The following is a 114,275-nucleotide window of genomic DNA, read 5'->3' on the forward strand; positions in this document are numbered from 1 at the left end:
TTCATCCAGCTTCGGCAGAATGAAGTCGACAGCGGCCTGGGCGACGGCCTGTTTGAGTTGGTCCTGGGTCATGCGGGCTCCGGAAAGGGGCAGGGCGGTAATGAAAGGGGCTAGTATAACGGCTCGGGCGGCTTTGCTGTGGTCGCCCGACGTAGCGCTGGGGTAGACTCGCAGCCCTTGTCCCGCGGCCAGTGATGCTTTCCCGATGCTCGAACAGTACGTCAAGAAGATCCTCACCTCGCGCGTCTACGACGTCGCTGTCGAAACCCCGTTGCAGAGCGCCGGGCAGCTGAGCAAGCGCCTGGGCAACCAGATTCTGCTCAAGCGCGAAGACCTGCAGCCGGTGTTCTCGTTCAAGATCCGTGGGGCATACAACAAGCTGGCGCAGCTGACCCAGGAAGAGCTGGCTCGCGGCGTGGTGACCGCCTCGGCTGGCAACCATGCCCAGGGCGTGGCCCTGGCGGCCCGCGAGCTGGGTATCAAGGCCACCATCGTGATGCCCAAGACCACCCCGGAGATCAAGGTCGAAGGTGTGCGCTCGCGCGGTGGCAAGGTGGTGCTGCATGGCGACTCGTTCCCTGAAGCGCTGGCCTATTCGCTGAAACTGGTCGACGAGAAGGGCTTCGTCTATATCCACCCCTATGATGACCCGCACACCATTGCTGGCCAGGGCACCGTGGCGATGGAAATCCTCCGTCAGCACCCGGGGCAACTGGACGCGATCTTCGTCCCGGTTGGCGGCGGAGGCCTGATTGCCGGTATCGCGGCCTATGTGAAATACCTGCGCCCGGAAATCAAGGTAATCGGCGTCGAGCCAGATGACTCCAACTGCCTGCAGGCCGCAATGGCGGCTGGCGAGCGCGTGGTATTGCCGCAGGTCGGGCTGTTCGCCGACGGCGTGGCGGTGGCGCAGATCGGCCAGCACACCTTCGACATCTGTCGCCACCATGTGGATGAAGTGGTGACGGTCAGCACCGATGAGATCTGTGCGGCAATCAAGGATATCTACGATGATACCCGCTCGATCACCGAACCTGCTGGCGCCTTGGGCGTGGCGGGCATCAAGAAGTATGTCGAGCTCAAGGGCGTGACCGGGCAGACCCTGGTTGCCATCGACTCGGGCGCCAACGTCAACTTCGACCGCCTGCGCCATGTGGCCGAGCGTGCCGAACTGGGCGAAAAGCGCGAAGCCATCATCGCCGTGACCATCCCCGAGCGCCCAGGCAGCTTCAAAGCCTTCTGCGAGGCCATCGGCAAGCGCCAGATCACCGAATTCAACTACCGCAAGCACACCTCCGATGAGGCGCACATCTTCGTCGGCGTGCAGACCCACCCGGAAAACGACCCACGTGCAGCGCTGGTGCAGCACCTGATCGAACAGGGCTTCCCGGTGACCGACCTGACCGACAACGAACTGGCCAAGCTGCACATCCGCCACATGGTCGGTGGTCATTCGGCCGGTGCCAGCGACGAGATCGTCCTGCGCTTCGAGTTCCCCGAGCGGCCGGGGGCGTTGTTCAACTTCCTCACCAAGCTGGGCGGGCGCTGGAATATCTCGATGTTCCACTACCGCAACCACGGCGCGGCTGACGGGCGCGTGGTGGCCGGCTTGCAGGTACCGGAGGACGAGCGCCACCTGGTGCCGGCGGCGCTGGCCAAGATCGGTTACCCGTACTGGGACGAGACAGACAACCCGGCGTACAAGCTGTTCCTGGGTTGAGCGGCTAAGCTTGGCTTATCGTTCAAGGATGTGACGCCATGGAACACCTGACTACCCTCAAAGCCCTGCACATCATCGCCACCGCGCTGTTGCTGCTGGGCGCCCTGGGCCTGACGGCCTGGACCGTGCGGGCTCGCCGCCAGGGCGATGGCGATGCTTATGGCAAGCTGCTGCGTCGGCCGCTGGTGTTTGTCTGGCTGGTGATGGGGGTGTGCCTGGTGAGTATGCCGGTCACCGGCTGGTGGCTGGTGCATCTGGTGGGTTGGCCGCTGGGGCAGACCTGGGTGCTGGCTTCCAGCGTCATCTATACGTTGGGCGGGTTTGCCGCCTGGTGGCTGCTGGTGCGGCTGAACCGGCTGCGCAAGGCTGAAGCGGTGGGCTTGCGGTTCACCCTGGCCCTGGCGGTGTTCAGTGGGGTGTGCTTCCTGTCCATCGCCGGGCTGATGGGCGCCAAGCCCATCTGACAGCCGATGGGCTGCAAAGCAGCCCCGGCACGCTCAATCCCTCAGCGAAACCACCGGCCACCCGCGCTTCTCGGCCTCGGCCCGCAAGTTGGGATCGGGGTCTACCGCCACCGCATGGGTCACGCGCTCCAGCAACGGCAGGTCATTCATCGAGTCGCTGTAGAAATAGCTGTCTTCCAGGTCGAACCCGTTCTCCAGCATCCAGCGCTCCAGCCGCGTCACCTTGCCTTCACGGAAACACGCTATATCGGTACTACGCCCGGTATAGCGGCCTTCGTGCGTCTCGCACTCGGTTGCCAGCAGCACGCGTACACCCAGGCGGCGGGCAATCGGTGCGGTGACGAAGCGGTTGGTGGCCGTGATGATCACCAGCTGGTCGCCGGCTTCGCGGTGTTGCTGCAGCAAGGCCAGGGACTTGGGCAGGATGATCGGCTCGATGCAGTCGCGCATGAAGTCGTGGTGCCATTGGTCGAGTTGGGCCGGCTCGGTGGCGGCCAGGATCTCCATGGAAAAGGCCAGGTAGGCCTGCAGGTCCAGGGTGCCGTTCAGGTAGTCCTGGTAGAAAGCGTCGTTGCGTTTCTTGTACGCGACCGGGTCGAGAATGCCCCGCTCGCACAGGTAGTCACCCCAGGCGTGGTCGCTGTCGCCACCGAGGAGAGTATTGTCCAGGTCGAATAAAGCCAGGCGCATCGCGGTCACTCGTATCAGCCACAGGGTAGGCCCGCAGAATACGGAGTTTTCACCGTACTGCACATAAGCTTGGCGGGCGCGTTGCTGCGCTCGCAGGCTTTGTGGAACAATGCGGTGACATGCGTTTGCGAGGTTGCTGCCGTGATCGACCCGGATGGTTTTCGCCCCAATGTCGGGATCATTCTGACGAATGATGCCGGGCAGGTGCTATGGGCTCGGCGGATCAACCAGGATGCCTGGCAATTCCCCCAGGGTGGTATCAACCCTGATGAGACGCCAGAAGATGCCCTGTACCGCGAGCTGAACGAAGAAGTTGGCCTTGAACGCGATGATGTGGAAATTCTTGCCTGCACCCGCGGCTGGTTGCGTTATCGTTTACCCCAGCGGCTGGTCCGCACCCACAGCCAACCGCTGTGCATCGGCCAGAAGCAAAAGTGGTTTCTGCTGCGCCTGGTGAGCAATGAACAACGGGTGCGGATGGACCTGACCGGCAAGCCGGAATTCGACGGCTGGCGTTGGGTCAGCTATTGGTATCCGCTGGGCCAGGTGGTGACATTCAAGCGTGAAGTCTACCGCCGTGCCCTGAAAGAGCTTGCACCGCGTCTGCTGACGCGCGACTGACGACGGAGTTCGACCCCGAGCCATGCTCAATACGCTGCGCAAGATCGTCCAGGAAGTGAACTCCGCCAAAGATCTCAAGACGGCGTTGGGGATCATTGTCTTGCGCGTCAAGGAGGCCATGGGCAGCCAGGTTTGCTCGGTATACCTGCTCGACCCGGAAACCAACCGCTTCGTGCTGATGGCCACCGAGGGCCTGAACAAGCGTTCCATCGGCAAGGTCAGCATGGCCCCCAACGAGGGCCTGGTCGGCCTGGTCGGTACCCGGGAAGAGCCGCTGAACCTGGAAAACGCCGCTGATCACCCGCGTTATCGCTACTTTGCCGAAACCGGCGAAGAAAAATTCGCCTCATTCCTGGGCGCGCCGATCATCCACCACCGCCGTGTGGTCGGTGTTCTGGTCATCCAGCAGAAGGAGCGCCGCCAGTTCGACGAAGGCGAAGAAGCCTTCCTTGTCACCATGAGCGCCCAGCTCGCCGGGGTTATCGCCCACGCCGAAGCCACGGGCTCGATCCGGGGCCTGGGCCGCCAAGGCAAAGGCATCCAGGAAGCGCGCTTCGTCGGCGTGCCGGGTTCGCCGGGTGCCGCTGTCGGGCGTGCCGTGGTCATGCTGCCACCGGCCGACCTGGAAGTGGTGCCGGACAAGACCGTCGATGACATCGACGCCGAGCTGAAACTGTTCCAGAACGCTCTCGAAGGCGTGCGCGAAGACATGCGCAAGCTGTCGGCCAAGCTGGCGACCCAGCTGCGCCCGGAAGAGCGCGCGTTGTTCGATGTATACCTGATGATGCTCGAAGACGCCGCCCTCGGTGGCGAAGTGATCGAAGTCATCAAGACCGGCCAGTGGGCCCAGGGCGCCTTGCGCCAGGTGGTTGGCGAGCACGTCAACCGCTTCGAGTTGATGGACGACGACTACCTGCGCGAACGCGCTTCCGATGTGAAGGACCTTGGCCGGCGTCTGCTGGCCTACCTGCAGGAAGCTCGCGCGCAGTCGCTGGTGTATGCCGACAACACCATCCTGGTTAGCGAAGAGCTGACCCCGGCAATGCTCGGCGAAGTGCCGGAAGGCAAGCTGGTGGGCCTGGTCTCGGTACTGGGGTCGGGCAACTCCCATGTCGCCATCCTCGCCCGCGCCATGGGCATCCCGACGGTGATGGGCCTGGTCGACCTGCCGTATTCCAAGGTCGATGGCATCGAGATGATCGTCGACGGCTACAAGGGCGAGGTGTTCACCAACCCCAGCGAGGTGCTGCGCAAGCAGTACAGCGAAGTGGTCGAGGAAGAACGCCAACTGGCCCAGGGCCTCGACGCCTTGCGCGAGCTGCCATGCGTCACCCCCGACGGCCACCGCATGCCGTTGTGGGTCAACACCGGCCTGCTCGCCGATGTGGCCCGTGCCCAGCAGCGTGGCGCCGAAGGTGTGGGCCTGTACCGCACCGAAGTGCCGTTCATGATTCAGCAGCGCTTCCCGAGCGAGAAAGAGCAGCTGGCCATTTACCGTGAGCAGTTGGCGTCGTTCCACCCACTGCCGGTGACCATGCGCACCCTCGACATCGGGGGTGACAAGGCGCTGTCGTACTTCCCGATCAAGGAAGAAAACCCGTTCCTTGGCTGGCGCGGCATCCGCGTCACCCTCGACCACCCGGAAATCTTCCTGGTGCAGACCCGCGCCATGCTCAAGGCCAGCGAAGGCCTGAACAACCTGCGCATCCTGCTGCCGATGATTTCCGGCATTCACGAACTGGAAGAGGCGTTGCACCTGATCCACCGTGCCTGGGGCGAGGTGCGCGACGAAGGCACCGACGTACCGATGCCGCCGGTGGGCGTGATGGTTGAAATCCCTGCGGCGGTGTACCAGACCAAGGAGCTGGCGCGGCAGGTGGACTTCCTCTCGGTCGGTTCCAACGACCTGACGCAGTACCTGTTGGCGGTGGACCGTAACAATCCGCGGGTCGCCGACCTTTACGACTACCTGCACCCGGCGGTGCTGCAGGCGCTCAATACCGTGGTGCGTGACGCCCATGGCGAAGGCAAACCGGTGAGCATCTGCGGCGAGATGGCAGGCGACCCGGCAGCGGCGATCCTGTTGATGGCCATGGGCTTCGACAGCCTGTCGATGAACGCCACCAACCTGCCGAAGGTGAAGTGGATGCTGCGCCAGGTGAACATGAGCAAGGCCAAGGAGCTGCTGGTCGAAGCCTTGAGCCATGACAACCCGCAAGTTATCCACAGCTCGCTGCAACTGGCCCTGAAGAACCTCGGGCTAGCACGGATGATCGGGCCTGGGGCTAACAAGACCCTTTGAGATTTTTGGGGCTGCGGCGCAGCCCCATGGCCTTCAAACTAAAAGCTCGACTTCGCCCAAGTGCCCACCAAAGGGGCCGAAACTGCGCTCAACCAGCCGCCTTCTCCCCTGATCATCGACAATCAGCACGGTACTCGCCCGAGTGCCATAGTTCTGGCTGGCAATAAACACACTCGACAGCAACTTCTCGGTCGCCACCCCCACGCCGGTCTCCGGTAACTCACCGTCGGCTGCCGGCTCGTTATCCGCCAGCAACGCCAGCAATCGCTGCGGATCTGCCGTCTCAAGCAGCGCTTCCAGCCCAGTGCGCGCCTTCACCAGCTTTGGCCATGGCGTATCGAGCCCGGCATTGGAAAGCCCGTACACCCCGGCCTCCAGCACGCGCGGCGCCGCGTCCCGGGCATGCAGGTAGCCCAATTGACGGCCATCACCCACCAGCAGATTGAACCCTGAGTACTGCCCGCTGCGGCTGGCCACTTGGTCGAGGTAGGCCTCCACCCCCAGTTCACCCTGCAGATAAGCCGCCACCAGTTCACCCCGCGAGCGCGGCCCCAGTACCTGCCTTGGGTCACGAATATTGGTCAGTGCCGCAAAGCGCCCCTGCGGGCCGACGCCAAGCCAGGTGCCGCCAGCTTCAAGGTCGCGCCCGGCATGCACCCCGGGCGCATCGTCCCAGGCTGCCAGGGCCTGGGTCGGGCGGGCGTAGAACTCGTCACGGTTGGCCGCGACGATCAGCGGCAGGGCATGCCCTGGCCGCCAGGCGAATACGATCAGGCACATAGGTTGGGCCTCTGTGTTTTTGCCCACTGTACCTACTGCACGGGTGTCGATCCATCCTGTCACAGAGTTCACTAGAGCCACGAGCCCGGCTTCCGTTACCATGCCGGATTGTTTGTTCGGGGAAGACGAATGGAATTCGTGCTCTATCTGCTGTTGGGCGCCTGTGCCGGTGTACTGGCCGGGCTGTTCGGCGTGGGCGGCGGCATCATCATCGTGCCGGTGCTGGTGTTCAGCTTCACCCTGCAAGGCTTCGACGCGTCGGTGCTGACTCACCTGGCGGTCGGTACCTCGCTGGCGACCATCGTCTTCACCTCGATCAACGCCGTGCTCGAGCACCACCGCAAGGGCGCGGTGCAATGGCCGGTCTTCGCCTGGATGACCCTGGGTATCCTCATCGGTGCCGGTATCGGCGCCAAGACTGCTTCGCTGATCCAGGGCCCGCAGTTGCAGAAGATCATCGGCGTGTTCGCCCTGATCATCGCCGCGCAGATGGCTCTGGACCTCAAGCCCAAGGCCAGCCATGGCATCCCCGGCAAGCCGGCATTGATCGGCGCCGGCGGGGTGATCGGCTGGGCTTCGGCGATCTTCGGCATCGGCGGCGGCTCGCTGACCGTGCCGTTCCTGACCTGGCGCGGCCTGCCGATGCAAAAGGCCGTGGCGACCTCGTCGGCCTGCGGCCTGCCGATCGCCCTGGCCAGTGCCCTGAGCTTCATGTTGCTGGGCTGGCACGAGCAACACTTGCCGCCCCACAGCCTGGGTTTCGTCTACTTGCCGGCGCTGGTCGGCATTGCCGTGACCAGCATGTTTTTCGCGCGCTTCGGCGCGCGCCTGGCGCACAAGCTGTCGCCACGCCTGTTGAAACGCCTGTTCGCAGCCTTGCTGTTCTGCGTCGGCCTCAGCTTTCTGATTTGAATCGAGAGGAAGTTCCATGCTGCCTTACCCGCAGATAGACCCCGTGGCCGTAGCCCTCGGGCCACTGAAAATCCATTGGTACGGCCTGATGTACCTGGTTGGCATCGGTGGCGCCTGGCTGTTGGCTTCGCGCCGTCTCAACCGCTTCGACCCTACCTGGTCGCGGGAAAAGCTCTCCGACCTGGTGTTCTGGCTGTCGATGGGGGTGATCGTCGGCGGGCGCCTGGGCTACGTGCTGTTCTACGACCTGCACGCCTACCTGGCCAACCCGACGCTGATCTTCGAGGTGTGGAAAGGCGGCATGTCGTTCCACGGTGGCTTCATCGGCGTGATGCTGGCCGCGCTGTGGTTCGGCAAGCGCAACAACAAGTCGTTCTTCGAGCTGATGGACTTCGTCGCGCCGCTGGTGCCGATTGGCCTGGGCGCAGGGCGTATCGGCAACTTCATCAACGCCGAACTGTGGGGCAAACCCACCGACGTGCCATGGGCGATGATCTTCCCGCCGTTCAGCGACCCGGCCCAGCTGCCGCGCCACCCGTCGCAGCTGTACCAGTTTGCCCTGGAAGGCGTGGCACTGTTCGTCATCCTCTGGCTGTACTCACGCAAGCCGCGGCCAACCATGGCGGTTTCCGGTATGTTTGCGCTGTTCTACGGGATCTTCCGCTTCATCGTGGAATTCGTCCGTGTGCCGGACGCGCAGCTCGGTTACATCGCCTGGGGCTGGCTGACCATGGGTCAGATTCTCTGCGTGCCGATGATCCTGGCTGGCCTTGGCCTGATCTGGTGGGCTTATAATCGCAAACCCACGGCGAAACCCGCCTGATTATTCCCACGGCAGGGGTGATCCCCCTGCCGTTTTTGTTACAGGTAAGCCATGAAACAGTATCTGGACCTGGTCCGCGACGTCATCGAGAACGGCACGCTGCAGGGCAACCGCACCGGCATCCGCACCATCAGCCTGCCGGGCGCCATGCTGCGTTTCGACCTGCAGAAGGGCTTCCCGGCCATCACCACGCGCAAGCTGGCGTTCAAGTCGGCGATCGGCGAGATGGTCGGCTTTTTGCGTGGCGTGAAGAACGCCGGTGAGTTCCGCGAGCTGGGCTGCAAGGTCTGGGACCAGAACGCCAACGAAAACGCCCAGTGGCTGGCCAACCCGTTCCGCCAGGGCCATGACGACCTCGGCGAGATCTACGGCGTGCAATGGCGCCAGTGGCCAGGCTACAAGCGCATCCCGCTGAGCAACCCGGCGGCCATCGAAATGGCCGAGCAGGCGGGCTTCCGCCGTATCGCCCAGGACGAAGAGGACGGCGTGGCGTTCGTCATCCTGTACAAGGCCATCGACCAGGTGCGCCAGTGCCTGGATACCATCGCCAACGACCCGGGTAGCCGGCGCATCCTGTTCCATGGTTGGAACTGCGCCCAGCTCGATGAAATGGCCCTGCCACCGTGCCACCTGCTGTACCAGTTCCACCCGAATGTCGAGACCAGGGAGATTTCCCTGACCCTCTACATCCGTTCCAACGACCTGGGGCTGGGCACGCCGTTCAACCTCACCGAAGGCGCGGCGCTGCTGTCGCTGTTCGGCCGCCTGACCGGCTACACCCCGCGCTGGTTCACCTACTTCATCGGCGATGCCCATGTGTATGAGAACCACCTGGACATGCTCAACGAGCAGCTCAAGCGCGAGCCGCTGCAAGCGCCGAAGCTGGTGATCAGTGACCGTGTGCCGGAGTTCTCCAAGACTGGCAAGTACGAGCCGGAGTGGCTGGAGAAGATCGAACCGAGCGACTTCAGCCTGGATGGGTATGAGCACCATGCGCCGATGACGGCGCCGATGGCGGTGTGATTTTCCAGATTGCCGGGGGCTGCAAGGCAGCCCCGGCAATTTCAATGCCCGTGGCTTCGCCCCACATGCGAATGCTCGGTATCCGGCACCGATACCGCCCCGTTCGTCTCCAGTTGCTGCAAGATCGCACATTCAGCCCCCTGTGCATTGCAGCGCCGCCGCAGCTCCACCAGCTGCTCCTGCAACGCCACCAAGCCATCGATCCTTGCCTGCAAATGCTCGATATGTTCGTCGATCAGCGCATTGACGCTGCCACATGAGTCGTCGGGGCTGTCGCGCAGGCGTAGCAGGCTGCGGATTTCGTCCAGGGTCATGTCCAGCGTTCGGCAGTTGCGGATGAAGGTCAGCCGCTCGACATGGGCCTGGGTGTACTGCCGGTAGTTGCCCTCGGTGCGCGCTGGTTTCGGCAGCAATTGTTCACGCTCGTAATAGCGGATGGTTTCCACGGCGCAATCGGTGGCTTTGGCCAGTTCTCCGATCTTCATGACGAAATCTCCAGCAAGTGGCTTGACCCTATAGTGGCTACAGGGTGTTCACTTGGCAACAGGCTCAATTTAAGGATGACTCCATGAACCCGCCTGTCAGCCACGAACACAAGCATTCCCACGATCATGCCCATGGCGATGATGACCATGGCCATGCCGCTCACGCTCACAGCTGCTGTGGCGCCAGCGCCGCGCCCGCTTTGCTGCAATTGAGCGAGAAGGCCAGCAGCCACGCGCAGCTCAGCCGCTTTCGCATCGACGCCATGGACTGCCCTACCGAGCAGACCCTGATCCAGGACAAGCTGAGCAAGCTGGCGGGCATCGAGCAGCTGGAATTCAACCTGATCAACCGCGTGCTCGGTGTGCGCCATACCTTGAACGGCACCAGCGAGATCGAGCGTGCCATCGACAGCCTGGGCATGAAGGCCGAGCCGTTGACTGCTGAAAACGACGGCAGCGGCGCCGCAGCTCAGCCGCACAAGCCCCGTTGGTGGCCGCTGGCCCTGTCGGGTATTGCCGCGATCGCCGCCGAAATCGTGCACTTCGCCAACCTCGCGCCGGAATGGCTGGTTGCTGGGCTCGCGCTGGCGGCAATCCTTGGCTGCGGCCTGGGCACCTACAAGAAGGGCTGGATCGCCCTGAAGAACCGCAACCTCAACATCAACGCGCTGATGAGCATCGCCGTGACCGGCGCCGTGCTGATTGGCCAGTGGCCGGAAGCGGCTATGGTCATGGTGCTGTTCACCGTCGCCGAGCTGATCGAGGCGCGCTCGCTGGACCGTGCGCGCAATGCCATCGGCGGGCTGATGCAGCTGGCTCCGGACATGGCCACGGTGCAGCAGGCCGATGGCCAGTGGCGTGAGGTGGAGGTGCGTGAGGTGGCTATCGGTGCCTTGGTGCGGGTGCGCCCGGGCGAACGCATCGGCCTGGACGGCGAAGTGGTCAGCGGGCAATCCAGCGTCGATCAGGCACCGATCACCGGCGAAAGCCTGCCTGTGGAAAAGGCAGCGGGCGACAAACTGTTCGCCGGCACCATCAACCAGGCCGGTGCCTTGGAATACCGCGTGACGGCCGCCGCAGGGCAGTCGACCCTGGCGCGCATCATCAAGGCCGTCGAAGAAGCACAAGGTGCGCGTGCGCCAACCCAGCGTTTCGTCGACCAGTTCTCGCGCATCTACACCCCGGTGGTGTTCGCCGTGGCCTTGGCGGTGGCAGTGATTCCGCCGCTGTTCATGGCCGGTGCCTGGTTCGACTGGGTGTACCGTGCGCTGGTACTGCTGGTGGTGGCTTGCCCGTGCGCGCTGGTCATTTCTACCCCGGTGACCATTGTCAGTGGCTTGGCCGCTGCAGCGCGCAAAGGCATCCTGATCAAGGGCGGGGTGTACCTGGAAGGCGGCCGCAAGCTGGACTTCCTGGCCCTGGACAAGACCGGCACCATCACCCACGGCAAACCGGTGCAAACCGATGCCAAGGTGCTTTCACCCCTGTTCGAGGGCCGTGCCCAGGCGTTGGCGGCGAGCCTGGCCGACCGTTCCGACCACCCGGTGTCGGGCGCCATCGCCCAGTTTGCCAGGGCGCAGAACCTGCCGCTGAGCGAGGTCAGCGAATTCGCTGCCCTGGCCGGCCGTGGCGTGCGCGGTGATATTGACGGCGAAACCTATCACTTGGGCAACCATCGCTTGGTCGAGGAGCTGGGCCTGTGCTCACCTGAGCTGGAAGCCCAACTGGATACGCTGGAGCGCCAGGGCAAGACTGTAGTCCTGCTGCTCGACCGTTCCGGGCCGTTGGCCTTGTTCGCCGTGGCCGACACGGTCAAGGACAGCAGCCGCCAGGCCATCGCCGAACTGCATGCGCTGGGTATCAAGACCGTCATGCTGACCGGCGACAATCCACACACCGCTCAGGCCATCGCCGCCGAGGTGGGTATCGACCGGGCCGAGGGCAACCTGCTGCCGGCCGACAAACTGCACAGCATCGAGCAGCTGTACGCCGAAGGGCACCGGGTGGGCATGGTCGGTGATGGCATCAACGACGCGCCGGCCCTGGCTCGTGCCGAAATCGGCTTCGCCATGGCGGCGGCCGGCACCGACACGGCGATCGAGACCGCCGACGTGGCGCTGATGGATGACGACTTGCGCAAAATCCCGGCGTTCGTCAGGCTGTCGCGCCAAAGTGCGGCGATCCTGACGCAGAACATTGTTCTGGCGTTGGGCATCAAGGCGATATTCCTGGCGATCACCTTTGCCGGCATGGCCACCATGTGGATGGCGGTGTTCGCCGACATGGGCGTCAGCCTGCTGGTGGTGTTCAACGGTCTGCGCCTGCTGCGCAAATGAGGTCCTGCAATGCTGAGTGCCGAGCTCAAAGCCTTCTACATGGTGGCCCGCCTGGGCAGCATCACCCTGGCGGCGAAAAAGCTCGGGCTCAGCCAGCCGACGGTGACCACGCAGATCCGCAACCTGGAAAGCCACTATGCGGTGGAACTGTTCTACCGCGGTGGCCGGCGCCTGGTGCTGAGCGAGCAGGGCTTGCGCCTGCTGCCGATGGTCAAGGCGCTGCTGCAGCAGGAGGCCGACATCGAGTTCGAGCTGCGCAACAGTGGCCAGGCCCAGGGCAGCTTGCGCATTGCCGCCACCGCGCCGTACTACATCCTCGACCTGGTGAAGATCTTCCGCGAGCGCCTGCCCCAGGTCGAGGTGACGGTGGAGATCGGCAACTCGCAGCAGGTGCTGGAGATGCTCGAAGACTACCGGGTGGATATGGCTGCTTCGTCGCAGTTGGTAGAGGATGCGCGGCTGGTGCGACGGGTGCTGGGCATCGATCCGCTGGTGGTGGCGGTGCACCGCAATCATCCGTTGGCTCATCGGCAGGCGGTGTCCATCGATGTGCTGGCGGGGCATTGCCTGCTGATGCGCGAGAAGGGCTCGACCACGCGCAAGCTGACCGAGCAGATGATGCTGGAGGCCGGGGTCAAGGCCGGGGCGTTGCTGGAGATCGGCAGCCGCGAGTCGATCCGCGAGGCGGTGCTGCGCAATATCGGCATCAGCGTGATTGCCCGGCACGAGGTGCCGCACAACCCCGAGCTGCGGGTACTGGCGCTGGACAATGCGCCGGTGATGCATGAATACCTGTATTGCCTGAAGGAGCGGCGCCAGGCCCGGTTGCCAGCGGCCTTCCTTGGCGTGGCGCAGGAAGTGGTGGGTTCGCACCTGTAGGTCGGGCTATTACAAAATCTGCCTATACCACTATCACCGGCTTTTGCCCAAAAGCCACAGAACCTTCCCACAGCCTTCCTAGCATGGCCCTCACTTGTTCGATGAGGCCTTGCCATGAACCACGCCACCCCAGGCGCACAGATGAAAGTGCGCGGTATCCACAAGCGTTTCGGTGCCTTCACGGCGCTCAACGACGTGTCTCTGGACATCGCTGCTGGCGAGCTGGTTTGCCTGCTCGGCCCGTCTGGTTGCGGCAAGACCACCCTGCTGCGCTGCATCGCCGGCCTCGAACGCCAGGACCGCGGCGCGCTGTACATCGGTGAGCGCGACATCTCCGAACTGCCTCCCCAGGCCCGGGACTACGGCATCCTGTTCCAGTCCTACGCACTGTTCCCCAACCTCACCGTCGAAGCCAACATCGCCTACGGCCTGACCGGCAGCAGCCGCGACGAAAGCCGCCAGCGTGTGGCCGAAATGCTCGAACTGGTTGGCCTGTCCGGTAGCGAAAAGAAATACCCCGGCCAACTGTCCGGCGGCCAGCAGCAGCGTGTGGCGCTGGCCCGCGCGTTGGCGCCGTCGCCATCGCTGCTGCTGCTCGACGAACCGATGTCGGCGCTGGATGCCCGGGTGCGAGAGCACCTGTGCACCGAGCTGCGTCAACTGCAGCGCCAGCTGGGCATCACCACGCTGATGGTCACCCACAACCAGGACGAAGCCATGCTCATGGCCGACCGCATCGCGGTGATGAACAACGGCCAGGTCGAGCAATATGCGACCCCGCAGGAAATCTACGACCAGCCGGCCACGCCGTTCGTCGCCGAGTTCGTCGGCCAGGGCAACTGGCTGCCGTTCCAGTGCAGTGGCGACAGCCATGCCCAGGTCGGCGCCATGAGCATGCGCCTGGCGGCCAACGCCGGCTCCGCCCGCAGCGGTCGGCTGTTCTGCCGCCCGGAGGCGATCACGGTGAACCCGGCGGTGCATGAGGAAAACCTGTTCCCGGCCAAGGTTCGCGAAATCACCTTCCTCGGCAACCGCTGCCGCATGAGCTTCGAGCTCAAGGCCCTGCCGGGCCATGCGCTGCTCGCTGAACTGGCGCCGGAAGCCATGCCGCGCCTGGGCTCGCAGGATATCTGGGTGGCCTTGCCGCCGCAGAGCCTGCAGGTGTTTGCCTGAGATGGCCGCGCCAATGTCCCTGCCGGTGACCCAGGCCAAGGATGCGCGACGCGGTGACGTCGCCCTGGGTGACCGCCTGTTCGTCATCGGTGGCAAGAGCCTGCTGCTGGTCCTGCTGTTGCTGGCCGTGGTGATGCCGCTGCTGGCCATTTTCTGGAAAGGTTTCAGCGGTGAAGCCGGCCAGGGCGGTGGCTTGCTGGCCGCCCGTGAACTGTTCGCCAGCGCAAACTTCCACTGGCTGCTCGGCAACAGCCTGTCGGTGGCCTTCAGCGTTGCGGCAATCGTGGTGCCGCTGGCCTATCTATTCGCCTACGCCCTGCAACGCACGCTGATTCCGGGCAAGGGCCTGTGGCGCGGCATCTCGCTGCTGCCGCTGCTGGCGCCGTCGATGCTGCCGGCGATTGCCCTGGTCTACCTGTTCGGCAATCAGGGCCTGCTGCGTAGCCTGCTCAACGACAACATCTACGGCTTCTGGGGCATCGTCCTCGGCGAGGCCATCTACACCTTCCCCCATGCGCTTATGATCCTGCTTTCTGCCTTGTCGCTAGCCGATGCGCGTCTGTTCGACGCGGCGTCGAGCATGGGCGCCGGGCCGTGGCGGGCATTCAGCAGCATCACCTGGCCTGCCACGCGTCAGGCGGTGTTCGCTGCGTTCTGCCTGGTGTTCACTTTGACCATCACCGACTTCGGCGTGCCGGTCGTGGTGGGGGGCGACTATCAGGTGCTGGCGCTGGAAGCCTACAAGGCGGTGGTCGGCCAGCAGCAGTTCGGCCGTGGTGCGTTGATCGGCATGGTGCTGCTGCTGCCGGCGCTGCTCAGCTTCGGCGTCGATGCCTGGCTGCGTCGGCGCCAGGGCGAGGCCATGAGCGGCCGCGCCCAGGTGTTCGAGCCCAAGCGGTCGCGCTGGCGTGACGCCTGCTTCCTGGCCATCGTGCTGCTGGTCAGCGCGGCGCTGCTGGTGGTGATCGGCATGGCGGTGTACTCGTCGCTGGTGACGTTCTGGCCGTACAACCTGACCCTGTCATTCAAGCACTACAGGTTCGACGACACGGCCGGTGGTGGCTGGCTGGCCTATCGCAACAGCGTGACCATGGCCCTGTGCAGCGCATTGATCGGCAGCCTGGTGATTTTCACCGGCGCCTACCTGATGGAGAAAACCCAGGGCCAGCGCTTGCTCAACCAGGCCCTGCGCCTGCTCAGCTTCATCCCCATGGCGGTGCCCGGGTTGGTACTGGGCCTGGGCTACGTGTTCTTCTTCAACCTCGATGGCAACCCGCTGCACGTGTTCTATGGCGGTATGGCGCTGCTGGTGCTGTGCACCATCGCCCACTACCTGACCACCGCGCAGATGACCGCCGCCACCGCGCTGCGCCAGCTCGACGGCGAGTTCGAGGCCGCCGCACTGTCGCTCAAGGCGCCGCTGTACAGGCACTTCGTGCGGGTCACCGTGCCGATCTGCCTGCCGGCGCTGCTGGACATCATCCGTTACCTGTTCGTCTCGGCAATGACCACCGTGTCGGCGGCAATCTTCCTCTACAGCCCCGACACCCTCCTCGCCGCCGTCGCCGTTTTGAACATGGACGATGCCGGCAACGTCGGCGGTGCTGCCGCCATGTCGACCCTGATCCTGCTGACCAGCGCCGCGGCTTCCCTGCTGCTGGCCGCTGCTTCCCGCGGCCTGTTGCGCCGCTCCCAGGCCTGGCGCCAGCGCGCCCCCGGCCATTGACCGACTGCCCACTCTGATAGGAAACGCATCATGTTCAAGCCCCTTGTACTTGCCGTTGCCGTATCCGCCGTCTTCAGCCTGCAGGCTACGGCCGCAGCCACCCAGCTGACTGTCTACACCGCCCTGGAAGCCGAGCAGCTCAAAAGCTACAAGCAGGCCTTCGAAAAGGCCAACCCGGACATCGAGATCAAGTGGGTGCGTGACTCCACCGGCATCATCACGGCCAAGCTGCTGGCCGAGAAAGACCGCCCGCAAGCCGACGCGGTCTGGGGCCTGGCCGCCTCCAGCCTGGCCATCCTTGACCAGAACGGCATGCTCGAAGCTTATGCGCCGAAAGACCTGGGCAAGATCTCCGCGAACTACCGCGACGCCGCCAACCCGCCAGCCTGGGTCGGCATGGACGTGTGGGCCGCGACCATCTGCTTCAACACCGTCGAAGCCGAAAAGCAGGGCCTGAGCAAGCCGGTGAGCTGGCAGGACCTGACCAAGCCTGAATACAAGGGCAAGATCGTCATGCCCAACCCGGCTTCGTCCGGCACCGGCTTCCTTGACGTGAGTGCCTGGCTGCAGACCTTCGGCGAGCCGCAGGGCTGGGCCTACATGGACGCCTTGCACCAGAATATCGGCCAGTACGTGCACTCCGGTTCCAAGCCGTGCAAGCTGGCGGCGGCGGGTGAATTCCCGATCGGGATTTCGTTCGAGTACCCCGCCGTGCAGCTCAATCGCCAGGGCGCGCCGCTGGATATCGTGCTGCCGAAGGAAGGCCTGGGCTGGGAGATCGAGGCGACCGCTGTGATCAAGGGCTCGCCGAAGGCTGACGCTGCCAAGCGCCTGGCTGACTTCTCGGCAAGCCCGGCGGCCATGGCGCTGTACAAGGACAACTTTGCCGTACTGGCCGCGCCGGGCATTGCCAAGCCGCAGACCGAGCTGCCGGCCGACTATGAACAGCGCCTGATCAAGAACGACTTTGCCTGGGCCTCGAAAAACCGCGACCAGATCCTCGGTGAATGGCGCAAGCGCTATGACGGCAAGTCGGAGAAAGTGGCACAACAATAAGCCCCAGCAGTGAAGCCTCTTCGTGGGCATGCCCGCGAAGAGGCCTGGCCTGCACAATCAGATCTGTGAAACCAACGCCTCCAGCTGCTCCTGCCGCTCAGCTTGATTCAGCTTCGCCCCGGGATTGAGCGTCGACCACTGCGGATGCGCCCGCGCCTTGCTCAAGGCTTCGGGCAGCTTGCCCTCGCGCCAGGCCTTTTCATCCAGCTCGCCCAGCCGAATGCTGTCCTGCGCCGCATGCCCGCGCCCCTCCAGCGCCACCATCAACTGCTGTTGACGCAACGCGAGCAGCCGCAGCACGGTGTCGTCGACTGTCAGCTCGCGCTGCCCCTTCAACTTGCCCATCAACCGCGATCCATAGTTACGTGCGGTCTGCAGTGCGCCACCGGCAATCGCGCCTGCCAACGCTGCGGCGCCTAAAGTCAGCCCGCCCACCAGCAGATCGACCCCGGCACCGGCAGCCGCACCGGCCGCGACGCCGCTACCCAGGCGCACACCCAGCAATTTCAGGGTCTCGGGATTGAACAGGTCATCGCCCCAGCGCCCATCCAGCAGTGGCAGATCACCGGCATTGGCATCCTCACGGCGGAAGGCATACAGCTTGAGCAGGGCTTCCACGCATCGCTGCTCGCGCTGGCGCACATCCTGGCGCAAGGCCTCGATGGCCTTGGCTTCAGCCGCTGGCTCGGCCTCGACGCTGCGTCGGCAGGCCGCGCAATCGAGCAGCAATTCGGCGATCAGCCGCTTGCCGCTGCGCTGGCGTGCCAGGCGCTGGGCTTGCTGGTCGTCGATCAGCCGTTGCAGGGCCGGGCGGGCGTCTTCCAGCAGCAGCGCCAGGCTTTCGTACAGCCGGCGTTCACCATCTTCCGGCGGGGCCACGCTGTCGAACCGCACCAATGCGTGAAGCCCAAGCCGGGCAAGGGCTTCACGCCATTGCGGTTCGCGGTGCTGGGTGCTGGCGACGAAGTTGAGCACTGGCAGCAAAGGCTTGCCGCAGCTGGCCAGCACTTCCAGTTCGTCGCGGTATTTGGCCAGCACCGGCTCGCGGGCGTCGATCACATACAGGCCGGCATTGCTCGCCAGCAACTGGCGCAGCACCTTGGCTTCCTGCTCGAAGCGCTGGCGTGCCTCGCTGCCCTGCAGGAAACGTTCGAGGCGGGCCGGGCCGTCCAGGCGTTCGCCGGGGCGCTCCAGACGTTCGAGGTAGTCGAGCAGGCTGATAGCGTCTTCCAGGCCAGGGGTGTCGTAGAGTTCCAGCAGTGGTTCGCCGTCCACCGACAGCCGCGCACCCTCGACATGGCGGGTGGTGCTGGGGCGGTGCGAAACTTCGCCGAAGCTGACATCGCGGGTGAGCGTGCGTAGCAGCGAGGTCTTGCCGACGTTGGTGTGGCCGACCACGGCCAGTTTCAGCGGCTCAGTCATGGCCATGCTCCAGCCAGGTCAGGGGCGAAGTGTCGGCATGGGGCAGGCCGAGGCGGTCGAGGGCGTCATGCCAGTCGCCCAGGCGTTCGGCATCCAGGGCCTGGCCGGGGTCTGCCTGAAGCAGCCAGATACGTGTGGCCCCGGCATTGCGCGCCAGCTCTGCGAGCAGCGCCAGGCTGCCGCGATCGGGTGAGCGACGTGGGTCGCAAGCGATGGCCAGGCGTGCCGGCGGGAAGCGGCTGAGCTGTTCGAGCAGCTTGTTACGCGATTCGCGGCTATCGAGCACACCCGCGTCGGTCACCGTTTTGGGCAGGGCAGGCGGCCAGGGGCGTTGGTCGTCGAGTTCCAGGCCGACCAGCAAGGCGCCGCTGCTGCCGCCTTCCAGTTGGCCGGCCTGGAACTGTGGCAGGGCATCGGGAGCGGCATCCTGCACACCGATGCGTTCGCTGCGTGGCATCAGTGCATCGCGCAGTTGCGCGAAGCCGGGCAGGCTGAGGTCCAACGCAAGATGGGCACGGCCCTGGCGCCAGCGCCACAGGCACAGCCCGGCCAGCAGCAGGCGCGGCAGCAGGCCGTACACCAGCACCACGCCGAGCAGCCAGCTGGCCCAGGCCTGGCGGGCGGCATCCAGGGCGGGGAAGGTATCGCCACTGGCACGGATCATGGCCTCGTCCGGCACGGCGAAACCGAGCAGCGAGGGCAGGGCGCCGAGGGCCTGGGTCAGGTGGATGAACGGGTCGGCGGCCAGCAGCGTGGTTTCCCAGACGAAGCCGTATCGGCGGGTAGCCAGCAAGGCCAGCAGCATGCCCAGGGCGGCGACCATCGCCAGCAGCCATAGGCCGTGCACCAGCACCCCGAGCAGCCAGCGGTTCAGGCGTTGGCGTTGCAGCAGCACCAGCAGCGCCGGCGCCAGGTGTGCGGCCTTGGCGTCGCGGGCGAAGCGTTCGCTCATCCACAACCACAGGCGGCCGAGGCTGGCGCCGTGTTCGCCGCTCAAGGCAAAGCCCACGGCCCAGCCCAGCAGCATCAGCAGGTTCAGCCCGAGCAGACTGCCCAGGGCCCAGAACACATTGACCGGGCGCTGGCCGTCGCCCAAGGCGGCGAAGGCCAGGCCTGCGCCGCTGAATACGGCCAGCAGCATCAGGGCCAGCAGCGCCAGGCGGGCGCCCTGCTTCCAGTGGCGCAGGGCCGTGGTCATGCCATCGCGTTCGGCGAGGAACAGCGCGCGGGTTTCGATGCGCGCTGCCAGGTCACCGCCCACTTGGCGGGCGTGGCGGTTTGCCTCCTGATCGTCCAGGAGGCCTGCGTGTTCCTCGCGCAGGCGCACCGCTTCGGTGAGCCAGCGCTTGTCCAGTGGAGTCGGTGCAGTCACAAGGTCTTCCATTGCGTGGTTCAGGGCAGAAGCATAACCCACACACCCGGTGCTATCCTCGCTGGCATGAATACATCACTCCCCCTCAGCCTGATCGCGGCTCACGCCGAAAACCGCGTGATCGGCATCGACAACACCATGCCCTGGCACCTGCCGGGGGACTTCAAGTACTTCAAGGCCACCACCCTGGGCAAGCCGATCATCATGGGGCGCAAGACCTGGGATTCACTGGGCCGGCCGTTGCCGGGGCGGTTGAATATCGTGGTCAGCCGGCAGGCGGGCCTGCAACTGGCCGGGGCCGAGGTGTTTGCCTCGCTGGAGGCCGCAGTGGCGCGGGCCGAGCAGTGGGCGCGTGAGCAGGGCGTTGGCGAGCTGATGCTGATTGGCGGGGCGCAGCTGTATGGGCAGGCGCTGGAGAAGGGGCTGGTGAGCCGGATGTACCTGACGCGGGTGGAGTTGAAGCCGCAAGGAGATGCCTGGTTCCCGGCGTTCGATGAGGGCCAGTGGAAGTTGGTGTCGAGCGAGGCTCAGGCTGAAGAAGGCAAGCCTGCGTACCACTTCGAGGTCTGGGACAAGGTTTGAGATAGCCGGGGCCGCACAGCGGCCCCAATCATTGTCAGGTATGACTCAGCTCGGCATGTTCATCGCCGGCCAGCACTGCCTTGTCGGTCTCTTTCAGCAACTGGCTGGTCACCACACCCGCGGTCATCGAGCCATTCACGTTCAATGCCGTGCGGCCCATATCGATCAGTGGCTCCACCGAAATCAGCAGCGCCACCAGTTCGACCGGCAAACCCATGGCCGGCAGCACGATCAACGCGGCGAAAGTGGCACCACCGCCGACGCCAGCCACACCCGCCGAACTCAGCGTCACGATCGCCACCAGGGTCGCGATCCACAGCGGGTCGAAGGTATTGATGCCCACCGCCGGCGCCACCATCACGGCCAACATGGCTGGATAGAGGCCCGCGCAGCCGTTCTGGCCAATGGTGGTGCCGAACGATGCACTGAAGCTGGCAATCGACTGCGGCACGCCAAGGCGACGGGTCTGCGCTTCGATGTTCAGCGGGATGCTCGCAGCGCTGGAGCGGCTGGTGAAGGCGAAGGTGAGCACTGGCCAGACCTTGCGGAAGAAGCGCAGCGGGCTCACGCCGGTGGTGGCGAGGATGATGCCGTGGACCACGAACATCAGCGCCAGGCCCAGGTACGACACCACCACGAAGCTGCCCAGCTTGAGGATGTCTTCCAGGTTCGAGCTGGCCACCACCTTGGTCATCAGCGCCAGTACGCCGTAAGGGGTGAGCTTCATCACCACGCGTACCAGGCGCATCACCCAGGCCTGCAGGGTATCGATGGCCGACAGGGCGCGCGCGCCCTTCTCGGCGTCGTCCTTGATCAGTTGCAGCGCGGCCAGGCCGACGAACACGGCGAAGATCACCACGCTGATGATCGAGGTCGGTTTGGCTCGCGCCAGGTCGCCTACCGGGTTGCTGGGGATGAACGACAGCAGCAGCTGGGGCACATTCAGGTCGGCAACCTTGCCCACGTAATCGCTGTGGATAACCTGCATGCGCGCGCTTTCCTGGGCGCCGGCCACCAGGCCTTCGGCGCTCAGGCCGAACAGGTTGGTCAGCACAATGCCGATCAGTGCGGCAATGGCGGTGGTCAACAGCAGCGTGCCGATGCTCAGCACGCTGATGCGGCCGAGCGACGAAGCGTTGTGCAGGCGGGCCACGGCGCTGAGGATGGAGGCGAAGATCAACGGCATGACGATCATCTGCAGCAGGCCGACATAGCCGTTGCCGACCAGGTCCAGCCAGCTGATGGTGGCCTTGAGCACCGGGTGGCCGGCGCCGTAAATGCTGTGCAGGGCCAGGCCGAACGCGACGCCCAGCGCCAGGCCCAGGAGGACCTTCTTGGCCAGGCTCCAATCGGTACGGCCGGTTTGTGCCAGGCCTAGCAGCAGGGCCAGGAACGCCAGCAGGTTGAGGGACAACGGCAGGTTCATTGAAGCTCCAGGAAAAAGCAGAAGAAGCATCGCCTCTGGTGAGCGATTGCGAACGGAAATGCTAACAGCATGAAAACAAACGAATTTATACCCAAAAGTAATTTACTTAGTCGTTTATGGAATAACTGGCGGTCGCGGATAGCAATGCACGCGACGTTTACAGTTTTGTGAAGGTCGTTGTGAGGGGCCGGAATCGGCGAATGATGCACTAGTTTTTCCGGGTCATTTCAGGAGATTCGCACATGAAGTTCGCTCCGAAAGCCCTCGTCCTGGGTTTATCCCTGCTGTTTAGTGTCGAAAGCTTCGCCACCGAGCTCAAGCACTGGCCCGCCGATGCAGCCAAGCAGCTCGACGCCATGATTGCCGCCAATGCCCACAAAGGTAACTACGCGGTCTTTGACATGGACAACACCAGCTACCGCTACGACCTCGAAGAAGCGCTGCTGCCGTTCATGGAAAACAAGGGCCTGCTGACCCGCGACAAGCTCGACCCGTCGCTCAAGCTGATCCCGTTCAAGGACACTGCCGAGCACAAGGAAAGCCTGTTCAGCTACTACTACCGCCTGTGCGAGATCGACGACATGGTCTGCTACCCGTGGGTGGCGCAGGTGTTTGCCGGCTTCACCCTCAAGGAACTCAAGGCTCAGGTCGATGAGCTGATGGCCTCGGGCAAGCCGATCCCCAGCACCTATTTCGAAGGCGACCAGGTCAAGGCCATCGAGGTACAACCGCCGAAGGTCTTCACTGGCCAGGCCGAGCTGTACAACAAGCTGATGGAGAATGGTATCGAGGTGTACGTGATTTCGGCGGCCTCCGAGGAACTGGTGCGCATGGTCGCTTCCGATCCCAAGTACGGCTACAACGTCAAACCGCAGAACGTGATTGGTGTCAGCCTGTTACTGAAGGATCGCGCGAACGGCCAGCTGACCACGGCGCGCAAGCAGATAAGCGCCGGGCAGTATGAGGCCAAGGCCAACGAAGGGCTGGAGCTGACGCCTTATCTGTGGACCCCCGCCACCTGGATGGCGGGCAAGCAGGCGGCGATCCTGACTTACATCGATGAATGGAAGAAGCCGGTACTGGTGGGAGGCGATACGCCAACCAGCGATGGCTACATGCAGTTCCATGGCGTAGATGTGAACAAGGGCGGCATCCACCTGTGGATAAACCGCAAGGCCAAGTACATGGACCAGTTGAACGGCATGATCGCGAAGAACGCGGCGGCGCAGGCCAAGGAAGGGTTGCCGGTGACGGCAGACAAGAACTGGGTGATCGTGACGCCGGAGCAGATCCAGTAGGCCTCGTATTGCCTGCACTGGTCTCTTCGCGGGTACAGGCATAAAAAAACCGGCGCTCAGGGCGCCGGTTTCTCATTCACGCAGTCAGAGCCTCACAGCCCTTCGAGCATCGCCTTGTTACGCACAGCACCCTTGTCGGCACTGGTCGCCAGCAGGGCGTAGGCCTTCAGCGCGGTGGTTACCTTGCGTGGGCGCACTTCAGCCGGTTTCCAGCCTTTCTTGTCCTGCTCGATGCGACGGTGAGCCAGCTCTTCGTCGCTGACCAGCAGGTTGATCGAACGGTTGGGAATGTCGATCAGCACCTTGTCGCCGTCGCGCACCAGGCCGATGGCGCCGCCAGCAGCGGCCTCCGGCGAGGCGTGGCCGATCGACAGGCCCGAAGTACCGCCCGAGAAACGGCCGTCGGTGAGCAGGGCGCAGGCCTTGCCCAGGCCCTTGGACTTCAGGTACGAGGTCGGGTAGAGCATCTCTTGCATGCCCGGGCCGCCTTTCGGGCCTTCGTAACGGATGATCACGATGTCGCCGGCCTTCACTTCGTCGGCGAGGATGCCGCGCACGGCGCTGTCCTGGCTCTCGAAGATCTTCGCGTTGCCTTCGAACACGTGGATCGATTCGTCGACGCCGGCGGTCTTCACCACACAACCGTCGACCGCGATGTTGCCGTACAGCACGGCCAGGCCGCCTTCTTGCGAGTAGGCGTGCTCGAAGCTGCGGATACAGCCGTTTTCACGGTCGTCGTCGAGGGTTTCCCAACGGGTCGACTGGCTGAACGCGGTCTGGGTCGGGATGCCGGCCGGGCCTGCCTTGAAGAAGGTGTGCACGGCTTCGTCATCGGTCTGGGTGATGTCCCACTTGGCGATGGCTTCTTCCATGCTGCGGCTGTGCACGGTCGGCAGGTCGGTGTGCAGCAGGCCGCCACGGGCGAGCGAACCGAGGATGCTGAAGATGCCGCCAGCGCGGTGCACGTCTTCCATGTGGTACTTCTGGATGTTCGGCGCCACCTTGCACAGCTGCGGCACCTTGCGCGACAGGCGGTCGATGTCGCGCAGGTCGAACTCGACTTCACCTTCCTGGGCAGCAGCGAGCAGGTGCAGGATGGTGTTGGTCGAACCGCCCATGGCGATGTCGAGCATCATGGCGTTCTCGAACGCCTTGAAGTTGGCGATGCTGCGCGGCAGCACCGACTCGTCGTTTTCCTGGTAGTAGCGCTTGCACAGCTCGACGATGGTGCGGCCAGCGGTGAGGAACAGCTGCTCGCGGTCGGCGTGAGTGGCCAGGGTCGAACCGTTGCCCGGCAGGGCGAGACCTAAGGCTTCGGTCAGGCAGTTCATCGAGTTGGCGGTGAACATGCCGGAGCACGAACCGCAGGTCGGGCAGGCACTGCGCTCGTACTCGGCGACTTTCTCGTCGCTGGCGGTGGAGTCAGCGGCGATGACCATGGCGTCGACCAGGTCCAGGCCGTGGCTGGCCAGCTTGGTCTTGCCGGCTTCCATCGGGCCGCCGGAAACGAAGATCACCGGGATGTTCAGGCGCAGGGCGGCCATCAGCATGCCGGGGGTGATCTTGTCGCAGTTGGAGATGCAGACGATGGCGTCGGCGCAGTGGGCGTTGACCATGTACTCGACGGCGTCGGCAATGATCTCGCGGCTTGGCAGCGAGTACAGCATGCCGTCGTGGCCCATGGCGATGCCGTCATCGACGGCGATGGTGTTGAATTCCTTGGCCACGCCACCGGCGCGTTCGATTTCGCGGGCAACCAGCTGGCCCAGGTCCTTCAGGTGCACGTGGCCCGGGACGAACTGGGTGAACGAGTTGGCGATGGCGATGATCGGTTTCTTGAAGTCTTCGTCCTTCATCCCGGTGGCACGCCACAGGGCGCGGGCGCCGGCCATGTTGCGGCCTTGGGTGGAAGTCTTGGAACGATAATCAGGCATGAAACACTCCTGGCGGCTTAATCAGGTCACAAAAAGGGGAGTGAGCTTCTCTTGTCCTTTGTACCGCAGGCCGGTTGCCACAGGCACGGATGGGGCCGAAGACCGCGCGGGATCGCCGCGTGCTTGGGCAGAGCTCATAAACCCGCCGGGGATGACTGGCGATGAATAGGCCGATTCTACACCGCTGGCGCGGAGAGGGAATGAAGATGTGTCTGGACGGTGGTTCGGGAAGGGCTCCCGACTGCTCGTAGGACGCTTCTGAAACGACGTGTGCGGGGCTGACCTTGCCGCCTGTGCTGGCTATCATCCGCCGCGCCGCATGTGCGGCTTCACGAGAAATTACCTCAATGGACCTTCCCAGTTTCAGTTCACCACGAACTTGCAAATTGGCACTGAGTGCGTCAGCGCCAGGGCTTGCGAAGGCTTGAACCTCTGAGGTCTAGGCTCGCAGGTGCCTGCGCTGGCGCCTGGAGACTCGTATGTATTCTGTCTGCGCAAACTGCATCCGCTGCAAAGAACCGCTCTCGCATGGCCAGACCAGCGAAGCGCTGGAAAAGCTTCGCCAGGAGGTGACCGAAGACTTCCACAAAGGTGCATCGATCACCAATCACGTCGGTAACCTGCGCAATGCCACAGTCGGTCTGCTGTATCGCAAGCGAGTGCTATGGCTGGTGCTGCTGGTATTTGGCAACCTGTTTTCCGGTGCCGGTATTGCTGCCTTTGAAGAAACCATCGCCGCGCACATCGTGCTGGTGTTCTTCCTGCCTCTGTTGGTGGACAGCGGGGGGAACGCGGGAGCGCAGTCGGCCACCTTGATGGTACGGGCGCTGGCGACGGGGGAAGTGGTCATGCGCGACTGGATGCGCATGCTAGGTCGCGAATGTGGGGTGGCGTTGGCGCTCGGCGGCACCATGGCCTTGGCGGTGGCATCGCTGGGGGCTCTGCGAGGTGGCGCTGACGTCGCTTTGATAGTGGCCAGCAGCATGCTGGTTATCGTATTGATCGGTAGCCTGATCGGCATGAGCCTGCCGTTCCTGTTTACTCGCGTGAAGCTCGACCCGGCTACCGCCAGTGGTCCGTTGGTGACCTCGATCGCCGATGCGGCGGGGGTGCTGGTGTACTTCGGGATTGCGTCGCAGGTGCTGGAAATCTGATACCGGTCCGGGGCGCGTCGCGCCCCGGACCTTGCGGATCAGCTGTTCGGCAGCAACCGACAGGTGATGCTCTTGATGTAGCGGGTTTCGGCGATGGCTGGATGCACCGGGTGATCCGGGCCCTGACCGCCGCGTTCGAGCAGCTGCAGGTTGCGGTCCAGGTGGCGGGCGCTGGTCAGCAGGATGTTGTGCAGGTCGTCCTCGGGCAGGTGCATCGAGCACGAGGCGCTGACCAGGATGCCGTCCTTGCTCAGCATGCGCATGGCCTGCTCGTTGAGGCGGCGGTAGGCCGCTTCGCCGTTTTTCAGGTCTTTCTTGCGCTTGATGAAGGCGGGTGGGTCGGCAATGATTACGTCGAAGCGCTCTTCGGCGGCCTTCAGCTCACGCAGGGCCTCGAACACGTCACCTTCGATGCAGGTCAGCTTCTCGCTGATGCCGTTCAGCGCGGCGTTGCGCTCGACACCATCCAGGGCAAAGCCCGAAGCATCCACGCAGAACACTTCGCTGGCGCCGAACGCGCCGGCCTGCACGCCCCAGCCACCGATGTAGCTGAACAGGTCGAGCACGCGCTTGCCTTTGACATACGGTGCCAGGCGCGCGCGGTTCATGCGGTGGTCGTAGAACCAGCCGGTCTTCTGGCCTTCGCGTACCGGGGCTTCGAACTTGACGCCGTTCTCTTCCAGCGGGACCCAGTCCGGCACTTCGCCGTAGACGGTTTCGACGTAGCGCTGCAGGCCTTCGGCGTCGCGGGCGGCGGAGTCGTTCTTGAACAGGATGCCGCTAGGCTTGAGCACCTGGATCAGCGCCGCGATCACGTCGTCCTTGTGCGCTTCCATGGTGGCCGAGGCCAGCTGCACCACGAGGATGTCGTAGAAGCGATCGACCACCAGGCCCGGCAGCAAGTCAGAGTCGCCGTATACCAGGCGGTAGCACGGCTGGTCGAACAGGCGCTCGCGCAGCGACAGGGCGACGTTCAGGCGGTGTACCAGCAGCGACTTGTCCAGCGGCAGCTTGATGTCACGCGACAGCAGGCGGGCGCAGATCAGGTTGTTCGGGCTCAGCGCGACGATGCCCAGCGGCTTGCCGTTGGCAGCTTCGAGTACTGCCTGCTGGCCGGCCTGGAAGCCTTGCAGCGGGGTCGCGGAAACGTCGACTTCGTTGCTGTAGACCCACAGGTGGCCGGCGCGCAGGCGGCGGTCGGCATTGGCTTTGAGGCGAAGGCTGGGCAGGGACATGACGTCGCTCCGGGAAAAAAGAGCGGGATTATAGCCTGTTGGCCCCTTGCCTGCTGCAGGCCAGTGCCGCGAGGAGCCCGGAACAGACACCAATTGTCTGAATTTTTACCGCGCCGCCCACCTTTGGCGATTGGTGTGGTGCCGGAGTACGGGGTTAGAATCCGTCGTCCTTCACGAGTGTGTACGCATGTCCCAAGAACTCAGCGCCGAACAGATCCAGCAAGCCTTGCAAGGCATCACCATTCCGCCGCAACCGCAGATCATGGTCGACCTGCAGTTCGAGCAGTACATGCCTGACCCGGACCTGGAAACCATCGCCAAGCTGATTTCCCAGGACCCAGGGCTTGCCGGTGCCTTGCTCAAGCTGGTCAATTCGCCGCATTTCGGCCTGTCGAACAAGATCGGCTCGATCCAGCGCGCGGTAAACCTGCTGGGCAGCCGCTCGATCATCAACCTGATCAACGCACAGTCGATCAAGGGCGAGATGAGCGACGAGACCATCGTCACCCTCAACCGCTTCTGGGACACCGCCCAGGACGTGGCCATGACCTGCCTGACCCTGGCCAAGCGCACCGGCATCCAGGCTGCCGACGAGGCCTATACCCTTGGGTTGTTCCACGACTGCGGCGTACCACTGATGCTCAAGCGCTTCCCCGAGTACATGCAGGTGCTGGAAGAAGCCTACGCCAAGGCCGGTGAGGAAACTCGCGTAGTCGATACCGAGAACCGCGTCTTCAATACCAACCATTCTGTGGTTGGCTACTTCACGGCCAAATCCTGGCGCCTGCCGGAGCACATCAGCGCGGCCATCGCCAACCACCATAATGCCCTGGCGATCTTCCGCGAAGATTCGTCGAGCAATACCCAAAGCCAGTTGAAGAACCTGCTGGCCGTGCTGAAGATGGCCGAGCACATCTGCGCCTCTTACCGCGTGCTGGGCAACCAGAGCATCGACCATGAGTGGAATGCGGTCGGCCCGCTGGTGCTGGACTATATCGGTTTGTCGGAGTACGACTTCGAGACCCTGAAACAGAACATTCGCGAGTTGGGTGGGCGCTGATCCATGCCGGAATTACCTGAAGTCGAAACCACCCGGCGTGGGATTGCTCCCCATCTGGTGGGCCAACGTGTCAGCCGCGTGGTGGTGCGAGACGGGCGTCTGCGCTGGCCGATCCCTGAAGACCTCGATGTGCGCCTGTCCGGGCAGCGCATCGTCAGCGTCGAGCGGCGGGCCAAGTACCTGTTGATCAACGCCGAGGTGGGCACCTTGATCAGCCACTTGGGCATGTCGGGCAACCTGCGCCTGGTGGAGCTGGGCTTGCCTGCAGCCAAGCATGAACATGTCGATATCGAGCTGGAATCGGGGCTGATGCTGCGTTACACCGACCCGCGACGGTTCGGTGCCATGCTCTGGAGCCTCGACCCGCTCAACCATGAGCTGCTGCTGCGCCTGGGGCCAGAGCCGTTGACCGACCTGTTTGACGGCGAGCGCCTGTTCCAGCTGTCGCGCGGGCGCTCGATGGCGGTCAAGCCCTTCATCATGGACAACGCGGTGGTGGTGGGGGTGGGCAACATCTACGCGACCGAGGCGCTGTTTGCCGCTGGCATCGACCCACGCCGTGAGGCGGGCGGGATTTCCAGGGCTCGTTACCTGAAGCTGGCGATCGAAATCAAACGGGTATTGGCCGCGGCCATCGAGCAGGGCGGCACAACCTTGCGCGATTTCATTGGCGGCGACGGGCAGCCGGGGTACTTCCAGCAGGAATTGTTCGTCTACGGGCGGGGCGGTCAGCCGTGCAAGCTGTGCGGCACGACCTTGCGCGAGGTGAAGCTCGGGCAGCGGGCGAGCGTGTTCTGCCCGCGCTGCCAGCGCTAGCCGTCTGCGTTCAGGCCTTGCCGGTGATCCGGCGGTACTTGGCCATCAGCTCGTCTTCGGTTTCCGGGTGCGCTTCATCCAGCGGGATGCAATCGACCGGGCAGACCTGCTGGCACTGCGGCTCGTCGTAGTGACCTACGCACTGGGTGCACAGGTTAGGGTCGATCACGTAGATCTCTTCGCCTTGGGAGATGGCCTCGTTCGGGCACTCGGGTTCGCAGACGTCGCAGTTGATGCAATCGTCGGTGATGATCAGGGACATGGGGACTCCGGCCGGGGCGCATCGCCCGGGCATGTTCAACGCTTTGGGCACAATTGTGCCGCATTCGCGCCCGCAGTGCACGCGGGCGCGATGATCAGGCGCGCAAGGTTACTTCTTGAAGCGTTCGGTCAGCGCCTCGGCCACCACAGGGTGGACGAACTTGCTGATATCTCCGCCCAACGCGGCTATTTCCCGCACCAGCGTCGAGGAAATGAACGAATAGCGTTCCGAAGGCGTGAGGAACAGGCTCTCGACGTCGGGCGCCAGTTGCCGGTTCATGTTCGCCAGCTGGAACTCGTATTCGAAGTCCGATACTGCGCGCAGGCCGCGCAGGAACACGTTCGCGCCCTGTTCCTTGGCGAAGTGCGCCAACAGTGACGAGAAGCCGATGACTTCGACATTGGGCAGGTGCTTGGTGACCTCACGGGCAAGCTCGACCCGTTGTTCCAGCGGGAACAGGGGGTTTTTCTTCGGGCTGGCCGCCACCGCGATGATCACGTGGTCGAACAGGCGCGAAGCGCGCTCGACCAGGTCGCCATGGCCTTTGGTAATGGGGTCGAAAGTACCCGGGTACAACACTCGGTTCATCGCGTCATCCTGGCTGGAGTGCGTTGGGGAGTCGGATGGTAGCGCAGCGATTGCGCCCGGCCAAGTCATGCGGCCGGCTGATGGCACTATAGACAGGGCGTGTATTCGTTGTCATGCACTCTGTGCCAGGCGGGTGGCCAAGGCCTCGGTCAGCCGGGCACTGATGGCATAAACCGACAGCTGCGGGTTGGCGCCGATGCTGGTCGGGAACAGCGAACCGTCATGGATCGACAGGTTTTCCAGCTGATGATGGCGGCCCAGGCTGTCGCAGACTGCCTGGCGCGGGTCGTCGCCCATTGCACAGCCGCCCATGACATGGGCGCTGCCCAGCCGGGTGCGGAACGGTTCCAGGCGCAAGGCGTCGATCACCCGCTGAACCTCGCCCAGGCTGGCAGCGGCGCGGGCGTCGCTGTGGACCGGCGTGACCTGCGTGGCGCCGGCAGCGAACTGGATCTGCGCCATGCTGTGATAGGCGCGGCGCAGGCCGTCGCGCAGATAGTCGGTGAGCGGGTAATCCAGCACTGGTGAGCCGTCGCCGCGCAATTCCACCGCGCCTCCCGTGCTTTCGGGGTGAAAGCCGTCGCGCAGCAGGGCCAGCATTACGTGAGTGTGCGGCAAGTCGGCCATGCGCCGGGCATTGTCGCTGCCGTATCCACCGAGCAGGGTGCTGGCCAGGGCCGGGTGCAAGGGCGGCACTTCCAGCTTGTAGCCCACCGGCCCGTCGACGCCGTCTTGCCATTGAAAGTGATCGCTGTAGATCGATTGCGGGGCGCCGTAGTACGGGTCGATGCGCGCGTCAAAACGCGCAGCGCTGAAGTTGACCAGGTGCAGGAAGGTCCGTTTGCCCAGGCGGCCATGCGGGTCGGGGGCCTTGGAGCGCAGCAGCAGGGCCGGGCTGTTGATACCGCCCCCGGCCACGATGTAATGGCGGGCGCGCACGCTGATCTGCCGGCCGGTGGGGTGCACGCCTTGAGCATCCAGCGCCTGGCACTGCAGCCCGGCGATACGCTCGCCATTGTGTTCGAAGCGTTCAGCGCGTGCGAGGTAGAGCAGTTCACCACCATTATCGAGGGTCGCCGGGATGCGCGTGACCAGCATCGATTGCTTGGCATTCACCGGGCAGCCCATGCCGCAATAGCCGAGGTTCCAGCAGCCACGCACGTTTCGCGGGATCACCGCCCAACGATAGCCAAGCTGTTCACAGCCGCGCCGCAGTACGTCGTTGTTGGCGTTCGCTGGCATCGCCCACGGCGTGATGCCCAGATCGTGCTCGATACGCTCGAACCAGGGCTGCATTTCTTGTTGCCCCAGGCCCGTGACGCCATGGGCGGTGGCCCAGTGTGCCAGCGTCTGTGGCGGCGTGCGAAAGCTCGAGGTCCAGTTGATCAGGGTGGTTCCACCGACAGCGCGGCCCTGCAGAATGGTGATGGCGCCATCCTTGCTCATCCGCCCCAGGCCTTCCTGATAGAGGCTGGCGTAGGCCTCGTCTTCCAGTAGATGGAAGTCGCTGCTGGTCTTCAGTGGGCCCTCCTCGATCAGCAGTACCTTGAAGCCGGCGGCGCTGAGCATCTGCGCACTGGTGGCACCGCCGGCACCGCTGCCGATCACAGCGATATCGGCCTCCAGCGTCAGGTCGTGCTCCATGCGTGAGCCGTCATGGGTGGTCCAGCCGCGTTCGAGGCCTTGGCGAAACGGGTCGGTTACAGGCATTGAAGATGCTCTTTTTGTCAGATCTTGGGTGGGCCGGGGTAGCCGCATGCGGCCCAGGCTTCCGGGCGTTCGTACCAGGCCATTTGCAGCAGTTGCAGCAGCGAGGCATGGCCCATGCGCAGCAGGTTCAGCGAGCTGTCCTGCCAGCGCTGCAGAAAGGCCGTTACCTGCGCACCGCTGGCCTGGTCCCAAGCCCCCCAGACGCCGGTCAAAGGGCCGCGGGTCAGCGGCAGGTTGAGCACATCGAACAGTTGCCGGGTGAGCTTGAGCATTTCCGGTGACAGCGCTGCCAGCTTGTGGTCGAGGCTGTGCAGCACCAGCTCGCCGTTTGCCGAGGTGCCGGCGAGTACCACCGGGACAAGTGCGAGCAGGGCCGGCAGGTCATCCTCACGCAGCACCTGGTAACCGGTTGCAGGCGTCTTGGCGCTGCAGCCGACCAGGCTGGCAGTACTCAGGAAAAGGCTGGCGCCCAGGCTGAAGCGCAGCAGGTCACGGCGCTGCATCAGCGGATGAACAACTTGTAGACCAGGCGCTGCAAGGCCTTGCCATAGGGCGGGTAGATCAGCCGCGCGGCATTCAGGCGCTGCTTGGCCAGCACTGCCTTGGCCTTGCTGAAGGTCAGGAAGCCTTCATGGCCATGGTAATGGCCCATGCCGGAGGGGCCGATACCGCCGAACGGCAAGTCGTCCTGGGCCACGTGCAGCAAGGTGTCGTTCAGGCACACGCCGCCGGAATGGCTGTGCTGCAGCACGTGCTGCTGCTCGCTGCGGTCGTAGCCGAAGTAGTACAGCGCCAAGGGGCGAGGGCGTTGATTGATGTAGGCCAGGGCCTCGTCGAGGTGGTCGTAAGGCACCAGCGGCAGCAGCGGGCCGAAGATCTCGTCCTGCATCACTTGCATGCTGTCGTTGACCCGGGTCAGCAGGTGCGGCGGCAGGCGTCGGCCCTGGCGGGTCTCGTCGGGGTACAGGTCGAGCACCTGGGCGCCCTTGCCGCGGGCGTCGTCCAGCAGGTGCTGCAGGCGCTGCAACTGCCGTGGGTTGATGATGGCACTGTAGTCGGGGTTGTCAGCGATGCGTGGGTACATGCGCTTCACCACGTTGCGGTAGGCATCGGCGAAGTCGTTCAGGCGGTCACGGGGCACCAGCACATAGTCGGGCGCGACGCAGGTCTGGCCGGCGTTGAGGGCCTTGCCGAAGGCGATACGCTCGGCAGCCGTGTTCAGCGGCACGCTGGCCGACACGATGGCCGGGGACTTGCCGCCCAACTCCAGGGTCACCGGGGTCAGGTTTTGCGCGGCCGCCAGCATGACCTGGCGGCCGATGCTTGTGGCGCCGGTAAACAGCAGGTGGTCGAAGGGCAGGCGAGCGAACGCCTGGCCGACTTCGACCTCGCCAAGTACCACGCTGACCAGATCTTCGGGGAAAACCCGCTCAATGAGCGCTTTGAGGGCTGCTCCACTGGCCGGTGTGGCTTCGCTCAACTTGAGCATGACCCGGTTGCCGGCAGCAAGGGCACAGGTCAACGGGCCGATGGCGAGGAACAGCGGGTAGTTCCACGGCACGATGATGCCAACCACTCCCAATGGCTGGTACAGCACCCGTGCGCTGGCCGGCTGGAAAGCCAGGCCCACTGCGCGCCGGGCCGGGCGCATCCAGCGTTGCAGGTGGCGCTCGGCATGGCGAATGCCTTGCACCGACGGTAGCAGCTCGGCCAGCAGCGTTTCGTCGGCACTGCGGCCGCTGAAGTCGGCATCGATGGCTTCGATAAGCGCTTGCTGGTCCGCCAGCAATGCCTCGCGCAGGCTTTTAAGCCACTGCCGCCGCTGTGCCGCAGGCGGCATGGGGTTGCCGGCAAAGGCCTGGCGCTGAGCGGCGAACGTCGCGTCAAGGTCGGTGTCGGAATGCACAGGAGGCAAGGCGATGGGCGAGGTCACGGCGGTCTCTCGTCTGGGCTTGAAGTCCCTAGAGCCTATACTCTAATTCGTACCATGGTGCGACTTTTTTAACCGGGAGAACGGTGCCCCCGTGGTGTGATTGACCGTAAGATGACCCATTATCGAAAGCCCGCAAACTGGGAGCTGAGCATGGCCCCGCGCATGAAGACCCGAGAGCGCATCGTGCAGAACAGCCTGGAGCTGTTCAACCTGCAGGGCGAACGCAGCGTCAGTACCAATCACATTGCCGCGCACATGGAAATTTCGCCCGGCAATCTGTACTACCACTTCCCCAACAAGCAGGCGATCATCGCCCTGCTGTTCAGCCAGTACGAAGAACTGGTGGACAGCTTCCTGCGCCCGCCGCAGGGCCGTATGGCCACGGTCGAGGACAAGCGCTTCTACCTCAAGGCGCTGCTCGCGGCGATGTGGAACTATCGCTTCCTGCACCGTGACCTGGAACACCTGCTGGAAAGCGACCCTGAACTGGCCGCCCGCTATCGGCGCTTTTCCGAGCGCTGCCTGCGCCAGGGCCAGGCGATCTACCGTGGCTTCGTCGACGCCGGGATCCTGGCCATGGAACCTGCGCAGATCGAGTCACTGACCATCAATGCCTGGATCGTGCTGACCTCATGGGTACGTTTTCTCAGCACCACGCGCGAACATTCCGCGCATCTGGGTGAAGAAGCCTTCAAACGTGGCGTCTATCAGGTGCTGGTGCTGGAGCTGGGCTTTGTCACCGGCAATGCCCGTGGCGCGGTGGACGCCCTGTGCCAGGAATTCCACGTTCCGTTCAATCAGGCCCTGGAACAGTAGCCAGGGCCTTCGTGCCATCGATCAGGAGATTGTCATGCCCCTTGCGCAATTGATCACCCCGCAACAGCTGGCCGAGCGTCTGGACTCGCCCAAGCTGGTGATCCTCGATTGTCGATTTGCCCTGGAGGATGTGGATTACGGCCAACGCAGCTATGCCGAGGGGCATATCGCCGGGGCGCATTTTGCCGACCTGGAGCGTGACCTGAGCGGGCCGGTGAGCAAGGGCCGTACCGGCCGCCATCCGCTGCCGGACCCGCACCGGCTGGTCGAGCGCTTGCGCGAGTGGGGCCTGGACGATGACAGCGAAGTGGTGCTGTACGACGATGGCCCTGGCGCGTTTGCTGCCCGCGCCTGGTGGTTGCTGGTCTGGTTGGGCAAGCGCAGCAACGTGGCCATCCTCGATGGCGGCCTCAAGGCCTGGCATGCGGCGCATTTGCCGCTGAGCCTGGATGCGCCAGCCAAGCGCGAGGGGACGTTCAGTGGCGAGGCGGACGCCAAGCTGCTGATCGACGCCGAGCACCTGGCCAAGCGCCTGGGCAGCCCTGACCTGACCCTGATCGATGCCCGTGCGCTGCCGCGCTTCCGGGGCGAAGTCGAGCCGATCGACCCTGTGGCAGGGCATATTCCGGGCGCCCAGTGCGCCGCCTTCAACGAGAACCTCGATGCCGATGGGCGTTTCCTGGCGCCGGAGCAGCTCAAGCTGCGCTTTGCAGAAAAGCTGGCAGGGCGCTCGCCAGAGCAACTGGTGGCCTATTGCGGGTCAGGGGTGACGGCATGCCATAACCTGTTTGCCCTGGCGCTGGCGGGGTATCCGCTGGGCAAGTTGTACGCAGGCTCCTGGAGCGAGTGGATCAATGATCCCAAGCATGGCGTGGCGACTGGGGAATAATCACTGACCGTCGACCAGCCACTGTGGAATCCGCCGCTCCAGGTAATAACCCGGGTTCCGCAGGCTGCCGTCGACAAACCCCACATGCCCACCCCGCGCGTGCAGCTCGAACTGTGTCTGCGCTGCCAGTTCACTGGCCGTGGGCAAGCTGTGGCCGAACACGAAAGGGTCATCGGTGGAATGGATGATCAGCGTCGGCGTGCGGTTTTCCCCCAGATAGAATCGGCTCGATGAGCGGCGATAGTAGTCGTGGGCATCGCTGAAGCCGTTCAGCGGCGCGGTGACCTTGCCATCGAAATCCCAGAACGTCTTCAGTCTGCCCAGAGGCCCCAACCGGTCGAGCGCGGCCAGGCCCTCATGGTGCCCGCGGTCACGGAAGTGTCGTTGTTTCAACTGCACATAGGCCATCATCTCGCGCATGAAATGCGCTTGGTACACCTTGGAAAAACCCAGGCCGATGCGGTCGGCGCACTGGTCCAGGCGAAACGGCACCGAGACGGCGACTGCGGCTTGCAATTGGCTGGCAGCGCCAGTTTCGCCCAGGTACTTGAGCAGTACATTGCCGCCCAGTGAGTAGCCAACGGCATACAACGGTGCCGATGGACGTTGAGCGTGCAGGTGAGCGACCACCTCGGCGAGGTCCTCGCTGGCCCCGGAGTGGTAGCTTCGCGGCAACAGGTTGGGTTCGCCCGAACAACCGCGCCAGTTCACCGCCACACTGGCCCAGCCCCGGGCTTGCAGCGATTGTTGCAAGCCCTTGACGTAGGGCGAATGGGACGAGCCGGTCAGGCCATGCAACACTAGCACTAGCGGCGCGTCCGGGCTGTGTGGCCCATGCCAGTCGAGGTCGAGAAAATCGCCATCGGCCAGCCACAGGCGTTCGCGGCTTCGTTCCAGCTCTGGCAGCTTGCGCCACAGTGGCCCCCACAGGGTTTGCAGGTGGGGGTTGGACAGGCCGATGGCCGGGCGGAACGTGGCGGAGAGACTGGGCATGCTGGGCGACTCGTGATGTGCCTGCGTAGACTGCCATGAAACCTCGCCACTGTACCTGCGCTATTGGTCGGGGGCTGGCAGAGGTTGTTGTTCGACGCTTGGGCCGACACTGACCTTTACGATGTAGCTTAGGTCGAGATGACGCTGCATGGCGGCGCGGACATCGGCCGGCGTCAAACGGTTGATGCGCTCGATGTAGGTGTTGAGATGATCGTCAGGTTGATGTTGATGGGTCAGATCCGCGAGCAATGCTGCCAGGCCTTTGTTCTGCGCGACACCGCGCAGCAACTGCCCTTCCTGCTGTTTGCGAGCCACTTGCAGCTCTGCTTGGGTTGGCCCTTGCTCAATGAAATCGCGCAGCAGGTTCACTACCAGTTGCTGGGAGCCTTCCACATGCGCGGGGGCGACCTCCCATTCGACGCTGAACAACCCGCCTGCCCGTAATGGCGATACACGGGTGTGCACGCCGTAAGTGAGGCCGCGGCGTTGGCGCAGTTCGACCATCAAGCGCGATTCGAGCCCTTCTCCCAGTACATCGCTGGCCAGTACCAGGGCCGGGAACTGCGGATCATTGGCGGGCACGTTCAAGGGAAGTGCCAGCAGGACAGCGCTGCTCGCGCCAGGCTGTTCGACTTTTATGGTCGTGCCGGTGGCGGCTGGGACAGTTGGCAGATCTGTTGCCGACCAATGCTGTGGCAGCGCTTGGCTGATCTGCTGTGAGAGTGCTTGGGCTTCTGCGAAAGAAAGGTCGCCGACCACGACCATCTCCAGGTTGCTGGCGGAGTAGGCGCGTTGGTGGAATTTCCGCAAATCGTCGGTGGTAACCGCCGCTACACCTTGTTCGGAGCTGCCTAGTGGGCTGCCATAAGGATGGCCACTGAACAGGTGGCGGAAGGCTTCGCTACGCGCCCTCGATACAGGACGCCACTCGCGTGACGCGTTGCTCCGCAGCAACTGCTGCTTGATCTTGTCCAGAGCGGGGGAGAGGAATGCAGGTCGTGCCACAAGGTCGGTGAAAAGCGCCAGGGACGGCTTCAGCACGGCCGGGGTGCTCAGGCTGCGCAGGCTCAACGTCGCATGTTCCAGACGTATCTGCTTTTCTCTAATCGCCCCCAGGCGTTCCAGCTGAACGGCCTGCTGGATGGCCGTGTACTGCTGGCTACCCTCATCAAGCATGTACAGCGTCAAGGCTGCCAGGCCGGAGTGCTCAGTGTCCTGAACCGTACCGGCCTTGAACCTCAGTACTACGTCAACGATAGGTAACCCACGGGCTTCGACGAATTTCACGCCTGTGCCCGCTGCCGTCGTCCAGGCTTGCACCTGCGTCTGGATGGGCTCGAACTGATCCAGGTCGAGCCCTTGGGCGCAGAGCAGGCTGCCGTAAATGCTGTTGGTTTCGGTAGGCTTTGGAGCCGTAGTCAAGTCATGCATGGGCGCTTTCCTTGTTGTGCATGAAAGTAATGGCAGCGCGGGAATCGGTCAGGAACTCAAGGGCGACTTGGCCGACCTGTTCGGCCGTCACGGCTTCGATGGCATGTCGCTCATTCTCCAGCTCAATGGGGTCCAGGCCACAGGCGGCCTGTTTGCCAATGGCTTGAGCTTGCTTGTCGATGTCGTCCTTTTCGAACACCTGCCTGGCCAGTAAGCGAGCCTTGGCGCGATGAAGGTCTTCCCTGGAAGGTGCCGAATGGCTAAAGGCTTCGATTTCCAGCAACAGCCTTTCGGCTGCGATCTCCGGCGTTACCTGGGGACTGCAAAATGCGTAGAGCTCGAGCAAACTGTCACCCCGCTGCCAGGGTTCGTAGGCTGAGCTCAGGGCCTGCAGAATCGGGTCATCCAGCACCAGTCGTTGTTGCAGGGTGCTGCTCTGCCCGTCGGCAAGCAGGTCGGGCAGAAGCCGCAATGCATAAGCCTGCTCGTCGGACTGGGCCGTACATTGGCTGGGGATATTGAAACTGAGCATCGTGCCTGTGTACTGGCCCGGTAGCCTCAGCGTCTGATGACGGCGATTCTGCAGCGGGGGCGCGGAGGGTGCTTCTCGCGCAGGCAGGCGGTTGGCGGGGATCGTTGCAAAGTGCCGCATTACCAGGCTTTGCAACTGTGCCAGGGTGATATCGCCCGATACTGCAAGCGTGGCGTTGTTGGGTCGGTACCAGGTCTGGTACCACGTACGGGCCGCAGCAGGCGTGAGGTGCTCGAGATCAGCCTTGTGGCCAATGATGGGCGTGCCATAGCCACCGGTGCCGTAAGCCAGTAACCGGTGATGTTCCAATGCCAGTGCCAACGGGCTGTTGTCGACCTGCTCTCGGCGCTCGGCCATGACTACGTTCAGTTCGCGAGCGAAAGGTGTATCGCTGAGTGTGGCGCTCGCCATGACGTCGGCCATGGCTTCCAGGGCAACCTCCAGGCGGCTGGCTGGCAGTGTCAGCGGAAATACCGTGGCGTCGGTCAAGGTGAAGGCATTCGGTTCACCGCCAAGACGAGTCATGACGGCCGAATATTGGCCACCTGCCAGTTTGCTGCTGCCCTCGAACAGCAAGTGTTCCAGGGCATGGGAAAGGCCGGAATGGCCTGCTGGCTCGTAGCTCGACCCGACGTGATACCACAGCTGCACACTGACCAGCGGCGCACGATGGTCTTCGCGCAGGTAGATGCGCAGGCCGTTGGCGAGGGTGAATGATTGAACGTTGCTGCCCAGGATGGGCGCCGAAGTGCGATCGGTCATGGTTGAAGTACTCCTGCAAGAATGCAGGAGCAGCTTCAACCATGGCTGCGGCGGGTTTGCGGTAACTAAGTACGGCTAGCCAGCGTTAGGGGTTCAGCCGCGTTGCCAGAGCGCGTAGTGCACCTGGCCAGTCTTTTTCTCGCGGTGCAGGCGCCAGTTGCCGGGCATCGGCAGCGTCGAAGGTGCGGCCTCGCTTTCGGTGTAGATCCACGCCTGTTCACGCAGCCACTGGTTCTGTTCCAGCAGGTTGCAGGTGTTGGCCAGCAGGTCCTGGTGGAACGGCGGGTCGAGGAACACCACGTCGAACTGCTGCTTGGCCGGGTTCTGCAGGTAGCGCAGTGCGTCGGTCTGCAGGATTTGCCCGCGTGGGCAGCGCAGGATCTCGAGGTTGTTCTTCAGGTTGCTGATGGCAGCCGGGTTGCTGTCCAGCGCCACGGCATCCTCGGCGCCACGGGACAGCGCCTCCAGCACCAGGGCGCCACTGCCGGTGAAGGCATCCAGCACCTGTGCGCCTTCGATGTAGGGCGCCAACCAATTGAACACGGTTTCGCGCACGCGGTCAGGCGTTGGGCGCAGGCCTTCGCCTTCCGGTACCGCCAGGCGGCGGCTGCGCCACTCGCCGGCGATGATGCGCAGGTGACCCTGGCCCTTGCTTTGGCCCTGCTGCGGGCGGGCGGGAGGGGTGGATCTAGGCATTAGTGCTCCGGTACGCCGAGCGGCTGCTCGGACGGTTTGTCAGTGGGGGCGGGCAGCGGCTGCTGTGGCACTTTCGGGCCAACGGTAACAATCACCAGTTTATCGGCTGCCAGGTGCTTGTTCATCGCCGCTTTGACCTGATCGACGGTCAGTGCCTGGGACTGCTGCATGAAGTCTTCCAGCCAGGTCAGTGGCAGGTTGTAGAAACCGATCGCGCCGAGTTGGCCGACGATGCTGGCATTACTGGCATTGGACAGCGGGAAGCTGCCGGCCAGTTCGCGTTTGGCGTCGTCCAGTTCCTGCTGGGTCGGGCCGCTCTTGAGGTAATCGGCGAGGATATCCCGCACCAGCTTGAGCGTGCCTTCACTGAGTTCGGCACGGGTCTGCAGGTTGATCATGAACGGGCCACGCACCTGCATCGGGCTGAACACCGAATACACGCCGTAGGTCAGGCCGCGTTTTTCGCGGACTTCGCTCATCAGGCGGGTGCCGAAGGCGCCGCCGCCGAGGATCTGGTTGCCCAGCGAGAGGGCCGGCCAGTCCGGGTCCTGGCGGTCGATACCGAGCTCGGCGAGCATCAGGTGAGTCTGCTTGCTCGGAAAGTCGATATGGGTGACGCCAGCCTTGGGTTCAACCGGCTGGGCTGGAGCGGCCAATGCCGGGCCTTTGGGCAGGGCGGCGGATACCTGGGCGGCGACCGCCTCGGCTTCCTCGCGGCTGAGGTCGCCGACCAGGGCGATCACTGCGTTGCCAGCGGTATAGGCTTTGGCGTGGAAGGCGCGTAGCTGCTCAAGGGTGATGCCCGGCACGCTCTCGGCACTGCCATCGCTTGGCTGAGCGTAAGGGTGGTCGCCGTAGAGCTTGCTGAACAGGGCCTTGCCGGCAATCTTGCCAGGGTTCTGCTTCTCATACTCGAAACCGGCCAGCAGCTGGTTCTTGATGCGTTTCAGTGCATCTTCCGGGAAGGTCGGCTTGCCGGTCACTTCGGCGAACAGCTTGAGGGCTGGCTCGCGCTTGTCCTTGGCGCTCAGGCTGCGCAGCGAAGCCACGGCCATGTCGCGGTAGGAGCCGTTGCCAAAGTCGGCACCCAGGCCCTCGAAGCCTTCGGCGATGGCGGTCACGTCCTTGCCTGCCACACCCTCGTTAAGCATGGCGTTGGTCAGGGTGGCCAACCCTGGGGTGTTGCCATCCTGGCTGCTGCCAGCGGCAAAGGTCACGCGCAGGTCGAACATCGGCAGCTCGCGGGCTTCGACGAACAGCACCCGGGCGCCTTCGGCGGTGGTCCAGTTCTGGATGTTCAGCTGGCGCCGGCTGGGCGCCTTGCCATCAAGCTCGGCCAGCGATTGCAGGGTGTTGGCCGGGCGTGCGGCGCTGCCTTCGGCTTCTGAATGGGCCGGCCGGGCGAGTACTGCAGCCATCGCCACCACCAGCGCGATGATGCCCGTGCCGATCAGGGTGTAGCGTGGTGCGCTGCGATCACTCATGAGCGGACTCCTCGGGCAGTACGTGGGCAACGCTCAGGCGTTCGCGGGTGAAATAGGTGCGTGCAGCGTTTTGCACGTCTTCCGGGGTGACGCGCTTGAGCTCGTCCAGTTCGCTGTCGATCAGCTTCCAGGACAGGCCGACGGTTTCCAGCTGGCCGATGGTGGTGGCCTGGCTGCTGATGGAATCGCGGTCGTAGACCAGGCCGGCGATGACCTGGGCACGCACGCGCTCCAGCTCTTCGGCGCTTGGCGGGGTGGTCTTGAGCTCGTCGAGCAGCTGCCAGACGCCTTTTTCGACGTCGGCCAGGGTTTTTTGCTTCTGCACGTTCGGCGTGGCCGAGATCAGGAACAGGCTGTCGCCACGGGTGAAGGCGTTGTAGCTGGACGAGGCGCCGGCCACCAGCTCCTGGCCACGTTCCAGGCGTGCCGGCATGCGCGCGCTGTAGCCGCCATCGAGCAGGGCCGAGATCAGCCGCAGGGCGTGCACCGTGCGTGGGTCTTTGGCGGTGGCCAGGCCCGGTACGTTGAAACCGTAGATCAGGCTCGGCAACTGGGTGCGCACGTGCAACGTCAGCTGGCGCTGGCCCGGTTCGGCCAGTTCCAGGGGCAGTTTGGCGGGGGGCACGGCGCGCTTGGGAATGCTGGCGAAGTATTTCTGCGCGAGGCCTTTGACCTCGTCGGCGGTGACATCGCCAACCACCACCAGGGTGGCATTGTTCGGTGCGTACCAGGATTCGTACCAGTGGCGCAGCTCCTCGACCTTCATGCGTTCGAGGTCGGCCATCCAGCCGATGGTCGGGGTGTGGTAGCCGCTGGCCGGGAAGGCCATGGCACGGAACAGCTCGAAAGCCTTGGAACTTGGCTGGTCATCGGTACGCAGGCGGCGCTCTTCCTTGATTACCTCGATTTCGCGGGCGAACTCGTCGGCAGGCAGGCGCAGGCTGGCCAGGCGGTCGGCTTCCAGTTCAAAGGCCACCGGCAGGCGGTCGCGGGCCAGCACCTGGTAGTAGGCGGTGTAGTCGTCGCTGGTAAAGGCGTTCTCCTCCGCGCCGAGGTCCCGCAGAATGCGCGAGGCCTCGCCGGGGCCGATCTTGGCGCTGCCCTTGAACATCATGTGCTCCAGGGCATGGGACAAGCCGGTCTGGCCCGGGGTCTCGTAGCTGGAGCCGACCTTGTACCAGATCTGCGAGACGACCACGGGGGCTCGGTGGTCTTCGCGCACGACCACTTTCAGGCCGTTGTCGAGGATGAATTCGTGGGTCGGCTGCACGTCGGCGGCCAATGCCGCGAGCGGCAGGCAGAGCGTGCTGAGCAACAGGCCAGCGGCGCGGCGGGCTAGAGCATTCATACGGTGATTAACCTGTTCGGCGGCCCGCTGGTTTAGCGTCGGCGGGCCAGGAGGTGCTAGGATACTGATCCGGTTGCCTGGCGACCATGCCTGTCGCCGTTCTGGCCCGCAGGCCCATTAAGACAAAACATTGCGCATGAACCAGTCGGATTCAAAATAGTCTGTTCTGCGTTTAGAGAATTCCCGATGTGCCAGTTGCTGGCCCATCGCTACCCTGAGATAGCCGTCTTCCATGTTTGGTTCCAACGACGACAAAAAAGCGCCGGCCGAGGCTGGCGAGAAAAAAGGCCTGTTCAGCTGGTTTCGCAAGAAGCCGCAGCAACCTGTCGCCGAACAGCCTCAAACGCCTGAGCCGCCAGCGCCCGAGGTGCAGCCAGCCGAGCCGGTAGCAGCACAGCCCGCCGTTGAGCAGCCGCTTGTCGAGGCGCAGCAACCGGCGCCGGTCGAGCCTGTGCCGGTCGAGCCCCTGCCCCCGGTGGTCGAAGCGCCTGTGCCAGAGCTGGTCGCTTCCCAGCCATTGCAGGCGCCCGAGCCTGAGCCGATTGCGTCTGCACCGCTGATCGCACCGACCCCTGAACCTGTCGCCTCCATGCCGCTGCAAGCGGCGCCGGTCGAGCCTGCCCCGGTGGTCGAGCATGCCGCCCCTGTCAGCAACCTGGTGCTTCCGGTAGCCGAAGAGCCGGTGGCGCTGGTGCCGGACCTGGAGCCGAAGGCGCCACCGGTGATACCGGAACGTCCCGCGCCAGAGCCGGTGGTCGTGGCCTCTGCGCCTGCCCCTATCGAGCCTGAGCCCGCCCCGGTGGTTGCTGCTCCGGTTGCCACCGAGCAGTCCAAGCCCGGTTTCTTCGCCCGCCTCAAGCAGGGCCTGTCGAAGACCAGCGCCAGCATCGGCGAAGGCATGGCCAGCCTGTTCCTGGGCAAGAAGGTCATCGATGACGACCTGCTCGACGAGATCGAGACCCGCCTGTTGACCGCCGACGTCGGTGTCGAAGCCACTTCGACCATCGTCCAGAACCTGACCCAGAAGGTTGCCCGCAAGCAGCTGGCTGACGCTGATGCGCTGTACAAGTCGCTGCAGGAAGAGCTGGCCGCACTGCTGCGCCCGGTCGAGCAGCCGCTGAAGGTCCAGGCGCAGAACAAGCCCTACGTGATCCTCGTGGTCGGCGTGAATGGTGCCGGCAAGACCACCACCATCGGCAAGCTGGCCAAGAAGCTGCAGCTGGAAGGCAAGAAGGTCATGCTGGCTGCCGGTGACACCTTCCGTGCCGCTGCCGTGGAGCAGCTGCAGGTCTGGGGCGAGCGCAACCAGATCCCGGTGATCGCCCAGCACACTGGCGCCGACTCCGCCTCGGTGATCTTCGACGCCGTGCAGGCCGCCAAGGCCCGTGGTGTCGATGTGCTGATCGCCGACACCGCCGGCCGCCTGCACACCAAAGACAACCTGATGGAAGAGCTGAAGAAGGTCCGCCGGGTAATCGGCAAGCTCGACGCCGAAGCACCGCACGAGGTGCTGCTGGTGCTCGACGCCGGTACCGGGCAGAACGCCATCAGCCAGGCCAAGTACTTCAACCAGAGCGTCGAACTGACCGGCCTGGCCCTGACCAAGCTGGACGGCACTGCCAAAGGTGGGGTGATCTTCGCCCTGGCCAAGCAGTTCAAGCTGCCGATCCGCTTCATCGGTGTCGGTGAAGGCATCGACGACCTGCGCACCTTCGAAGCCGAGCCGTTCGTCAAGGCTCTGTTCGCCGAGCGAGACTGACCATGATCCGATTCGAACAGGTTGCCAAGCGCTACCCAAATGGCCATGTCGGCTTGCATGAGCTGAGTTTCCGGGCGCGCCGGGGCGAGTTCCTGTTCGTCACCGGGCACTCGGGTGCGGGCAAGAGCACCTTGCTGCGCCTGTTGCTGGCCATGGAGCGCCCGACCAGTGGCAAGCTGATGCTGGCCGGGCAGGACCTGGGCCAGATCAGCAATGCCCAGATCCCGTTCCTGCGTCGGCAGATTGGCGTGGTGTTCCAGAACCACCAGCTGCTGTTCGACCGCACGGTGTTCAACAACATCGCCCTGCCGCTGCAGATTCTCGGCTTGTCCAAGGCCGAGATTGCCAAGCGCGTGGATTCGGCGCTGGAGCGGGTGTCGCTGTCCGACAAGGGCGAGCTATTCCCGGCTGACTTATCCACCGGCCAGCAGCAGCGGGTTGGTATTGCCCGCGCCATTGTTCACCAGCCGGCCCTGCTGCTGGCGGATGAACCCACTGGTAACCTCGACCCGCGCCTGGCCGCGGAGATCATGGGGGTTTTCGAGGACATCAACCGCCTGGGCACCACGGTTCTGATCGCCAGTCACGACCTGGCACTGATTGCGCGCATGCGCCACCGCATGCTGACCTTGCAGCGCGGTCGTCTGATCGGCGATGGGGAGGCCGGGCAATGAGCACTACACGTACACCAAAGGTTTCCGAGCGCGTTGCGCCGAAGGCTGCCGACCCGCAGCCGGCCAAGAAGAAAGGCGGCGATCACGACGACGACGGCCCGGACTTCCGCACCCTGCTGCACGCCTGGTTGGAAAGCCATCGCGCCAGCCTGGCCGACAGCTTGCGACGCCTGGGCAAGCAGCCGATCGGCAGCTTCTTCACCTGCCTGGTGATGGCCGTGGCGCTGAGCATGCCCATGGGCTTGTCGCTGCTGTTGAAGAATATCGAGGTGCTGGGTGGCTCCTGGCAGCGCGCGGCGCAAATTTCGCTGTACCTGAAGCTTGATGCAGGTAGCCAGCAGGGTGAAGCGTTGCGGGACGACATCAAGCGCATGCCGGGTGTCGCCGAAGCCCAGTACGTCAGCCCCGCGCAGGCCCTGGAAGAGTTTCAGCAGCAGTCCGGGCTGGGCGAGGCCCTGCGCGAACTGCCCGACAACCCGTTGCCCGGTGTGGTGGTGGTGACCCCGACCGAAGTCGACAAACCGGCCCTGGAAGCCCTGCGTCAGCGCCTGTCGGAGCTGCCAAGGGTGGAGAACGCGCAGTTGGACCTGGTATGGGTGGAGCGCCTGGCGGCGATCCTCAAGCTGGGCGACCGTTTTGTCTTCGGCCTGGCGGTGATGCTGATTTCTGCGTTGTTGTTAGTAATCGGTAACACAATTCGTCTACATATTGAAAACCGCCGCATCGAGATCGAAGTGATCAAGCTGGTGGGGGGCACAGACAGCTACGTACGCCGGCCTTTCCTGTACATGGGCGCCTTGTACGGCCTGGGTGCGGGCTTGCTGGCCTGGGCCATCCTGGCCTTCGGCCTGAACTGGCTGAACGAGGCCGTGGTAGGGCTGTCCGGGCTGTATGGCAGTGACTTCGCCCTGGGCGGGGTGCCGGCGTCCGATGGTCTGTCGCTCTTGATCGGAGCGGTGTTGTTGGGGTATATCGGTGCATGGATTGCAGTCGCCCGCCACTTGAACGAGCTGGCGCCGCGATAGTGTTTACGTGCCAGCATTGACATTTTCTTCACGATGGAACTTGTACGGTCGTTCCGGGTCAATGTAGGCAGCGCTCACAAGGCGCGAGTTTAGTAAGTCGGAGGTTCTTGAATGACCACATCGTTGCAACCTGCCTATGCCCTGGTGCCCGGTGCAAACCTGGAAGCCTACGTGCACACGGTCAACAGCATCCCGCTGTTGTCTGTCGAGCAGGAGCGTGATCTGGCCGAGCGTCTCTATTACGAGCAGGATCTCGAGGCCGCTCGGCAAATGGTGATGGCCCACCTGCGTTTCGTTGTACATATTGCGCGTAGCTATGCAGGCTACGGGCTGGCCCAGGCCGACCTTATCCAGGAAGGCAACGTCGGCCTGATGAAGGCGGTCAAGCGCTTCAACCCGGAAATGGGTGTGCGCCTGGTGTCCTTCGCCGTGCACTGGATCAAGGCAGAGATTCACGAATTCATCTTGCGCAACTGGCGCATCGTCAAGGTCGCCACCACCAAGGCCCAGCGCAAGCTGTTCTTCAACCTGCGCAGCCAGAAGAAGCGTCTGGCCTGGTTGAACAACGACGAAGTGCATCGCGTTGCAGAAAGCCTCGGCGTCGAGCCACGTGAAGTGCGCGAGATGGAAAGCCGCCTGAGTGGCCAGGACATGGCCTTCGACCCGGCAGCCGAAGCGGATGACGACAGCGCCTTCCAGTCGCCAGCGCATTATCTGGAAGACCACCGCTACGACCCGGCTGTGCAGCTGGAGGATGCCGACTGGAGTGACAACTCCACCAGCAACCTGCACGAAGCACTGCAAGGCCTGGATGACCGTAGTCGCGATATTCTCTACCAGCGCTGGCTGGCGGAAGAAAAGGCCACGTTGCATGAGCTGGCTGACAAGTACAGCGTTTCGGCTGAGCGGATTCGCCAGTTGGAGAAGAATGCGATGAACAAGGTCAAGGCGCTGATCACCGTCTGATCAAGCCAGGCTGCATTGAAAAGCCGCTGACCCGAGAGGGGCAGCGGCTTTTTTGTTGAGGCTTACGGCCTGCGCGAGCTGTCCAGTTGCATCAGGTAGCTGGGCCCGCCCAGCTGGCTCATTTGCCGACGAATCCAGCCCGCCCGGCTTGCCACATAGGCGCTGGGCCGGCTGGCACTCCACTTGATCGGGCTCGGCAGCACTGCGGCCAGTTGTGCGGCCTGCTGGCGGGTCAGTTGGCTGGCATCGACGCCAAAGTGGTAACGCGCCGCGGCCTGGGCGCCGAACACGCCTTTACCCCACTCGGCGCTGTTCAGGTATACCTCGAGAATCCGCTCCTTCGACCAGAACAGTTCGATCAGCGCGGTGAACCAGGCCTCCAGCCCCTTGCGGAACCAGCTACGGCCCGACCACAGGAACAGGTTCTTGGCCACCTGCTGGGACAGGGTGCTGGCACCACGAATGCTGCCACCGCGTTCGTTGTACGCCAGCGCCGCCTGGATGGCCGGAATGTCGAAGCCCCAATGGCTGGCGAACTTCTGGTCTTCACCGGCGATGACCGCCACCTTGAGCTCGTCGGAGATCTTCTCCCACGGTTCCCAGTCGCGCTGCAGGTCGATCGGCTCGCCACTTACCCATGATTGCACCTTGCGCTCAAGCATCAAGGCTGTGCCAGGCGGTGGTACCCAGCGAAACACCAACACCAGCACGATGCTGCCGGCAGCGAACCAGAGCAGGGCGCGGGCGAGGCGGCGGAGAATGGATGACAGCATGGCGATGGCTTGGCCGGACCGGTGGAACGGGCCATTATACAGACCCGATACAAGGAGTCGTCCCATGCTTCGCAGCTTCCTCATGCTCGCTGCTTTCTTCGGCTTTACCGGCGTCGCCCTGGGCGCGTTCGCCGCACATGGGCTGAAGAACCGCCTGACGGCCGACTATCTGGCCATTTTCCATACGGGGGTGACCTATCAGCTGGTACATGCCCTGGCAATCTTCGCTGTCGCCTTGCTGTCGGCGCACTTGCCGGGGCGCCTGGTCGGCTGGGCTGGCGGTCTGTTCGCCCTCGGGATCGTGCTGTTCTCCGGCAGCCTGTACCTGCTGACCCTCAGCGGCCTCGGCAAACTGGGTATCATCACCCCCATCGGCGGCCTGTGCTTCCTCGCCGGTTGGCTGTGCCTGGGCCTGGCTGCCTGGCGCCTGGGCTGACCAAGCGGTCCACAATCGCGACTAATGGCGTGCAGCGCCCTTGGGTTCGTGCGTGGATCGGCGCTAGAATGCGGGCCCCAAAGAACAATGGTGGCCGTGCGCATGCGCATTCAACTGAACGGTGAACCTTACGAATTGCCCGCTGGCGAAAGCGTCGCGGCCCTGCTGACCCGCCTGGAACTGACCGGGCGCCGGGTGGCGGTGGAACTCAACCTGGATATCGTGCCGCGTAGCCAGCACGACAGCACGCAGCTGAACGATGGCGATCAGGTCGAAGTGGTCCACGCCATCGGTGGCGGCTGAGCCCGGCCCGGCGATTCACCTGCAAGCCCAGCAATCATTTCCCGAGGAACAACGATGAGCAACGTTCGTAGCGACAAGCCCTTCATCCTGGCCGGGCGCACTTTCCAGTCGCGCCTGCTGGTAGGCACCGGCAAGTACCGTGACATGGAAGAAACCCGCCTGGCCACCGAGGCCTCGGGTGCCGAAATCGTCACCGTGGCCGTGCGCCGGACCAACCTTGGCCAGAATGCGGGCGAGCCGAACCTGCTCGACGTGCTGTCGCCCGACAAGTACACCATCCTGCCAAACACCGCAGGCTGCTTTGACGCTGTCGAGGCGGTGCGTACCTGCCGTCTGGCCCGTGAGCTGCTCGATGGCCACAAGTCCCACGAGTCGCGCACCCTGGTGAAGCTGGAAGTGCTGGCGGACCAGAAAACCCTGTTCCCCAACGTGATCGAAACCCTCAAGGCCGCCGAAGTGCTGGTCAAGGACGGGTTCGACGTGATGGTCTACACCAGCGACGATCCGATCATCGCCCGCCAGCTGGCCGAAGCCGGCTGCATCGCGGTGATGCCGCTGGCCGGCCTGATCGGCACTGGCCTGGGCATCTGCAACCCGTACAACCTGCAGATCATCCTCGAGGAGTCGAAGGTGCCGGTGCTGGTCGACGCGGGTGTCGGTACCGCCTCCGATGCCACCATCGCCATGGAAATGGGCTGTGAAGCCGTACTGATGAACTCGGCCATCGCCCACGCCCAGCAGCCTGTGCTGATGGCCGAGGCCATGAAGCACGCCATCCTGGCTGGCCGCATGGCCTACCTGGCCGGCCGCATGCCGAAAAAACTTTATGCCAGCGCCTCTTCGCCGCTGGATGGTCTGATCAAGTAAGAGCCCCTGATGACTGACTCGCAAGATACGCCGATCTCCGCCGACGGCGACCAGCGCCCACACCGCCGCATCAAAAGCTTCGTGATGCGCGCCGGGCGCATGACTGAAGGCCAGCAACGCGGCCTCGACCAGGGCGGTCCGCAGTTCATCCTGCCGCTGGCCGACAGCCCGGTGGACTACGACCAGGTATTCGGCCGTTCGGCGCCGCGTACCCTGGAGATCGGCTTCGGCATGGGCCATTCCCTGCTGGAAATGGCCGCTGCCGCGCCTGAGCAGGACTTCATCGGTGTTGAAGTGCACCGTCCGGGTGTGGGCGCGCTGCTCAACGGCGTGCTGACCCAAGGCCTGAAGAACCTGCGGGTGTATGACTGCGATGCGATTGAAGTGCTCAACCGCTGCGTAGCCGATAACAGCCTCGATCGCCTGATGCTGTTCTTTCCGGACCCATGGCACAAGGCGCGTCACCACAAGCGCCGCATCGTCCAGCTGGAGTTTGCCGAACTGGTGCGGCGCAAGCTCAAGCCCGGTGGCGTGTTCCACATGGCGACCGACTGGGAGCCGTACGCCGAGTACATGCTGGAAGTGATGAGCGCCGCCCCGGGCTATCGCAACCGTGCTGAAGACGGTACCTACGTGCCACGCCCGGAAGAGCGCCCGATCACCAAGTTCGAACGCCGCGGCGAGCGGCTGGGGCATGGGGTGTGGGATCTGAAGTTCGAGAAGGTGGATTGATTGGCTGATTGAGCCTTTCGAGATGCTGAGGCTTGTAGAAATGCAGGCGAAAAAAAACCGCTCTGAGAAGAGCGATTTTTTTATGGGAGCGAAAGGACTGAGTATCCTTCGCTCTGAGGCTTCACCGAAAACTCCACACAGTCACAAGATCATAGGCACCTTCAGAGCTAGGGTCAATGTGCGGAAATATCCCGCATTACGTGTGTCGAAGCGGTTAACAGTCTTGGCCGGATAGTCCGAGTACTATTGCGTTGCTCCTGTGTGAGCCAACTCAGTGATGGGCCGGGTAGGAGAAGAATTCTGCTTTTCGGCCCCTTCGACATGGCCTGAGAACCATGCCGGTGAATCTCTTCGAAGGGCCATCAACCTGGCCACTTCACTGAGAACTTCACACAGTTTTCGAAGGCATCGAAGCGCCGGTTAGATGCTGGAGGATTGGCCCGCCAACACGGAGGCCAAGGCATATGAAGCGTTTGCTTGATGCGCTGAGCCGCGTCTGGAAGCTCATCCGGATCTTGACTGTGCTCAAGACCGCAAGAGACTTCATGCGCGACCACTTCGATGATGCCCAATAAGGGCTAGTCAGGTGGTAGGGCTGCCCTGGTTCTCCGGGGCAGCTTTTAGCAGGCTCACCCGCGGCGATCAGCCACCACGCCAATCAACACCAGCACCACCAACAACACCGGCGCCAGCGCGTAGTTGTTGAACTGCCCCAAACCCTTCACCACCCACGGTGTGGCATAGATCAGCGCCGCACCACTGCCGATCATCACCAGGGCAGCCATCACCGGCACCCTTAGCGCGCCCGCCAGGGCACCCAGGCGCTGGTCCACCCAGCCTTTGATGTCGGTGCCGAACAGCACCAGCAGGCAGCCTACCAGGGCCAGGGAAATCTCAGACAGATTGCTGCGGCTCCAGCGCGAAACCGTGGCGAGCAGATCAAGTACCAGATCCATGGGTCATCCTTAGGTCAAGAAATACTGCAGCAGGTCATTGAGGAACAGCTGGCCGCGCGGTGTGGCCGCCAGTCGATCCGGTTCGACCTGCAAAAGGCCCTTTTGTTCGGCTGCGCGGCGGGCTTGCGCCAGTTGCGCCAAGGGCAGCCCGGTGCGCTGGGTAAACAACTCGGCTTCCACGCCATCGGTGAGGCGCAGAGCGTTCATCAGGAACTCGAACGGCAGCTCATCCACCGGCAACAGCTTCTCGCCGGCCTTGAACGGCTTGGCCAAGTTCAGGTAGTCCTTGGGCAGACGGGTCTTCCAGGTCCGCAGGATGCGGCCATCGGTGAAGGTCAACTTGCCGTGGGCGCCAGCACCGATGCCGATGAAGTCGCCGAAACGCCAGTAATTGAGGTTGTGCTTGGCAGCGCGGTCAGTCTGGGCATAGGCCGAAACTTCATACTGCTTGAAACCGTTGGCCGCCATCAGCGCCTGGCCGGCTTCCTGGATGTCCCACAGGGTATCGTCTTCAGGCAGCTCCGGTGGCTGGTTCCAGAACACCGTGTTCGGCTCGACGGTCAGCTGGTACCACGACAGGTGGGTCGGCCCGAGGTCGATGGCCTGGCGCAGGTCACCCAGCGCGTCATCCAGCGATTGGTTGGGCAGGCCGTGCATCAGGTCCATGTTGAAGTTGTCGAAGCCGGCTGATCGCGCCATGCCGGCGGCGCGGATCGCTTCGTCGCCATTGTGGATGCGGCCCAGCGCCTCCAGCTTGGCTGGCTGGAAGCTCTGCACACCGATCGAGAGGCGGTTGATACCGGTCTGCCGGTAGGCCTTGAACTTCTCCTGCTCGAAGGTGCCTGGGTTGGCCTCCAGGGTGATTTCGATGTCCGCCGCGAACGGGATGCGTTGCTCCACGCCACGCAGGAGGCGCCCCAGGGCATTGGCACTGAACAGGCTCGGCGTACCGCCGCCGAAGAAGATCGACGACAGGGTCCGGCCCTGCACGGCGGCCAGTTCCAGGTCGAGGTCGGTCAACAAGGCGTCGACGTAAGCCTCTTCTGGCAGCTCAGGCCCGGCGGCATGGGAGTTGAAGTCACAGTAAGGGCATTTGCGCACACACCACGGGATGTGGATGTACAGCGCCAGCGGCGGCAGGCTGGTGAGCGCCACCGCGCTGGCTTCGGGCAGCGTTGCGATCATGCCAGGCCCAGACGTTGACGCAGCAGGGCCATGGCGCGCGCGCGGTGGCTGAGCTGGTTCTTATCCACAGGGGCGAGGTCGGCGCTGGAGCACTTGCGCTCCGGCACCCAGAATAGCGGATCGTAGCCGAAGCCATGCTCGCCGCTTGCCTCGAACAGGATGCTGCCGTGCCACAGGCCTTCGCAAAGGATCGGCAGCGGGTCATCGGCGTGGCGCACCAGGGCCAGCACGCAGACGAACTGGGCACCGCGCTGCTCTGGCGGTACATCTTGCAGGGCCTCAAGCAGCTTGGCGTTGTTCGCCGCGTCACCCTTGCCGTCGGCATAGCGCGCCGAGTAGATGCCCGGCGCGCCGCCGAGGAAATCCACTGCCAGGCCGGAGTCGTCGGCCAGCGCTGGCAGGCCGGAGATGCGCGCCGCGTTGCGGGCCTTGAGGATGGCGTTCTCGACGAACGACAGGCCGGTCTCCTCAGGCTCTACCTGGCTGAACTCACCGATCGAGCGCAGCTGCACGGACTGGCCGAGCATGGCCTGGAGTTCCTTGAGTTTGCCGGCGTTGTGGCTGGCCAATACGAGTTGCTGGAAATTCATCATTCGCCTGGGAACACTTCCTGGTTGAAACTGAGTTGGTGGCTGACCCCGCCGGTTTCGACATTCAGGTCGAAGGTCAGGGTCTCGGCCTGCTCGATCTTGAACTGGGCGATGTAGTACACCGCGCCCTGGTCGGTTATCTGCTTGAACGACAGCGGGCTGGTGCGCCCGGTCAGGTCTTTCACCGTGCCGCTGACCACCGCCATGGCGGGCTTGTCGGCCTTGAGCACGGCGATGTTGAGCACGCCTTGGTTCTTGCTGCGATTCAGCCCGGTGGCAGCGGCGATGTCCGGCTGCAGCATGTTCGAGGTGAAGGCGCTGTAGTGCACCGTCACGTCGCCGAAGACTTCCTTGCGCTCGGGGCGGGCGGCATCGGCCGCCATCACTGGCAGGGCCAGGCACAGGCTGATCAGGAACAGGGCTAGGCGACGCATGGTGCGAATCCTCCGGTGGGCGTCAGACCGCCAGTTGATGCTCCTGCAGGCCCGGGCTGCTGACGCGATAAATGCCGATTTCACCTAGAAGATTAGGCCAAAGCCGCCCACCCCACCCGTTACGGTGCAAGTGGTCGACGGCCAGGCGGTCAAGGACCTTGGCGCGGCGCTCATGGCACAGCTCTTCGAAGTCGGCGAAGGTGCAGAAGTGGATGTTCGGCGTGTTGTACCAGGTGTACGGCATGAAGTCCGAAACCGGCATGCGCCCTTTGGTGGCCAGGTACCAGCGGCAGCGCCAGTGGCCGAAGTTGGGGAAGGTGATGATGCACTGACGGCCCACCCGCAGCATCTCGTCGAGGATGCGGTCAGGGTACTCCACGGCCTGCAGGGCCTGGGTCATGATCACTACGTCGAAGCTGTTGCTGGCAAAGTTGCCCAGGCCTTTGTCGAGGTCCTGCTCGATGACGTTGACGCCCTTGGCCACGCAGGCGGCGATGTTGTCGGGGTCGATCTCCAGGCCATAGCCGGTGACCTGCTTACGGTCACGCAGCGAGGCCAGCAGCTCGCCACTGCCGCAGCCCAGGTCGAGTACCCGGCTGCCGGCGGGAATCCAGTCGTGGATGATTTCCAGATCGGCTCTCATGCTGTCCTCAGATGGCGATGCGGTTCATGTAGTTCGCGAAACCCTGCATGTAGCGAGGCGTGGGGATCAGGAAGGCATCGTGGCCGTAAGGCGAGTCGATTTCCAGATAACAGACGTTCTTGCGGGCCGCCATGAGGGCGTCGACGATCTCCCGCGAGCGGGCCGGCGAGAAGCGCCAGTCGGTGGTGAACGACATGATGCAGTAATCCGCCTTGACGTGGGCCAGGGTCGCCGCCAGGTCGCCGCCATTGGCCGCAGCCGGGTCGAAGTAGTCCAGGGCCTTGGTCATCAGCAGGTAGGTGTTGGCGTCGAAACGGCCAGAAAATTCCTCGCCCTGATAGCGCAGGTAGCTTTCTACCTGGAATTCGACGCTGTGGAAGTCATAGTTGAGCTTGTCGCTCTTCAGTTCGCGGCCGAATTTTTCACCCATCGAGTCGTCGGACAGGTAAGTGATGTGGCCGACCATGCGCGCCAGCATCAGGCCGCGCTTGGGGATCACGCCCTGATCCTGGAACGAGCCGCCGTGGAACTCGGGGTCGGTAAGGATGGCCTGACGGGCCACTTCGTTGAAGGCGATGTTCTGCGCCGACAGCTTGGGTGCCGAGGCGATATCTACACAGTGGCGCACGCGCTCGGGGTAGGTCATGGTCCACTGCAGGGCCTGCATGCCGCCCAGGCTGCCACCCACGATAGCCGCCCACTGCTGGATGCCCAGGCGGTCGGCCAGGCGTGCCTGGCTATGCACCCAGTCTTCCACGGTCAATACCGGGAATTCGGCGCCATAGGGCTTGCCGGTGGCCGGGTTGATGCTGCTCGGGCCGGTGCTGCCATTGCAGCCGCCGAGGTTGTTCAGGCTGACCACGAAGAAGCGGTTGGTATCGATCGGCTTGCCAGGGCCGATGCAGCTGTCCCACCAGCCCGGCTTGCGGTCGGTGGCGGCATGGTAGCCAGCGGCATGGTGATGGCCGGACAGGGCATGGCAGATCAGCACGGCATTGCTCGCGCTGGCGTTCAGGGTGCCATAGGTCTCGTAGACCAGCTCGTAGCTGTTGAGCGAACGGCCACAGGCCAGGGCCAGTGGTTCATCGAACCTGGCAATTTGCGGTGTAACCAGACCGACGGAATCTTCGGGAAGGACAGTGGACATCGACCCTGCTCACGCTTGACGGAGGCGTAAGTCTAAAGAGCACTCCCCCCAGCGGCAAGCGAAGGCTTGCCACTGGGTTAAGCAGCAGTGCTTGAGGCTCAGATCATCCGCCACAGTTCCTGTGGCATGCCCGCATAGGCAGCCAGCGGCGGCATGACGAACGACTGGATCACCTGGATCGCCAGGAAGGCGAAGATCGGCGAGATATCCATGCCGCCCAGGTTGGGCACGATGCGGCGGAACGGTGCCAGCACCGGTTCGCTGATCTGCCAGGCCAGCTCCGCAGCCGGGTTGTGGCTGTTCGGTGCGACCCAGGAAACGATCACCATGACGATCATCGCCACCCAGAAGATCTTCAGGAACAGCGAAGTGATGCCGATGATGGCCCACATCAGCAGGTGCAGAACGTCGCCGAAGGTACCGTAGGTGACCATCAGCACGAAGCCCATCAGCAGCGCCTGGATGACGATCGCCAGCAGCAGCGACGAAGTGTCCAGGCCACCGATGCTGGGGATCACCCGACGGATCGGCTTGAGCAGTGGCTGGGTCGCACGCACGGCGAACTGGCTCAGTGGGTTGTAGAAGTTGGCCTTGACCAGTTGCAGTACGAAGCGCAGCAGAACGATCACCAGGTACAGGCTGACCAGAGTTTGCACCACGAAGATCGCGGCGCCGGACAGTGCATTCATCAACAGCTCCTTATTTGCCCAGTTGTTCGGCCAGCTCGGCGGAACGCTTCGACGCCGCTTCCAGCGCCTGCTCGACGATGGCTTCGAAGCCATTGCCCTGGAACGACTTGATCGCCGCCTCGGTGGTGCCGGCTGGCGAGGTGACACGGCGGCGCAGCTCAGCGGCGTCGACATCGCTGGCCACGGCCATGCGCGCGGCGCCCAAGGCGGTTTGCAGGGTCAGTTGCGAGGCGGTTTCGCGTGGCAGGCCCAGTTTTTCGCCAGCAGCGGTCATCGCTTCGATCAGCAGGAAGAAGTAGGCCGGGCCACTGCCAGAGACCGCGGTGACGGCGTCCAGTTGTTGCTCGTGCTCCAGCCACAGGGCGGTACCGACTGCCGACAGCAGTTGTTCGGCCTGCTGGCGTTGTTCGGCGGAAACCTCAGCGGTGGCGTACAGGCCGCTGACGCCCTGGCGCAGCAGCGCCGGCGTGTTGGGCATGCAGCGTACCACCGGGCGGGCGCCGAGCCAGGTCTGCAGGCTGGCGCAGGTGATGCCGGCGGCGATCGAGACGATCAGTTGACCGGCTGCCAGGTTCGGCTTTAGCGCCTCGCACACGGCCTTCATGACCTGTGGTTTGACTGCCAGCACGACCACGTCGGCACCGGCAATGGCCTGGGCGTTGTCTTCGAACACCTCGATACCGTGTTCGGCCTGGACGCGGGTGCGGGTCTCGGCGCCGGGGTCGCTGGCACGGATCTGCGCCGCGTCCAGGCCCTGGGCACGCAGGCCGCCGATCAGGCTGGCGGCCATGTTGCCGGCGCCGATAAAGGCAATACGTGTCTTGCTCATGTCAGGTCCTTGAAGGAAAGAGTGAGTAAAGCATGGAATCAGACGGGGCCGTAATTGCGCGCGCCGAACAGGGCGGTACCGATACGTACCCAGGTCGCTCCCTGAGCGATGGCCGCCTCCAGGTCGTGGCTCATGCCCATCGACAGGGTATCCAGGCCAAGGCCCAGGCTTTCCTGAAGCTGGCGCAGGCTGGCGAAGGCGGCCTCCTGGGCGGCACGATCTTCGCTCGGCTCGGGGATTGCCATCAGCCCACGCAGGCGCAGGTTTGGCAGTGCCGCCACGGCCTTGGCCAGTGCTGGCAGGTCGGCCGGGGCGCAACCGGACTTGCTGTCTTCGCCACTGACGTTCACTTGCAGGCAGATGTTCAGCGCTGGCAAGCCCGCACGGCGCTGTTCGGACAGGCGTTGGGCGATCTTCAGGCGGTCCACGGAGTGTACCCAGTCGAAATGTTCGGCAATGGCTTTGGTCTTGTTCGACTGAATGGGGCCAATGAAGTGCCAGATCAAGGGCAGGTCGCGCAGTTCTTCCTGCTTGGCCAGGGCTTCTTGCAGGTAGTTTTCACCGACATCACGCACGCCGGCCGCGTGGATTTCGCGAATGGCGCTGGCCGGTTTGGTCTTGCTCACCGCCAGCAGCTGGACGCTGGCCGGGTCGCGTCCGGCAGCCTGGGCGGCGCTGTGGATGCGGGCGGCTAGGGCGGAAAGGTTGTCTGCTATGGTGGACATGGATCGATGCCGTCGGCTCTGGAGATCTTCGGCATTCTACCTGCTTGATGGCTATTGGGGAGTCTCATGGACGTGACCGACCTGTTGGCCCGGGCCGTGGAGGCAGGCGCGAGCGACCTGCATCTGGCTGCGGGCGAGATACCGATGCTGCGCGTGGATGGCGAGCTGCGGCGCATGGCGCTGCCGAGCGTGACCTCAGCAGCTTTGAACGCCGCATTGACGCCGCTGCTCGACGAAGGCCAGTGCCGGCAATGGTTGCAGGGCGATGAGCTGGATCTGGCGCTGGAGTTGCCATCACTGGGGCGTTTTCGTCTCAATCTGTTTCGACAGCTGAACGGCCTGGCAGCCACGTTTCGTCTGATTCCGAAACGTATTGCCGGTGTCGATGAACTTGATCTTGAAGAAGTGTTTCAAGCCGTTGCGCAGCATGCGGATGGCCTGGTGCTGGTAGGCGGCCCGACCGGTAGCGGCAAGTCGAGCACCCTGGCGGCACTGATCGACCGGCTCAATCGAGAGCAGGCGCAGCATGTCATCACCCTCGAAGACCCCGTCGAAGTTATCCACAGCAGCCAGCGCAGCCTGGTCAGCCAGCGTGAGATTGGCCGGCATTGTCGTGACTTCGCTCAAGGGCTGCGCAGTGCCCTGCGTCAGGACCCGGATGTGATCATGATTGGCGAACTGCGCGACCTGGAAACCATCCGCCTGGCGCTGCGCGCAGCGGAGACCGGGCATCTGGTACTGGCCACGGTGCATACGCGGTCGGCCGCCAGCAGCATTGACCGGCTGGTAGAGGTGTTTGCGGCAGAGGAGAAGCCGTTGGTGCGGGCGATGCTGGCAGAGTCGCTGAGGTTGGTGGTGGCGCAGGTGCTGCTCAAACGTGTGGGCGGCGGCCGAGTGGCAGCGCGAGAAGTGCTGGTGGCGACACCGGCGGTGCGCAATCTGGTGCGTGAGGGGCGCATGGCGCAGTTGGGTTCGGTGATGCAGGCCGGGGCGGCGGAGGGGATGCGGACGATGGAGGGGGCGATGCGGGGGCTGAGGGCGAAAGGATTGATCGGCGATCTCTAGTGCCTGTTCCAACCTCTTCGCGGGCAAGCCCGCGAAAAGGTTGGAACCGATTAGCGCTTGGCCAGGCTCAGCTGTTGCTGCTCTTTCGGCAACACGCGCTTGGCAACCACATAATGCTGCTGCCAGTAAGGCTTGCTCAGGCTGTCGATACTCACCCGCTTGCCGGTGCGCGGCGCATGGATGAAGCGGTCGTTACCCAGGTAGATGGCAACGTGATTGACCCGGCGGCTCTTGATGTTGAAGAAAATCAGGTCGCCTGGCTTGAGGTCGCCCTTGGCCACCTTCACCCCGTGGCCCTGGGCCATGGCGTTGGACGTACGCGGCAAGTCGACGTCTGCCACGTCGTTGAAGGCGTACTTGACCAGCCCGCTGCAGTCGAACCCTTTTTTCGGGTTGCTGCCGCCCCAAACATAAGGGGTACCGAGCACATTGACCGCACGGCTGAGCACATCGCTGCTCTGCTTCGGCGACATCGCCGCAACGGCAGGCAGGTTGTGGCCCTTGCCCGAATAGTTCGAGCGTGCATGCAGCGTGGTCTGCTTGACGGGCGCATGTTTCACCGAGGCATTGCTGGTGTAGCCGGTGAAACCATTGGGAAGACGTTGCTCACGATTGGTGGCGTGGGCGGCCAGGGGCAATAATAGGCAGAGGGTCAGCCATGTCTTGAAGAAAGGCGGCATAGATGAAGCTCTTATGAATGTTTATGTGTTTGGCGCGCAACTTTATAACAGCTTTTTGCTCCCTTTCAGGGCCGTTGGTCGATTGTCATGATGCCGTACGTCGGCCTGCTACGGAAAAGTCACATTTTTGTTTAGAAAATTTTCGGATAACCCACGAGGGCTATGAATGAACAGTTATCAACAGGGGACGCCGTACCACGACACCCACAGCAAGGTCATCGGTTACCTGCTGTGGATCTTCGGCTTCACCGGCTCGCACCGCTTCTACTACGGCAAGCCGATCACCGGGACGATCTGGTTCTTCACGCTGGGGCTGCTCGGCATCGGCTGGCTGATCGACCTGTTCCTGATCCCGTCGATGGACCGTGAGGCCGACATGCGTTTCCAGTCCGGGCGCATCGACTACAACATCGCCTGGATCCTGCTGACCTTCCTGGGCATTTTTGGCGTGCATCGCCTGTACCAGGGCAAGTGGATCTCGGCGATCATCTACTTCTTCACCGGCGGCCTGTGCCTGGTGGGTGTGCTGTATGACTTCTGGACCTTGAACAGCCAGGTTTCCGAAGCCAACGCCCGCAGCCGATAAGGCACCTGGCGCCCACAAAAAAGGCCTTGTCGCACTGTGCGGCAAGGCCTTTTTCGTTACTGGCGGGTCTGTCGCTGCTGCAGCAGCAGGTTGCTGAACCCGGCCCCCGCCAGCTGTTTCTGCGCCACGGTCAGCTGTTCGCGGTTGCTGAACGGCCCGACCAGCACGCGGTACCAGGTTTCTTCCTTGACCGTACCCGACTCGACCTTGACCACCTGGCCGAGCAGGATGATTTGCGCGCGGACCTTGTCGGCGTCTGCCTGCTTGCGGAACGAACCGGCCTGCAGGAAGTACTGCGTGGTCGCCGCTGGCTTGATCACCGGTGGTGCTGGTGGTGGCGTCTGCCCCAGCAGTGCGGCCTGGGCGCGAGCGGTGTCGATTTTCGCCGCTTCGGCTGGTGTGACCGGGGTCACCGGCTGCGCAGGCACAGGCGGGGTCTTCTCCGGCACAGCCTCAGGCGGCACGATCACCTCGGACTCCGGCAGCAGGGTGTAGAAGTCGTACTTCGGCTTCACCGGCTGCTGTGGTGTTGCAGGGGTGGTCAACTTGCTGGCCTCGGCCACCTTCTCCGGCTTCTGCTGCTCGGGCTTGGTGCGCTTGATGTCACCGCCACCGGGTTCGAGCTTCATCAGGAAGACGATGAAAGCACCGATCGTCAGGCCGACCGCCAGCCATACCCAGCCGGGGATCGGCTGCTTGGCTGGGGCCGTCTGGCGGCTGGCGCCGCGTTTTGGCGCTGGTTTTTTCTTGGCAGCCAACTTACATGCGCTCCAGGGTTTCCAGGCCGAGCAGCTCCAGACCTTGCTTGAGGGTGCGACCGGTCAGGGCAGCCAGGCGCAGGCGGCTCTGCTGCTGTTCCGGCGTTTCGGCGGCGAGGATCGGGCAGTTCTCGTAGAAGCTCGAGAACAGGCCGGCGAGGTCATACAGGTAGCTGCACAGTACGTGCGGGGTACCCTTGTCGGCGACGCTGTTGAGGATCTCGCCAAACTGGGCCAGGCGCGCGGCCAGGTCCTGCTCGTGAGCGGCCTGCAGCACGATGTTGCCGTCGACTTCGTCGAAGCCCTTGCCCAGTTTGCGGAACACGCCGGCGACGCGGGTGTAGGCATACAGCAGGTAAGGCGCAGTGTTGCCTTCGAAGTTGAGCATCAGTTCGAAGTTGAAGCTGTAGTCGCTGGTGCGGTGCTTGGACAGGTCGGCGTATTTCACTGCGCCGATCCCTACCACTTCACCGATGTGGCGCAATTCGTCTTCAGCCAGGCTCGGGTTCTTTTCCTTGACCAGCGCGTAGGCGCGCTCCTTGGCCTCGGTGAGCAGGTCGATCAGCTTCACGGTGCCGCCGTCGCGGGTCTTGAACGGGCGGCCGTCGGCGCCGTTCATGGTGCCGAAGCCCATGTGCTCCATCTGCATCGGGTGGCCGACGAAACCTGCACGGCGGGCTACTTCGAACACCTGGTTGAAGTGCAGGGCCTGGCGCTGGTCGACGAAGTACAGGGCACGGTCGGCCTTGAGTACGTTGCTGCGGTAGCGCACCGCAGCCAGGTCGGTGGTGGCATACAGGTAGCCGCCGTCAGCCTTCTGCACGATCACCGGCAGTGGCTCGCCTTCGCTATTCTTGAATTCTTCGAGGAACACGCACTGTGCGCCCTGGTCCTCGACCAGCAGGCCCTTGGCCTTGAGGTCGGAGACCACGTTGGCCAGGTCGGCGTTGTAGGCACTTTCGCCCATCACGTCGGCCATGGTCAGCTTGACGTTGAGCAGTTCGTAGGTCTTCTGGCAGTGCGACAGCGAGATGTCCTTGAAGCGCGTCCACAGGGCCATGCACTCCGGGTCGCCGGCCTGCAGCTTGACCACCAGGCCGCGGGCGCGGGTGGCGAACTCTTCGGATTCGTCAAAACGCTTCTTGGCGGCGCGGTAGAAGTTTTCCAGGTCCGACAGCTCGTCGCTGGTGATCGGGTTTTCTTCCAGGTAGGCCAGCAGCATGCCGAACTGGGTGCCCCAGTCGCCTACGTGGTTCTGGCGGATCACTTCGTCGCCGAGGAACTCCAGAACGCGCGCGACGCTGTCACCGATGATGGTCGAACGCAGGTGGCCGACGTGCATCTCCTTGGCCAGGTTCGGTGCCGACATGTCGATCACCACCTTCTGCGCAGGGCCGGCCTTGCGTGCACCGAGGTGGGCGTCGGCCAGGGCGGCGTCCAGGCGGTTGGCCAGGGCATCGGTGTTCTGGAAGAAGTTCAGGAAGCCTGGGCCGGCAATCTCGACCTTGCTGATGTCGGCGCTGGCCGGCAGTGCATCGATCAGTTTCTCAGCCAGGTCACGCGGCTTCATGCCGGCCGGCTTGGCCAGCATCATGGCGATGTTGCTGGCGAAGTCGCCGTGGGTCTTGTCCCGGGCGTTTTCCACCTGGATCGCCGGCGACAGCCCTTCAGGCAGCACACCGTCGGTGACGAGTTGGGTGAGGGCTTGCTGGAGCAGCTGGCGAATGGTGTCTTTCATGGGGATCTCTTTTCGACCGCAAGCGCGGTGGAGCGCCTGGATGCGCAGGTGGAAAAACTGGGCATTATCCGTTGCCGGGGGCGGGTTGCCAACCTTTGCGGCCGAAGCTTAATAAAGGTCGACCGGGTCGACATCCAGTGACCAGCGTACCTGGCGCCCGCTCGGCAGTTGCTCCAACACTAGCAACCAGGCGCTGATCAGTCGATGCAAGGGGGCTCGGGTGTTGGCCTGAATCAATAATTGCGCCCTGAAGCGACCGGCGCGCCGCTCCATGGGTGCAGGCACCGGCCCCAGCAGTTCGATGCCGGGCAGGCGCTGTTCGGCGACCAGGCGTTCGGCGGCGGCGCAGGCTTCGTCGAGGAAGCCTTCGGCCTGGCCGGGCTTGTGCGCTTCGGCACGCAGCAAGGCCAGGTGGGAGAACGGTGGCAGCCCGGCATTGCGGCGTTCGTCAAGGGCCTGCTCGGCAAAGGCGAAGTAACCTTGTTCGGTCAGTTGCACCAGCAGCGGGTGGTCGGCCAGGTGGGTCTGAATGATTACCTTGCCGGGCTCTTCGGCGCGCCCGGCCCGGCCGGCCACCTGGACGATCAGTTGGGCCATGCGCTCGCTGGCGCGGAAGTCCCCCGAGAACAGCCCGCCATCGGCGTCGAGAATGGCGACCAGCGTCACCCTTGGGAAGTGGTGACCCTTGGCCAGCATCTGGGTGCCGACGAGGATGCTTGGCTGGCCACGCTGGATGGTGCTGAACAAGTTGTGCATGGCGTCCTTGCGCGCCGTGCTGTCGCGGTCCACGCGTAGAATCGGGTAATCGGGGAACAGCACTTTCAGGCGCTCTTCGGCACGTTCGGTGCCGGCGCCTACTGGCCGCAGGTCGACGTGGTTGCACTGCGGGCACTGCTGCGGCAGGCGTTCGTCGTAGCCGCAGTGGTGGCAGCGCAGCACGCCAGAGCGCTGGTGCACGGTCATGCGGGCATCGCAGCGTGGGCATTCGGACAACCAGCCGCAGTCATGGCACAGCAAGGTTGGGGCAAAGCCGCGGCGGTTGAGGAACACCAGGACTTGCTGGCCGGCCTCCAGGGTCTGGCGGATAGCCTGCTGCAACGGGCCACTGATGCCGCTGTCCAGCGGCAGGCTCTTGACATCCAGGCGCAGCATGCGCGGTGGGCGGGCGCCACCCGCCCGCTGGTTCATGCGCAGCAGGCGATAGCGGCCGGTGAGCGCGTTGTGCAGGGTTTCCAGCGACGGCGTGGCGGAGCCGAGCAGGATCGGGATGTTTTCCTGGTGGGCGCGCACCAGCGCGAGGTCGCGGGCGTGGTAGCGCAGGCCTTCCTGTTGCTTGTAAGAGCCGTCGTGCTCTTCGTCGATGATGATCAGGCCGGGGTTCTTCATCGGCGTGAACAGCGCCGAGCGCGTACCGATGATGATGTCGGCCTCGCCGTCGCGGGCGGCCAGCCAGGCATCGAGGCGCTCGCGGTCGTTAACGGCCGAATGCAGCAGGGCGATGCGGGCGTTGAAACGCTGCTCGAAGCGCGCCAGGGTCTGCGGGCCGAGGTTGATCTCGGGGATCAGTACCAGCGCCTGCTTGCCAGCTTCAAGGGTTTCACGGATCAGTTGCAGGTATACCTCGGTCTTGCCGCTGCCGGTGACGCCGGCCAGCAGGAAGGCGCCGAAACCGCCAAAGCCCTCGCGCACGGCATCGAAGGCTTCGCGCTGCTCTTCATTGAGCGGCAGTTCCGGCTGCGCCAGCCAGTGCTCGTGGCGGTGGGCTGGCAGGTGGCGGCGTACTTCCAGCTGCACCAGCTCCTTGGCCAGCAGCAGGTCGAGGCTGTCCTTGTTCAGGTTGAGCTTGCTCAGCAGGCTGTGCGCCACGCCGTGCGGGTGCTGGGCCAGGGTCTTGAGGGCGTCGCGCTGGCGCGGGGCGCGGGCGATGCGCGGGTCCTCCAGGCGTGCGCCGGGCGCCACGTGCCAGAAGCGTTCCTGGCGCATTTCGGCAGGTTCACCCTGGCGCAACAGCGTGGGTAGCGCCCAGCTCAGGGTATCGCCGAGGCTGTGCTGGTAGTACTGGGCAGTCCACAGGCACAGCTTGAACAGCGATGCCGGGATCGGCGAAACCGGGTCGAGCAAGGCACTGGCAGGCTTGAGCTTGTCGGCAGGCACTTCGCTCTGCGCGCACACTTCCACCAGCACGCCGATCATTTCGCGGCGCCCGAAAGGCACGCGGATGCGCATGCCAGGGGTCAGCACCTGACGCGCCATGCTCGCAGGCGCCTTGTAATCGAACAGGCGGCGCAACGGGGAGGGCAGGGCAAGGCGCAGGATGACGTCGGACACGCGGCAGGTCTCGGAGGGTGTTTCAAAGACTGGCGAGCCTAGCAGACGACGGTCGGTGCAAGCGACAACTTGCGTTGGCGTGGTGCTCTGGTATTATTCGCCGCCTAATTACGTGCGGTATTCAACAATAGGTGTTGGGTGGCGGCACGCAGCTCGAGGAAGTGACCATGAAAGAAGGTATCCACCCGAACTACGAAGTAGTTGCAGTCACCTGCAGCTGCGGTAACAAGTTCGAAACTCGTTCGACCCTGGGCAACACCCTGGCGATCGACGTTTGCAACCTGTGCCACCCGTTCTACACCGGTAAGCAGAAAGTCCTGGACACCGGTGGTCGCGTACAGAAGTTCGCCGATCGCTTCGGTATGTTCGGTACCAAGAAGTAATCATGCGCATGGCGAATCCTTCGGGCTTCGCATTGTTGCTGAAAAAGGCGCCCCTTGTGGGCGCCTTTTTTGTGGGCGCAATCTGGCAGCTCCCGGCCCTGGCGTTCTGCCCGTTGCCGGTGCAACCACAGCAGGTGGCGGTGCGCCAGGTGGTGGATGGCGACACGCTGCGCCTGACCGACGGTCGCAGTGTGCGCATGATCGGCATCAATGCCCCGGAAATCGGGCGCAAGGGGCGTAGCAGTGAACCCTATGCCGAGGCTGCCAGGCAGCGCCTGCAGGCATTGGTCAAGGCCAGTGACGGGCGCGTCGGGCTGGTGCCGGGTGTCGAGGGCAAGGACAAGTACGGTCGTACCCTGGCGAACATCTATGGGCGTAATGGCGACAATCTCGAGGCGCAGCTGCTCAGCGAAGGGCTTGGCTATCACGTAGCGATCGCCCCCAACGTGCGCCTGACGGGCTGCCAACAAGCGGCGGAGCGGGCGGCGCGCGAGGCGCGGGCAGGTCTGTGGCGCAGTTCGCCAGTGCTCAAGGCGGTAAACGTGAAGCAATCGGGTTTCGCCGTTGTCGCAGGCACTATCCGGGGCATCGAGCGCAATCGTGGCGGTATCTGGCTTGAACTGGATGATACTGTGGTGCTGCAGATTCCCGCTCGTCTGCAACGCACCTTCCCCGCCAGCTTCTTCGCTAACCTCAAAGGACGCCAGGTCGAGGCGCGCGGCTGGGTGCGGGATCGTTCCCGTAAGGGTGGGCTCAAGCCAGGGCAGCGACGCTGGGTGTTGCCGCTGACCGATCCCGGGATGCTGGAGCGTACTTCAGGCTGAAAAGATGTAGACAGTTCGCTATCAGATTGTACACACTGTGAGTCGAATGCCCCCGTGCGTGATAGCTTAAAGTCGTAGGCCAAAGGCCTTGACACAAGTGACTGACCAGTCTTGTGGCCCCCCGGCTCTTTGCGTATCCTCGGCGGTCCGTCAGAACAGTAAATAGCGGAATGCCCACCATGTCAGACCTGAAAACCGCCGCTCTCGAATACCACGCTCAACCTCGTCCGGGGAAACTGAGCGTCGAGCTCTCCAAGCCCACCGCCACCGCCCGCGATCTCGCCCTGGCCTACAGCCCAGGTGTTGCAGAACCCGTGCGTGAAATCGGCCGTGATCCTGAGCTGGCCTACAAATACACCGGCAAGGGCAACCTGGTCGCGGTTATTTCTGATGGCACCGCCATCCTCGGTCTGGGTGACCTCGGCCCACTGGCCTCCAAGCCAGTGATGGAAGGCAAGGGCGTTCTGTTCAAGCGTTTCGCCGGTATTGACGTGTTCGACATCGAAGTCGAATCGGAAAGCCCGCAGGCTTTCATCGACACCGTTCGCCGCATCTCGATCACCTTCGGTGGCATCAACCTCGAAGACATCAAGGCCCCAGAGTGCTTCGAAATCGAACGCACCCTGATCGAGCAGTGCGACATTCCGGTATTCCACGATGACCAGCACGGCACCGCGATCGTCACCGCAGCCGGCATGATCAACGCCCTGGAAATCGCTGGCAAGAAGCTGGAAGAAGCCAAGATCGTCTGCCTGGGTGCCGGCGCTGCCGCTATCTCCTGCATGAAGCTGCTGGTCAGCATGGGCGCCAAGGTCGAGAACATCTTCATGATCGACCGCAGCGGCGTGATCCACGCTGGCCGTGACGACCTGAACCAGTACAAGGCCCAGTTCGCCCACGCTACCGACAAGCGCACCCTGGCTGATGCCCTGGACGGTGCTGACGTGTTCGTAGGCCTGTCCGGCCCGAACCTGCTGAGCCCGGAAGGCCTGAAGTCGATGGCTGCCAACCCGATCGTGTTCGCCTGCTCGAACCCGGACCCGGAAATCTCCCCGGAGCTGGCTCACGCCACCCGCAACGACGTGATCATGGCTACCGGTCGTTCCGACTACCCGAACCAGGTCAACAACGTACTGGGCTTCCCGTTCATCTTCCGTGGTGCCCTGGACGTTCGCGCCAAGCGCATCAACGAAGAAATGAAGATCGCCGCCGCCATCGCGCTGAAAGACCTGGCCAAGCTGCCAGTGCCGAAGGAAGTCTGCGAAGCCTACGGTGTTGAAGGCCTGGAGTTCGGTCGTGAGTACATCATTCCGAAGCCGTTGGACGCTCGCCTGATCACCGTCGTTTCCGACGCCGTGGCCAAGGCCGCCATCGAATCCGGCGTGGCTACCCTGCCGTATCCGAAGCACTACCCGCTGAACAGCGTGGATGAAGTGTTTAACGGCTGATAGTAGCTGCAGCTATACCAAAAAGCCCCGGCTCGTGAGAGCCGGGGCTTTTTGTTTGCCGAGAGCGTATCAGCGCCTGTGAGGTCGAGCGCCGCGCGGGCGGCGCTCGATTTACGCGCCCGCGCTTAAGCCGAGCCAGGCGCTCTGCTTCAGAACAGATCCATCGGCGCTGCTTCGTCCGCTGGCAGCGGGCTGCCCGGCGCTGTGCCATTGCCCAGCTCATCCACCGACGGCGGTGAATCCTCGGCCTTGAACAGCTCGAAGTAGGCATCTGGCGTGCTTGGCGAAGCTGCACGGCCGCTGACCGGGTCGACCCGCAGGCTGAGGATGCCTTCCGGTTCCGCCGGTGCATGGCTCGGCTTGTCCTTCAGAGCCGCACCCATGAAACTCATCCAGATCGGCAGGGCCGCTGTACCGCCGTACTCACGGCGGCCGAGCGTTTCCGGCTGGTCGAAGCCAACCCATACGGTGGTCACGTAATCGGCGTTGTAGCCGGAGAACCAGGCGTCCTTGGATTCGTTGGTGGTCCCCGTCTTGCCGGCCAGATCGGTGCGGCCCAGGGCCAATGCCCGGCGGCCGGTACCGCGCTTGATCACGTCCTGCAGCATGCTGGTCAGGATGTAGGTGGTGCGGCCATCGACGATCTGCTCGGCGACAGCTGGCGTCTGCGGTGGTGGGGCAATCTGGCCCAGGGCGGACGGAGCCTCGCCAGGCATGGCGGCAGTGCTGATCGGCTGTTCCGGTGCCGCAAGGCCGGCATGGTCTTCGGCACCTTGCGGTACACGCGCAGGGTTTGCGGTGAACAGGGTCTCGCCGCTGCGGCTCTCGATGCGCTCGATCAGGTACGGATTGATCTTGTAGCCGCCGTTGGCAAAGGTGCTCCAGCCAGTGGCGATCTCCATCGGCGTCAGGGTAGCAGTGCCCAGCGCCAGCGAAAGGTTGCGCGGCAGGTCCTGTTTGTTGAAGCCGAACTTGGCGATGTAGTCGATGGTACGGTCTACGCCCATGGCCTGCAGCAGGCGGATCGACACCAGGTTGCGAGACTTGTACAAGGCTTCGCGCAGGCGGATCGGGCCGAGGAAGGTGTTGGTGTCGTTCTTGGGTCGCCATTCCTTGTCCAGGTACTGGTCGACGAACACGATCGGCGCATCGTTGACCAGGCTGGAGGCGGTGTAGCCGCTGTCCAGTGCCGCGCTATAGATGAACGGCTTGAAGCTGGAGCCTGGCTGGCGCTTGGCCTGCATGGCGCGGTTGTAGTTGCTCTGTTCGAACGAGAAACCGCCGACCAGGGCGCGGATTGCGCCGTTTTGCGGGTCGAGGGATACCAGCGCACTCTGTGCACCGGGCACCTGGCTGAACTTGAGCTTGCCGTCATTCAGGCGCTGCAGGCGTACCAGGTCACCCACCTGGGCAACGTCGGCAGGCGATTGCGGTGCACGGCCCTGCGAGTTGCTGTTGATGAACGGGCGCGCCCACTTCATGGTGTCCCAGGCAACCTCTTCTTCATTGCCGCCGCGAGTCAGCACTTTGATGCCGCTCTTTTCCACGCGCGTGACGATGGCCGGCTCCAGGCTGCCCAGGGTGCGTTGCTTGCTCAGCTCCTGCTGCCAGGCGACCAGGGTCTTGCCCGGGAAGCGAGCTTCGGGGCCGCGGTAGCCGTGGCGCTCGTCGTACTCGGAGAGGCCGTTGAGGATGGCCTTGTTGGCCATTTCCTGCATGTCGCTCGGCACGGTGGTGGTGACACGGAAACCTTCGGTGTAGGCGTCGCTGCCATAGCGGCCGACCATTTCGGCGCGGGCCATTTCGGCGACGTAGGGCGCGTTCACTTCTGGGGTCGGTACGTGGTAGCTGGCGTTCAGCGGTTCGGCCAGGGCGGCCTGATAGCTCGCCTCGTCGATCTTGCCGAGCTTGTACATGCGGCCAAGAATCCAGTCGCGGCGCTCCTTGGCGCGTACCGGGTTGGCCAGCGGGTTGAAGCGCGACGGCGCCTTGGGCAGGCCGGCGATCATTGCCATCTGCGCCAGGCTCACGTCACGGATCGACTTGCCGTAATACACCTGCGCGGCTGCATCGATACCGTAGGCGCGGTTACCCAGGTAGATCTTGTTGACGTACAGCTCAAGGATCTCGTCCTTGGTCAGCTCACGTTCGATCTGCAGGGCCAGGAGAATTTCGTTGGTCTTGCGCGAGAAGCTGCGCTCGCTGGTGAGGAAGAAGTTCTTCGCCACCTGCATGGTGATGGTGCTGCCGCCGGTCTGGATGTGGCCGGTCTTCACGAGCTGGGTCGCAGCACGCATCAGGCTGCTTGGGTCGACCCCGTAGTGATTGAGGAAATTGTCGTCCTCGGCTGACAGAAGCGCCTGAATGAACTGTGGCGGAATTTCCGCGAAGCGGATCGGCGAACGGCGCATTTCGCCGAACTCGGCAATCAGCTTGCCGTCGCTGCTGTACACCCGCAGGGGGATCTGCAACTGGATGCTTCTGAGCGAATCGACCGATGGCAGGTTGGGGCTAAGATACAGAAACGCACCGCTCACACCGAGTACGAGCGCGCAGATGACTGCGACGAAAGACCACCAGAAGAACTTCAGCAGGCGTATCAAGGCTTTTCGGTGTCCAGATTGAGGGGTGAATTGCGCACGGGGCCGGCGGACGAAAAAACGCTGGGCATTATAAGCACTTTTCGCCTCGCCGGGTGACCGGCCAGGCGGCCCGCTGCACCGTCTGGCCGGTCGGGCCTGGCAATGCGGCGGTTCATGGTTGTAACAAGGAAGTCGCTATGCTTGGACGTTTTGGCAAGGATGCCAGTTCACTGCTGGGGGTGGAAATCACTTCCGACTCCATACGTATTGCACAGCTGCGGCGCCACAGGGGGCGCTACAAGCAGCTGGCCTGGGCGGTCGAGCCGTTTGCTCCTGGTAACGGCTGGCAGGACCCTGATCGAATTGTCGCTGCCCTGCGCAGCGCTTATCGGCAATCTGGTTGCCGCGAGCGCCGGGCCGCCGTGGCACTGCCTGCCTCACAAGTGATCTGCAAGCTGTGCCAGCTGCCAGTCAGTCAGACCCCTGGTCAAATGGAGGCGCAACTGCTGGGAGAAGCAGACCGCCTGTTTCCCTTTCCCCTTGAAGACCTGGTACTGGATTTTCAGGTGCTGGGTGCCTCGTTGCTGCAACCCGGGAGCCTGGATGTCCTGGTCGCGGCCAGCCGTCAGAGTGCATTGCAACCGGTGCAAGCAGCATTCGAAGCCGCAGGGCTGGAGCTGGAAGTCGCGGAAGTGGACAGCATTGCCTTGCGCCGCCTGATGCCCAACCAAACCAACCGCCCAGCAGCGCTGCTGCGCATCGAGCCGGGCAGCTCGACGTTGCATGGCTGGCTTGGCGATACGATGCCTTTACGGCAGGAATTGCTCCCGGGCGCGTTACCTGATCTGCCCGGTGACGTATTCGCTGAAGGGGCAGGGCCGGAAGAAGTGCTTGTCGTCGGCGCTCCGGCTCCCGGGCAAGGCGTGCTTGCTCGACTGACTGAGCGTCTCGGCTTGCCGTGCCGGCCATTGCCGCCTGTGGCGGGTGTGGATTGCAGTGATGGTTGCATGGCCTTGGCTTTTGCACTGGCAATGGGCAGCGTGCGCTGATGTTGCGTCTGAATCTGATGCCGTGGCGAGAGCGGCAGCGCCTGGCAGCGCTCCGGCGTTTGCGCCTGATGCTGCTGGGGGCGGCAGTTGTGGCGTTGTTTGCGGTGCTGCTGATCGACCAGCTGGCCCGTCAGCGAGCCCACCAGCAAGCCGTTGCCAACGATAGCCAGCAAGCTGCAATCGATGTGCTGGAGGCGCAGAGGACTGAGCATGATCGTGTCAGGCAATCCTATGACGAAGTGCGCGCGCAGGCTGCGGCCCTGGCTGACTTGCGTGCTGAGCAGGGGCTGGTGACAGCCGTGTTTGCGGATCTGGAGCGGGCGCTGCCGGAGGGCGTACAACTGCTCAGGCTCGAACTGCAAGGTTCACGCTTGCGCATGGTCGGTGTGGCCGCCTCCGGGGCAGTCGTGGCGCAGCTGATGCGCGAGCTGGAGCGGTCTGGAGTGATGCGTGAACTGGAACTCAAAAGCTTGAAGAGCCAGGCGGATGGCGACGAGTTTCTGTTGTTGGCGCGCATATCGGCGTTCTGGTCATGAATCTGCTGCAGAAAGGCGCATGGCTGGCACTCATCGAGCGCTCGCGGCTCTTTGGCTGCGCGCTGCCGTTTGCCATAGGCCTCATCCTTGTTGGGCTCGGCTGTCTGTTTCGCTTGCCGCACTGGTTGCAGCTTCAAGAGGCAGAGCGCGCCCGGCACGTTCGCCTGCTTGAGGCGCATGAAACCAAGGCTGCCGAAGTGTTGGCATCGTCGCAAATGCGCGAGGCCCTCGATGACGCACGGCACCTTTTGCAGGATGCCCGCTGGCGCCTTGCTGCCGGGGCCGACATGAGCGATCTGCTTGACCAGCTGGCGGCCTCGGGCCATGCGCATGGCCTGCACTTCGAGCGGCTCGATGTACTTGATGAGGTAAAGCAGCCCGGCTACTGGCAGACGCCCTTGGACGTGCAGGTAGTTGGGCGCTATTCGGGGCTGCGGATGTGGTTGGACGACTGGCTTGGCCAGGCTCGTCTGCTGCGTGCCGAGGCTTTGTGGTTGGCACCTGCCGGTGACAGGCCTGGGTTGTTGCACCTTGGCATGCGCGTGCATGCCTATCAAGCCGACGGGGCGGTGCCTGAGCCTTTGTCCCTGGCCGATTCACCGGCTCGGGGTGAGGTGCTGCCGGTGGTTCACGATCCGTTTTCCGCCTGGGCAGCGCGTGTCGTCCAGGCTGGGCTTGCCAGCGTCCCGCTGGCTCAGCTGCAGATGGTCGGTAGCCTGCAGCGGGGGCAGCAGCGCGAAGCGTTGCTGTCGGCGGCAGGCCGCTTGTATCGCGTGCGCTCCGGTGATCGGCTGGGGCGTGATGGCGGTGTTGTGGTGGAAGTCGGCGAGCGGCAGCTGGAGGTGCGTGAGCGGCTGTTCATAGGGGGCGTGTGGCGTGAGCGCACGGTAACGCTGGCGCTCAGGAAGAGCGTGACAATGGAGGCCAGGGACGGTGATGAAATGGCTGTTGAAGTGGGTGGCGGTGGCGTTGATACCCAGCCAGTGGTGCATGGCGGCGTCCTATCGGGGTGAGCCCATCTCGCTGAACTTTCAGGATGTCGAGGTGCGCTCGGTGCTTCAGGTGCTGGCTGATTACGCCGGGATCAACCTGGTCGCCAGTGACACGGTGCAGGGCAATGTCACCCTGCGGCTGCACCAAGTCCCCTGGGATCAGGCGCTGGAGCTGGTCCTTCGTACTAAAGGGCTGGCGCGGCGCGAGGAGGGGAATGTGCTGCTGGTAGCGCCAGCCACCGAGTTGGCCGAGCAATCCCTTGGCGCCCGTATCGGGCAAGAGCTGGATGCGCAGCTGCAACCCTTGCGGCGTGAGTTGCTGCCGATCCATCACGCCAAGGCTTCCGACCTCGCAGAGCTGTTGCTGGCAACCCTGGCGGATGACGGCATTCTGACCGGTCGTGGCAGCCTGAGCGTCGACGCCCGCACCAACACCTTGGTCGCGCACCAGCCTGCGGACCGCCTTGCCGAGTTGCGCCAGCTGGTCGCTCAGCTGGATGTGCCGGTGCGGCAGGTAGAAATCGAGGCGCGCATCGTGGAGGCCAATGTCGACTACGAGAAAGGCCTGGGCGTGCGCTGGGGGCGGCAGCTGTATGGTGAAGCGCCGCAACTGGGCAAGGACCTGTTTGTCGACCTGGGCGTGGAGCGGGGCGGTGCCGGCATCGGCGTAGGCCTGTTGCGTGGCGGTATGCTGCTGGACTTGGAACTCAGCGCCATGGAGAAGAGCGGCAACGGTGAAATCATCTCCCAGCCCAAGGTGGTCACGGCTGACAAGGAAACCGCCAGGATTCTCAAGGGCACCGAGGTGCCTTATCAGGAGACCAGCAAGAGTGGCGCCACCTCGGTCGCCTTTCGCGAAGCCTCGTTGTCGCTGGAGGTCACGCCGCAGATCACTCCGGACGGCAAGGTCATCATGACGGTCAAGGTGACCAAGGACGAGCCTGACTTCGTTAATGCCCTGAACGACGTGCCACCGATTCGCAAGAACGAAGTCAATGCCAAGGTCCGAGTGGCGGATGGTGAAACCATCGTCATCGGGGGTGTCTACTCGACCACGCAAAACAATGTGGTCGACAAGGTGCCATTTTTGGGCGATCTGCCGTATGTTGGGCGGCTGTTTCGACGCGATGCATTACAAGAGAAAAAATCCGAGCTGCTGGTCTTCCTGACTCCGCGTATCATGAGTGACCAGGCGATTGCTGTGAGTCGTTGATTCTGTGCGAAATTTGATACTTGTAGGGCCCATGGGCGCTGGTAAGAGCACCATCGGGCGCCTGTTGGCCAAAGAGCTGCGCCTGCTGTTCAAAGATTCCGACAAGGAAATCGAACTGCGAACCGGCGCCAACATCCCGTGGATCTTCGATAAAGAAGGCGAGCCGGGCTTCCGTGACCGTGAGCAGGCTATGATCGCCGAGCTTTGCGCGCTCGATGGCGTGGTTGTGGCGACCGGTGGTGGCGCAGTCATGCGCGCGGAAAACCGCCAGGCGCTGCACGAGGGCGGCCGGGTCATCTACCTGCACGCCTCGGTGGAGCAGCAGGTCGGGCGCACGGCGCGCGACCGCAACCGCCCGTTGCTGCGCACCGCCAACCCGGAGGCGACGCTGCGCGCCTTGCTGGAGGCGCGCGACCCGCTTTATCGCGAAATCGCCGACCTGGTGGTGGAAACCGACGAACGGCCGCCGCGCATGGTGGTGCTCGATATTCTCGAGCGCCTGCAGCAGTTGCCGCCCCGCTAAGCCGGGACTATTCTCGGCCAGCGCCGAGGCGAGGTTCAACGTTACCGCGTGGGTCGAACAGCCGGCGCCGCGCCCAAGTACATTGTGGGGATACATGCAGACACTTAAGGTCGACCTCGGCGAGCGTAGCTACCCGATCTATATTGGCGAAGGCCTGCTGGACCAGGCCGAACTGCTGGCGCCGCATATCCGCGGGCGGCAGGTTGCCATCGTTTCCAACGAAACCGTCGCGCCTCTGTATCTCGAACGCCTGAGCAAGACCCTCGGCGCCTACTCGGTGCTGCCGGTGATCCTGCCAGACGGCGAAGCCCACAAAAATTGGCAAACCCTGCAACTGATCTTCGATGGCCTGCTGACGGCGCGGCATGACCGCCGTACTACCGTGGTCGCCCTCGGCGGCGGCGTGATCGGTGACATGGCCGGCTTTGCGGCGGCCTGCTACCAGCGTGGCGTCGACTTCATCCAGGTGCCGACCACCCTGCTGTCTCAGGTCGACTCCTCGGTGGGTGGCAAGACCGGTATCAACCACCCCTTGGGCAAGAACATGGTCGGTGCCTTCTATCAGCCCAACGCGGTGCTGATCGATACCACCAGCCTCAAGACCCTGCCCGAACGCGAGCTGTCGGCCGGCCTGGCCGAAGTGATCAAGTACGGCCTGATCTGCGACAAGCCGTTCCTCGCCTGGCTCGAAGACAATATGCAGGCCCTGCGCGCTCTCGAGCCGGCTGCCCTGACCGAAGCGATCAGCCGCTCGTGCGCCGCCAAGGCTGCCGTGGTCGGTACCGACGAGCGCGAATCCGGCGTGCGTGCCACGCTGAACCTGGGCCACACCTTCGGCCACGCCATCGAGACGCACATGGGCTACGGCGTGTGGCTGCACGGTGAAGCCGTGGCCGCAGGTACGGTGATGGCCCTGGAAATGTCCATGCGCCTGGGCTGGATCGACCAGGCCGAGCGTGATCGGGCAATCCGCCTGTTGCAGGACGCAGGTTTGCCGGTGGTGCCACCACAGGAAATGACCCCGGCGCATTTCATGGAGCATATGGCGGTCGACAAGAAGGTCCTCGATGGCCGCCTGCGGCTGGTGCTGCTGCGCCAGCTGGGCGAAGCCGTGATCACTGACGACTATCCGAAAGAGATTCTTCAGGCCACGCTGTCGGCGGATTACCGCGCGATCGTGGCCCAGCTTTGAGGTTGTGACAGCGTAATGACCAGTTTGCATGCCGATGAGGCGTTCCTCGAACATTACCAGTTGAGCCACGATCCGTTCGCGCCGCGTGTGCCCGGCTTCAAGTTCTTCCCCGCCCAGCGCAAGCCGGTGCTGGGCCAGCTGCATCACCTGGCTCGCTATAGCCAGCTGATGCTGGTGGTCACTGGCCCCGTGGGCAGCGGCAAGACCCTGCTGCGCCAGGCCTTGGTGGCCAGCACCAACAAGCAGTCGGTGCTGAGCGTGGTGGTATCTGCCCGCGGCGCCAGCGATGCCGCCAGTGTCCTCGGCCAGGTGGCGCAGACGCTGGAAGTGGCCCAGCCTGAAGTGCAGGCGATCCTGAACAAGGTGGTGCAGCTGGCACTGACCGGGCAGGAAGTCTATTTGCTGGTTGATGATGCGGAACAACTCGACGAGTCGGCACTCCAAGCGTTGCTGGAACTGGCGGCAGGGCTACCGGAAGGGCGCCCGCACGTGTTCCTGTTCGGCGAGCCCTCGCTGATTGCCGGGTTGGACGAGATCCAGATCGAGGAAGAGCGCTTCCACGTTATTGAACTCGCCCCCTACAGCGAGGAAGAAACCCGCGAGTACCTGGAGCAACGCCTGGAAGGCGCTGGCCGGGGCATCGAGGTGTTCACCCGTGAACAGCTAGTCGATATTCATGAAAACTCCGACGGATGGCCTGGCAACATCAACCAGGTCGCCCGCGATACTTTGATCGAAGCCATGATCGCCAGCCGTACCACGGTCAAGCGACCATCCATGGGGTTCAAAATGCCTAAGAAACACGTACTCGCGCTGTCCGCTGTCGTCGTGGTCGCCGTAGGTGCTGCGGTTCTGATGCCCAAGAAAGGCGACAAGGCCCCTGCCGAGGCGCCTGTGGCCCAGGCCCAGTTGCCGCTGGGCGAGGGCCAGCCAGGTAGCGCTCAGTCGAACAACGGCAACCCGGCCATCGAGTTCTCCGGCCAGTCGCAGCCGATGCCGCTGCCGCTGGTGGGGCAGTCCCAGCCGGTGATGCGCGAGCCTCTGGCGCAGGCTGCCGGCATGGGTGACGGCGAGGAGGGTGGCCCGGCTGGCAATACCGCCTTGCAGCCAGGCAACCCGCCTACCGTAACCACGATCGCGCCGCCACAGGGCGTGCCTGCAGGCCCGGCGCCGAGCATGGCCCAGGCTACCGCGCCGGTGCAGCCGGTTGCGCCTGCGCCCAAGCCTGTCGCTACCCAGCCGGTCAAGCCGGTTGCGCCTGCCAAGCCGGCACCGACTCAGGTCGCTGTCGCCAAGCCAGCCGCCAAGCCGGTGGAAAAGCCGGCCGCCAGCGTCAGCACCGGCGGCGCCGGAGGCTGGTACGCGGGCCAGAAGCCAGGCAACTATGTGGTGCAGATTCTTGGCACCAGCTCCGAAGCGTCGGCCCAGGCCTTCGTCAAGGAGCAGGGTGGCGACTATCGCTACTTCAAGAAAAACCTGCAGGGCAAACCCCTGTACGTGGTCACCTATGGCAACTTCGCCAACCGCGACGCAGCGGTTGCGGCAATCAAGAACTTGCCAGCGAAGGTCCAGGCTGGTAAACCTTGGCCACGTACCGTCGCCAGCGTCCAACAAGAGCTGGCCTCGGCCCGCTGATACCTGCCGGGCGGCATCACCCCGCCGCCCAGTTGCTGAGCGATTAATGACATTCGACTAGCCTGCTGCGCCTGAGCGCGGCAGGCTTTTCTGTCCCGGACTGCCGGCCACAAGCCTCTGTTGCAGTCATGGCTGAAACGCTTCAGACTCGAGCCAAGCCGCTATCACGGCGCATGGCGCAAAAACATTCAAAATTGCGACATAAATTTTCAATGGTGAGACATGAAAATTTGTGGGTATGACTGTCGCTGTGCAACAATGGTTTTCCATGGCCACCGCAAAAAAGCTGGCGTTTGATCGGCGTGGATGGTAAGTGGTTGTACATAAAAGAGATTTACCTCCGGTTGAGAGGTGAACCTGGTGAGAAAGTGTCTATGAAAACAGGTCTGTACCATCCCGAAGAATTCAAGGACAACTGTGGTTTTGGCCTGATCGCCCATATGACGGGCGAGCCGAGCCACCACCTTCTGCAAACCGCCATGCAGGCACTGACCTGCATGACCCACCGCGGTGGTATCAACGCCGACGGCAAGACCGGTGACGGTTGCGGTCTGCTCATGCAGAAGCCCGATCAATTCCTGCGGGCCGTGGCCCAGGAACACTTCGCCGTCGAGCTGCCCAAGCAGTACGCCGTCGGCATGGTGTTCTTCAACCAGGACCCGGTCAAAGCCGAAGCTGCCCGCGCCAACATGGACCGCGAAATCGTCGCGGCCGGCCTGAAGCTGGTCGGCTGGCGCAAGGTCCCGATCGACACCAGTGTGCTCGGCCGCCTGGCCCTGGAGCGCCTGCCGCAGATCGAGCAGGTGTTCATCGGCGGTGAAGGCCTGAGCGATCAGGAATTCGCCATCAAGCTGTTCAGTGCCCGTCGCCGTTCGTCCGTGGCCAATGCCCACGACACCGACCACTACATCTGCAGCTTCTCGCACAAGACCATCATCTACAAAGGCCTGATGATGCCGCGCGATCTCGCGGCGTTCTATCCAGACCTGGGTGATGAGCGCCTGCAGACCGCGATCTGCGTGTTCCACCAGCGCTTCTCCACCAACACCCTGCCGAAATGGCCGCTGGCCCAGCCATTCCGCTTCCTCGCCCACAACGGCGAGATCAACACCATCACCGGCAACCGCAACTGGGCCATGGCCCGTCGCACCAAGTTCGCCAACGACCTGATCCCCGACCTCGAAGAGCTCGGCCCACTGGTCAACCGCGTCGGTTCCGACTCGTCGAGCATGGACAACATGCTGGAGCTGATGGTCACCGGTGGCATCGACCTGTTCCGCGGCGTGCGCATGCTGGTACCGCCAGCCTGGCAGAACGTCGAGACCATGGACGCCGACCTGCGCGCCTTCTACGAATACAACTCCATGCACATGGAGCCGTGGGATGGCCCGGCCGGTATCGTCATGACCGAAGGCCGCCACGCGGTGTGCCTGCTCGACCGTAACGGCCTGCGCCCGGCGCGCTGGGTGACGACCACCAATGGCTACATCACCATTGCCTCGGAAATCGGCGTGTGGGGCTACCAGCCAGAGGAAGTCCTGGCCAAGGGCCGCGTCGGCCCGGGCCAGATCCTTGCCGTGGACACCGAGACCGGCCAGATCCTCGACACTGACGCCATCGACAACCGTCTGAAGTCGCGCCACCCGTACAAGCGCTGGCTGCGTCAGCACGCCACCCGCATCCAGGCGACCCTGACGGATGACCAGGGCGTGGCCAGCTACGACGCTGACCAGCTCAAGCAATACATGAAGATGTTCCAGGTCACCTTCGAAGAGCGTGACCAGGTGCTGCGCCCACTCGGCGAGCAGGGCCAGGAAGCGGTCGGTTCGATGGGTGACGACACGCCGATGGCCGTGCTGTCGCAGCGCGTGCGTTCGCCGTACGACTTCTTCCGCCAGCAGTTCGCCCAGGTGACCAACCCGCCGATCGACCCGCTGCGCGAAGCGATCGTCATGTCCCTGGAAATCTGCCTGGGTGCCGAGCGCAACATCTTCCAGGAGTCCCCGGAGCACGCTTCGCGGGTGATCCTCAGCTCGCCGGTCATCTCGCCCGCCAAGTGGCGTTCGCTGATGAACCTTGAGCGTGAAGGCTTCGACCGTCAGCTGATCGACCTCAACTATGATGAGAGCGTCGGCCTGGAAGCGGCCATCCGCAACATCGCCGACCAGGCTGAAGAAGCCGTGCGCAGCGGCAAGACCCAGCTGGTGCTGAGCGACCGCTACATCGCTCCGGGCAAGCTGCCGGTGCATGCTTCGCTGGCCGTGGGTGCCGTGCACCACCGCCTGACCGAGCAGGGCCTGCGTTGCGACAGCAACATCCTGGTCGAAACCGCCACTGCCCGTGACCCGCACCACTTCGCCGTACTGCTGGGCTTCGGTGCCTCGGCGGTGTACCCGTACCTGGCCTACGAAGTGCTGGCCGACCTGATCCGTACCGGCGAAGTGCTGGGCGATCTGGACGAAGTCTTCAAGTACTACCGCAAAGGCATCTCCAAGGGCCTGCTGAAGATCCTGTCGAAGATGGGTATCTCCACCATCGCCTCTTACCGTGGCGCCCAGCTGTTCGAAGCTGTGGGCCTGGCCGAGGAAGTGGTCGGCCTGAGCTTCAAGGGTGTGTCCAGCCGCATCAAGGGTGCGCGCTTCGTCGACCTCGAAGGCGACCAGAAGCTGCTGGCGGCCGAAGCCTGGAGCGCGCGCAAGCCGATCCAGCAAGGTGGCCTGCTGAAGTTCGTCCACGGTGGCGAGTACCACGCCTACAACCCGGATGTGGTCAACACCCTGCAAGCCGCCGTGCAGCAGGGCGACTACGCCAAGTTCAAGGAATACACCACGCTGGTCGACCAGCGTCCGGTGTCGATGATCCGCGACCTGCTGAAAGTGAAAGTGGCCGACGAGGCCCTGCCGCTGGACCAGATCGAGCCGCTGGAGGCCATCCTCAAGCGCTTCGACTCCGCCGGTATCTCGCTGGGTGCACTTTCGCCGGAGGCTCACGAAGCCCTGGCCGAGGCGATGAACCGCCTGGGTGCGCGCTCCAACTCCGGTGAGGGCGGTGAAGATCCGTCGCGCTACGGCACCATCAAGAGCTCGAAGATCAAGCAGGTGGCCACCGGCCGCTTTGGCGTGACCCCGGAATACCTGGTCAACGCCGAAGTGCTGCAGATCAAGGTTGCCCAGGGCGCCAAGCCCGGTGAAGGCGGCCAGCTGCCTGGCGGCAAGGTCAACGGCCTGATCGCCAAGCTGCGTTATGCGGTACCGGGCGTGACCCTGATCTCGCCACCGCCGCACCACGACATCTACTCGATCGAAGACCTGGCCCAGCTGATCTATGACCTCAAGCAGGTCAACCCGCAGGCCCTGGTTTCGGTCAAGCTGGTGGCTGAGGCTGGCGTTGGCACCATCGCCGCGGGCGTGGCCAAGGCCTATGCCGACCTGATCACCATCTCCGGTTACGACGGTGGCACCGGTGCGTCGCCGCTGACCTCGATCAAGTACGCTGGCGCCCCGTGGGAACTGGGCCTGGCCGAAACCCACCAGACCCTGCGCGGCAACGACCTGCGCGGCAAGGTACGGGTACAGACCGACGGCGGCCTGAAGACCGGCCTGGACGTGATCAAGGCAGCCATCCTCGGCGCCGAGAGCTTCGGCTTCGGTACCGCGCCGATGATCGCCCTGGGCTGCAAGTACCTGCGCATCTGCCACCTGAACAACTGCGCCACTGGCGTAGCCACGCAGAACGACAAGCTGCGCAAGGACCACTACATCGGCACCGTCGACATGGTGATCAACTTCTTCACCTTCGTCGCCGAAGAAACCCGTGAATGGCTGGCCAAGCTCGGCGTGCGCAGCCTCGGCGAGCTGATCGGGCGTACCGACCTGCTCGACGTGCTGCCAGGTGACACCGAGCGCCAGCAGTACCTGGACCTGACCCCGCTGCTGGGCAGCTCGCACATCCCGGCTGACAAGCCGCAGTTCTGCGAAGTCGACAAGAACCCGCCGTTCGACAAGGGCGAGCTGGCCGAGAAGATGGTCGAGATGGCCCTGCCGGCGATCCGCGACCAGGCCGGTGGCGAGTTCAGCCTCGACATCTGCAACTGCGACCGCTCCATCGGTGCCCGTATCTCTGGCGAAATCGCCAAGCTGTACGGCAACCAGGGCATGGCCGACAAGCCGGTCACCTTCCGCTTCAAGGGTACTGCTGGCCAGAGCTTCGGTGTGTGGAACGCCGGTGGCCTGAACCTGCACCTGGAAGGCGACGCCAACGACTACGTCGGCAAAGGCATGACCGGTGGCAAGGTGACCATCGTGCCACCCGCCGGCAGCCCGTTCGCCACCCAGCACAGCGCCATCGTCGGCAACACCTGCCTGTACGGTGCCACCGGCGGCAAGCTGTTCGCCGCGGGTACTGCGGGCGAGCGCTTCGCTGTACGTAACTCCGGCGCTCACGCTGTTGTCGAGGGCACTGGCGATCACTGCTGTGAATACATGACCGGTGGCTTTGTCTGCGTCCTGGGCAAGACCGGTTACAACTTCGGTTCTGGCATGACTGGCGGCTTCGCCTACGTGCTCGACATGGACAACAGCTTCGTCGACAAACTCAACCACGAGCTGGTGGAAATCCAGCGCATCAGTGGTGAGGCGATGGAAGCCTACCGCAGCCACCTGGCGCGGGTCCTTGGCGAATACGTGGAAGAGACCGGCAGCGAGTGGGGGCGTGAGCTCTTCGAGAACCTGGACGACTATGTGCGGCGCTTCTGGCTGGTCAAGCCGAAGGCGGCCAACCTCAAGCAACTGCTGTCCAGCACCCGTGCCAACCCGCAGTAAGAACAGCTGCAAGTGACGGCCCCGTGCGCGGGGCCTGTCGTGCTCAAGTGATCGTCTTGCAGCTTGCAGCCTGAGGCTGGCAACTGCGGTAAAGAGGTTTTGAAAAATGGCTGAACGTCTGAACAACGACTTCCAGTTCATCGAAGTGGGCCGCAAGGACCCCAAGAAAAAGCTGCTGCGCCAGCGCAAGAAGGAGTTCGTGGAAATCTACGAACCGTTCAAGCCGCAGCAGTCCGTGGAGCAGGCGCACCGTTGCCTGGGCTGCGGCAACCCGTATTGCGAGTGGAAGTGCCCGGTACACAACTTCATCCCCAACTGGCTGAAGCTGGTGTCCGAAGGCAATATCCTGGCTGCGGCCGAACTGTCGCACCAGACCAACACCTTGCCGGAAGTGTGCGGCCGTGTGTGCCCGCAGGACCGCCTGTGCGAAGGTGCCTGCACCCTGAATGACGGTTTCGGCGCGGTGACCATCGGTTCGGTGGAGAAGTACATCACCGACACCGCCTTCGCCATGGGCTGGCGCCCGGACATGTCCAAGGTCAAGCCAACCGGCAAGCGCGTCGCCATCATCGGTGCCGGCCCGGCGGGCCTGGGTTGTGCCGACGTGCTGGTGCGTGGTGGCGTGACTCCGGTGGTGTTCGACAAGAACCCGGAAATTGGCGGCCTGCTGACCTTCGGCATTCCCGAGTTCAAGCTGGAAAAGACCGTGCTGAGCAATCGTCGCGAAGTCTTCACCGGCATGGGCATCGAGTTCCGCCTGAACACCGAGGTGGGCAAGGACATCACCATGGAACAGCTGCTCGCCGAATACGACGCGGTGTTCATGGGCATGGGCACCTACACCTACATGAAGGGTGGTTTCCCGGGTGAGGACCTGCCTGGCGTGCACGATGCGCTGGACTTCCTGATCGCTAACGTCAACCGCAACCTCGGTTTCGAGAAGTCGCCGGAAGACTTCGTCGACATGCAAGGCAAGAAGGTTGTGGTGCTGGGCGGTGGTGACACCGCGATGGACTGCAACCGCACTTCGATCCGCCAGGGCGCCAAGTCGGTGACCTGCGCCTATCGCCGTGACGAAGCCAACATGCCGGGTTCGCGCAAAGAGGTGAAGAACGCCAAGGAAGAAGGCGTGAAGTTCCTCTACAACCGCCAGCCCATCGCCATCGTCGGTGAGGACAAGGTCGAAGGCGTGAAGGTGGTCGAGACCCGTCTCGGCGAGCCGGATGCCCGTGGCCGTCGCAGCCCCGAGCCGATCCCGGGCTCCGAAGAGATCCTGCCGGCCGACGCCGTGGTGATCGCCTTCGGCTTCCGCCCAAGCCCGGCACCGTGGTTCGAGCAGCATGGCATCCAGCTGGACAGCCAAGGCCGCGTGGTAGCGCCGGAGAAAGCCAAGTTCAAGCACCAGACCAGCAACCCGAAAGTGTTCGCCGGTGGCGACATGGTGCGCGGTTCGGACCTGGTGGTGACGGCGATCTTCGAAGGCCGTAACGCTGCCGAAGGTATCCTGGACTACCTCGAAGTCTGATCGATTGCTGGGGCCGCTTTGCGGCCCCAGGCATTTTTGTATACAAAATCGTTTGATCTGTGGCACCCAATAGACAAAACGCATGGTCTTGACCGTGCCTTTTGCGCTGGCGTCTGAGAAAATGCCCGCACTATTTTTCCGGATGCCGACATGACTGCCCTGAAGAACGATCGTTTCCTGCGTGCGCTGCTCAAGCAACCCGTTGACGTCACCCCTGTCTGGATGATGCGCCAGGCCGGCCGCTACCTGCCGGAGTACCGCGCCAGCCGCGCCAAGGCCGGTGATTTCATGAGCCTGTGCATGAACCCGCAGTTCGCCTGCGAGGTTACCCTGCAGCCGCTGGAACGCTACCCGTTGGACGCGGCGATCCTGTTCTCGGACATCCTCACCATCCCGGACGCCATGGGCCTGGGCCTGTACTTCGAAACCGGCGAAGGCCCGCGTTTCAAGAAGGTCATCAGCACCCCGGCCGACATCGAAGCGCTGCCGATCCCTGACCCGCAGAAAGACCTCGGCTACGTGATGGACGCGGTCAGCACCATCCGCCGCGAGCTTAACGGCCGGGTGCCGCTGATCGGTTTCTCCGGTAGCCCCTGGACCTTGGCAACCTACATGGTCGAAGGCGGCTCGTCGAAGGACTTCCGCAAGACCAAGGCGATGGCTTACGACAACCCGCAAGCCCTGCACCTGCTGCTGGACAAGCTGGCCCAATCGGTCACCAGCTACCTCAACGGCCAGATCCTTGCCGGCGCCCAGGCGGTGCAGATCTTCGATACCTGGGGTGGCAACCTGTCGGCAGCGGCCTACCAGGAGTTCTCCCTGGCCTACATGCGCAAGATCGTCAGCGGCCTGATTCGCGAGCACGACGGGCGCAAGGTGCCGGTGATCCTCTTCACCAAGAATGGCGGGCTGTGGCTGGAAAGCATCGCCGAAGCCGGCGCTGACGCGCTGGGCCTGGACTGGACGTGTGAAATCGGCGACGCTCGCCGCCGCGTCGGTGACAAGGTAGCCCTGCAGGGCAACATGGACCCGACCGTGCTTTACGCCAAGCCAGAAGCCATCCGCAAGGAAGTGGCGCGCATCCTGGCCAGCTATGGCAAGGGCACTGGCCACGTGTTCAACCTCGGCCACGGCATCACCCCGGAAGTCGACCCGGAACACGCAGGCGTATTCATCAACGCGGTGCATGAACTGTCGGCGCAGTACCACCAGTAAGTGCGCTGAAACGAACAGCCCGGCCAAGTGCCGGGCTTTTTGTTGCGTTCAATACGACGCTTACACCGAGGAAATCGACGCCATCAAGCCGAAAAAGAGAAGCCTGAACAGCTTCAGACCTTTTCTTACATATTGGCGCCATGGCCTTCCTTAGACTCGCGCACTTCTGTCGGGCCTCCCCGACGCAAGCTCAAGTAGTCCGGAGTGCGTCATGAGTACAAGAAAGAACCTGCGAAGGTTTGCTGCCAGCGGCCTATGGCTGGCAGTTGCCGGTGCGGGCGTGCATGCCCAGTTGGCCAATGCGCATGGTTATGCCAGTGAACCGCCATCGCGGGCATATGCCTGCCAGCTAGGTCTGAACACCGAGTGTGGCCAGCCCATTTACGAGCCGCAATCTGTAGGTGAGGCCGCAAAAGGGTTTCCTCAACTCGGCCCCGTGGATGGCAAGATCGCAAGCGGTGGCGCGCGCGCTGATTTCGCTTTGGTTGACGAGCAGTCAGCCGCGCGCTGGCACCTGACACCTATTCTCGACCGTGAAATCACCTTTGACTGGTATTACACCACTGGACACCCGACCACCAAGTGGGAGTACTTCATTACCAAGTCAGGCTGGAATCCAAATGCGCCGCTGGCTCGAGAGGCATTCGAAAGCAAGCCGTTCTGCACTGTGGACGGTCATGGCAAGTTTGCGACTGGCGGCAACCATGCGGGCAGAGGCCCGGCGCCTGAAAAGCACCACTGTACATTGCCAGCCGATCGCACCGGGCACCATGTCGTTCTGGGGCTGTGGACAATCGCCGACACCGCTGCCGCATTCCACAATGTGATCGACGTCGACATCCAGGCTGAAGGTGGGCCCGCGCCGGAATGGCCTGCAGTTGGCGCAATCAACCCGCATCGAGACCTGGAAGTTGGCGACAAGGTCAAGGTCCGCGCATTTGTGAATGGTACGGAAAGTAAGCAGTTCAGTACGTCTATCGCCATTGAGCATGCCGAGGAAGGCACTGCCTTCAACTGGGCATACAAATTGGCCAGCCGTATCAATGAAACCCAAGCGCTCGTGCGAGCTGGCAAGCCTAACGCGGATGGCGACTTCGAGCCTGTGCAAGGCGCCAATACGCTCTATGCCAAGAGCGAAAGTGGCATCACCAGTTTCGAACTGGAGATCGACGCCGCGACCCCAGAGCCTGGTTACATGCATTTGCATGACCTGAAGCCTGAGTACCAGCTCAAGGACGGTAAGACCACCCTCGACTTCACCGTCATGAGCAACAAGAACCTGCAGGTCAGCGCGCGGTTGTTCGATGCTGACAACAAGCAGGTCGGCTATGTTCGCGAGCAGGTCAATGGCACTGGCAAGTTGGTGCTGGAAGCCACCGGCGTCGAGGGCCCGCACACGCTCAAGGTCGTTGGTGTCGACAAGGCGCAGCGCGTGTTGCTGCAAGAACAACGTGATGTTGCGCTCAAAGCCGCTGCTGAAGGCTACGATTTCGAATTCCCTCAATCGATTGCCAGCTACAAGGAAGGCACGCTTGTCTTGCAGCCCAAGACCGGTGAGATATTCGAGTGCAAGCCATTCCCGTTCGAGGGTTGGTGCAAGAGCTATTCGGCAAATGCCAACCATTATGAGCCCGGTGTAGGCAGCAACTGGCAAGACGCCTGGATCAAGCGCTAAAAGGAGTGCGGCCTGGCAGCCCGATGGGGCATGCCGGGCCGTGTCACGGTATTTCTTATGCAACAACACACTTATTGCTGGCAGCAGATGCTATTGCACTGGGTTTCTGCCTTGGTGATCGTCTGGGCGCTGGTAAGTGGCTTTTACGTGTCAGGTTTTACGGTCGAACCCGCCACAGCACAGTGGGTCGGTTTCGTGAATGTTGGTCTGACGACACTGTTTATCCCGGTCTTTCTGCTGCGTTGGTTGATGCGCTACCTGAAGCCAAGGCCGTGCGCGCTGAACGAAAACCCCTGGGTTCGGCGCATAGCGCATGTTGTTCACGAAGGCATCTACTGGCTTACCGCGTCCGTGCTGGCTTCAGGCGTGCTGATGATGGACCGTGCAATTGACGTATTTGGCTGGTTTGCAATCGAGCCCTGGCTGACGGATCCGTTCTGGCTAAGCGCCTGGTTCATGCTGCATATCGCAGCAAACGTCGCCTTGGCTTTGGCCGTGGTGGTGCACGTAGGGGCAGTCGCCATCCATGAGTTTGCCGGGCGGCGCGTGGTTAGTCGAATGCTGCCCTGAGCCAATGAAGCATTCTTCTGTCTTGTCCTGGGTAGCAATCCCTCTGCTGGCGTTGGTCATGCTGGCCTGGCGCGAAGCCACGCGCCCAGCCTTGGTTGAACCTGTCGGGCAAGACAGTGTTGCCCGTGTATTACCCGCACAACAGCCATTGCCGACGGCGACCCTGGCATTGGCCTTTGGCTTCAGCGAGCCAGGGGAGCGGCTAGCAAGCCAGGCCGGGTTGGTGCTCAAGGCTTGTTTCATCCCCAGTCGCGGCCAAACCCGTGCGTTGGTGGGAAGCCGCGAGGGTGACAGCTTCTATGGCGTGGGCGACCGCTTGCCGGGTGGCAGCGTGCTGCGCCGAATCGACGTGGGAGCGATCACCCTTTGGGTCGACGGGCGTGAGGAAATCCTGACCTTGTCCGGCGGCGGCGCCAACGTCTTCGTTCAATCTGGCAATAACGCTGTGCGCGTTCCTGCCCCTGCCGAATCACCCCGCCTGTTGCGGGAGGTGCAATGAGATTTCAACGTTACTTGCGGGCAGCCTCACTCGGGGCTTGCCTGAGCTTGACCTGCCCACTGGCCCTGGCTGATGCGCCAACCTGGCAATTGGCGATGAGCGATGCCGATGTGCGCGATGTGGTGCGCGAAGTCGGAGCCATTCTTGATCAGACAATCGTGCTTGACCCGCGTGTGCAAGGGCGCATCACCGTACTGTCCAATGAGGCGCACGACCGTGAAGGCGTACGGAGGTTGTTTTACTCGGTCTTGAATGCGCAAGGCTTTGCCGCAGTGAACGATGGTGACCGCTTGCTGGTGTTGCCGGCAAGTGAAGCCAAAGCCTGGGCCAACCAGCAGGTCGATGCGATTCCTTCTGCATTTACCACACGAGTATTCAGCCTGTCTGGCAGCACTGCCGCCGACCTGGCCGGCCTGCTCAGGCCACTGGTGTCGAGCAACGGCTATATCGGCCCGTCCAGCTCCGCCAATGCCCTGGTCGTCACCGACTCGGCTGCCAACCTCGAGCGTTTGCAGGCTCTGGTGCGCCAACTGGACAGCGGACAGCGGCATGACTATGAGTTGGTAACGCTGCATACAGCGCAAGCCGCCGATGTATTGCCTGTCGTCGAGGCTTCGGCAGGCAGCCCGGACAGTGGCGTGCGGGTATTGGCCGATACGCGTGGCAATCGCCTGCTTGTGCTTGGGCCGGAAAAGTCCCGCCAACGGTTGGCACGACTGGCCCGCGAGCTGGATGTGCCGACACCTGAAAATTCGCATAACTGGCGCGTGGTGCGCCTTCAACATGGTAATGCCGAGCAGCTGGCCGAGGTGCTCGGTGAAGTGGGCAAGCGGCTGGATGGCAAGCCGGGCACAGAAGCCTTGGGCCAGCCGCTCGCGACCGGGGCGATGGTCAAGGCAGATACCAGCCAGAACGCCTTGGTGCTGCTGGGCGAACCCAAGACGCTGGGGAGCGTGGTGCAGATCATCGAGCAATTGGACCAGCCCCGCGCACAGGTGTTGATACACGCGGCCATCGTCGAAGTCAGTGGCGATATCAATGAGGCCTTGGGATTGCAGTGGGGGGTGGACACCGGCAGCCTCAGGGGCGGGGTGACATTCCCGGACAGCGGTGCGCTGTTGGCCGATGTGCTGGGGGCGGACAAGGCACTGCCCAGTGGCGCGGCGCTGGCGCTAGGCTCTGACCGCTTTGGCCTGCTGGTTTCCGCATTGGCCAGCAACAGCCGTAGCAACCTGCTGTCCACCCCCAGCCTGCTCACGCTCGACAACCAGGAAGCGCAGATCCTGGTGGGGCAGAACGTGCCGTTCAAGACAGGCTCGTACACCACGTCCGGCAATGGCGCGGATAACCCGTTCACCACCGTGGAGCGCAAGGATATCGGCATCAGCCTCAAGGTTCGCCCGCACATCAACGAAGGCCGAAGCCTGCGCCTTGAGGTCGAGCAGGAAAGCTCGGAACTGGCACCCAGCACGCTCGAAGGTGACCTGATTACCAGCAAGCGAACACTCAAGAGCACCATCCTCGCGGCGGACGGCGAAATCATCGTGATCGGTGGCCTGATCAAGGACAGTGTGCGCACAGAGCAGCGTGGCGTGCCGTTGCTCAGCCGTATTCCTCTGCTGGGTGGCTTGTTCCGCTGGACCCGGGATACCCAGGAAAAGACCAATCTCATGGTGTTCCTGCGCCCTACCATTTTGCGCACCCAGGCCGAATGGGTGGAGTCCGGGCGTCGTGCCTACGATGATGTTCGCGCCTCCGACCCGGTGCACGTGCCTCAGGATCCCCGCAGGCTGTTCGAAGCGCGGCCGATGCCGGAAGGCCGGGAGCCATAGCCTTGAACCCTTTGCTTCCATTCGGCTTCGCCCGGCGTCATGGCATTTTGCTGGACCGGCAGGCAGCCGAGCCCACCCTGATGATGCGTGACGATGCCGCCTTGGCATCACTCTCCGAGGCGCTGCGTATCGTTGGGCATCACTGGCCACTGCGCCTGGTGGATGGCGACCAGTTTGCAGAGCACCTGGCTGCTTGTTACGGCGGCGCCCAGGATGCAGCGCAGTCGGTGATCCAGGGGCTGGATGAGCACATCGACCTGTCACGCCTGGCTGAGGCGTTGCCGCAGACCAGCGACTTGCTCGATCAGCAGGATGATGCGCCGATCATCCGTTTGCTCAATGCCTTGCTCAGCGAAGCGGTCAGGTCGCGCGCTTCCGATATCCACCTGGAAACGTTCGAACAGCAGTTGCGCGTTCGCATGCGCGTCGATGGGGTCATGCGCGAAGTGCTGTCGCCGCCCCGAGCGCTCGCGGCCTTGCTGGTGTCGCGGATCAAGGTCATGGCGCGTCTGGACATCGCCGAAAAGCGCGTGCCACAGGATGGCCGCATCAGCCTGCGGCTGGCCGGCCATGAGGTGGATGTGCGTGTGTCCACCTTGCCAGCGGCCCATGGGGAAAGGGTGGTGCTGCGCTTGCTGGACAAGCAGGCTGTGCGCCTGGATGTGCAGCACATGCAGATGCAACCCACGGTGCAGAACGCATTCCTGGCCTTGCTGGACAAACCCCACGGCATTTTCCTGGTGACAGGCCCGACTGGCTCGGGCAAGACCACCACGCTGTATACGGCACTTTCGGTACTGAACCGTGAGTCGCGCAATATCCTCACCGTCGAAGACCCGGTCGAATACCACTTGCCCGGTATCGGCCAGACCCAGGTCAACAGCAAGGTCGACATGACCTTTGCCCGTGGGCTTCGGGCGATCCTGCGGCAGGATCCGGACGTCGTCATGGTCGGGGAGATTCGTGACCGGGAAACTGCAGATATTGCCGTGCAGGCATCGCTGACAGGCCATCTGGTGTTGTCGACCCTGCATACCAATAGTGCTTTGGGCGCCATCACACGGCTGGCAGACATGGGGGTGGATACCTGCCTGCTGGCATCCTCCCTTGCCGGTGTCATGGCACAGCGCCTGGTGCGTGTGTTGTGCCCGCACTGCAAGGCCGCATACGAGGTGGACGACGCCACCGCCAGCACCCTTGGCAACCCTGACGGCCTGCCGCAGCAGCTTTACCAGGCTGTAGGTTGTGAGCTGTGCCAGCTGGGCTACAGCGGGCGCTTGGCATTGCATGAGATGGTCGTCATTACCCCGCAGCTGGCGCAGGCCATCCACGGCCGCGCATCGTTGGCACAGATGCAGGATCTACTTCGCCCGGGCACGACCAGCCTGTTTCAGCATGGCGTTCAACGTGTCTGCCAAGGGCAGACCAGTCTTGAAGAATTGCTGCGCGTGACGGGCCAGGACTGAACATGGCGATCTTCCGGTATCAGGCCCAACGCCAGGATGGCGCCCGCCAGCGCGGCACGCTAGAGGCAGCTAGTGCGCGTCAGGCCCGGCAGCAGTTGCGCGAGCAGGGTTGGTCGGTCATGACGATCGAGCTTTTAAAGCCTTCGCCACTTGCCGCCCTGGTTGCGGGCAATCGTCTTTCCCTGGCGCGCCGCTGTTTGCTGACCCGGCAGCTGGCAACGCTGTTGCAGGCGGGCATGCCGTTGACCGAAGCGCTACAGGCGGTGGCGGCGCAAAGTGGCCAGCGTCAGGCCAGGCAGGTGTTGCTTGGCGTGGCTGAGCGAGTCGCCGAAGGTAATACCTTTGCCAATGCACTGGCCCATTACCCATTGGCCTTTCCGCTGGTTTACCGCGCCACGGTCGAGGCGGCGGAGCGCTCCGGGCACTTGGCAGGGGTATTGGAGCGTCTGGCGGGGCATGGCGAAGATCAGCAGGCCCTGCGTCAGAAAGTGCAATTGGCGATGCTCTACCCGTTGATACTGACGATCGTCGCCCTGCTGGTGGTGGGTTTTCTGCTCGGTTATGTAGTGCCGGACGTGGTGCAGGCCTTCGCCCGCGACCAGGCACAGTTGCCGCTGGCGACCCAGGTGCTGATTGCACTCAGCGATGCTTTTGGCCGCTTCGGCTTGCTGGCCTTGCTGGTGCTGCTGGCAGGCGTTACCGGTGCTGTCTTGCTGTTGCGCGCGCCTGCGAGGCGAAGGCAATGGCATGCCATGGCACTGCGCCTGCCAGGTTACGCCAGCTTTGTGCTAGCCAGCGAGGCTGCGCGCTTCATCAGTACCTTGGCGATTCTTGGCCGCAGCGGTGTTGTGCTGGTCGATGCCATGAACATCGCTGCCGGCGTGGTGGGCAATCTGGTTTTACGCGAGCGCTTGCAAACCGCGGTGCGTGAAGTGGGTGAAGGCGCAACGCTGGCCCACAGCCTGGCACGTAGCCAGAGCATGCCCGCACTGATGCTGCACATGATCGCCAGTGGTGAGCGTGCCGGGGAACTGGACAGCATGCTCGAACGTGCCGCCGAGCTCCAGGCCAGGCAACTGGCTGGTCGTATAACCCTCCTGGTGAGCCTGTGCGAACCCCTGATGCTGTTGCTGATGGGTGGCATCGTGCTGTTCATCGTGCTGGCCATCCTGCTGCCCATTCTCAACCTCAACCAACTGGTCAACTGATATGTCTTCTGGCTTTGCACGTCATGCGCAGCGTGGCTTCACGCTCATCGAAATCATGGTGGTGGTCATCATTCTGGGTGTGCTCGGCGCGTTGGTGCTGCCCAACGTGATGAGCCGCCCGGACCATGCCAAGTTCACGGCGGCGCGTACCGATATCCAGTCAATCTCCACGGCCCTGGAAATATACCGCCTGGACAACGGGCGCTATCCGACCACCGCCCAAGGCCTGGAGGCGCTCATCCGGCGCCCGACCGTTGCACCCTTGCCACGCCAGTGGAATGCCCAGGGTTACCTCAAGAGCCGGGCGCTGGACCCTTGGGGCATGCCTTATCAATACAGCAACCCTGGTACGCGATCGGGGCAGGGGTTCGACCTGTTCTCGTTTGGCGCCGACGGCCAGCCCGGCGGTGAAGAGGCGGATGCCGATATCGGTAACTGGGCCGAATGACCCTGCGCCGCTCGAAAGGCTTCACCCTGCTGGAAATGTTGCTGGTGCTATTGCTGGCAGGCGTTGTCATGGGCATGGCCGGGTTGCAGTTGGGGCGCGACCCGCAACGCCTGGCCAGCCAGGAGGCCGGGTTGCTCCTGCAACTGGTCGAGCATGCCAGGCAGCAGGCGGTGCTGGAGGGGCAGGAGATGGGTGTGCAGATCGATGCCCGCGGCTATCAGCTGATGAGGGCATTCGGCAACAAATGGGCAGCAGCAGGGCCGCGCCGGGACACTGGCCTGGACCTGCGCCTGAGTATCGACGGCTTCCCGGTGATGCTTGCCGGGCCAGGCGATGCTGCGCAATTGGTGTTTGCCCGTAACGACGAGTACACCCCGTTCTCGTTGTCATTCGATGAGGCGGGTGTCGGCCTTGCGCAACTATCAAGCGATGGCCTCAATGCCCCCTGGCTCGAACGCTGAACGTGGGTTCACGTTGCTGGAAGTGCTGGTGGCGCTGTCGGTATTCGCCGTACTGGCCGCAGCAGTGACCACCGCCAGCCAGCAGGTCCTGGCACAGTCGCAGGGTATGCGTGATCGCCTGTTCGCCAGCTGGATCGCCGATAACCACCTCAACGAGCTTCGCTTGCATGCGACTGCGCCTGCGACTGCACAGCGCCGCACCCAGGAGGTCCAGTTCGATCAGCGCACCTGGCTCATCGTCGAGTCGCGGCGTCATCAGGCGGGTTTGGCACTCGTCGAAGTGGGCGTGAGCGTCAGCCTGGCATCGGACCGCCAGCCGCTTCACCACGCGGTAGGCTGGATGGAGGTTGCCGATGCAACGCAGTGAGTCAGCCCGTATCCAGCGCGGCTTTACCCTGCTGGAGCTGTTGCTGGCCATCGCCCTCTTTGCCTTGCTGGCGGCGGGTACCAGCCAATTGTTGGCTGCCTTGGTACGGGCAGATGCCGCACGTCAGGCCCAGGCCGAAGAATTGCGTGCACTGGGGCGGGCAATGAGTGTGATGCAGCGGGATGCATTGCAAGGGTACTGGCCCGCGATCAGCAAGAGGGGGGCTGGTTACGGTGTATTGCTGACGCCGCAGCGGGTGGGCTGGTTGCTTGGCGCAGAACGTGATCGACAATCGTTGCCGCGCAGCGATCTGCGGGTGGTCGAGTATTGGCTGGAGGACGGTGTGTTGTGGCGTCAGCGACGGACACTGGAGCACGGGCAGGTACGCCCACAACGGCTGCTCGAAGGTATCGAGGATCTGCGCTGGCGGCTGTATGGTCCAGAAAGCGGATGGGTATCCAACTGGGTGGCTGCGCAACCGCCCCAGGCACTTGAAATCACCCTGTCGACCCAGCGCTTTCAGGGGATTCGCCGAGTGCTGCCTCTGGCGGGGGCAAGCCTGTGAAAAACTCGGGGCAGCAGGGCGTGGCGCTCATCACGGTTCTGTTGGTAATGGCACTGTCGACCCTGCTGGTTGCCAGCATGCTGCGTAGCCACCAGGGGATGCTGGGCAGCGTCCGGCAGCAGATCGATGCCTCGCGCTTGCTGCAACTCGCCCATGCTGGCGAGCGGCATGCCTTGAAGCAGCTGAAACAGCAGGCTGCGACCTTGCTGCAGGTGACCCATGGCGGTCAGCCCTGGGCGCAAACCCGTTTGCTGGACCTTGAGCAGGGGCAAGTTCGGATGCGCCTGGAGGACCTTTCCGGGCGCTTCAATATCGCTGCGCTGACCGCACGAAAAACCCTCGACCCTGTGTTGTTCGAACGTTGGCAGCGGTTGTGCCACGCCCTGCAGATCGAGGTGCCGGTGCTGGAACCCTTGGCCGGGCAGCGCATGCTCGACCCCAGCCAGCTGCGCGTCTTGCCGGGCGTCGATGCACAGGTGATGGCACGTTTGCAGCCCTGGATCGTGGCGCTGCCCCCCCAGGCTGGGCTCAACGTCAATACCGCCCTGGCACGGGTACTTGAAGGCCTTGAAGGCGTGGATGCCTCTGTTGCACGGAGCGTGATGGGCAAGCGGCCCGATGAGGGCTATGCCAGCGTTCAGCAGTTTCTGGCGCAACCACAGCTGGTGGGGCTTGGCATCGACAGCCATGGGTTGTCGGTGACGAGCCGCTGGTACCGTCTGGAGGTACGAGCAGCGTTGCAAGGCAACCTTGGTTATCTGTACAGCGACCTTGAAATCGACCCGAGCACGCATCAGGTGCGTGTGCTGCGTCGGTTTTTTTCTGCACAACCGGAGCACCTGCAAGTTGAGTGATGTTTATCTGTTTTTGCTGGCCGGGGGCGTGGTCGAAGACGATGGAGCATGGCCGGTGCTCGTACGCACAGCGCAGGGCCACCAGTACCGGTCAGAGTTGGGCAGCTTGCCGCCCGAGTTGGCCGCTGCTGCGGTGGTGCTCGTGTTGCCGATGGAGCTGACGGGGTGCTGCGTGATCGGGCCGATACCGGGCAGGCGCCCCAGTCGGGAGACGTTGGGCTATGCAGCGGAAGAACAGCTGGCAGCGCCCTTGGAGGCGCTGCACCTGGCGTTCGGGCCAGTAGATGAAGAGGGCCGGCGCAAGGTATGGGTGATAGCGCTGGAATGTTTGCGCCAGCTGATGTCGAGGCTTCAGCAACAGGGCATCGACCCCATCGCGGTATATGTTGATGCCGACCTGCTGAGTGCCGAGCGCGCATGCGCCCTGTGGTTCGAGGGGCGATGGTTGCTGGGGGGCAGCAAGGGCTCTTGCCTGGCCCTGAGTGCCCAGGCCGCACAGGCACTGAAGCAGAAACATGCATCCTTGCCCTGGATGGCCGAGGCAGGCTCAGCAGGTGCGGCGGACAGTGATCAGCCGATCGCCAGTGCAGTGGACATCCTGATGCAAGGCAATGCTGGTGCTGTGGACTTGCGCCAAGGTGCACTGCGTCGGCGGCGTATGCTGCCGGCATGGCGAGGCCTGGCAAGCGGTGTGGTGCTGGCTTTACTGATGGTTTGCCTGGTCGATCACGTGCGTGCGCAGTGGCTCATGCAGCAAGCATCACGGCTGCATGCCGAGAATGTTCGGGTTTTGCAGCGCTGGGCGCCTGAGCAGCCTCCGGGTGGCGACCTGGCTACGCGAATCAGGTTACTCGAACACCGCCCAAGGCATGCGACTACGGTCGAGCAGCTGGCACTGCTCTCGGAACAACTGGTCGGCGTTGGCAATGTGGTGATCGAGCGGGCTGAATCGACGTCTGAGCAAGGCTGGCGCGTCGAGGTTGTCGCCCAGGGCTTTGACGATCTCGAAAGGCTTGGCACACGTGTTCCCGGTATGCGGATGGAACAGGGACGACAGGCCGATCAAGGGGTGCGGGCGACCTTGTCCTGGCGGGAGGCTGAATGAAGTATTGGAGAGAAACTGCGTTGGTACGCCAGTGGCAACAGCTATCACCCAACCGGCGCACGCAATTGAAGGTCGCTTTATGGGGCCTGGCCTTGATAGCGATCTGCCAGCTACTCTGGGTGCCGGGCCAGGCCCGCCTGCAACAGGCTGAGCGAGACCTGGCGCGTGAGCATGAGCTGGGTGCCCAACTGCAGCGAGTCGTGCAGGGGCCGCCTCGGTCGCCAACCACCGTCGAGGTACAGACACCTGCAGGTTTAAACGAGCGCGCCAAGGCTGCGGGCCTGCGTATCACCAGCCTGGAGGCCAGGTCCGGGCAGGTGGATATCAGCCTGGAGGGGGCTGCTGCGGCCGTGCTGGCCTGGTTGCACCTACTGGAGCAGGAGGGTGGCAAACCGCTCAACCTGCAGCTGCAAGCCGAAGGCGAGCTGCTTCAGGCGCGCTTCGTGATGATGCTGGCCGAGGCATGATGCCTCGGCCTTTCAGGTTGCTTTGGGTTGCAACTTGCTCAAATGCAGGGCCACCAGCAACGCCACCGTCAGCAATCCGCCAATGAACAAGCCAATCCCGTTCCACCCCCATTGGTGCCAGAACACCCCACCCGCCGTACCGGCCACGCTGGACCCTGCGTAATAGCTGAACAGGTACAGCGACGAAGCCTGCCCCTTGGCCTTCAGCGCCCGGCGGCCGATCCAGCTGCTGGCCACCGAATGCGCACCGAAGAAGCCGAAGGTGAACACCAGCATGCCGACGATCACCAGCGCCAGCGGGGTGGCCAAGGTCATCAGCAGGCCGCCAGCCATTACGACAATACTGGCCCAGAACACCTTGCGCCGGCCCAGCTTGTCAGCCAGTGCGCCGACTTGCGCCGAGCTGTAGATACCCGACAGGTACACCACCGACAGCAACCCGACCAGCGCCTGGTTCATGTGGTAAGGCTCGGCCAACAAGCGGTAGCCAATGTAGTTGAACAGGGTGACGAAGGCGCCCATCAACAAGAAGGCTTCGAGGAACAGCCAAGGCAGCCCGGCATCCTTGAAGTGCATGACGAAACCGTCCAGCAGGCTACGCGGGTTCATCAACTGTGGTCGGAAGTTGCGCGATTCGGGCAGCACTTTCCAGAACACCAGCGCCGCCACCAGGGCCAGGCCGCCGATGGTCAGCATCGCCGTGTGCCAGCTGACAAAATCGATCAGTACACCGGTGATCAGTCGCCCGCTCATTCCGCCGATGGCATTGCCACCAATGTACAGGCCCATGGCCAGGCCGATGTGCTGCGGGTGGATTTCTTCGCTCAGGTAGGTCATTGCCACCGCCGCCAGGCCGCTCAGCGACAAGCCCACCAGAGCGCGGGTGGCCAGCACCAGTTCCCAGCTCGGCATCACCGCGCTGGCCAGGGTCGACAGGGCGGCGCAAACCAGGGCAAAGACCATCACCGGCTTACGGCCGATGCGGTCGGAGATCGGGCCGGTGATCAACAGGCCGAACGCCAGCATCGCAGTCGATACCGAGAGCACCAGGCTGCTCTGCGCCGCGTTGATGGAAAACTCCTTCGACAGCAGCGGCATCATCGGCTGCACGCAGTACAGCAGGGCGAACGTGGCGAAGCCGCCGCTGAACAGGGCCAGCACGGTCTGCATGAAGGCGGGGGTGCCTTTTTCGATCCACATGTCGTTCAGGGGGGCAGGTTCTGGGCCGGCAGGAAGGGGGGCTACAGCAGTTTTCACGGGCGGTACCTCTGGCGCAATGAAAAAAGCATATAGCTGGCTAATGATTAGATCCAATATATTGTTCGACCTATTTGAGACGTTCATCGACCTAATTGGAGCCCGTCATGGAACTGCGCCATTTGCGTTACTTCATCGCCGTTGCCGAAGAGCTGCACTTCGGCCGCGCGGCCCAGCAACTGGGTATCTCCCAGCCGCCATTGAGCCAGCAGATCCAGGCGCTGGAGCAGGAGCTGGGCGCCCGTCTGTTCGAGCGGACCAATCGTCGGGTCGAGCTGAGCGAGGCTGGCCGGCTGTTCCTTGAAGAGGCGCGCCAGGTACTGGCGCAGGTGGAGAAGGCGGCCGATGTGGCACGGCGTGCACAGTTGGGTGAGCTGGGCGAGATGAAGATTGGTTTCACGTCGTCGGCGCCGTTCACCTCGAAGATCCCCAAGGCCATTCATGCCTTTCGCCAGCGTTTCCCCGCAGTACACCTGAATCTCAAGGAAATGAGCAGCCGGGATGTCGCCGAAGGGGTGTTCGACGAATCCATCGAGGTCGGCCTGATGCGGCCGATGCCGTTGCCGGAAGGCCTGGTGGCCACCGAGCTGTTCCGCGAGCCGCTGGTGGCGGTGATCAACGCCTCGCACCCGTTGGCCGAAGGCACGGAACAGGGCGTGCACATGGCTGCCTTGGCCCATGAACCGTTCGTGTTCTTCCCGCGCAGCTATGGCAGCGGGTTGCATGCGCAGCTGTTGAGCCTGGCGCGCCAGGCCGGGTTCAGCCCGCATTTCTCCCAGGAGGCGGGGGAGGCGATGACCATCATCGGCCTGGTGTCGGCGGGGCTTGGGGTCTCGGTGCTGCCGGCGTCGTTCCAGCGTATGCGCATCGAAGGCGTGGTGTACCGCACGCTGCTGGATGAAGGGGCGATGTCGGCAGTGTGGCTGGTGCAGCGCGAGCGCGGGGGTTCGGCGATGGCGCGGGCGTTTGCCGAGTTGCTGAAGGGGCTGATGGCGGGCCAGCAGTGATGTTCCCGCGCTGTGCCAGCGAATGGGCAAATGGCACTGGCCATTGCCGCTGCGCCGCCACATACTCGGGCATTCGTTGATACACGGAGGTCAATCATGCGGCGCGTGGTGTTCAATCAGAAAGGTGGCGTGGGCAAGTCGAGCATCGCTTGCAACCTGGCGGCAGTGAGCGCCAGCGAAGGTTATCGGACCCTGCTGATCGACCTGGATGCCCAGGCCAACTCGACCCAGTACCTGACCGGCCTGACCGGCGACGACATCCCCATGGGCATTGCCGACTTCTTCAAGCAGAGCCTGTCCAGCGGACCGTTCAGCAAGAAGAACAAGGTCGATATCTACGAAACTCCGTTCGATAACCTGCATGTGGTCACTGCCACGGCGGAGCTGGCCGACCTGCAGCCCAAGTTGGAAGCCAAGCACAAGATCAACAAGCTGCGTAAGTTGCTCGATGAGCTGGACGAGGACTACGAGCGGATTTACATCGACACGCCGCCGGCGCTCAATTTCTATGCGGTTTCCGCATTGATCGCCGCTGATCGTGTGCTGATCCCCTTCGATTGCGACAGTTTCTCGCGTCAGGCGCTGTACGGCCTGCTGGCTGAAATCGAAGAGCTCAAGGACGACCACAACGAAGACCTGGTGGTCGAAGGCATCGTGGTCAACCAGTTCCAGTCCCGCGCCAGCCTGCCGCAGCAGATGCTCGACGAGCTGCTGGCCGAAGGGCTGCCGGTGCTGCCGGTGTATCTGGGCAGCTCGGTGAAGATGCGCGAATCGCACCACGCCAGCCTGCCACTGATTCACCTGGAACCGCGGCACAAGCTGACACAGCAGTTTGTCGAGCTGCACGATTTGCTTGAGCGTTGCGAGTAAGCCCTGCACCCAATCCCTTGCATCCAAGCCGGGTCCGCAGGATGTAAAGGATCAGATTGGCAACGCCAGCATATGTGGCAATAACCGCGTGGTCTTCAACATCGGAGGTAACAAGTACCGGCTAGTGGTCGAAATGCAGTATCGAGCCGGTATTGCCTGGGTGAAATTCGTCGGCACGCACAGGCGCTATGACGAGATTGACGTGGAGACAATCTGTGAATATTAAGCCAATCCGCAATGATGACGATCTTCGAGCGGCCTTTCAGCGGCTCGAAACTATTTTCCAGGCAGAAGCTGGCACGCCAGAAGCTGATGAAATGGAAGTGCTTGTGACACTGATCGAGGTGTACGAAAACAAGCACTATCCCATTCATCCTGCCAACCCCATTGAGGCCATCAAGTTCTGCATGGATCAACAGGGGCTTACGCCTCGGGATCTTGAACCCTTTATCGGTCCAAGCGGGCGGGTTTCGGAAGTCCTCAATGGTAAGCGCGGTCTAAGCCTTTCCATGATCAAGCGCCTGCATGATGGTCTGCGCATTCCCTACGAGTCCCTACTGGCAAATGCCTGAAAATTAGACCCCCTGGCTACGCACCCACTCCAGCAACGACTGGAGCGGAAACGCCCCGGCCTGGCGACCGAGTTCGCGGCCGTTCCTGAACAGGATCAGGCTGGGAATCGAGCGGATGCCCAGTTGCCCGGCGAGGTTGCGGTTGGCTTCGCTGTCGAGCTTGGCCAGGCGGCAGCGGCCGCTGAGCTGGCGGGCGGCCTGCTCGAAGGTCGGGGCAAAGGACTTGCACGGGCCGCACCAGTCGGCCCAGACATCGATCAGCAGCGGCAGGTCGCCCTTGATCTGGCTGGCATAGTTGGCCTCGCTGAGCTCGAAGGGCGTGCTCAGCAGCACGTCCTGTTTGCAGCGGCCGCATTTCGGGGCGTCACCCAGGCGCGCCGCCGGCAGGCGGTTGAGGCCGTTGCAGTGGGGGCAGGGGATTACCAGTGGGTCGGACATGTCGGTTCCTTGAAGATTATGAAGAACAGCTGATTTCCAGGTGCTTGCCCCACTCAGGTGGGCGCTCGGCATAGGCCTGCATGCCGGCTTGCTCCTCGAACGGCTGGCTCAGCACCTTATGCAGGCGGCGTACTTCACTGTAATCCCCAGCTTCGGCCGCTTCGATGGCCTTCTGCGCCAGGTAATTGCGCAGCACATACAGCGGGTTCACCGCATGCATCCGCTCACGGCGGCCTTCGGCATTAGCGCTCTCGCGCTCGCAACGGGCCAGGTAATCCGCGCCCCAGGCATCGAAGCCGGCGAGGTCGATGAAGTCATCGCGTACCACCTTCAACGCTTCGGCGACAGGCTGGTCACCCAGCTTGCGGAAGAACAGGTTGTAGTCCACGCCGCCGCTCTGCATACGCTGCAGCAGGCGCTCGACCAGCGCCATGTCGTCGTCTTCTGCGCTGGTCAGGCCCAGGCGCCGACGCATCAGGTCGAGGTAGTGCGCCTGGTACAGCGGCAGGAACAGGCCCAGCGCTTCCTTGAGCGGTTCCACTTCGATCACCGTGGTCAGGGCCTGGGCCAGGGCGCTGAGGTTCCAGTGGGCAATCGGCACCTGGTTGGCGTAGCTGTAGCGGCCACGGTCGTCGGAGTGGTTGCAGATGAAGTTGGCGTCGAAGTCGTCGAGGAAGGCGAACGGGCCAAAATCGAAGGTGATGCCGAGGATCGACATGTTGTCGGTGTTCATCACCCCGTGGCAGAAGCCATAGGCCTGCCAGCGGGCGATCAGCTCGGCGTTGCGCTCGACGATGGTGCGGAACATGGCCAGGTATGGCTGCTCGGCATCGCGGCACTCTGGGTAGTGCTGCTCCAGCACGTGGTCGATCAGCACACGCTGCTGTTCCGGCTGCTTGGTGTAGTAGAAGTATTCAAAATGCCCGAAACGCACATGGCTCTGCGCCAAGCGGGTGAGCATTGCCGCACTTTCGCGGGTTTCGCGCCACACCGGGGTGCTCGAACCGATCACGCACAGCGCCCGGCTGGTGGCGATGCCCAGCGCGTGCAGGGCCTCTGAAGCGAGGAACTCGCGGATCGACGAGCGCAGCACGGCGCGGCCGTCGCCCATGCGCGAATAGGGCGTCTGGCCGGCACCCTTCAGGTGCAGGTCCCAGTACTCGCCCTGGTCATTCAGCACTTCGGCCAGCAGCAGCCCGCGGCCATCGCCCAGGCGCGGGTTGTAGGAGCCGAACTGGTGGCCGGAATAGACCATCGCCCGCGGGTCGGCCTGTTCCCACAGCTTGTGGCCGCTGAACAGCTCGGCGAACACCGGCAGTTCAGCCTGTGCAGGGTCGAGGTCGAGCAGGGCCATGGCCGACTCGCTCGCCACCACCAGGCGCGGCTCGGCGATCGGCTCGGGCAGGACCTGGGTGGAGAACGCATCGCCCAGGCGGGCGAAGCGGTTGTCGAAGGTGAGTTGGTCGAGGGCTTTCACGGGCTGCTCCTGAGATTCAGCACAGAATAAAGCATTCGAGCCCACTCAGGCCGGTGCAGTGCCATCCGGTTTAGGTTGCTCTGTCGCGATCAACTGCTGCTTGCCACCCTTGGCATCCATCAGGAACACCTCGACTTGGCGTACCGAGATCTTGATGTTGTGGGCCTTGAACTCGCGGTTGATGTAGCGGTTGATCTCGTCCAGCGTCGGGTTGCGGTCACCGAGGTCACGCACGTGCATGCGCAGTTCGTGGTCCAGCGAGCTCTCGCCGAAGTTGAGGAAGTACACGATCGGCTCCGGGTCCTTGAGCACCCGCGGGTTCTCGTGGGCGCCCTTGAGCAGCAGGTCGCGTACCAGGTCGAGGTCCGAGCCGTAGTCGATGCCCAGCTTCAGCGTCACCCGGGTGACCGTGTCGGTCAGCGACCAGTTGATCAGCTGGCCGGTGATGAAGGTCTTGTTGGGGACGATGATGTCCTTGCGGTCGAAATCGGTGATGGTGGTGGCGCGGATGCGGATCTTGCTCACCGTGCCGGACAGGTTGCCGATGGTGATGGTGTCGCCGATCCGCACGGGGCGCTCGAACAGGATCATGATGCCGGAGATGAAGTTGGCGAAGATCTCCTGCATGCCGAAGCCCAGGCCCACCGACAGCGCTGCTACCAGCCACTGCAGCTTGTCCCAGCTCACCCCGAGGGTCGACAGGGTGCTGACGATGCCGATACCGACGATGGTGTACGACAGCAGCGTGGTGGTGGCGTAGGCGCTGCCCTGGGCCAGGTTCAGGCGTGACAGCACCAGCACTTCCAGCAGGCCCGGCAAGTTGCCCGCCAGGGCGAAGGTGATGCCGACGATCACCAGCGCGCCGAGCAGGTCGCCGAGGCTGATCGGCACCATGCTGGCGGCGGCACCGGTGCCGCTGGTGTACTCGTACAGGACGAAGTTGTTGAGGTAGGCGAACACCGAGATCAGGTCCGACCAGACCCAGTACAGGCCGGCGATGAAGCCGCCGAGCAGGGCCAGGCGGATCAGGCGCAGCGACTGCTGGTTGACCTGCTCGATATCCAGAGTCGGCTCTTCGGTGATGACTTCACCATCCAGCCCTTCCTTGGCGGCCTGGCGCTTGCTCAACGCGCGCTGGTAGGCCAGGCGCCGTGCAGCCACCGACAGGCCACGGACGAAGGCGGCTTCGATCACCAGCCAGAACAGCAGCAGGTACAGGGTGTAGATCAGCCGGTCGGTCAGTTTCAGTGCGGTGTAGTAGTAACCGAAGCACACGGCCACGAACAGCGCGATCGGCAGGGCGGTGAAGGCCACCCCCACGGCCCTGCGGAACAGCGACGTATCGCGGTGCGCCGGGCTGCTCAGCAGCAGGCGGCTGAGCAGCCAGGCCATCAATGCATAGCAGGTCAACACCACGCCGATGCCGAGCACGTCGTCGGCCAGGGCCGAAGGCTGATGCTCGGCGACCGCTACCACGCCGACCAGCGCCAGCACCACGGTACCCAGCCGGCGAACCCAGCCGCGCAAGAACTCGACCTGCGGCTTGTGCCAGCGGAAGTGGATTTCCGCCACACCGCCAGGGGCGAGGATGCGGTAGGCGGTGTAGAACACCAGCCAGGCCTGGGCCAGCTGCCACAGCGCCGCGCCGAGGTTGGCGTTCTGCCCGCGGGCGTCGATCTGCAGGGCATAGCTGCACAGCGCCAGGCCCAGGCTCACCGGCATCGCCAGGAGGATGTTGATCAGGATGGCCTGGGGCGTGTGCCACTGGCTGTCACGGCGGAAGTGGCCGATGTCCTGGTGCACCTTGCCCAGCCGTTGGTAGAGGTATTTGCGCCGCCACAGCAGGGCGCCGATCGCCAGCAGCAGGGGCAGGAACAGCAGCGGCCGCTGGCTCAGGCCGTCGGCCAGCTCCTTGATGCCCGAGCCCCAGGGCAGGCTGGCGACCTGTTCGGGGAAGCGTTCCGGCACCAGGCGCAGCCAGTCCCAGTCCAGCGGCTTGTTGCTGGGGATCCAGAACATCTGCTCGTCGAGGGTGTTGCGCAGGCCCTGGGCGGTGCCCAGCAGCTGCTTCTGGTTGAGCTGCAGGGTGATTGATTCGTTGAGCAGCGCCGACAGCTCGCGGTTCAGGCGTTCGAGCAGGTCACTGCGGGTGATCGCCACTTCCAGCAGGGCCTTGCGCAGTTGCGGCGTGACGTCTTCCTGCGGCTGGTTGGCCAACAGCTTGTCGACGTAAGTCACCGGGTTGCTCATCTGCTCGCGCTGCTGGTTGATCTCGAACTGGTACAGGCGCAGATCGGCGATCTGGTCGGCCAGGTCGCGGTCGAGCTTCAGGTGCGGCAGCGCCTGCTTTTGCTTGTAGAGGATCTTCGACAGCAGCAGGCTGCCCTTGAGCACATTGATCTGCTCATCCAGGGCCTGGTCGGCCTGGGTCAGGCTGTCGAGTTGCTGCTTGGTGCGCAGGTTCTGCTGGGTCAGCTCGTTGAGGCGGTCGGTGCTTTTGAGCAGGTAGTCGGAAAGCTTCAGGTTGGCCGCGCTCTCGGTGGCCAGCAGGCTGCTGCCGCCAGCCTTCTGCGCTTCGATCGACTGCTGGGTGACGGTTTGCTGGGACTGGGCCAGGCGCTTTTCGTTGATCAGCGTCTGCAGGTCCTGGATTTCCTGCTCCAGGCGCGCGGCGCGCTCGATCAGCAGGTCGTGGCGGGCGTTGCCGAGGTCTTGCAGCAGGCCGTTGCCGGCCAGCTCCTGGCGGCGCAACAGGGTCAGCGCGTTGAGCGAGGCCTGCTCGGCAATGAGCTGGTTGCGCTGGTCGGCGTTGATCGGCTTGCCGCCGTCCTTGCCGCTTTTGAGGCTGTTGTTGATTTGCTGGGTGCGGGTCTGGTTGTTGCTGATCTCGGCCTGGGCCCGTTCCGGGCGGGTCTGCGAATTGATGATCAGGCTGTTGGCTTCGGACAGCGCCCTCTGCAGCTCGCCCTGCTGGGTGTTGCGTTCGCTGAGCAGCTGCTCGAGCTGCGGCACGGTCAGGTTGGCATAGCGCTGGGCGACCGGCTGCGGCTTGCTTTCCTTGAGCTTGGCCAGTTCTTTCTGGTTGTCAGTGGTTTCCTTGGGGGCGCTGGCCAGCTGCTGCTTGAGCGCGGCCAGCTTCTTCTCGCTGTCTTCCTTGCTGTTGAGCAGGCTCAAGGTCTGCTCGAGCACCTGCTGCAGGGCCTTCTGGTCGGCCTCGGGCAGTTTGCGCTCGGCGATCTTGTCGAGGCTGTTCTGGATGCTGGCGGTGGTCGGGGCTTCTGCCGCGTTGACCGCGAAAGAAAGGGACAGGCACAACCCCAGCAGGGCTGTGCGAAGGTACACGCGCAGGGACATAGGCAGACTACTTGTGGATCAGGCAGAAACGGAGTTTAGAGGAACAATCCTGGTCCGGGTCGCGTTCCTTCGGGGAATCTGACGCCGACTTTCTGGATCTTGTTCCCGTCCATGGTCGCCACGGTCCAGATCGTGCCGTGCCATTCGACCTGGTCGCCTACTACTGGAGCGCCTCCGACCTTCTGTCGGATGAACTGCGCCAGTGGCATTTTCGCGTCCAGGCCGTCCAGTTTGAGGCCATAAAGTGCGGCCACCGCGCCCAGCTCGGCATCGCCTTCGAGCACGAAGTCGCCAAAGAAGCGCAGGTCCAGGCCACGCTGCGGTGCCTGGCTGAACAGTTTGCCCAGTGCTGGAAGGTTATGTTCGTGGCCGATCACGCAAAGCATGTCGCCGACTTCCAGTACGGTGCTGCCGGACGGGTGCAGCAGTTGCTCGCCGCGGAACAGCGCGGCGATCCGCGTGCCTTCGGGCATTTTCAGCTCACGCAGGGCGGCGCCGATGCACCATTTTTCCGCACCCAGGCGGTAGACGAACAGCTCCCACTCGCTGGTGACGTGCACTTCCAGCGCCGAGCGGGAAATAGGCGCCGGGTCTGGCGGTACCGTGACTTTCAGCAGCTTGGCCATCCACGGCAGGCTGGTGCCTTGCACCAGCAGCGACACCAGCACGATGAAGAACGCCAGGTTGAAGAACAGCTGGGCGTCTGGCAGGCCGGCCATCAGCGGGAACACCGCCAGAATGATCGGTACCGCGCCGCGCAGGCCGACCCAGGAGATGAAGCCCTTTTCGCGGCCGTGGAAGGCCTTGAACGGCAGCAGTGCGGCAACCACCGACAGCGGCCGCGCCACCAGGATCATCCACAGCGCCAGGCCCAGCGCGGGCAGGGCGATCGGCAGCAGGTCGTGGGGCGTGACCAGCAGCCCCAGCACCAGGAACATGCCGATCTGCGCCAGCCAGGCCATGCCGTCGAGCATGTGCAGGATGCCGTGACGGCTGCGGATCGGCTTGTTGCCCAGTACCAGGCCGCACAGGTACACGGCGAGGAAGCCGCTGCCATGCAACGCGTTGGTCAGCGAGAACACCACCAGGCCGCCGGCCACCACCAGGATCGGGTACAGGCCACCGGCCAGGTTGATGCGGTTGACCAGTTGCAGCAGCAGCCAGCCGCCGCCCAGGCCCAGCAGGCCGCCGATACCGAACTCGCGCAGCAAGTGGCCCAGCAGGCTCCAGTGCAGGCCGGTCTGGCCGCTGGCGATCATGTCGATCAGGGTAACAGTGAGGAACACGGCCATCGGGTCGTTGCTGCCCGATTCGATTTCCAGGGTGGCGGTCACCCGCTCGTTCAGGCCTTTGCCACCGAGCAGCGAAAACACCGCCGCGGCGTCGGTGGAGCCGACGATGGCGCCGATCAGCAGGCCCTGGATCAGGCTCAGGTTGAACAGCCAGGCGGCTACCATGCCGGTGAGCGCGGTGGTGATCATCACGCCGACGGTGGCCAGCGACAGCGCCGGCCACAGTGCCACGCGGAAGCTCGCCACCCGCGTGCGCAGGCCGCCGTCGAGAAGGATCACGGCCAAGGCCAGGTTGCCCACCAGGTAGGCGGTCGGGTAGTTGTTGAAGATGATGCCGCCACCATCCACGCCGGCGACCATGCCGACAGCGAGGATGATGACCAGAATAGGGATGCCCAGGCGCGACGACAGCGAGCTGACCAGGATACTTGCGCCCACCAGCAATGCGCCGATCAAAAACAGGCTGTTGATGGTGCTTGCATCCAAAGGCAGGTACTCCGGGATATCGCGGGAAGGGGGCTTGGCTCCTTGACTTGGCAAGTCGCGTGCCAACTGATTCTAACCTGATGAATTGGCAGGCTGTAAAGCGTTTCTGCAGATGTGCAAAAGGCACCGCGGAGGGTGCCTTTTGCAGTGTTGTCTGGGTGGGCCTCTTCGCGGGCTTGCCCGCGAAGAGGCCAGGGCAGGCTTACGCCTGCTTCACCTCACGCATTGGCTTGCCCTTCACCGGTGCACCGTTGGCCACGTAGTACTTGGCGGTGCTGCGCGGCAGCGGCTTGCGGTTGCGGATCTTGTCCGAGATCTTCTCGGCGATCATGATCGTGGTGGCGTTGAGGTTGCCGGTGATGATGATCGGCATGATCGACGCATCGACCACACGCAGGCCCTGCATGCCGTGTACACGGCCTTCACCGTCGACCACTGCCATGTCGTCGGTGCCCATCTTGCACGAGCAGGACGGGTGGAAGGCGGTTTCGGCGTGCTCGCGGATGAACTTGTCCAGTTCCTCGTCGGTCTGCACGTGCTCGCCCGGGCTGATTTCGCGACCGCGGTAAGGGTCCAGCGCCGGCTGGGCCATGATTTCGCGGGTCAGGCGGATGCCGTCACGGAACTCTTGCCAGTCCTGCTCGGTGGCCATGTAGTTGAACAGGATGCTCGGGTGCTGGCGCGGGTCCTTCGACTTGGCCTGGATGCGGCCACGGCTTGGCGAACGCATCGAGCCCATGTGCGCCTGGAAACCGTGTTCCTTCACGCCGTTGGAGCCGTTGTAGTTAATGGCGACCGGCAGGAAGTGGTACTGGATGTTCGGCCACTCGAACTCAGGGCGGGTACGGATGAAGCCACCGGCCTCGAACTGGTTGCTGGCGCCGATACCGGTACCGTTGAACATCCACTCGGCACCGATGGCCGGCTGGTTCCACCACAGCAGCGATGGGTACAGCGACACGGGCTGGGTGCAGGCGTACTGCAGGTACAGCTCAAGGTGGTCCTGCAGGTTTTCGCCGACGCCCGGCAGGTCGTGCACGACCGGGATGTCGAGGCTTTCCAGCAGGGCGCGCGGGCCAACGCCGGAACGCTGCAGCAGCTGCGGCGAAGCAATGGCGCCGGAGCTGACGATCACTTCCTTGCGGGCACGGGCTTCGACGCGCTCTTCGCTGTCGCCGACCAGGTAGGTCACGCCAACAGCACGCTTGCCGTCGAACAGCACGCGGTCAGTCAGGGCATGGGTGACGATGGTCAGGTTCGGGCGCTTCTTGGCCTGGTCCAGGTAGCCACGGGCGGTGCTGGAACGGCGGCCTTGCTTGGTCACGGTGCGGTCCATCGGACCGAAGCCTTCCTGCTGGTAGCCGTTGAGGTCTTCGGTGCGTGGGTAGCCAGCTTGCACGCCGGCTTCGACCATGGCATGGAACAGCGGGTTGTTACCGGCCTTAGGCGTAGTCACGCTGACCGGGCCTTCGCCGCCGTGGTAGTCGTTGGGGCCGATGTCGCGGGTTTCAGCCTTGCGGAAGTACGGCAGGCAGTCCAGGTAGCTCCAGTCATCCAGGCCTGGCAGCTTCGCCCAGCCGTCGAAGTCCATGGCGTTGCCGCGGATGTAGCACATGCCGTTGATCAGCGACGAGCCACCCAGGCCCTTGCCGCGGCCACACTCCATGCGGCGGCCGTCCATGTGTGGCTCCGGGTCGGTCTCGTAGGCCCAGTTGTAGCGGCGACCCTGCAGCGGGAAGGCCAGGGCGGCCGGCATCTGGGTGCGGAAGTCGAAGCGGTAGTCGGGGCCACCGGCTTCCAGCAGCAGTACGCTGACGCCGGCGTCTTCGGTCAGGCGGGTCGCCAGGGTGTTACCGGCGGAGCCGGCACCGACGATGATGTAATCGAATTCTTGGGACATGAAAGTACCCTCGTGTTGGCGGTGGTCAGGGAGCGGAAACGCCCGTGCGCAGTGGCACGGGCGTGGCGGGACTGGGCCTTAGAAGACCGAGTTGTAGCCGCCCAGCTCGACCTGGACCGACTTGATGCGAGTGTATTGAGCCAGCGAGCTGACGCCGTTCTCACGGCCGACACCCGACTGCTTGTAGCCGCCAACCGGCATTTCGGCTGGCGATTCGCCCCAGGCATTGATCCAGCAGATACCGGCTTCCAGCTGGTGGATGATGCGGTGGGCGCGGGAGATGTCATTGGTGCAGACACCGGCGGCCAGGCCGTAGTCGGTGTCGTTGGCACGGCGGATGACTTCTTCTTCGGTTTCGTAGGTGAGGATGCTCATCACCGGGCCGAAGATCTCTTCCTTGACGATGGTCATGTCGTCGCTGCAGTCGGTGAACACGGTCGGGGCCACGAAGGCACCGTTGGCGAAATCACCGGCAGTCAGGCGCTCGCCGCCGCACAGCACGCGGGCACCTTCTTCCTTGCCTTTGGCGATGTAGCCGAGCACGCTTTCCATGTGCTGGAAGCTGACCAGCGGGCCGAAGTTGGTGTTCTCGTCTTCCGGGTTGCCAACGCGAATGCGGGCAACGCGCTCGGCGATCTTGGCTTCAAAGGCCGCCTTCATTTCAGCCGGGATGAACACGCGGGTGCCGTTGGTGCAGACCTGGCCGGAGCTGTAGAAGTTGGCCATCATGGCGATGTCGGCGGCCTTGTCCAGGTCGGCGTCGGCGCAGATGATCAGTGGCGACTTGCCGCCCAGCTCCATGGTGACTTCCTTGAGCGACGAGCTCGAGGCGCTGGCCATGACCTTCTTGCCGGTGGTGGTGCCGCCGGTGAAGGAGACTTTCTCGATGCGTGGGTGCTCGGTCAGCCAAGTGCCGACTTCGCGGCCGCTGCCGGTCAGGACGTTGAACACGCCGTTCGGCAGGCCGGCTTCGGTGTAGATCTCGGCCAGTTTCAGGGTGGTCAGCGAAGTGACTTCCGACGGCTTGAAGATCATCGCATTGCCAGCGGCCAGGGCTGGGGCGGATTTCCACAGGGCGATCTGGATCGGGTAGTTCCACGCGCCGATACCGACGGTCACGCCCAGCGGCTCGCGGCGGGTGTAGACGAAGGACGATTCGCGCAGCGGGATCTGCTCGCCTTCGATGGCCGGTACCAGGCCGGCGTAGTATTCCAGCACGTCGGCGCCGGTGACGATGTCGACGTAGCGGGTTTCCGAGTACGACTTGCCGGTGTCCAGGGTTTCCAGCATGGCCAGTTCATCGTTGCGCTCGCGCAGGATGTCGACGGCGCGACGCAGGATGCGCGAACGCTGCATGGCGGTCATCGCGGCCCAGACTTTCTGGCCGCGCTCGGCGCTTTCCACAGCCTTCTCGACATCGGCCTGGGTGGCACGTTGCACGTGGGCGAGGACTTCGCCGGTAGCCGGGTTGATGGCTTCGAAGGTGGCATCGCTGCCAGCGTCGACGTAAGCACCATCAATGTAGAGTTTTTGCGTTCCGAAACGGGCCATAGTGTCCTCGCAAGTGCAGTGTGTGGTTGGCTGCGCGTCACGCTCCTGCCGGGTGGGCAAGGGCCGTGCGTGCTTGATCAGCGGCCTGGTCGTTGGTGTCCAGGGTGTGCTGTTTAGCCAGTTGTAGATCCATGTATTCGTATGCAATCCGTATCGCCTGGTCGGTGTCGAATGCATCTCCCGACAGGGCACCCCGCAGCCACAGGCCATCGATCAGGGCCGCCAGGCCGCGGGCGGCCTTGCGCGCATGGTAGAGCGGCAGGGCGCGGCGGAACTGGCAGCACAGGTTGGAATACAGGCGGTGATCATTGATCCGCTGCAACCTGTGCAAATCGGGCTGGTGCATGCTGGAAGCCCAGAAGGCCAACCAGGTTTTCATTGCCGGGCCGTTCACCTGGCTGGCATCGAAGTTGCCCTCGATGATCACTTTCAGGTGGGCGCGCGGGCTGTCGTCCGTCAGGGCCTGGCGACGTGCTCTAACGCCTTCGTTGAGCATGTTCATGATGTAACCCATCGTCGCTGCAATCAGGCCGTTCTTGTCCCGAAAGTAGTGACTGATGATGCCGTTCGACACACCGGCCAAACGGGCAATCAGCGCAATGCTGGCGTCACCCAGTCCGACCTGATCGACCGCCTGCAACGTGGCTTCGATCAACTGCTGGCGGCGGATGGGTTGCATACCGACCTTGGGCATCTTGCTATCTCCTCAGGCCTGCGAGCAGACGACAGGCGGCTGACTCGGCGAAGGCCAGTCTATTTTGTTTTGATTGAACGTTCAATCAATAAAGAATAAGCTCTGCGACAATTTGTGCCATTGACAGCTTTTCAGGCCGTCGAGAAGGCACCGATTGACACCCCAGGAAATCGCGTAACCCCCGGAATACAAGGCGTTGACGGGCATGAGCGATGCGAGATGCAGATTCTGCCGTACGGTCACTGGCCCTGCGACAGGCCCTTGGAGCGGGCGGGGTGATCTGTGACGAATGCGCGCACCTCCGTGGAGGCGTGGCATTTTTCAGCAGGCCACCTGTCTGTTTTTTTGCAACGTATCGATTCGGGATCACGGTTTCCAGGGTGCTTTTATAACACCTGATGCAGTGGCGGAATTCCACCAATTGCTCGGGAAAAGACTGATTAGCCTCCAAAGCCGTACTGCCCGGAGCATTCGTGCAATGAGTTCTGCCTCACTTACCAAGCCCCCCGCCGAGAGGGTCCGGGTCAACCGCGTGGTGTTCTTCACCTCCGCGCTGATGATCCTCGTTCTGACTGCCTTGTTGATCGCTGTACCCGAAGCCGCCGGCCAGGTGCTGGGCGTGGCCCAGAAATGGCTGACGCGCACCTTCGGCTGGTACTACATGCTGGTGATCGGCGGCTACCTGCTGTTCGTCATCTACCTGGCCTTTTCCGACTACGGCAAGCTCAAGCTTGGCGGCAAGGACGACCAGCCTGACTTCAGCTACGGCGCCTGGGCCGGCATGCTGTTCTCCTCCGGTATCGGCATTTCGCTGCTGTACTTCGGCGCGTCCGAGCCGCTGGACCACTACTTCAATCCACCGGAAGGCACCTCTGCCAGCCTCGACGCGGCGCGCCAGGGCCTGCAGCTGACCTTCCTGCACTGGGGCCTGCATGGCTGGGCGATCTACGCCCTGGTCGGCTTGGCCGTGGGTTACTTCGCCTACCGTCACAATCAGCCGTTGGCCCTGCGCTCGGCGTTGTACCCGCTGGTGGGTGAGCGCTGGGTCAAAGGCGCTGCGGGCAATGCCGTGGACATCTTCGGCATGTTCGTCACCCTGTTGGGCCTGGTGACCAACCTGGGCATTGGTTCGATGCAGGTGTCCTCCGGCCTGGAATACCTGTTCGGCATGGACCACAGCAAGACCAACCTGCTGGTGGTGATCCTGGTCATGGCTGGCGTGGCCACCGTGGCGGCGGTATCGGGTGTAGAGAACGGCATTCGTCGCCTGTCCAACCTGAATATCGTGCTGTTCAGCGGCCTGCTGATCTTCGTCCTGCTGGGCGGCGAAACCTTGCACCTGCTCAACGGCTTCGTGCAGAACATCGGTGACTACCTCAACGGCATCGTGCTGAAGACCTTCGACCTCTATGTATACGAAGGCGAAGCCGGCAAGTCCGAGCGCTGGCTGGGCCTGTGGACCGTGTTCTACTGGGCCTGGTGGATCTCCTGGGGCCCGTTCGTCGGCATGTTCATTGCCCGTATCTCCAAGGGCCGCACCGTGCGCCAGCTGGTCAGCGGCGTGCTGCTGATCCCGCTGGGCTTCACCCTGGCCTGGCTGTCGATCTTTGGCAATACCGCGCTGGACCTGGTGATCAACCAGGGCGCCGTGGAGCTGGGCAAGACAGCGCTGGAGCAGCCGTCGATGTCGATCTACCAGCTGCTGGAATACTTCCCGGCGACCAAGATCGTGATCGGTGTGGCGGTGTTCGTCGGCTTCGTGCTGTTCCTCACCCCGGCCGACTCGGGCGCGGTGATGATGGCCAACCTGTCGTGCAAAGGCGGCAAGGTCGACGAAGACGCCCCGCACTGGATGGTGGTGTTCTGGTCGGTGGTCATCACCCTGGTCACCATCGGCCTGCTGTTCGCCGGTAACTTCGAAGCCATGCAGACCATGGTGGTGCTGGCGGGCCTGCCGTTCTCGGTGGTGCTGGTGCTGTTCATGTTCGGCCTGTACAAAGCCATGAAGCAGGACGTGGCGGTCGAGCAGGAGCGCGCCGAACTGGCCGCCCGTGGCCGTCGCGGCTTCACCGAGCGCCTGAGCCAGCTGGACCTGCAGCCGACCCAGGCCGTGGTGCAGCGCTTCATGGACAAGCACGTCAGCCCGGCGCTCAAGGAAGCCGCCGCGCAGTTGCAGACCCTGGGCTTCGAGGTGGAAACCCGTGTTGGCCAGTCGCGCAACATGATGGGCCTGCGGGTGATGATGGACGAGGGCAACCCGTTCGTTTACGAAGTGAGCCTGGACGGCTACATGGCCGCGCCGAGCGAGGCGCCGGTAGAGGGTGAGCCGGAAGTGCGTCAGCGCTTCTACCGTGCCGAGGTGTATCTGCATGATGGCAGCCAGGAGTACGACCTGATGGGCTTTGCGCCGGAGCAGATCGTGCGTGATGTGCTGGATCAGTTCGAAAGCCACCGCCAGTTGCTGGGGCGTGTGTACAGCTGAGGCTGATGCATTGAAGAAAAGGCCTTGCCCGACAGAGCAAGGCCTTTTTTTTAGCAATATGTAGTGCGGGTATCGGGCCTGATTGCCGCAGCCTACCGTTTTTAAGGCGGAGGTACCCAGCATGACCCGTTCCCAGGTTCCAGTCTTTGATTTCAGGCAAGCCGTTGCCAGGCAGTTCGACGATCGGCCGACCCTGCGCCAGGTCGCCAGTGCACAGCTGCTGCGCGTGTTGCTGGCAGAGTTGCCATGGTTGGCCTACGTTACCCCTGCCCTGACAACGGCTGACCCGCTGACACTGGACAGCCCGGAGCCCTCCGGCAACTATTGGACCACCGGCCCCTTGGTGGACCGGATTCTGCAAGCCTTGCTCGACCCGCAGCCGCTGAGTTTCGAGCCACTGGCAGATGGTCGCCATTTCAACCTCGGGTTGACCGGCGCCTATCTTTTCGCCGGCTCGACGAGTGAGTTCGATACCCGTCAATTGTCAGGCTTGTCATCCGCCCTCAATCAGCTGGTAGAAGAGCTTCCACAACGTTTCTGCGAGGCGCAACTCGAGTATTGGCGGGCCAAGGGCAGCGCCGGAGTCAGTCGCGACGACTGGTTGCAGTTGCTGCTCAGGATCTCTCTGCTGCGCAGCTTGCCCTTGCAAGGGCTGGCTTCTGAGGAGCAAGCGTGTATCCGTGGCGTGCTGCACGGCGGTGACGACCAGCCCCCGGTGTACTTCGTCCAGGCCCGTCTGACCAGTGCGGCCCTGCAGCATGATCCAATGCAATGCCAGATGCTGGTCTGTGGCGAGTGGGATGAGCGCGAGGTCATTCTG

At 63.4% G+C, this 114,275-nt stretch carries 103 protein-coding genes and 2 pseudogenes (2 of these 105 only partly in view); 62 read left to right on the forward strand and 43 right to left on the reverse strand.

Annotated elements, in window-relative coordinates:
- Positions 1–72, reverse strand: partial view of a ribose-5-phosphate isomerase RpiA gene (rpiA, locus tag F6X59_RS06395; protein WP_152955499.1) — the beginning only. Its footprint begins 603 nt before the window's first position; only the first 72 of its 675 coding nucleotides appear in the window; its start codon is at positions 70–72; its stop codon lies beyond the left edge, outside the window.
- Positions 73–205: 133 nt separating this feature from the next.
- Here rpiA and ilvA point away from each other — a divergent pair, with 133 nt between their 5' ends.
- Both ilvA and F6X59_RS06405 read left to right on the forward strand, forming a co-directional pair.
- Entirely contained in the window at positions 206–1,720 is a 1,515-nt protein-coding gene (gene ilvA, locus F6X59_RS06400; RefSeq protein WP_152955500.1) for a threonine ammonia-lyase, biosynthetic, read from the forward strand.
- Between the two features lie 38 nt (positions 1,721–1,758).
- Positions 1,759–2,184, forward strand: a complete 426-nt coding sequence (locus F6X59_RS06405; RefSeq protein WP_152955501.1) for a DUF2269 family protein — start codon at positions 1,759–1,761, stop codon at positions 2,182–2,184.
- A gap of 33 nt (positions 2,185–2,217) precedes the next feature.
- Here F6X59_RS06405 and F6X59_RS06410 read toward each other — a convergent pair whose 3' ends face one another.
- Positions 2,218–2,874: an HAD family phosphatase gene (locus tag F6X59_RS06410; RefSeq protein ID WP_152955502.1), complete on the reverse strand. Its 657-nt coding sequence runs from the start codon at positions 2,872–2,874 to the stop codon at positions 2,218–2,220.
- 141 nt (positions 2,875–3,015) lie between these two features.
- On the opposite strand from F6X59_RS06410, the gene F6X59_RS06415 reads away from it, so the two are divergent.
- Complete coding sequence (locus F6X59_RS06415; RefSeq protein WP_003249017.1) at positions 3,016–3,495, forward strand: RNA pyrophosphohydrolase; 480 nt, start codon at positions 3,016–3,018, stop codon at positions 3,493–3,495.
- Between the two features lie 22 nt (positions 3,496–3,517).
- Entirely contained in the window at positions 3,518–5,797 is a 2,280-nt protein-coding gene (ptsP, locus tag F6X59_RS06420; RefSeq protein WP_152955503.1) for a phosphoenolpyruvate--protein phosphotransferase, read from the forward strand.
- A gap of 33 nt (positions 5,798–5,830) precedes the next feature.
- Here ptsP and F6X59_RS06425 read toward each other — a convergent pair whose 3' ends face one another.
- Positions 5,831–6,577, reverse strand: a complete 747-nt coding sequence (locus F6X59_RS06425; protein WP_152955504.1) for an NRDE family protein — start codon at positions 6,575–6,577, stop codon at positions 5,831–5,833.
- Positions 6,578–6,706: 129 nt separating this feature from the next.
- Between F6X59_RS06425 and F6X59_RS06430 the strand changes: the two genes are divergently transcribed.
- Genes F6X59_RS06430 through F6X59_RS06440 form a run of 3 tightly spaced genes read left to right on the forward strand, consistent with a single transcriptional unit; the run spans position 6,707 to position 9,335 of the window.
- On the forward strand, positions 6,707–7,489 hold the full coding sequence (locus F6X59_RS06430; protein WP_152955505.1) for a sulfite exporter TauE/SafE family protein: 783 nt from the start codon (positions 6,707–6,709) through the stop codon (positions 7,487–7,489).
- Positions 7,490–7,505: 16 nt separating this feature from the next.
- The gene (lgt, locus tag F6X59_RS06435; RefSeq protein ID WP_152955506.1) at positions 7,506–8,312 is read left to right on the forward strand and encodes a prolipoprotein diacylglyceryl transferase; all 807 of its coding nucleotides are present in this window, start codon (positions 7,506–7,508) and stop codon (positions 8,310–8,312) included.
- Positions 8,313–8,363: 51 nt separating this feature from the next.
- Positions 8,364–9,335 (forward strand): thymidylate synthase, encoded by a 972-nt coding sequence (locus F6X59_RS06440; RefSeq protein ID WP_152955507.1) that lies wholly within the window; start codon positions 8,364–8,366, stop codon positions 9,333–9,335.
- Positions 9,336–9,376: 41 nt separating this feature from the next.
- Here F6X59_RS06440 and cadR read toward each other — a convergent pair whose 3' ends face one another.
- Positions 9,377–9,820, reverse strand: a complete 444-nt coding sequence (cadR, locus tag F6X59_RS06445; RefSeq protein ID WP_152955508.1) for a cadmium resistance transcriptional regulator CadR — start codon at positions 9,818–9,820, stop codon at positions 9,377–9,379.
- A gap of 83 nt (positions 9,821–9,903) precedes the next feature.
- Between cadR and F6X59_RS06450 the strand changes: the two genes are divergently transcribed.
- The 5 genes from F6X59_RS06450 to F6X59_RS06470 all read left to right on the forward strand — a co-directional run bounded on the left by F6X59_RS06450 (position 9,904) and on the right by F6X59_RS06470 (position 16,990).
- A complete protein-coding gene (locus F6X59_RS06450; protein ID WP_152955509.1) occupies positions 9,904–12,156 on the forward strand; it encodes a heavy metal translocating P-type ATPase in 2,253 nt (750 codons plus the stop codon).
- Positions 12,157–12,165: 9 nt separating this feature from the next.
- A complete protein-coding gene (locus tag F6X59_RS06455) occupies positions 12,166–13,035 on the forward strand; it encodes a LysR family transcriptional regulator (RefSeq protein WP_152955510.1) in 870 nt (289 codons plus the stop codon).
- A gap of 114 nt (positions 13,036–13,149) precedes the next feature.
- Positions 13,150–14,208, forward strand: a complete 1,059-nt coding sequence (locus F6X59_RS06460) for a putative 2-aminoethylphosphonate ABC transporter ATP-binding protein (RefSeq protein ID WP_152955511.1) — start codon at positions 13,150–13,152, stop codon at positions 14,206–14,208.
- A 1-nt stretch (position 14,209) separates the two neighbouring features.
- Positions 14,210–15,934 carry a putative 2-aminoethylphosphonate ABC transporter permease subunit gene (locus F6X59_RS06465; protein WP_152955512.1) on the forward strand — a complete coding sequence of 575 codons (1,725 nt, stop codon included), beginning with the start codon at positions 14,210–14,212 and terminating at the stop codon, positions 15,932–15,934.
- A 30-nt stretch (positions 15,935–15,964) separates the two neighbouring features.
- On the forward strand, positions 15,965–16,990 hold the full coding sequence (locus F6X59_RS06470; protein ID WP_152955513.1) for a putative 2-aminoethylphosphonate ABC transporter substrate-binding protein: 1,026 nt from the start codon (positions 15,965–15,967) through the stop codon (positions 16,988–16,990).
- Between the two features lie 57 nt (positions 16,991–17,047).
- Here F6X59_RS06470 and F6X59_RS06475 read toward each other — a convergent pair whose 3' ends face one another.
- Complete coding sequence (locus tag F6X59_RS06475) at positions 17,048–18,412, reverse strand: GTPase/DUF3482 domain-containing protein (protein WP_152955514.1); 1,365 nt, start codon at positions 18,410–18,412, stop codon at positions 17,048–17,050.
- Positions 18,405–19,796: a DUF2868 domain-containing protein gene (locus tag F6X59_RS06480; RefSeq protein WP_152955515.1), complete on the reverse strand. Its 1,392-nt coding sequence runs from the start codon at positions 19,794–19,796 to the stop codon at positions 18,405–18,407. The genes F6X59_RS06475 and F6X59_RS06480 overlap by 8 nt, the downstream gene beginning before the upstream one ends.
- Before the next feature lie 54 nt (positions 19,797–19,850).
- On the opposite strand from F6X59_RS06480, the gene F6X59_RS06485 reads away from it, so the two are divergent.
- Positions 19,851–20,366 (forward strand): dihydrofolate reductase, encoded by a 516-nt coding sequence (locus F6X59_RS06485; protein ID WP_152955516.1) that lies wholly within the window; start codon positions 19,851–19,853, stop codon positions 20,364–20,366.
- A 34-nt stretch (positions 20,367–20,400) separates the two neighbouring features.
- Here F6X59_RS06485 and F6X59_RS06490 read toward each other — a convergent pair whose 3' ends face one another.
- Complete coding sequence (locus F6X59_RS06490; RefSeq protein WP_152955517.1) at positions 20,401–21,792, reverse strand: L-cystine transporter; 1,392 nt, start codon at positions 21,790–21,792, stop codon at positions 20,401–20,403.
- Between the two features lie 242 nt (positions 21,793–22,034).
- On the opposite strand from F6X59_RS06490, the gene F6X59_RS06495 reads away from it, so the two are divergent.
- Entirely contained in the window at positions 22,035–23,090 is a 1,056-nt protein-coding gene (locus tag F6X59_RS06495) for a haloacid dehalogenase-like hydrolase (protein WP_152955518.1), read from the forward strand.
- Positions 23,091–23,182: 92 nt separating this feature from the next.
- On the opposite strand, the gene ilvD is transcribed toward F6X59_RS06495, so the two are convergent.
- The gene (gene ilvD, locus F6X59_RS06500) at positions 23,183–25,024 is read right to left on the reverse strand and encodes a dihydroxy-acid dehydratase (RefSeq protein ID WP_152955519.1); all 1,842 of its coding nucleotides are present in this window, start codon (positions 25,022–25,024) and stop codon (positions 23,183–23,185) included.
- A gap of 479 nt (positions 25,025–25,503) precedes the next feature.
- Here ilvD and F6X59_RS06505 point away from each other — a divergent pair, with 479 nt between their 5' ends.
- The gene (locus tag F6X59_RS06505; RefSeq protein WP_256669104.1) at positions 25,504–26,178 is read left to right on the forward strand and encodes a magnesium transporter; all 675 of its coding nucleotides are present in this window, start codon (positions 25,504–25,506) and stop codon (positions 26,176–26,178) included.
- Between the two features lie 38 nt (positions 26,179–26,216).
- Here F6X59_RS06505 and F6X59_RS06510 read toward each other — a convergent pair whose 3' ends face one another.
- Entirely contained in the window at positions 26,217–27,413 is a 1,197-nt protein-coding gene (locus tag F6X59_RS06510; RefSeq protein WP_110632876.1) for a class I SAM-dependent rRNA methyltransferase, read from the reverse strand.
- Positions 27,414–27,654: 241 nt separating this feature from the next.
- Here F6X59_RS06510 and F6X59_RS06515 point away from each other — a divergent pair, with 241 nt between their 5' ends.
- Together F6X59_RS06515 and mutM are read left to right on the forward strand one after the other, a co-directional pair.
- Positions 27,655–28,473 carry an HDOD domain-containing protein gene (locus F6X59_RS06515; protein WP_346652609.1) on the forward strand — a complete coding sequence of 273 codons (819 nt, stop codon included), beginning with the start codon at positions 27,655–27,657 and terminating at the stop codon, positions 28,471–28,473.
- Between the two features lie 3 nt (positions 28,474–28,476).
- On the forward strand, positions 28,477–29,289 hold the full coding sequence (mutM, locus tag F6X59_RS06520; protein WP_152955521.1) for a bifunctional DNA-formamidopyrimidine glycosylase/DNA-(apurinic or apyrimidinic site) lyase: 813 nt from the start codon (positions 28,477–28,479) through the stop codon (positions 29,287–29,289).
- Between the two features lie 10 nt (positions 29,290–29,299).
- Here the strand turns inward: mutM and F6X59_RS06525 are convergent, their stop codons facing one another.
- The 5 genes from F6X59_RS06525 to F6X59_RS06545 form a co-directional block, all read right to left on the reverse strand.
- Positions 29,300–29,551 carry a YfhL family 4Fe-4S dicluster ferredoxin gene (locus F6X59_RS06525; protein ID WP_008095804.1) on the reverse strand — a complete coding sequence of 84 codons (252 nt, stop codon included), beginning with the start codon at positions 29,549–29,551 and terminating at the stop codon, positions 29,300–29,302.
- 108 nt (positions 29,552–29,659) lie between these two features.
- Positions 29,660–30,139 (reverse strand): pantetheine-phosphate adenylyltransferase, encoded by a 480-nt coding sequence (gene coaD, locus F6X59_RS06530; protein ID WP_014861498.1) that lies wholly within the window; start codon positions 30,137–30,139, stop codon positions 29,660–29,662.
- 111 nt (positions 30,140–30,250) lie between these two features.
- Positions 30,251–31,849: a GMC family oxidoreductase gene (locus F6X59_RS06535; protein ID WP_152955522.1), complete on the reverse strand. Its 1,599-nt coding sequence runs from the start codon at positions 31,847–31,849 to the stop codon at positions 30,251–30,253.
- A gap of 17 nt (positions 31,850–31,866) precedes the next feature.
- On the reverse strand, positions 31,867–32,352 hold the full coding sequence (locus F6X59_RS06540) for a twin-arginine translocation pathway signal protein (RefSeq protein WP_152955523.1): 486 nt from the start codon (positions 32,350–32,352) through the stop codon (positions 31,867–31,869).
- Positions 32,352–33,782 carry a coniferyl aldehyde dehydrogenase gene (locus tag F6X59_RS06545; protein ID WP_372240316.1) on the reverse strand — a complete coding sequence of 477 codons (1,431 nt, stop codon included), beginning with the start codon at positions 33,780–33,782 and terminating at the stop codon, positions 32,352–32,354. Before F6X59_RS06545 ends, F6X59_RS06540 begins: the two co-directional genes overlap by 1 nt.
- Before the next feature lie 150 nt (positions 33,783–33,932).
- On the opposite strand from F6X59_RS06545, the gene F6X59_RS06550 reads away from it, so the two are divergent.
- Positions 33,933–34,598, forward strand: a complete 666-nt coding sequence (locus F6X59_RS06550) for a TetR/AcrR family transcriptional regulator (RefSeq protein ID WP_152955524.1) — start codon at positions 33,933–33,935, stop codon at positions 34,596–34,598.
- A 34-nt stretch (positions 34,599–34,632) separates the two neighbouring features.
- Positions 34,633–35,487: a sulfurtransferase gene (locus F6X59_RS06555; protein WP_152955525.1), complete on the forward strand. Its 855-nt coding sequence runs from the start codon at positions 34,633–34,635 to the stop codon at positions 35,485–35,487.
- On the opposite strand, the gene F6X59_RS06560 is transcribed toward F6X59_RS06555, so the two are convergent.
- The 6 genes from F6X59_RS06560 to F6X59_RS06585 form a co-directional block, all read right to left on the reverse strand.
- Positions 35,488–36,480: a hydrolase gene (locus F6X59_RS06560; RefSeq protein WP_152955526.1), complete on the reverse strand. Its 993-nt coding sequence runs from the start codon at positions 36,478–36,480 to the stop codon at positions 35,488–35,490. It lies immediately after the preceding gene.
- Between the two features lie 60 nt (positions 36,481–36,540).
- On the reverse strand, positions 36,541–37,911 hold the full coding sequence (locus F6X59_RS06565; RefSeq protein ID WP_152955527.1) for a pitrilysin family protein: 1,371 nt from the start codon (positions 37,909–37,911) through the stop codon (positions 36,541–36,543).
- A complete protein-coding gene (locus tag F6X59_RS06570; protein ID WP_152955528.1) occupies positions 37,904–39,205 on the reverse strand; it encodes a pitrilysin family protein in 1,302 nt (433 codons plus the stop codon). Before F6X59_RS06570 ends, F6X59_RS06565 begins: the two co-directional genes overlap by 8 nt.
- A gap of 93 nt (positions 39,206–39,298) precedes the next feature.
- Positions 39,299–39,901 carry a 16S rRNA (guanine(966)-N(2))-methyltransferase RsmD gene (gene rsmD / locus F6X59_RS06575; RefSeq protein ID WP_152955529.1) on the reverse strand — a complete coding sequence of 201 codons (603 nt, stop codon included), beginning with the start codon at positions 39,899–39,901 and terminating at the stop codon, positions 39,299–39,301.
- Positions 39,901–41,385, reverse strand: a complete 1,485-nt coding sequence (locus F6X59_RS06580; RefSeq protein WP_152955530.1) for a pitrilysin family protein — start codon at positions 41,383–41,385, stop codon at positions 39,901–39,903. Before F6X59_RS06580 ends, rsmD begins: the two co-directional genes overlap by 1 nt.
- Positions 41,378–42,733: a pitrilysin family protein gene (locus F6X59_RS06585; RefSeq protein WP_152955531.1), complete on the reverse strand. Its 1,356-nt coding sequence runs from the start codon at positions 42,731–42,733 to the stop codon at positions 41,378–41,380. Before F6X59_RS06585 ends, F6X59_RS06580 begins: the two co-directional genes overlap by 8 nt.
- Positions 42,734–42,965: 232 nt before the next feature.
- On the opposite strand from F6X59_RS06585, the gene ftsY reads away from it, so the two are divergent.
- From ftsY to rpoH, 4 genes are all read left to right on the forward strand, one after another.
- The gene (ftsY, locus tag F6X59_RS06590; RefSeq protein WP_152955532.1) at positions 42,966–44,492 is read left to right on the forward strand and encodes a signal recognition particle-docking protein FtsY; all 1,527 of its coding nucleotides are present in this window, start codon (positions 42,966–42,968) and stop codon (positions 44,490–44,492) included.
- Between the two features lie 2 nt (positions 44,493–44,494).
- The gene (ftsE, locus tag F6X59_RS06595; protein ID WP_012274659.1) at positions 44,495–45,166 is read left to right on the forward strand and encodes a cell division ATP-binding protein FtsE; all 672 of its coding nucleotides are present in this window, start codon (positions 44,495–44,497) and stop codon (positions 45,164–45,166) included.
- Positions 45,163–46,191: a permease-like cell division protein FtsX gene (gene ftsX, locus F6X59_RS06600; RefSeq protein WP_152955533.1), complete on the forward strand. Its 1,029-nt coding sequence runs from the start codon at positions 45,163–45,165 to the stop codon at positions 46,189–46,191. The genes ftsE and ftsX overlap by 4 nt, the downstream gene beginning before the upstream one ends.
- A gap of 111 nt (positions 46,192–46,302) precedes the next feature.
- Entirely contained in the window at positions 46,303–47,157 is an 855-nt protein-coding gene (gene rpoH / locus F6X59_RS06605; RefSeq protein WP_054884203.1) for an RNA polymerase sigma factor RpoH, read from the forward strand.
- A gap of 62 nt (positions 47,158–47,219) precedes the next feature.
- On the opposite strand, the gene mtgA is transcribed toward rpoH, so the two are convergent.
- Entirely contained in the window at positions 47,220–47,930 is a 711-nt protein-coding gene (gene mtgA / locus F6X59_RS06610) for a monofunctional biosynthetic peptidoglycan transglycosylase (protein ID WP_152955677.1), read from the reverse strand.
- Between the two features lie 64 nt (positions 47,931–47,994).
- On the opposite strand from mtgA, the gene F6X59_RS06615 reads away from it, so the two are divergent.
- The 4 genes from F6X59_RS06615 (at position 47,995) to trmB (ending at position 50,268) form a co-directional block, all read left to right on the forward strand.
- The gene (locus tag F6X59_RS06615; RefSeq protein ID WP_152955534.1) at positions 47,995–48,366 is read left to right on the forward strand and encodes a DUF423 domain-containing protein; all 372 of its coding nucleotides are present in this window, start codon (positions 47,995–47,997) and stop codon (positions 48,364–48,366) included.
- Between the two features lie 102 nt (positions 48,367–48,468).
- Positions 48,469–48,669: a sulfur carrier protein ThiS gene (gene thiS / locus F6X59_RS06620; protein WP_012312305.1), complete on the forward strand. Its 201-nt coding sequence runs from the start codon at positions 48,469–48,471 to the stop codon at positions 48,667–48,669.
- 54 nt (positions 48,670–48,723) lie between these two features.
- Positions 48,724–49,536 carry a thiazole synthase gene (locus F6X59_RS06625; RefSeq protein WP_027920973.1) on the forward strand — a complete coding sequence of 271 codons (813 nt, stop codon included), beginning with the start codon at positions 48,724–48,726 and terminating at the stop codon, positions 49,534–49,536.
- A gap of 9 nt (positions 49,537–49,545) precedes the next feature.
- The gene (gene trmB / locus F6X59_RS06630) at positions 49,546–50,268 is read left to right on the forward strand and encodes a tRNA (guanosine(46)-N7)-methyltransferase TrmB (protein ID WP_103446094.1); all 723 of its coding nucleotides are present in this window, start codon (positions 49,546–49,548) and stop codon (positions 50,266–50,268) included.
- 629 nt (positions 50,269–50,897) lie between these two features.
- Here trmB and F6X59_RS06635 read toward each other — a convergent pair.
- From F6X59_RS06635 to F6X59_RS06675, 9 genes are all read right to left on the reverse strand, one after another.
- Complete coding sequence (locus F6X59_RS06635; RefSeq protein WP_027920975.1) at positions 50,898–51,224, reverse strand: DUF3392 family protein; 327 nt, start codon at positions 51,222–51,224, stop codon at positions 50,898–50,900.
- A gap of 9 nt (positions 51,225–51,233) precedes the next feature.
- Positions 51,234–52,409: a radical SAM family heme chaperone HemW gene (hemW, locus tag F6X59_RS06640; protein ID WP_152955535.1), complete on the reverse strand. Its 1,176-nt coding sequence runs from the start codon at positions 52,407–52,409 to the stop codon at positions 51,234–51,236.
- Complete coding sequence (gene rdgB, locus F6X59_RS06645) at positions 52,406–53,002, reverse strand: RdgB/HAM1 family non-canonical purine NTP pyrophosphatase (protein ID WP_152955536.1); 597 nt, start codon at positions 53,000–53,002, stop codon at positions 52,406–52,408. Before rdgB ends, hemW begins: the two co-directional genes overlap by 4 nt.
- Positions 52,999–53,433, reverse strand: a complete 435-nt coding sequence (locus tag F6X59_RS06650; RefSeq protein ID WP_152955537.1) for a DUF4426 domain-containing protein — start codon at positions 53,431–53,433, stop codon at positions 52,999–53,001. Before F6X59_RS06650 ends, rdgB begins: the two co-directional genes overlap by 4 nt.
- 22 nt (positions 53,434–53,455) lie before the next feature.
- Complete coding sequence (metW, locus tag F6X59_RS06655; RefSeq protein WP_110632944.1) at positions 53,456–54,076, reverse strand: methionine biosynthesis protein MetW; 621 nt, start codon at positions 54,074–54,076, stop codon at positions 53,456–53,458.
- A 7-nt stretch (positions 54,077–54,083) separates the two neighbouring features.
- Positions 54,084–55,223: a homoserine O-acetyltransferase gene (locus F6X59_RS06660; RefSeq protein ID WP_152955538.1), complete on the reverse strand. Its 1,140-nt coding sequence runs from the start codon at positions 55,221–55,223 to the stop codon at positions 54,084–54,086.
- Positions 55,224–55,321: 98 nt separating this feature from the next.
- Positions 55,322–55,912, reverse strand: a complete 591-nt coding sequence (locus F6X59_RS06665; protein ID WP_027920981.1) for a YggT family protein — start codon at positions 55,910–55,912, stop codon at positions 55,322–55,324.
- 10 nt (positions 55,913–55,922) lie between these two features.
- Positions 55,923–56,741, reverse strand: coding sequence for a pyrroline-5-carboxylate reductase (gene proC / locus F6X59_RS06670; protein WP_152955539.1), 819 nt, complete (start codon positions 56,739–56,741; stop codon positions 55,923–55,925).
- A 38-nt stretch (positions 56,742–56,779) separates the two neighbouring features.
- Positions 56,780–57,466 carry a YggS family pyridoxal phosphate-dependent enzyme gene (locus F6X59_RS06675; protein ID WP_152955540.1) on the reverse strand — a complete coding sequence of 229 codons (687 nt, stop codon included), beginning with the start codon at positions 57,464–57,466 and terminating at the stop codon, positions 56,780–56,782.
- Positions 57,467–57,532: 66 nt separating this feature from the next.
- On the opposite strand from F6X59_RS06675, the gene F6X59_RS06680 reads away from it, so the two are divergent.
- Complete coding sequence (locus F6X59_RS06680) at positions 57,533–58,531, forward strand: type IV pilus twitching motility protein PilT (RefSeq protein ID WP_152955541.1); 999 nt, start codon at positions 57,533–57,535, stop codon at positions 58,529–58,531.
- Positions 58,532–58,581: 50 nt separating this feature from the next.
- On the opposite strand, the gene F6X59_RS06685 is transcribed toward F6X59_RS06680, so the two are convergent.
- Positions 58,582–59,211: a C40 family peptidase gene (locus tag F6X59_RS06685; protein WP_152955542.1), complete on the reverse strand. Its 630-nt coding sequence runs from the start codon at positions 59,209–59,211 to the stop codon at positions 58,582–58,584.
- A gap of 166 nt (positions 59,212–59,377) precedes the next feature.
- Between F6X59_RS06685 and F6X59_RS06690 the strand changes: the two genes are divergently transcribed.
- Positions 59,378–59,797 (forward strand): TM2 domain-containing protein, encoded by a 420-nt coding sequence (locus F6X59_RS06690; RefSeq protein WP_152955543.1) that lies wholly within the window; start codon positions 59,378–59,380, stop codon positions 59,795–59,797.
- A 56-nt stretch (positions 59,798–59,853) separates the two neighbouring features.
- Here F6X59_RS06690 and F6X59_RS06695 read toward each other — a convergent pair whose 3' ends face one another.
- The 3 genes from F6X59_RS06695 to F6X59_RS06705 all read right to left on the reverse strand — a co-directional run bounded on the left by F6X59_RS06695 (position 59,854) and on the right by F6X59_RS06705 (position 64,621).
- On the reverse strand, positions 59,854–60,555 hold the full coding sequence (locus tag F6X59_RS06695) for an SPOR domain-containing protein (RefSeq protein WP_152955544.1): 702 nt from the start codon (positions 60,553–60,555) through the stop codon (positions 59,854–59,856).
- A 1-nt stretch (position 60,556) separates the two neighbouring features.
- Positions 60,557–62,293, reverse strand: coding sequence for an arginine--tRNA ligase (gene argS / locus F6X59_RS06700; RefSeq protein ID WP_152955545.1), 1,737 nt, complete (start codon positions 62,291–62,293; stop codon positions 60,557–60,559).
- 108 nt (positions 62,294–62,401) lie between these two features.
- Complete coding sequence (locus tag F6X59_RS06705) at positions 62,402–64,621, reverse strand: primosomal protein N' (RefSeq protein WP_372240317.1); 2,220 nt, start codon at positions 64,619–64,621, stop codon at positions 62,402–62,404.
- A gap of 167 nt (positions 64,622–64,788) precedes the next feature.
- Here F6X59_RS06705 and rpmE point away from each other — a divergent pair, with 167 nt between their 5' ends.
- The 3 genes from rpmE (at position 64,789) to F6X59_RS06720 (ending at position 67,276) form a co-directional block, all read left to right on the forward strand.
- On the forward strand, positions 64,789–65,004 hold the full coding sequence (gene rpmE / locus F6X59_RS06710) for a 50S ribosomal protein L31 (RefSeq protein WP_027920990.1): 216 nt from the start codon (positions 64,789–64,791) through the stop codon (positions 65,002–65,004).
- A gap of 2 nt (positions 65,005–65,006) precedes the next feature.
- Positions 65,007–65,828 carry a thermonuclease family protein gene (locus F6X59_RS06715; RefSeq protein ID WP_152955547.1) on the forward strand — a complete coding sequence of 274 codons (822 nt, stop codon included), beginning with the start codon at positions 65,007–65,009 and terminating at the stop codon, positions 65,826–65,828.
- 179 nt (positions 65,829–66,007) lie between these two features.
- Positions 66,008–67,276 carry a malic enzyme-like NAD(P)-binding protein gene (locus F6X59_RS06720; protein ID WP_152955548.1) on the forward strand — a complete coding sequence of 423 codons (1,269 nt, stop codon included), beginning with the start codon at positions 66,008–66,010 and terminating at the stop codon, positions 67,274–67,276.
- Between the two features lie 149 nt (positions 67,277–67,425).
- Here F6X59_RS06720 and F6X59_RS06725 read toward each other — a convergent pair whose 3' ends face one another.
- A complete protein-coding gene (locus F6X59_RS06725) occupies positions 67,426–69,876 on the reverse strand; it encodes a penicillin-binding protein 1A (RefSeq protein WP_372240323.1) in 2,451 nt (816 codons plus the stop codon).
- 179 nt (positions 69,877–70,055) lie between these two features.
- Here F6X59_RS06725 and pilM point away from each other — a divergent pair, with 179 nt between their 5' ends.
- From pilM to gspM, 23 genes are all read left to right on the forward strand, one after another.
- A complete protein-coding gene (pilM, locus tag F6X59_RS06730) occupies positions 70,056–70,907 on the forward strand; it encodes a type IV pilus biogenesis protein PilM (RefSeq protein ID WP_152955678.1) in 852 nt (283 codons plus the stop codon).
- On the forward strand, positions 70,907–71,443 hold the full coding sequence (locus F6X59_RS06735; protein ID WP_152955550.1) for a PilN domain-containing protein: 537 nt from the start codon (positions 70,907–70,909) through the stop codon (positions 71,441–71,443). The genes pilM and F6X59_RS06735 overlap by 1 nt, the downstream gene beginning before the upstream one ends.
- Entirely contained in the window at positions 71,440–72,456 is a 1,017-nt protein-coding gene (locus F6X59_RS06740) for a pilus assembly protein PilP (protein ID WP_152955551.1), read from the forward strand. Before F6X59_RS06735 ends, F6X59_RS06740 begins: the two co-directional genes overlap by 4 nt.
- On the forward strand, positions 72,380–73,648 hold the full coding sequence (locus F6X59_RS06745) for a type IV pilus secretin PilQ (protein ID WP_152955552.1): 1,269 nt from the start codon (positions 72,380–72,382) through the stop codon (positions 73,646–73,648). Before F6X59_RS06740 ends, F6X59_RS06745 begins: the two co-directional genes overlap by 77 nt.
- 4 nt (positions 73,649–73,652) lie before the next feature.
- Positions 73,653–74,171, forward strand: a complete 519-nt coding sequence (aroK, locus tag F6X59_RS06750; protein ID WP_060509908.1) for a shikimate kinase AroK — start codon at positions 73,653–73,655, stop codon at positions 74,169–74,171.
- A gap of 94 nt (positions 74,172–74,265) precedes the next feature.
- A complete protein-coding gene (aroB, locus tag F6X59_RS06755; protein WP_152955554.1) occupies positions 74,266–75,363 on the forward strand; it encodes a 3-dehydroquinate synthase in 1,098 nt (365 codons plus the stop codon).
- A 15-nt stretch (positions 75,364–75,378) separates the two neighbouring features.
- Complete coding sequence (locus tag F6X59_RS06760; protein ID WP_152955555.1) at positions 75,379–76,998, forward strand: AAA family ATPase; 1,620 nt, start codon at positions 75,379–75,381, stop codon at positions 76,996–76,998.
- A gap of 374 nt (positions 76,999–77,372) precedes the next feature.
- Positions 77,373–81,818, forward strand: coding sequence for a glutamate synthase large subunit (gene gltB / locus F6X59_RS06765; protein WP_152955556.1), 4,446 nt, complete (start codon positions 77,373–77,375; stop codon positions 81,816–81,818).
- A 106-nt stretch (positions 81,819–81,924) separates the two neighbouring features.
- Entirely contained in the window at positions 81,925–83,343 is a 1,419-nt protein-coding gene (locus F6X59_RS06770) for an FAD-dependent oxidoreductase (RefSeq protein WP_060484277.1), read from the forward strand.
- A 150-nt stretch (positions 83,344–83,493) separates the two neighbouring features.
- A complete protein-coding gene (gene hemE, locus F6X59_RS06775) occupies positions 83,494–84,558 on the forward strand; it encodes a uroporphyrinogen decarboxylase (RefSeq protein WP_152955557.1) in 1,065 nt (354 codons plus the stop codon).
- A gap of 211 nt (positions 84,559–84,769) precedes the next feature.
- Entirely contained in the window at positions 84,770–86,233 is a 1,464-nt protein-coding gene (gene gbpA, locus F6X59_RS06780; protein ID WP_152955558.1) for an N-acetylglucosamine-binding protein GbpA, read from the forward strand.
- 57 nt (positions 86,234–86,290) lie between these two features.
- Positions 86,291–86,803, forward strand: coding sequence for a cytochrome b/b6 domain-containing protein (locus F6X59_RS06785; RefSeq protein ID WP_152955559.1), 513 nt, complete (start codon positions 86,291–86,293; stop codon positions 86,801–86,803).
- A 22-nt stretch (positions 86,804–86,825) separates the two neighbouring features.
- On the forward strand, positions 86,826–87,302 hold the full coding sequence (locus F6X59_RS06790) for a hypothetical protein (protein ID WP_152955560.1): 477 nt from the start codon (positions 86,826–86,828) through the stop codon (positions 87,300–87,302).
- The gene (gene gspD / locus F6X59_RS06795; protein WP_152955561.1) at positions 87,299–89,134 is read left to right on the forward strand and encodes a type II secretion system secretin GspD; all 1,836 of its coding nucleotides are present in this window, start codon (positions 87,299–87,301) and stop codon (positions 89,132–89,134) included. The genes F6X59_RS06790 and gspD overlap by 4 nt, the downstream gene beginning before the upstream one ends.
- 2 nt (positions 89,135–89,136) lie before the next feature.
- A complete protein-coding gene (gene gspE, locus F6X59_RS06800) occupies positions 89,137–90,600 on the forward strand; it encodes a type II secretion system ATPase GspE (protein WP_152955562.1) in 1,464 nt (487 codons plus the stop codon).
- A 2-nt stretch (positions 90,601–90,602) separates the two neighbouring features.
- Positions 90,603–91,808, forward strand: coding sequence for a type II secretion system inner membrane protein GspF (gene gspF, locus F6X59_RS06805; RefSeq protein ID WP_152955563.1), 1,206 nt, complete (start codon positions 90,603–90,605; stop codon positions 91,806–91,808).
- A gap of 1 nt (position 91,809) precedes the next feature.
- The gene (gene gspG, locus F6X59_RS06810; protein ID WP_152955564.1) at positions 91,810–92,256 is read left to right on the forward strand and encodes a type II secretion system major pseudopilin GspG; all 447 of its coding nucleotides are present in this window, start codon (positions 91,810–91,812) and stop codon (positions 92,254–92,256) included.
- Positions 92,253–92,717 carry a GspH/FimT family protein gene (locus F6X59_RS06815; protein WP_152955565.1) on the forward strand — a complete coding sequence of 155 codons (465 nt, stop codon included), beginning with the start codon at positions 92,253–92,255 and terminating at the stop codon, positions 92,715–92,717. Before gspG ends, F6X59_RS06815 begins: the two co-directional genes overlap by 4 nt.
- Entirely contained in the window at positions 92,695–93,084 is a 390-nt protein-coding gene (gene gspI, locus F6X59_RS06820; RefSeq protein ID WP_152955566.1) for a type II secretion system minor pseudopilin GspI, read from the forward strand. Before F6X59_RS06815 ends, gspI begins: the two co-directional genes overlap by 23 nt.
- A complete protein-coding gene (gene gspJ, locus F6X59_RS06825; protein ID WP_152955567.1) occupies positions 93,071–93,649 on the forward strand; it encodes a type II secretion system minor pseudopilin GspJ in 579 nt (192 codons plus the stop codon). Before gspI ends, gspJ begins: the two co-directional genes overlap by 14 nt.
- 47 nt (positions 93,650–93,696) lie before the next feature.
- Positions 93,697–94,503: a general secretion pathway protein GspK gene (locus F6X59_RS06830; RefSeq protein WP_152955568.1), complete on the forward strand. Its 807-nt coding sequence runs from the start codon at positions 93,697–93,699 to the stop codon at positions 94,501–94,503.
- Complete coding sequence (gene gspL, locus F6X59_RS06835; RefSeq protein WP_178120041.1) at positions 94,496–95,608, forward strand: type II secretion system protein GspL; 1,113 nt, start codon at positions 94,496–94,498, stop codon at positions 95,606–95,608. Before F6X59_RS06830 ends, gspL begins: the two co-directional genes overlap by 8 nt.
- Positions 95,605–96,075 carry a type II secretion system protein GspM gene (gene gspM, locus F6X59_RS06840; RefSeq protein ID WP_152955570.1) on the forward strand — a complete coding sequence of 157 codons (471 nt, stop codon included), beginning with the start codon at positions 95,605–95,607 and terminating at the stop codon, positions 96,073–96,075. Before gspL ends, gspM begins: the two co-directional genes overlap by 4 nt.
- Positions 96,076–96,087: 12 nt before the next feature.
- On the opposite strand, the gene F6X59_RS06845 is transcribed toward gspM, so the two are convergent.
- A complete protein-coding gene (locus F6X59_RS06845) occupies positions 96,088–97,275 on the reverse strand; it encodes an MFS transporter (protein ID WP_152955571.1) in 1,188 nt (395 codons plus the stop codon).
- A gap of 164 nt (positions 97,276–97,439) precedes the next feature.
- Here F6X59_RS06845 and F6X59_RS06850 point away from each other — a divergent pair, with 164 nt between their 5' ends.
- The 4 genes and pseudogenes from F6X59_RS06850 to F6X59_RS06865 all read left to right on the forward strand — a co-directional run bounded on the left by F6X59_RS06850 (position 97,440) and on the right by F6X59_RS06865 (position 99,781).
- Positions 97,440–98,339, forward strand: a complete 900-nt coding sequence (locus F6X59_RS06850; protein ID WP_152955572.1) for a LysR family transcriptional regulator — start codon at positions 97,440–97,442, stop codon at positions 98,337–98,339.
- A gap of 96 nt (positions 98,340–98,435) precedes the next feature.
- Positions 98,436–99,209: a ParA family protein gene (locus F6X59_RS06855; RefSeq protein ID WP_152955573.1), complete on the forward strand. Its 774-nt coding sequence runs from the start codon at positions 98,436–98,438 to the stop codon at positions 99,207–99,209.
- A gap of 34 nt (positions 99,210–99,243) precedes the next feature.
- Positions 99,244–99,435: pseudogene (locus F6X59_RS06860) on the forward strand (type II toxin-antitoxin system HigB family toxin); the annotation flags it as partial.
- Positions 99,425–99,781: a type II toxin-antitoxin system HigA family antitoxin gene (locus F6X59_RS06865; RefSeq protein ID WP_372240318.1), complete on the forward strand. Its 357-nt coding sequence runs from the start codon at positions 99,425–99,427 to the stop codon at positions 99,779–99,781. The pseudogene F6X59_RS06860 and the gene F6X59_RS06865, both read left to right, overlap by 11 nt.
- 3 nt (positions 99,782–99,784) lie before the next feature.
- Here F6X59_RS06865 and trxC read toward each other — a convergent pair whose 3' ends face one another.
- The 7 genes from trxC to betI all read right to left on the reverse strand — a co-directional run bounded on the left by trxC (position 99,785) and on the right by betI (position 110,973).
- Entirely contained in the window at positions 99,785–100,219 is a 435-nt protein-coding gene (gene trxC, locus F6X59_RS06870) for a thioredoxin TrxC (protein ID WP_152955575.1), read from the reverse strand.
- Positions 100,220–100,235: 16 nt separating this feature from the next.
- The gene (selO, locus tag F6X59_RS06875; RefSeq protein WP_372240319.1) at positions 100,236–101,696 is read right to left on the reverse strand and encodes a protein adenylyltransferase SelO; all 1,461 of its coding nucleotides are present in this window, start codon (positions 101,694–101,696) and stop codon (positions 100,236–100,238) included.
- Positions 101,697–101,741: 45 nt separating this feature from the next.
- Complete coding sequence (mscK, locus tag F6X59_RS06880; RefSeq protein ID WP_152955576.1) at positions 101,742–105,050, reverse strand: mechanosensitive channel MscK; 3,309 nt, start codon at positions 105,048–105,050, stop codon at positions 101,742–101,744.
- Between the two features lie 35 nt (positions 105,051–105,085).
- Positions 105,086–106,828 carry a potassium/proton antiporter gene (locus F6X59_RS06885; RefSeq protein ID WP_103446049.1) on the reverse strand — a complete coding sequence of 581 codons (1,743 nt, stop codon included), beginning with the start codon at positions 106,826–106,828 and terminating at the stop codon, positions 105,086–105,088.
- Positions 106,829–107,030: 202 nt separating this feature from the next.
- Positions 107,031–108,728: a choline dehydrogenase gene (betA, locus tag F6X59_RS06890; protein ID WP_152955577.1), complete on the reverse strand. Its 1,698-nt coding sequence runs from the start codon at positions 108,726–108,728 to the stop codon at positions 107,031–107,033.
- Positions 108,729–108,806: 78 nt separating this feature from the next.
- Entirely contained in the window at positions 108,807–110,279 is a 1,473-nt protein-coding gene (betB, locus tag F6X59_RS06895; RefSeq protein ID WP_152955578.1) for a betaine-aldehyde dehydrogenase, read from the reverse strand.
- Positions 110,280–110,316: 37 nt separating this feature from the next.
- The gene (gene betI, locus F6X59_RS06900; protein ID WP_060509844.1) at positions 110,317–110,973 is read right to left on the reverse strand and encodes a transcriptional regulator BetI; all 657 of its coding nucleotides are present in this window, start codon (positions 110,971–110,973) and stop codon (positions 110,317–110,319) included.
- Positions 110,974–111,508: 535 nt separating this feature from the next.
- On the opposite strand from betI, the pseudogene F6X59_RS06905 reads away from it, so the two are divergent.
- From F6X59_RS06905 to F6X59_RS06910, 3 genes and pseudogenes are all read left to right on the forward strand, one after another.
- Positions 111,509–113,034 (forward strand): annotated as a pseudogene (locus tag F6X59_RS06905) (BCCT family transporter); the annotation flags it as partial.
- Between the two features lie 229 nt (positions 113,035–113,263).
- Entirely contained in the window at positions 113,264–113,455 is a 192-nt protein-coding gene (locus tag F6X59_RS28355; protein WP_178120042.1) for a hypothetical protein, read from the forward strand.
- 121 nt (positions 113,456–113,576) lie between these two features.
- Positions 113,577–114,275 carry the start of a dermonecrotic toxin domain-containing protein gene (locus tag F6X59_RS06910; protein ID WP_152955580.1) on the forward strand. 3,954 nt of this gene lie beyond the right edge of the window, so 699 of the gene's 4,653 nt are visible here — the first part of the coding sequence; its start codon is at positions 113,577–113,579; the stop codon falls past the right edge of the window.

Source organism: Pseudomonas sp. MN1F, from assembly GCF_009391885.1.
Taxonomy (GTDB): domain Bacteria; phylum Pseudomonadota; class Gammaproteobacteria; order Pseudomonadales; family Pseudomonadaceae; genus Aquipseudomonas.

Coding starts and splice junctions, on each gene's coding strand:
- ilvA (WP_152955500.1), top strand. CDS start 206: ATGCTCGAACAGTACGTCAAGAAGATCCTCACCTCGCGCGTCTACGAC.
- F6X59_RS06405 (WP_152955501.1), top strand. CDS start 1,759: ATGGAACACCTGACTACCCTCAAAGCCCTGCACATCATCGCCACCGCG.
- F6X59_RS06410 (WP_152955502.1), bottom strand. CDS start 2,874: ATGCGCCTGGCTTTATTCGACCTGGACAATACTCTCCTCGGTGGCGAC.
- ptsP (WP_152955503.1), top strand. CDS start 3,518: ATGCTCAATACGCTGCGCAAGATCGTCCAGGAAGTGAACTCCGCCAAA.
- F6X59_RS06425 (WP_152955504.1), bottom strand. CDS start 6,577: ATGTGCCTGATCGTATTCGCCTGGCGGCCAGGGCATGCCCTGCCGCTG.
- F6X59_RS06430 (WP_152955505.1), top strand. CDS start 6,707: ATGGAATTCGTGCTCTATCTGCTGTTGGGCGCCTGTGCCGGTGTACTG.
- lgt (WP_152955506.1), top strand. CDS start 7,506: ATGCTGCCTTACCCGCAGATAGACCCCGTGGCCGTAGCCCTCGGGCCA.
- F6X59_RS06440 (WP_152955507.1), top strand. CDS start 8,364: ATGAAACAGTATCTGGACCTGGTCCGCGACGTCATCGAGAACGGCACG.
- cadR (WP_152955508.1), bottom strand. CDS start 9,820: ATGAAGATCGGAGAACTGGCCAAAGCCACCGATTGCGCCGTGGAAACC.
- F6X59_RS06450 (WP_152955509.1), top strand. CDS start 9,904: ATGAACCCGCCTGTCAGCCACGAACACAAGCATTCCCACGATCATGCC.
- F6X59_RS06455 (WP_152955510.1), top strand. CDS start 12,166: ATGCTGAGTGCCGAGCTCAAAGCCTTCTACATGGTGGCCCGCCTGGGC.
- F6X59_RS06460 (WP_152955511.1), top strand. CDS start 13,150: ATGAACCACGCCACCCCAGGCGCACAGATGAAAGTGCGCGGTATCCAC.
- F6X59_RS06465 (WP_152955512.1), top strand. CDS start 14,210: ATGGCCGCGCCAATGTCCCTGCCGGTGACCCAGGCCAAGGATGCGCGA.
- F6X59_RS06470 (WP_152955513.1), top strand. CDS start 15,965: ATGTTCAAGCCCCTTGTACTTGCCGTTGCCGTATCCGCCGTCTTCAGC.
- F6X59_RS06475 (WP_152955514.1), bottom strand. CDS start 18,412: ATGACTGAGCCGCTGAAACTGGCCGTGGTCGGCCACACCAACGTCGGC.
- F6X59_RS06480 (WP_152955515.1), bottom strand. CDS start 19,796: ATGGAAGACCTTGTGACTGCACCGACTCCACTGGACAAGCGCTGGCTC.
- F6X59_RS06485 (WP_152955516.1), top strand. CDS start 19,851: ATGAATACATCACTCCCCCTCAGCCTGATCGCGGCTCACGCCGAAAAC.
- F6X59_RS06490 (WP_152955517.1), bottom strand. CDS start 21,792: ATGAACCTGCCGTTGTCCCTCAACCTGCTGGCGTTCCTGGCCCTGCTG.
- F6X59_RS06495 (WP_152955518.1), top strand. CDS start 22,035: ATGAAGTTCGCTCCGAAAGCCCTCGTCCTGGGTTTATCCCTGCTGTTT.
- ilvD (WP_152955519.1), bottom strand. CDS start 25,024: ATGCCTGATTATCGTTCCAAGACTTCCACCCAAGGCCGCAACATGGCC.
- F6X59_RS06505 (WP_256669104.1), top strand. CDS start 25,504: ATGTATTCTGTCTGCGCAAACTGCATCCGCTGCAAAGAACCGCTCTCG.
- F6X59_RS06510 (WP_110632876.1), bottom strand. CDS start 27,413: ATGTCCCTGCCCAGCCTTCGCCTCAAAGCCAATGCCGACCGCCGCCTG.
- mutM (WP_152955521.1), top strand. CDS start 28,477: ATGCCGGAATTACCTGAAGTCGAAACCACCCGGCGTGGGATTGCTCCC.
- F6X59_RS06525 (WP_008095804.1), bottom strand. CDS start 29,551: ATGTCCCTGATCATCACCGACGATTGCATCAACTGCGACGTCTGCGAA.
- coaD (WP_014861498.1), bottom strand. CDS start 30,139: ATGAACCGAGTGTTGTACCCGGGTACTTTCGACCCCATTACCAAAGGC.
- F6X59_RS06535 (WP_152955522.1), bottom strand. CDS start 31,849: ATGCCTGTAACCGACCCGTTTCGCCAAGGCCTCGAACGCGGCTGGACC.
- F6X59_RS06540 (WP_152955523.1), bottom strand. CDS start 32,352: ATGCAGCGCCGTGACCTGCTGCGCTTCAGCCTGGGCGCCAGCCTTTTC.
- F6X59_RS06550 (WP_152955524.1), top strand. CDS start 33,933: ATGGCCCCGCGCATGAAGACCCGAGAGCGCATCGTGCAGAACAGCCTG.
- F6X59_RS06555 (WP_152955525.1), top strand. CDS start 34,633: ATGCCCCTTGCGCAATTGATCACCCCGCAACAGCTGGCCGAGCGTCTG.
- F6X59_RS06560 (WP_152955526.1), bottom strand. CDS start 36,480: ATGCCCAGTCTCTCCGCCACGTTCCGCCCGGCCATCGGCCTGTCCAAC.
- F6X59_RS06565 (WP_152955527.1), bottom strand. CDS start 37,911: ATGCATGACTTGACTACGGCTCCAAAGCCTACCGAAACCAACAGCATT.
- F6X59_RS06570 (WP_152955528.1), bottom strand. CDS start 39,205: ATGACCGATCGCACTTCGGCGCCCATCCTGGGCAGCAACGTTCAATCA.
- rsmD (WP_152955529.1), bottom strand. CDS start 39,901: ATGCCTAGATCCACCCCTCCCGCCCGCCCGCAGCAGGGCCAAAGCAAG.
- F6X59_RS06580 (WP_152955530.1), bottom strand. CDS start 41,385: ATGAGTGATCGCAGCGCACCACGCTACACCCTGATCGGCACGGGCATC.
- F6X59_RS06585 (WP_152955531.1), bottom strand. CDS start 42,733: ATGAATGCTCTAGCCCGCCGCGCCGCTGGCCTGTTGCTCAGCACGCTC.
- ftsY (WP_152955532.1), top strand. CDS start 42,966: ATGTTTGGTTCCAACGACGACAAAAAAGCGCCGGCCGAGGCTGGCGAG.
- ftsE (WP_012274659.1), top strand. CDS start 44,495: ATGATCCGATTCGAACAGGTTGCCAAGCGCTACCCAAATGGCCATGTC.
- ftsX (WP_152955533.1), top strand. CDS start 45,163: ATGAGCACTACACGTACACCAAAGGTTTCCGAGCGCGTTGCGCCGAAG.
- rpoH (WP_054884203.1), top strand. CDS start 46,303: ATGACCACATCGTTGCAACCTGCCTATGCCCTGGTGCCCGGTGCAAAC.
- mtgA (WP_152955677.1), bottom strand. CDS start 47,930: ATGCTGTCATCCATTCTCCGCCGCCTCGCCCGCGCCCTGCTCTGGTTC.
- F6X59_RS06615 (WP_152955534.1), top strand. CDS start 47,995: ATGCTTCGCAGCTTCCTCATGCTCGCTGCTTTCTTCGGCTTTACCGGC.
- thiS (WP_012312305.1), top strand. CDS start 48,469: ATGCGCATTCAACTGAACGGTGAACCTTACGAATTGCCCGCTGGCGAA.
- F6X59_RS06625 (WP_027920973.1), top strand. CDS start 48,724: ATGAGCAACGTTCGTAGCGACAAGCCCTTCATCCTGGCCGGGCGCACT.
- trmB (WP_103446094.1), top strand. CDS start 49,546: ATGACTGACTCGCAAGATACGCCGATCTCCGCCGACGGCGACCAGCGC.
- F6X59_RS06635 (WP_027920975.1), bottom strand. CDS start 51,224: ATGGATCTGGTACTTGATCTGCTCGCCACGGTTTCGCGCTGGAGCCGC.
- hemW (WP_152955535.1), bottom strand. CDS start 52,409: ATGATCGCAACGCTGCCCGAAGCCAGCGCGGTGGCGCTCACCAGCCTG.
- rdgB (WP_152955536.1), bottom strand. CDS start 53,002: ATGATGAATTTCCAGCAACTCGTATTGGCCAGCCACAACGCCGGCAAA.
- F6X59_RS06650 (WP_152955537.1), bottom strand. CDS start 53,433: ATGCGTCGCCTAGCCCTGTTCCTGATCAGCCTGTGCCTGGCCCTGCCA.
- metW (WP_110632944.1), bottom strand. CDS start 54,076: ATGAGAGCCGATCTGGAAATCATCCACGACTGGATTCCCGCCGGCAGC.
- F6X59_RS06660 (WP_152955538.1), bottom strand. CDS start 55,223: ATGTCCACTGTCCTTCCCGAAGATTCCGTCGGTCTGGTTACACCGCAA.
- F6X59_RS06665 (WP_027920981.1), bottom strand. CDS start 55,912: ATGAATGCACTGTCCGGCGCCGCGATCTTCGTGGTGCAAACTCTGGTC.
- proC (WP_152955539.1), bottom strand. CDS start 56,741: ATGAGCAAGACACGTATTGCCTTTATCGGCGCCGGCAACATGGCCGCC.
- F6X59_RS06675 (WP_152955540.1), bottom strand. CDS start 57,466: ATGTCCACCATAGCAGACAACCTTTCCGCCCTAGCCGCCCGCATCCAC.
- F6X59_RS06680 (WP_152955541.1), top strand. CDS start 57,533: ATGGACGTGACCGACCTGTTGGCCCGGGCCGTGGAGGCAGGCGCGAGC.
- F6X59_RS06685 (WP_152955542.1), bottom strand. CDS start 59,211: ATGCCGCCTTTCTTCAAGACATGGCTGACCCTCTGCCTATTATTGCCC.
- F6X59_RS06690 (WP_152955543.1), top strand. CDS start 59,378: ATGAACAGTTATCAACAGGGGACGCCGTACCACGACACCCACAGCAAG.
- argS (WP_152955545.1), bottom strand. CDS start 62,293: ATGAAAGACACCATTCGCCAGCTGCTCCAGCAAGCCCTCACCCAACTC.
- rpmE (WP_027920990.1), top strand. CDS start 64,789: ATGAAAGAAGGTATCCACCCGAACTACGAAGTAGTTGCAGTCACCTGC.
- F6X59_RS06715 (WP_152955547.1), top strand. CDS start 65,007: ATGCGCATGGCGAATCCTTCGGGCTTCGCATTGTTGCTGAAAAAGGCG.
- F6X59_RS06720 (WP_152955548.1), top strand. CDS start 66,008: ATGTCAGACCTGAAAACCGCCGCTCTCGAATACCACGCTCAACCTCGT.
- pilM (WP_152955678.1), top strand. CDS start 70,056: ATGCTTGGACGTTTTGGCAAGGATGCCAGTTCACTGCTGGGGGTGGAA.
- F6X59_RS06735 (WP_152955550.1), top strand. CDS start 70,907: ATGTTGCGTCTGAATCTGATGCCGTGGCGAGAGCGGCAGCGCCTGGCA.
- F6X59_RS06740 (WP_152955551.1), top strand. CDS start 71,440: ATGAATCTGCTGCAGAAAGGCGCATGGCTGGCACTCATCGAGCGCTCG.
- F6X59_RS06745 (WP_152955552.1), top strand. CDS start 72,380: ATGAAATGGCTGTTGAAGTGGGTGGCGGTGGCGTTGATACCCAGCCAG.
- aroB (WP_152955554.1), top strand. CDS start 74,266: ATGCAGACACTTAAGGTCGACCTCGGCGAGCGTAGCTACCCGATCTAT.
- F6X59_RS06760 (WP_152955555.1), top strand. CDS start 75,379: ATGACCAGTTTGCATGCCGATGAGGCGTTCCTCGAACATTACCAGTTG.
- gltB (WP_152955556.1), top strand. CDS start 77,373: ATGAAAACAGGTCTGTACCATCCCGAAGAATTCAAGGACAACTGTGGT.
- F6X59_RS06770 (WP_060484277.1), top strand. CDS start 81,925: ATGGCTGAACGTCTGAACAACGACTTCCAGTTCATCGAAGTGGGCCGC.
- hemE (WP_152955557.1), top strand. CDS start 83,494: ATGACTGCCCTGAAGAACGATCGTTTCCTGCGTGCGCTGCTCAAGCAA.
- gbpA (WP_152955558.1), top strand. CDS start 84,770: ATGAGTACAAGAAAGAACCTGCGAAGGTTTGCTGCCAGCGGCCTATGG.
- F6X59_RS06785 (WP_152955559.1), top strand. CDS start 86,291: ATGCAACAACACACTTATTGCTGGCAGCAGATGCTATTGCACTGGGTT.
- gspD (WP_152955561.1), top strand. CDS start 87,299: ATGAGATTTCAACGTTACTTGCGGGCAGCCTCACTCGGGGCTTGCCTG.
- gspF (WP_152955563.1), top strand. CDS start 90,603: ATGGCGATCTTCCGGTATCAGGCCCAACGCCAGGATGGCGCCCGCCAG.
- gspG (WP_152955564.1), top strand. CDS start 91,810: ATGTCTTCTGGCTTTGCACGTCATGCGCAGCGTGGCTTCACGCTCATC.
- F6X59_RS06815 (WP_152955565.1), top strand. CDS start 92,253: ATGACCCTGCGCCGCTCGAAAGGCTTCACCCTGCTGGAAATGTTGCTG.
- gspI (WP_152955566.1), top strand. CDS start 92,695: ATGCCCCCTGGCTCGAACGCTGAACGTGGGTTCACGTTGCTGGAAGTG.
- gspJ (WP_152955567.1), top strand. CDS start 93,071: ATGCAACGCAGTGAGTCAGCCCGTATCCAGCGCGGCTTTACCCTGCTG.
- F6X59_RS06830 (WP_152955568.1), top strand. CDS start 93,697: ATGGCACTGTCGACCCTGCTGGTTGCCAGCATGCTGCGTAGCCACCAG.
- gspM (WP_152955570.1), top strand. CDS start 95,605: ATGAAGTATTGGAGAGAAACTGCGTTGGTACGCCAGTGGCAACAGCTA.
- F6X59_RS06845 (WP_152955571.1), bottom strand. CDS start 97,275: ATGTGGATCGAAAAAGGCACCCCCGCCTTCATGCAGACCGTGCTGGCC.
- F6X59_RS06850 (WP_152955572.1), top strand. CDS start 97,440: ATGGAACTGCGCCATTTGCGTTACTTCATCGCCGTTGCCGAAGAGCTG.
- F6X59_RS06855 (WP_152955573.1), top strand. CDS start 98,436: ATGCGGCGCGTGGTGTTCAATCAGAAAGGTGGCGTGGGCAAGTCGAGC.
- trxC (WP_152955575.1), bottom strand. CDS start 100,219: ATGTCCGACCCACTGGTAATCCCCTGCCCCCACTGCAACGGCCTCAAC.
- mscK (WP_152955576.1), bottom strand. CDS start 105,050: ATGTCCCTGCGCGTGTACCTTCGCACAGCCCTGCTGGGGTTGTGCCTG.
- betA (WP_152955577.1), bottom strand. CDS start 108,728: ATGTCCCAAGAATTCGATTACATCATCGTCGGTGCCGGCTCCGCCGGT.
- betB (WP_152955578.1), bottom strand. CDS start 110,279: ATGGCCCGTTTCGGAACGCAAAAACTCTACATTGATGGTGCTTACGTC.
- betI (WP_060509844.1), bottom strand. CDS start 110,973: ATGCCCAAGGTCGGTATGCAACCCATCCGCCGCCAGCAGTTGATCGAA.
- F6X59_RS28355 (WP_178120042.1), top strand. CDS start 113,264: ATGGCCGCGCCGAGCGAGGCGCCGGTAGAGGGTGAGCCGGAAGTGCGT.